This is a genomic window from Corynebacterium casei LMG S-19264 (assembly GCF_000550785.1).
Lineage (GTDB): Bacteria > Actinomycetota > Actinomycetes > Mycobacteriales > Mycobacteriaceae > Corynebacterium > Corynebacterium casei.
In genome coordinates this window covers 228,054-343,396 of record NZ_CP004350.1, presented here as the reverse complement: position 1 = coordinate 343,396, position 115,343 = coordinate 228,054, and the positions used below count along the sequence as shown (strand labels likewise).

Here is a 115,343-nt window from a genome sequence, read left to right as displayed (position 1 = left end):
TAACCCAACCGCTCTCAGCAGCACTTGATTCAGGGCGCATTAATCACGCGTACCTATTTTCCGGTCCGCGCGGCTGTGGCAAAACCTCATCCGCGCGCATTATGGCGCGTTCGCTCAACTGTGTTCAGGGGCCAACGTCAACCCCGTGTGGGGAGTGCGCCAGCTGTGTTTCCCTGGCCCCTGGTGGCCCGGGAAACCTTGACGTAACTGAGCTGGACGCGGCATCGCACAACTCGGTGGAAGACATGCGTGAGCTGCGTGAGCGTGCCTATTACGCGCCGGCGGATTCCCGCTATCGTATCTTCATCATCGATGAGGCCCACATGGTGACCAACCAGGGCTTTAATGCCCTGTTGAAGATTGTTGAGGAACCACCAGAGCATCTCATCTTTATTTTTGCGACCACGGAACCGGACAAGGTCATTGGCACCATCCGTTCCCGTACGCACCATTACCCATTCCGCCTGCTGACTCCTCCCGCGATGAAGGGCCTGCTGGAGCGCACCGTTGCTGCGGAAGGCCTGTTCGTTGAGGATTCCGTCTACCCGATGGTCATTGCCGCCGGCGGCGGGTCCCCGCGTGACACGTTGTCTATCCTGGACCAGCTGCTTGCCGGTTCGGGTCCCAACGGTCTGACCTATGACATTGCGCGTCCACTGTTGGGCGTCACGGATGTCACCTTGCTGGATGACACCATTGCCGCGCTGGCGCAGGGCGATAAGGCCGCGCTGTTTAAGCACGTCGATTCCGTGATTGAAGCCGGCCACGAACCGCGTCGCTTCGCCGTCGACTTGCTTGAACGTCTGCGCGATTTGATGATTTTGCAGGCCGTTCCCGACGCGATTGCCGCCGGGCTTGTCGATGCCCCCGTGGACCGCGGCCAGACCCTCACCGAACAAGCGCAGCTATTCAATGGTGCCCAACTTGCGCACTATGCCGCCACCGTCAACGAACAAATCGGTGCCCTGCGCGGCGCGACCTCCCCGCGCCTGCTGCTAGAAATCCTGTGCGCCCACCTGGTCATGGCTCCGACCTCCACCGACGTTGCTGCCTCCAGCGCGCCCGCCCAAGGCACGCCTCAGCGCAACAGCCAACAGGCCGGTCAACCTGGACAGCCTGGTCAATCCGGCCAGTCCTCCGCAGCCGCGTCTGGTTCTAGCTCCAACAACGGCGCCACCGGCCTTGCCGCCGCCCAAAAAGCCGTCGCCGAGATCGCCGCCCGCCGCGGCCAAAAGCGCGAGCAAGCACAACCCGGCCAACAAAACCAGGCCGGCCAGCAGCAACAGCAGCGCCAGCCGATGCCAAACCAGCCAGCGCAGCATCCCGCACAGCAGCCTGCTCAACAACAGCCGTCGCAACAACAACCTGCGCAGTGGCAGCAGCCTGAACCGCAGAACGCTGTGCAGCAGCACACAGAACAGCAAACTCAGGCACAGGCACAGCCAGCGCCGGAGCAGTCTGCGTCTCAGGTAAGCCAGCAGCCGGTTCATGAAGCTCTACGGCAAGCATCTGCGCAGCAAGAGTCACACGCTCAGGATGCAAGCGATGAATCTTCTGCTTGGCAGCCTGAGCAGTCCCAGAATGAACCGTCTGCTTCGGAGACCGCCGAGTCTGCTGAGCCTGTTGAGCAGTCGCAGGAGTCGCAGTCGCCTGCGGAGCCAGTTCCTACGACAGCCCCTGGTGCGGAACCGGTTGCAGAACAATCCGCCGAACCTGTTGCCGAACCGGCAGGTGAGGCAACACCGGCTGCGGCGGCGTCTGATCCGGATGAGTTGGTGGAACAGCTGCGCAATGATTGGCAGCGTCTGCGCGCGAGCGTGTCCAAGCGCAACAAGATTGCGGGCATCATGCTCACCGAAGCACGGGTCTTGGGACTCAAAGACGATACGTTGATTTTGGGACACACCACTGGTGCATTGGCGGAACGCTTGAATGCGCCGGCTAACAACAAGGATGTTGTTGCGGTTGTCTCTGAAGAAGCCGGACGCCAATTGGCGGTCAACTGCATCGTGGGCACGAACCCAGAAGCAGCAGGTTTTAGTGCGCAAAAGAAGAAACCAGAGACCTGGAATCCGAATGCAACAAGCAATGCTTCACGGGAGACCCGTGATGATGATCAGGAGGCAGAGAGTCCTAGGGACTACAACAATCCAGCTTCCTCAACGCCAGCGGATGAGTCTGTAGAAAACCCAACGCCACAATCTTCGGCCGACACCGAGCACGACAATCAACAGAGCACCGATGCGCAGCCAGCTCCGGAACAGGCCTCAGGTTGGGGCGCACCACGCGCACTTGGTGGCGCGACGCCTGGTCAGTCGACCCCGGACCAGACAGTGCAGCGACCTTCCGCGCCGCAGCAGTCAGCACCACAGAATGCTCCGAGCCAACCTGCACCGAGTAAACCTGCGGTAGAACAGACGACTTCGCCACAATCAGCAGCTGGCAATGCTGCTGCGCCAGCGTCGGCGGCAAAGGCGGAGCCTGCGCAGGACTGGCGTGCACGAATCGCCCAGGCCAAGGCCCTGACGCAGCAGCGCGAGGAAGAACTGCGTAACTCGGATACGTTCAGTGACGGAAGCCCGTTGCCGCCAGATCCGGGGCCGGAAGAATGCCCAGAATATGACTCCGTGCCGCCAGAAGATGCGCATCAATCAGCGAGTGCGCCGGCGCAGAATCTACCACCAGCGCAGCAATCGCAGCAGGCTGCCCCGACAGCATCTGCACCAACTGCATCTGCACCGCCGACACCTGCTGGTGGGCCGCAATCGGCGCCTGCTTCGCCGCACGCTAATCCATCAGCGGGCGGAGCATCAGCGGGCGGTGGATATTCTCGTGAGGCAGAAGAAAACGAGATGATGGATGACGCCCGCGAGCAGGGCCAGTTGGATAGGCGAAGTGCCACTGAAGTGGCCATGGAATTGCTGGCGAAGGAGCTCGGTGCCCGCAAGCTGTAAGAATGCGGCAGTGGGAGCGTTGGCTGTTAGTGATCATGGCCAACTTTCCCGGGACTCGTCTGGGAAATCGGTACACTGATTCAATAGAAAAGCACTAACAAACGCACTTTATGGAAGGCAGACAATGACTACTCCAGAAAACCCAACCCCAGACATGAATGACATTCTGGCTCAGGCTGCACGCGTGCAGGCAGAGTTGCAGAAGGCGCAGGAAGAAATCCTCGCAACCAATGTTGAAGGTACCGCCGGCAACGGCATGGTTACCGTCACCATGACCGGCGGCGCAGAACTCGTTGATTTGAAGATTGACAAGTCTGTTGTTGACCCAGAAGACGTAGAAACCTTGCAGGACCTGGTCTTCGGCGCATTCAAGGATGCACACGAGAAGGCTGGCCAGCTGGCACAGGAAAAGATTGGTCCCCTGTCCCAGGGCATGAACGATGGCGGAATGCAGGGCCTGTTCGGCTAAGCTGAACTAGTTTCCACTTTTAGACCGTGTGCGTTTTACAACAGTGAAACGGATACGGTCTTTTAGATGTTTTCGCCATAGGCAGTGATTTATTTATGAAGGGACGTTATTAAGCGTGTTTGAAGGACCGTTGCAAGACCTCATTGATGAGCTGTCGCGACTTCCCGGTGTGGGTCCTAAGAGCGCGCAAAGAATTGCGTTCCACGTGCTGCACATGGACCCAGAAGATATTGACCGCCTGTCCAACGCGTTGACCGCGGTGCGCGACGGCGTGACCTTCTGCCGTATCTGCTGCAATATCTCCCGGGAGACCGTCTGCCGTATTTGCGTGAATTCGCAGCGCGACCGCGGAACCATCTGCGTGGTGGAAGAACCGAAGGATATCCAGGTCATTGAGCGCACCGGTGAGTACCAGGGCCGCTACCACGTGCTGGGTGGGGCGCTAGATCCGCTGGCAAATGTGGGGCCGAAGGACTTGAACATCTCCCAGTTGCTGCAGCGCATCGGTGGTGTGCTGCCAGACCGTGAGCTTGCGGATTCCACTAAAGAAAACCCGCAATATGATGAAACCCCGGATGTCACAGAAGTCATCTTGGCCACCGACCCGAATACGGAAGGTGAAGCCACCGCCGCATACTTGGTTCGCTTGTTGCGCGACTTCCCAGATTTGAAGATCACCCGCTTGGCATCAGGCATGCCTTTGGGCGGGGACCTGGAGTTCGTGGACGAACTGACGCTATCGCGTGCGCTGCAGGGAAGGTTGACGGTCTAGTTCAGCCAACCGTCGCGTGGGCGAGCTGCTTAGGTCGCCTGCTGCGAGTAGAGCTGCGCATAGGCGCCAGCTTTGTCCAGCAGTTCCTCGTGGGTGCCGGATTCAATGATTTGCCCGCGGTCAACAACATAGATGCGGTCAGCACCCTCAATTGTGGAGAGGCGGTGCGCAATCGCAATGGTGGTGCGACCCTCCGCCGCGGTATCGAGCGCGTGCTGAACGGCGCGCTCATTAACGGTATCTAGCGCACTGGTGGCCTCATCCAAAACCAGCACACGTGGGTTCTTCAACAGCACGCGCGCGATGGCGATGCGCTGTTTCTCACCCCCGGAAAGACGATAGCCGCGCTCACCCACGACGGTGTCATAGCCGGTTTCAAAGCTGGTGATGGTGTCGTGGATATTGGCCAGACGTGCGGCCTTTTCAATCTCTTCTTGCGTCGCACCCGGTTTGCCGTATCGCAGGTTTTCCGCGATAGAGGCGTGGAAAAGATACGGTTCCTGGGTCACCACGCCAATGTGTTTCATCAGCTCTTCTTGCTTCAGATCGCGCACGTCATCACCGGCATAAGAAACGGTGCCGGAGGAGGCATCATAAAGCCTGGGCACCAGATTGCCAATGGTCGTCTTGCCCGAGCCGGAAGCGCCAACAAATGCCACGAATTGGCCCGGCTCAATATCAAAGCTCACCCGGTCCAACGTCGGACGTGACTCGGCGGAGGCATCCTCGTAGCGGAAGCTGACGTTATCGAATTGGATGTGTCCGGCCTTGCCTGGTTCATCGGAAGGCGACTTGGCATCCGGGGCATCCACAATCGCTGGTTTCATGTCCAAATATTCAAAGATGCGCGCAAACAACGCCGAGGACGTCTGCAAATCCAGGGCCACGCGCATAAGCCCCATCATGGGAAACAGCAGGCGTGATTGCACAGTGGTGAACGCGACGATGGTGCCGGCCGTAATACCAGCCTCCCCGAAAGCGAAGGAACCGCTGCTTCCGGCGCTCAACAGCCAGCCGGAAACCAGGTACACAACGGCTGGCACGGCAGACATGAAGATGTTGACCACACCGAAGAAGAGCTGGCCGCTCATCGCCTGGTGCACCTGCAACGTAATCTGGTGCGCGTTCTCATCCGAGTAGCGCTCAATCTCAGAACTCTGACGCGAGTAAGTCTTAGCCAGCAGCACGCCGGAGACAGACAACGTCTCCTGCGTAATCGCGGACATCTCCGACAGTGATTCCTGGGCTTGCCCGGCGATCTTCGCGCGAATCTGGCCCACGCGGCGCTGGCCCCACACCAAGAAAGGCAGCACAATAAACGCGATAATGGTCAGTTGCCAGCTCAGCAGCACCATGGCGATGAAGGCAGAGATCACCGTGACGGTATTACCAATGACGCTGGAGACCGTATTAGACAGCACACCAGCCACGCCGCCGACATCATTTTGCAGGCGGGACTGAATAACGCCGGTTTTGGTGCGGGTGAAAAACGCCAGCTCCATGGACTGCAGGTGCGCGAAAAGCTGAATGCGTAAATCACCCATGACGCGGTTTCCTACGCGCGCGGTGTAGTAAGCCTGCGCCACGGAAATGATTTGCGTGATGATGAAAATGCCCAGCATCAGGCCCACCAACTGCAGCACCACTGGCATATTCGGCCCTCCCGTTTCCGGGAACAGGCCGTCGTCGAAGACGCGTTGGGTAATCAACGGCGGGATAATACCCAGCGCCGCAGAGAGCAGCACCATGACAATGAGGATGGAAATCTGCGCACGGTAGGGCTTAAACAGCGTAAAGATGCGCGAGCCGAGGTTTTTGATTTTCGGCGCTTGACGGTTAATTTCCCGTTGGGCTTCATGGTCCGCTTTGGACACGCGCGCGCCTCGCGGTCCACCACCTCCACGCATACTCATTCTTTGCAGGTTACTAGCAAAAAGCGGTGGTGTCCCTAATTACTCAGGACACCACCGCGGAAGCAGGGCTTTAGGCTTTGAGCCTTTCCGCACGCAGCTCGCCGATGGCCGGAAGATCCAACGGCTCCAGCTCATCCATGCTCTGCCCGGTGGCTTTTGCCAACAGCAGGTCCGCGAGCTGCGGGTTACGCGCCAAGCAAGGTCCGTGCATGTAGGTGGCGATAACGCTGCCTTGCACTGCACCTTCGCCGCGGCGCTGGTCTTTGCCGTCATGCAAGTCAGCGGTGGCGGACTCATCTGAGTTGCCGATACCGCGGGTGACCGTGCCCAATGGCTGCGCTGATGGGCCGAGGATGGTTGCGCCCAAGTGGTTTTCAAAACCGGTGAGTGGTTCGGTCAGCCCCTCAGTGAAACCGGCACCGGTTGGGGTGGACGTGACTTCGCCGATGGCGCGGTTGGCTAGGGGAGTCGTGGTGGCATCAATAAGCCCTAAGCCATCAACCACCCGCCCCGAGGCGCGGAAGGACTCACCAAGGACCTGCAGACCAGCACAGACCGCAAAGATTGGACGCCCGGCTTGTGCTGCGCGGGACAGGCCGGTGTGCTTGAGCAGGTGCTCAGCCGCCAAAATCTGCGCAGTGTCCTCGCCGCCACCAACGGTGTAAAGGTCCATGTTTTCTGGGATTGCCTCACCCAGATTGATGGGGTGAAATTCTGCCCTCCAGCCGCGCATGCGGGCGCGTTGGCGCAGGACCAGCGCGTTGCCGTCATCGCCATAAGTGCCCAGAACGTCGGGCAAGACAAGACCAATGTTGAGCTCAATAGTCATTAGGACTCCTTTTCCTGGCGCTCGAGGGCCTTTTTCAAATCGCGGAACGCGGTGTAATTGGCAAGGACTTCCACGCGCCCCGGCGGGCAGGAATCAATTGCTTGAACCGGGTCGGGGATAAGTTCATGTGTGATGTCGGCATAAACCAAGCGCACGGCGAGGTCAGTGCCGCGCTCACCGGCAGCTTTGACCGCGAGGTCTTCAAAGTCTTCAAATTTCACGTCCCATAGCCAGGACATGTCCACGCCGTCGGCGACCTGGCCGTTGGTGGCAATGACTAGGCCATCGGCGCTGCGGTCAATCATGGACAATGCTTCTTGCCAACCCGCTGGGTTCTTGGCCAAAAGCAGGCGAATCTCATGATTGCCACGGTGGATGGTGGAGTAGCGCCCGGCCACATCAGCAACTTGTTCAGCTGCCGCAATGGCGTCATCGAGGTTGACCTCGAATGCTTCCACTGCCGCGGATACTGCTTGGGTGGCATTGCCACGGTTCGCGCGGCCCGGCAAGGAAAGATTCAGTTCCTTTTCACCGGTTGGGGTGACCATGCCGTTGTCATCGACTGCCCAGATTGGCGTGGGGCGGCGGAACTCGCGGCCATCGGCAAGCTTTTTCACCGCGTACCAGTCATCACTGGTGCGCACGATATGCCCGCCGGTGCGTGGGCAACTGACCGAATCTCCGAACCAGCCAGCACCCGCGGATACCCAAATGACATTCTCCGCGTCATAAGCCACCGAGGTCATCAGCACATCATCGCAGTTAGCGATGACCAACATGTCCGGATTGTCTTCCACCGCACCGCGCAGCGCACGCTCAATCTTGTTGATTTCACCCACGCGGTCGAGCTGGTCACGCGAAAGGTTCAGCAGCACCAGCGCCTGAGTATTTATGGACTTAGCCACGTGCGGAACGTGCAGCTCATCTACTTCCAGCACGATGTGGGAGGCATCTGCCCCGGCCATCAGCGCTGAGACAATGCCAGCATCCATGTTGTCACCACCATCGTTGGTAGCAACTTGGTATTTGGTGCGCATGGCTGCCGCCAGCATGCGCGTGGTGGTGGATTTACCGTTGGTGCCGGTCACCAGGACTGCGGGACGCTCGCCCGCTAACTGCGCCATGATGTTGGGATCGATTGCGCGTGCAACCAGTCCACCAATCATGCCGCCGGCGCCGCGGCCGGTCGCACGGGATGCGAATGTGGCTAAACGTGCTGCAGTCACTGCGGCATTAGCGCGTAACTTATTTACTTGTCGCGGCAGTTGAAAACTCATGGTTCTAGGCTAGTCGGAATCACAGCCGCAACGTTATATTGCAGCGCTCGCGCCGAGAGGGAATCTGCCCCGATGCAAAAATTTCACACAATCAGCGGCCACGAGCAGACCAAGTACTCCAAGAACTAGTTGTCGGAAGAGCCTTTGCTTGCCGATGCATTTCCATCCTGGCCACGGTTGTCCTGATTGCGCGGCCTGTTCCGGTTACGTCCACCGCGCCCACCACGACGACGCCTACGGTTGCTGGACTTGCCACCGCCCTGGTTACCGCCGCCAGCATTTGCGCCGCCTTGGTTCTGACCAGGCTTGGGCTGCTGGGATGAGTTGTTAGAACCTTGGTTAGAGCCCTGCTTAGACCCCTGGTTGGAACCTTGGTCGGACCCTTGCGGTTTGTTGCTCTGCTGCTGGCCTAGGCCTTGGCCCTGGCTCTGGCTCTGGCTCTGGCTTTGATTCTGGTTCTGCCCCTGGTTATTGGGGTTGGAACCGCGACGGCGACGGCGCCTGTGCGTGGATTTACGCTGTGGACGGTTGTTGCCTTCGACGTCAGTGTTATCGCTATTGCCGCCGGCGTTGCCGGAGTTGGCAGGCTTTCCAGAATTGTTGCTGCGGCGCGGTGCGGAACTGGAATTCGGGTTGCGGCGCTGCGGACGCGGGGCAGTGGTGGGCTTTTCTTCCACGACTGGCTCAGGACCGGCTTCTTGGATGCGTTCTAGGGCGGCCAAGAATGCTTCATCGCTCATGAGCGGGATGTCCTTGCGGTCCGCGTGCATGGCCTTGCCCACGAGGTCAGTGGTGATATTGCAGACCACCACAGACGTCTCACGGGACAGCTTTTCCGTGTAGTTCATTTCCTCGCGCATGGCGGCTTCAATGATGATGTCCGGGTCCATCGCGATTTCAGGTGCCACAACAAACTCCATACCGCGCACCAGCTCACGGCCCGGGGTGTACTGCCCCGGGTTGTGGTGCATGCGTGGTGCTTCCATAGCATCGACACGAATATGTGAGCGTTGCAGCCCGAACTTATCGGCGCGCAGCTCACTTGGCTCCAAGCACACTACCTCGCCGCGCTGCGACTGCTGCTTGTACAGCTGCCATAGTAGGGAAGTCTCTTCACGTGCGGTGTCCTCCGCCGGGCGCTGCGCACGCTCCGCATTCGCGGTTGGCGGTGTGGTTGGAATACCGCTGGAGATAGCAACGGCAGCTAAACGAACATCTTGCAGCATCACCTCATGCCGGCGCGCGGTTGCCAAGGTGTCAATAATGTCCTTGGGTCGCGGGATGTGCCCGACCTTGATGCGACGTGAGCGGTTGCGATTATTACGGTTGCGGGAACGGTTCTGACGCGCCGCAGCGGTCATCGCACGGCGTGCTTCAGAGACCAAGAAACCCCATGTCACCGTGGCATCATGCACGATGAGCGTGCGGCCATCAACCACGCGGTCCACGCGCTTGAGAGCCTTGGAAAAAGGAATGCCCGCAGCAACTTCCTCATGGGTTAGACCATGCTGGTGCTTTGGCCCCGGATCAGAATCCGGGCTAAAGACAATATGGGTGGCCTCACCGATTTCACCTTCGGCGTTGTAGGTGACGGCATCAAAAGAAATTAATCGCGACGTCGACGGGTGAATGCCCGAAGCACCCAAGGTCACTGAGACAAACGGGAACTTGGCTACTGCCTCACGGCGAGCAAGTTCAGCCTCGCTGGGCTGGCGCTGACGGCGCTGCTCTTGGCCCTCATTGTGATCAGAAGGCTGTGCCGACTGCTGTTCCTCATCGGGTTTGTTCTCGTTGGGTTTCACTTCACCGGGCTTTACTTCACCAGGCTTATCGCCCGAAGGCTTGGCCGCTGGCCACGAGCCCGGAATCGGACGGGATTCTGGAGTCTTCTCAGGATTCTCGGCGGCCTTGCGGGCGGAAGCAGCACGGCGCGACCTGGTGACCGTGTGGCGGCCAGGTCGCTGTTCATCGTGCGTGCTAGTCATCGGCATAATTGTAGTTCACACCTCAAACTTCATAGTGTTCGGCCACGCTTTGGGTCGAAACTTCGAAGCTCTAGGGTCAAAGGCTAAAACCGCGGCTGGTTTATGCCACGGTTTTAGCCTTGAAAGGTGTTAATTGACTCGGTGCTTATTAGCTCAGAGCGCGGTTGACTGCGGAGGTCATGGCGCGCAGGGATGCACGGGTGGTGGAGCCGGCGATACCGACGCCCCACATCTTCATGCCGTTGACATCAGCGCCGATGTAACAAGCGGCTTCTGCATCATCACCGGCAGAACGTGCGTGCTGGCTGTACTCCAGAACCTCGAAGTCGATCTCCAGCTTCTCCAATGCATTCGCATAAGCCGCAATAGGGCCGTTGCCGGTGCCGGAAATCTGAGTTTCCTTGCCGTTGTAAATAACGGTGGCAGCTACAGTTGCGTCCTTGTCATCGCTGTCCGCGTTATCGATCTCAAACGCAGTTACTTCCAGCGGGGTGGTGCGCTCCAGATATTCCTGGTTGAACACATCCCACATCTGCTTGGAGTTGACCTCGCCGCCCTCAGCATCCGTGATGGCCTGAACAACGGAAGAGAACTCTGGCTGCATCGCGCGTGGCATCTTGATACCATGATCGGTCTTCATGATGTAGGTGACGCCGCCCTTGCCGGACTGGGAGTTCACGCGGATAACAGCCTCGTAGTCGCGGCCGATATCCTTTGGATCGATGGGCAGGTAAGGAACCTCCCAGGTGGTTTCACGCAGCTCTTCGTAGGTGACATCGGTGTTGGTGGCACCTGGGCGAACGGAATCCGCCAGCGCGTCCATGCCCTTGTTGATGGCGTCCTGGTGGGAACCAGAGAACGCGGTGAAGACCAAGTCGCCGCCGTATGGGTGGCGCTCAGGAACACGCAGCTGGTTGCAGTACTCCACGGTGGAACGGATGCCGGCGATGTCCGTGAAATCAATCTGTGGATCCACGCCCTGGGTCATCATGTTCAGACCCAAAGTCACCAGGTCAACGTTGCCGGTACGCTCACCGTTGCCGAACAGGCAGCCTTCAATGCGGTCAGCACCGGCCAGGTAACCCAGCTCTGCTGCAGCAACGCCTTCACCACGGTCATTGTGTGGGTGCAGCGACATGATGATGGAATCACGCTTTGCAAAGTTGCGGTGCATCCACTCGATGGAGTCTGCGTAGACATTCGGGGTGATCATTTCTACCGTCGATGGCAGGTTGATTATCATTGGGTTTTCTGGCGTAGCTTCCATGATGTCCACCACGGCGTTGCACACGTCGACGGCGAAATCCAGCTCGGTGCCGGTGAAGGACTCTGGGGAGTACTCCCAGCGCCAATTGGTGTTTGGGTAATCCGCAGCGATGGTCTTTATCAGCTCAGCGGCATCTGTTGCCAACTGCTTGATAGCTGACTTGTCCTTTCGGAAGACCACGCGTCGCTGCAGCTTAGAGGTGGAATTGTAGAAGTGAACAATAACGTTTTTTGCGCCTTCACAAGCCTCAAAAGTACGGCGAATCAGATGCTCACGCGCCTGCACCAAAACCTGGATGGTGACATCTTCTGGAATCAGGTCCCGCTCAATGATTTCACGCACGAAGTCAAAGTCAGTCTGGGAGGCAGATGGGAAACCGACCTCAATCTCCTTGAAGCCCATCTTGACCAGCAGTTCAAACATGCGGTGCTTACGCGCCGGTGACATTGGGTCAATCAGTGCCTGGTTGCCGTCGCGCAGGTCAACTGCACACCACTGTGGTGCAACTTCAATCTTCTTATCTGGCCAGGTGCGATCCGGCAGAGTGATGTCTTCAACTTCTTGGGCGAAAGTCAGGTAGCGGTCTACCGGCATGGAAGAAGCGCGCTGCTTGTTCCATGCTGGTTGTCCTTCGCGGCGAGGGCCAGATGGAGTGGTGATTTCGCGCGGAGCAGAAATGAATGAGTCTTTAGGAGACATGGGGGATAAATTCCTTCTTTGTAAGAGCCAGATGTTGGTGACGTGTGTGTTCGTTTTATTTATCCGGGTCTAGTGCCCGAGTCCCATCTTAATGGGGCAACATCTGAAATATTCCGGGTCGTACGACCGGCAGAACAAACTCCGCGACGGGGCGCCGGTCGTACTTAAGACGACTACTGGAACCCGCCGCGGCAAAGAAGGAGTTGCCGTGCCCGGTAAGTCATGCGCACAATCCTAGCGCATGCTGTGACTTCCGGCATAGGGGTCAGGTGTTGTTACCCCCTGTGCGTGCACGTGCGACATCTCATATTGTGAGAAAACTGTTTCGTGTACTGGTTAAAGTTTGTGCTGATTACTGCCACGGCCCCGGGGTGAGATTGGAAGCTAAGGGGGCAAGCTACGATTTAGCACTATGAGTCAACGGCCGACCCCGACTGAGACGAACACAGGCGAAGCGCCAAGTATCAACGATGCGCCGGAAATTACTCCCGAGCCCGCAACCGGTGCTGTGCCCGCGCAATCACCGCGCAGCCTGGTGCAGAAGCTAGGCCTGGATAAATGGCCGGGCTTTCGCATCACGGGGGCATCGGCAAGCAAAAATGCTCTGGGGCCAGGACTAACTGGCTGGCTGTTGGCCATTGCCATTGTGTTTGTTGGAACCCTGCTGCGCATTGGCATGCTGGCACTATTGGCAACAGTCAATGAAGACAACGTGTGGGGCCTGCTGAACAAGTGGGACGCCGCGCACTATGTTGGCATTGCCGGCGAAGGCTATTTCGCTGGCACCATCGGTGAAGATCCGGCTGAGGAAATCCGCTTGGCATTCTTCCCGGCTTTTCCCATGATTATGCGCTTGATTCACCTGGTGACTGGCCTGGATTATGCTCTCGCCGGAATCTTGTTCAACTTTATAGCCACCGTATTCTTAGCCGCCGGGGTCATGGCGCTGGTGGCGCGCTGGGGTTATAGTCGCGCCGGGCAATGTGCTGCGGCGATTGTGGCAACCACAGCGCCCATGTCGATTGTGTTCAATATGCCTTATACCGAAGCACTCTTCGGTGCGTTGGCGGTGTGGGTACTGGTTGCTTTGGTGGATAAACGCTGGTGGATGGCCTGCGGTGTAATTTTTGCCTTGGCGTTTGTGCGCATTACCGCAATCGCATTGGTTGCTGTATTCGCCGTCATGGTTTTTCTTTATGCGCGCAAGTCCATCAAAGCATGGGTGGCCGTGATCATCTCGCCACTGCCGCTGATCGGATATATCTGGTGGGCTTCGACGCAGCTTGAGCACGTCGGCGGTTATTTTGGCACCCAAGAAAAGCACTGGAATACCGGCTTCGATTTTGGTTTGGCGACTGGTAAATGGATCCTGCAAACCCTAACCTCGACCGAAAATGCTGGCTATTTGCTCACCACCATGGTGATTATTGGTGTGCCTTTCGCACTGATTCTGGCCTGGCGTCGCGTGGATGTGGGAACCTGGCTGTTCTCACTCGCCCTGGCCGCCAATGTCTTGTTGTCAGATGGCGTCATGCATTCTCGCCCGCGGCTGATGCTGCCCGCTGCCTTGCTGTTTATCCCTTGGGCATGGGGCGCGCTCAAACACCTGCCGCACTGGGTCGCCTGGATTCTAGTTACCTGCTGGGGCCTTTTCGGCACCTGGTTTTCGGCGCACATGCTCGCCGTATTCCCCTGGGCAATCTAGTGAGAATGCCCTAGCCGTCCTGCTTCGGTTGTGCGTGCATCATGCGGTTCGGAAGAAACTTTGACCCGCGGCCGGGTACTCATCGGCTTTTGGGAAAGCACGATGGTGGCAAAAACCATGGTGGCAACCGCGAAGGCCATAACCGTCCAACCGAAGAACGTGTGAACCTGGAATTGTTCGCTCAAAACGGTGTAGCCCAAGGTGAATGCGATGAGCGGCTCAATGATTTTCATGGCCGGCAATGAATGTTTAAGCGGTCCGGCGTGGAATGAATATTGTTGCAAAACCGTGCCGCTGCCGGCGGCGATGACCAGGGTGTAGAAAGGCCAGGAGGTCAAAAGTCCGTTGATACCAGATTCCATGAGGGTGTCCACCACGGCTTTGGAAAGTACAGCAACGAAGCCGTACAAAATGCCGCAGACCACGCCGAGCAGCAAAGCGCGTTGCGTGCGGATGCGTTGAGCAAGGACGCTGAAAAACACCATGGCGGCAAGCCCGAGCGCGAAGGACGGAAGCCAGCGTTCCAGCGGCGGGGAAGTAACGCCGCCGGTGGGGCGACCAAAGACCAAAATAACGCCCACAGAAATGGTGAGCAGGCTGCACCAAATGAGCTCTTCTGAAGACATACGTCGGCCCTGATACCAGGCGGCCAGCGGCAACGTAAACATTAAAGACAGCACCAATATGGGCTGGACAATTAATAAGGTGCCAAAACCAAGCGCGATAAATTGCAGCCCATAGGCGATAACGGCGCTGGCCGTGCCAATCCACCACAGTGGGCTGGCCATGGCAGTGCGCATGACCGAGCGGTCGGCGTTTTCGGCAATTCTTTGCCGAACCACGGTGCCCCATGCAATAACAAGTGCCGATGCCAGGGCAAATGCGATTGCGATGAGGTTTGAAAGCACGCCCTATACCGTAGTGAAAAACCCGTCATGGAGGAAATGGAGAGACAAGATTACAGAACTTCAGGTTTCGACAGTGCTTGGCCCAGTGCTTGACGATGCCTCCTTGAAGCAAAAACCATTTCAGTCAATGGAATATTGATCCCAAAAATGCGGGTGTGGACTATGGAGAAAGACGCTAAACCTGTACGATAGGAATTTGACTACTAAGTGATAGAAATTGAGCAGTTGTTCGACGTCACCGCCTATATTCCATAATTCACCTCACCAAACTGGTGCGGTGAATGAAAAGAAGTCGGTGGCGGCGGCCGAAACAACGTAAAATTTCCACTGGCAAATAAAAGGACAAGGCGAAAGGCGGCAACACGACGTGGCCCTCATCGTTCAAAAGTACGGAGGCTCCTCCCTGGAGTCAGCCGAACGCATTCGCGCAGTGGCAGAGCGAATTGTAGCGACGAAAAAAGCAGGCAATGACGTGGTTGTTGTCTGCTCCGCCATGGGTGACACTACCGATGAACTGCTGGACCTTGCAGCCCAGGTCAACCCAGTTCCGCCGCAGCGCGAAATGGACATGCTGTTAACCGCCGGTGAGCGTATTTCTAACGCGCTCGTGGCCATGGCAGTGGAATCCTTGGGCGCTACGGCACAGTCTTTCACTGGTTCCCAGGCAGGCGTGCTCACCACTGAGCGCCACGGCAATGCCCGCATTGTTGATGTCACCCCGGGGCGTTTGCAAGAAGCACTGGAAAAGGGCCGCATTTGTATTGTGGCTGGTTTCCAGGGCGTTAATAAGGACACCCGCGATGTCACCACCTTGGGTCGCGGTGGCTCCGACACCACAGCGGTTGCACTTGCCGCAGCGTTGAACGCTGATGTGTGTGAGATTTACTCAGACGTTGATGGTGTCTACACCGCTGACCCACGCATTGTTCCTAACGCGCAGAAGCTGGAGAAGCTCTCCTTTGAGGAGATGCTGGAGCTGGCAGCGGTTGGTTCCAAGATTCTGGTCCTGCGCAGCGTGGAATACGCGCGTGCCTTTAATGTTCCACTTCGAGTTCGTTCGTCATACAGCAATGATGCCGGCACGCTGATTGCCGGTTCAATGGAGGATATTCCCATGGAAGAAGCAGTACTTACTGGTGTAGCAACTGACAAGTCCGAAGCCAAGGTCACCGTCTTGGGCATTCCTGACCAGCCTGGTGAGGCCGCAAAGGTCTTCCGTGCGGTCGCAGACGCTGAGATCAACATTGACATGGTGTTGCAGAACGTTTCTTCTTTGGAAGACGGCAAGACTGACATCACGTTCACCTGCCCACGCACCGATGGCCCACGTGCCATGGAGATTTTGTCCAAGATGAAGGAAGAATTCTCCTGGGGCAATGTTTTATACGATGACCAGGTGGGCAAGGTTTCCTTGGTTGGTGCTGGTATGAAGTCGCACCCAGGCGTGACCGCTGATTTCACTGAGGCACTGCGTGATGTGAATGTGAACATTGAGCTGATTTCGACTTCTGAAATCCGCATTTCTGTCCTCGTACGCGAGGCAGACCTTGACCGTTCCGCACGCGCACTGCACGAGAAGTTCCAGCTCGGCGGCGAAGAAGAAGCAGCCGTCTACGCAGGCACCGGCCGATAGGCTCTAGATTTCCGCGCAAGCCTTGTGGAAGGCTTGGCGCACACACAAAAGATTTTAAAAGACAGGGTAGATAAATCATGACCACTTTGGCAGTAGTTGGTGCCACCGGGCAGGTTGGCCAAGTTATGCGCGATATTTTGGAAGAGCGTAACTTCCCAGCTGACAAGGTTCGCTTTTTCGCATCACCTCGTTCCGCTGGTACTGAGCTGGAATTCCGTGGTGACAAGATTGTTGTTGAAGACCTCTCGCAGGTAACCGAGGAATCCGTCGCTGACGTTGATATTGCGCTGTTCTCCGCGGGGGGTTCCACTTCCAAGCAGTGGGCGCCCGTCTTCGCTGCCGCGGGTGCAACCGTGGTGGATAACTCTTCCGCTTACCGCAAGGATCCAGAGGTTCCTTTGGTGGTGGCTGAGGTCAACCCGCATGCGGCGCAGAACCCTTCCAAGGGCATTATCGCGAACCCAAACTGCACCACCATGGCTGCTATGCCAGTGCTGAAGGTGCTGTCGAACCTCGCTGGGCTTAACCGCCTGCACGTTTCTTCCTACCAGGCAGTTTCTGGTTCCGGCATCGCTGGTGTTGAGGCACTGGTTAAGCAGGTTGACCAGATCGGTGAGCACAACGTTGAGCTGGCGCGCACTGGCAGCGCACTGCAGGTTGAGGACACCGCTCCTTATGTTGCGCCAATCGCGTACAACGCGTTGCCAATGGCCGGCAACCTGGTGGATGACGGCTCCGGTGAAACCGATGAAGAGCAGAAGCTGCGCAACGAGTCCCGGAAAATCTTGGAGCTTCCTGAGCTGCGCGTTGCTGGTACCTGCGTGCGCGTGCCTGTCTTTTCCGGTCACACCATGACCATCCACGCTGAGTTTGATTCCGCAATTACCCCTGAGCAGGCCCTTGAAGCTCTCGGCACTGCTGCCGGCGTCAAGGTAGTTGACGTCCCAACCCCACTCGACGCCACCGGAATTGATGAGGTTTTGGTTGGCCGTATCCGCCAGGACCAGTCCGCCGATGACAACAAGGGCCTTGTCCTAGTTGTTGCCGGTGACAACCTACGCAAGGGTGCAGCACTAAACACCATCCAGATTGCTGAGCTGCTGGTCTAAAACCACAGCCTTGCCGGGAACGGAATTCCGAGAAAGCTCGGCAGGCTTCTAATACAAAAATCCACCTGGAACGCTTCTCATAACGAGAGCGAATACAGGTGGATTTTTGCGTTGTGTCTTCGTAGAAGCTTGCGCTTGTGCCGAACTAGCCAACTAGTCGGCACACAGTCATGCAGGCGAGCAAGCTAGCTCTTTTGCGTAGCGTTTGAGTCTTCTGGGCCGCCGAAATCAAGATCGGCATCCGGAGTAGTGGTTGGTGCGGCCGCTGTATCGATTGTAGTGTCTGGATTGCCAACCGGCGCGTTAGCAGGAGTTGCGTTGCTGCCTGCTGTTGTTTCAGTGTTAGCGCCATCTGCTGCTGAGGTCGTTGGCGCAGCTGAAGTTGTGTCTGGCTCGTCGATTGCGGGAATAACTGGCTTGGTGTGCTGAACATAGGTGACTGAAGGCGCTGGGTCTTCACGGTCGAAGTCTTCCAGCTCAGCATCGGATTCGAGCTCGTCGAGGACCTCATCAGAGACAACTTCGACGAATTCTGGAGTGGCCATGTTGGATTCATTGGCTAGCTTTGCCAGCTCACGCTCGTTCTTCTTGTTAAAGCGCTTGCGTGGGTCCAACTTGCGCGCAACCAGCTTGCGGGCGCGCATGCGGCGGTCCGTTTCGGTCTTGACCTTGTCGCGGTTCTTAAACCATGCAAAGGACATCACAGCAATCATCAAAATACCGATGTAGCCCAAGATTGGGTAGACGTTGGCAACCAAGGGCTGGAAGCCGACGAAAGAGAGAGCAAAGCCGATGAGACAAGCAATTACGTAAACGGGGTAGAACAGGTGTGGCTTATCGCGGGTCAAACGCTTCGCCATGGCGTAGAACATGCCCACCGCGGTGTTGAAGATCATGCCGAAGATAGCGAAGGTCATGATGTAACCCAGTGCAGGGTTAATACCGTTGATGAGGGCAAGGGCTGGAAGGTCTGTCCCGTTAACCTCTGGTGCAACAAAGAACAGGGAAGAAACCAGCAGGGCCAGCAGCAGCAAGGTGGTCAGACCACCCAAGACGCCGCCCAGACCAACAGCACGGTTATCCAGTATATTGCCGCCGATAACAATCGCCATGGACACTGCACACATGATGTTCAAACCGGTGTAGTTCATGGCAGACAGCCACCAGTTAGGCAGCGGACCGTCAACGTTGTTGACCGCGTATTCGTGAGCCGCAGCAACGTCCAGGTCCGTGGTAAGCAAGGTGTAGCCTGTGACGCCAACGATCAGAATGATAATGACTGGCGTGATAGCGCCGATAACTGCGGTGACCTTGTCCACGTTCAACAGACCAGTCAGGAGCACCAGAATCAGCATAATGAGTGCACCCATGAAAATTGGGAGGCCATCGAATTGCTGCGCCAGGTTAGAACCAGCGCCGGCGAACATGACAAAGCCAATGCTGAACAAAGTAATAAGGGTGCCGATATCCAAAATCTTGGAAGTAATCGGTCCGGAGACGCGGTTATAAACCGCGGTGTGCTCATTCGCCTGGAAGTAAGAGCCAAGCTGCAAGACGGCAATACCCGTGATAGTGGTCAAGACGGCGGCGACGAGAACGCCCCACAAACCCATCTCGCCAAAGGAAACAAAGTACTGCATTGCTTCCTGGCCGGAAGCAAAACCGGCGCCCACAAGGACGCCAACAAACGCCATGGAAATCCCCACTGCGCGTTTAATCATGGGAAGACAACTCCAAATCGATTAATTTTTCTCGCGCAAAACGCAGGTACTCATTGCCAACAATGGCTATTTCCCACGTCGCGCGGTCGGCTGAATACCAACAAATCTCTGATGCAAAAATAACGGGCATCTCGCTAAAGAAGCCGTACAACACTTCAAACCTACTCGGGGTGGTGATCTATGTCTTCCGGAAAAGAAGTAAAGGGTTGCCACTTCTGAGAAGTCTTAGTGGTGATGTGCCAGCTAGTGGAGTAGAAACCAGGTAGTGTCAATGTTTCGTAACAATTGGCTGGTGCTGGGAAATAGCAGCCGTTAACTAGGAGCCTTCGATGAGGTCTTTGCGTGCGCGGGAGACACGGGAGCGGATCGTGCCCACGCGAACGCCGGCAATCTTTGCGGCTTCCTCATAGGTGTAGCCAAGAACTTGGGTAAGAATTAGCGCTTCGCGGCGGTCTTCCGGCAGGGCATCGATCAGCGCGCGAGCATCGATCCACTCGGCCCACGCGGAGGAGTTTTCAGGGGAGGCTGACTGGGCGGTGGCATCTTCATATTCGGTGGCGGATTTCCGTGGGCGGGCCATGTCGTGGCGGATGTTGTCCACCCACACGCGACGCGCGAGGGATAGCAGCCAGGTGCGTGCCGATGACCGCGCGGCAAAGCGGGGGAGCGCACCAATCACACGCAGGTAAGTCTCTTGCGTGAGGTCATCGGCTATTTCGGGTCCGCCCAAGTGCGCAAGCAGGCGCCACACATCATCTTGGGTGGCGCGGATGAATTCCGTGAGTGCGCTCCGATCGCCGCGACCGGCTTGCAAGGCAAGCTCAGTAACGCGCGCATCATCACGCCCATGGTTGGAATTCACCTCTATGAATCTACCAGCCACATAGGGGGTCATCCGTATGGTGGTAATCCTGTCAAAAGTTGGAGATGAATCCGCGTTGAAAACGCGCTCAACTGGGGCGATATGGAGATCTTTTCAATTGCCCCGGAGAATATTGGGTAAAACGTATAAATCTTCGATTATTGTTTGCCGAAGTTTATAAACGGGGTTAGAATAGGAAGCACCCCATGACAATCAACCCGACGACTTAGGAGCACAAATGTCTGCTGCTGATGAAGTACTGAACAAGGGCGAGCGTGTCGCTGGCCAGGGCAATTCAACTAGCCCATCTGGTCAGCCTGTCCCATCCGAGAACACCTCGATCACCGCTGGTCCACAGGGCCCAAACGTCCTCAATGACATCCACCTGATTGAAAAGCTGGCTCACTTCAACCGTGAGCGCGTCCCAGAGCGTACCCCTCACGCAAAGGGCCACGGCGCATTCGGCGAACTGCACATCACCGAAGATGTTTCTGAGTTCACCAAGGCAAAGCTGTTCCAGAAGGACACCGTCACCCCAATGATGGTCCGTTTCTCCACCGTTGCTGGTGAGCAGGGCTCCCCTGATACCTGGCGTGACGTTCACGGTTTCGCACTCCGCTTCTACACCGAAGACGGCAACTACGACATCGTGGGTAACAACACCCCAACCTTCTTCTTGCGCGACGGCATGAAGTTCCCAGATTTCATCCACTCCCAGAAGCGTCTTGGCAATAACGGTCTGCGTAGCGCTGATATGCAGTGGGATTTCTGGACCCGTACTCCTGAGTCCGCTCACCAGGTCACCTACTTGATGGGTGACCGCGGTACCCCTAAGACCTCCCGTCACCAGGACGGCTTCGGCTCCCACACCTTCCAGTGGATCAACGAAGAGGGCAAGCCAGTCTGGATCAAGTACCACTTCAAGACCCGTCAGGGCTGGGAGACCTTCACCGATGCTGAGGCAGCGGAGATGGCTGGTAAGAATGCTGACTACCACCGTGAGGATCTGCACAACGCGATTGAGCAGGGTGACTACCCAATCTGGGACGTTAAGGTCCAGATCATGCCTTTCGAGGATGCAGAGAACTACCGCTGGAACCCATTCGATCTGACCAAGACTTGGTCCCAGAAGGATTACCCACTGGTTGATGTGGGCTACTTCGTTCTGAACCGCAACCCACGCAACTTCTTCGCTCAGATTGAGCAGGTTGCTCTGGATCCTTCTAACCTGGTTCCTGGCGTTGGCCTTTCCCCAGACCGCATGCTTCAGGCTCGCACCTTCGCATACGCTGACCAGCAGCGTTACCGCATTGGTGCGAACTACAAGCAGCTGCCTGTAAACCAGCCACTGAACGCTGACAAGGTCAACACCTACGAGCACGAGGGTTCCATGGCCTTCCTGTTCAACAACGAGAATGACCCTGTGTACAGCCCTAACCGCTATGGCAAGGGCGCTGGCTACCTGGATGACGGTGAGACCTCGGCTCAGCCTAACGGCCAGGCTTCTGACCTGTACGTCAACCCAGATCCACACGGCACCGACTTGGTTCGTGCTCCTTACGTGAAGCACCAGGATGATGATGACTTCATGCAGGCTGGCATCCTGTACCGCGAGGTATATGATGACGGTGAGAAGGAGCGTCTGGTAGACAACATCACCAACGCAATGGCTGGCATCTCCGAGCAGGTTGAGCAGCAGGTCTATGAGTACTGGACCAATGTTGACGAAGAGCTCGGCGCTCGCGTTCGCGAAGTTTACGCAACCAAGAAGTAATCGCACCCTCGGTGCGCCTTGCCCATTAAGGCGCTGGTGGTAGATAAGTTTTCTTCTATGACTTCTCGTACCACCCGCGCTCTATGGTCGTTGCTTTTGACCGTGCCCATTATTGTGGGCGCGGTTTTCGCGTTTTCTACTTCTTGGGAGCCGTCCCAGGCGTGGTCGAGCGGGGAGGATGCTACGGGGGCTCCGGCTGATCAGGTCACGGCGGAAGACATTGTGAATGCTCGTCGCGCGGCGGGTGAGGCGCAGTCGCAGGCTGGTTTCTTGGTCACGGGAGCAGAACAGCTTGCAGATGGCACCTCTGAGCTCCGCGAAGGCGCCGACCAATTGGGACCTGGTGTGGATCAGCTTGTTGATGGCGCGCAGGAACTGACCAACGGAATGACGCAGTTGCAGGCTGGTACGGGGCAACTGGGCGATGGCGCGACAGAGTTGGCCAATGCCGTAGATACTGCGGTCAACCAGGTGGTTGGCCTAGGCGCGGTTCAGGGCCAGCTGCTAGAGGCAGTGGATGCGGCGGAAAAGGATCTGGAGGGCGTCGATACAGATGACGCGAAAGAGATTCGTTCTGCAATCGGGGATTTGAAGAAGCAACTAGAAAACTTTGATGTCGGTGAAGAAATCACCGGACCACTCACGGAGCTGCAAGATGGTTCCCGTGAGCTGGCTAATCAGCTGGAAGTGCCGGGATATGCGTATCACGATGGTGTTTACTCAGCGACTGAGGGAAGCAAGCAGTTGCTGGCTGGGCTGCAGGAGCTGCAATCGGGTACCGGGGATCTGACTGGCGGTTCGCAAGAGCTTGCCGATGGCGCTGATCGCGTCAAGACCATGGCCGACCTGAACAAGACCAAGGCGGATGCAGTGCAGCGTGCCTTACCAGCGGTGCAGGCGCCAGCAGCGGGCGAAGGTGCTGAGGAAGTTGACCCAGAACTTGCCGCGGCAGAAGGGGAGACCTCCGGCGCGTTGAGCCCTGTGGTTGCCATGCTGCTTGCAGCATTGGTGATGCTCGGCGGTGCGGCATTGGGCTGGGCCTGGATTAATCGTCTGGGCCGCCCGGTTATTACGTTGACCGTGGGCACGATTGGTCTGGTCGCGGCTGGCACGATGTTGCTGTGGTTGCTTGGTGGATCTATCTCGCCGCTGGGCCTAGTCGTTGGCGCCGTCATGATGACTTTGGCATCACTGGCTTCAACCGTGATGACCCGCGCGGTGTTCGCGCGCATGGGGGCCACACCGGGACTGATTGCAACGGCTGTGGCCGGCATTGTGCAGGTGGGCCTGGTGGGCTACGTCTGGAAGACGGCCACCACCGGTGAGGTGGGCACCATCTGGCAAGTGCTCGCGGACCTGACGCCGTTGAACTGGGCGACCACTGGTCTGATTTCTGCCGGCAATGAAGGCAGCGCCACCATGTTGTGGACGTCCGCGATTGTGTTGGCTGCCATCGTTATCATTGGCTTTGTAGTTGCGGTGATCACCCGCAAGCCACAGCAGGTATTTGAAGAACCAGCTGATCCAAGCGACGGGCAGGCCCGCGAAGTAGAACCAGTGCCTGCACCCTAATTCTTAGGGAGCCTTGATCTGCTCCGGGGCCTCATAAAACTCGTCAGGGATTGGCACCTGAGTTGGCCCCTGCGCCCGGAACTGTTGCAGTACCGGGCGCCAATTCTTTGGGTTGGTGTCATACTGCTCAATCTCACCGGTCTCGCGGTTGACCAAAGTCGGCCCGATGGAGTTGTCCGGGCGGCTCGCGCTAAAGAGCCAGTGAGTCTCGGTTTCCGCCGCACCTGCGAGAGGTCCGCGGTGCTGAAAGACTTTTTCTGCTGCTTCATTAAAGGTAATCATCCCTGTCCACCTTAGTATGCGCGCCGTTGGTGGCTTGGCTAAATCTGTGGAAAAGCTTTGGAATGTTTGCAATTGAATAATAGGTGCCTGTGAAGGGTGCAATAGGTTGGACTTGGCAATTTCGACGGTGCTACTGTGGGCAGTGCTCACGTAGTCCGCTTAGGGGGCGGACTAACGGTTTCTCCAATCCGTTGTGAGTGATAGGGAATAGGGCGGCGCCGCAGCTGTAGGGATGCGGCGCCGTTTCCCAGTTTTCATCCAAAGCTAGCTTCAGGCTAGAGACATATCTCAAGCGCATGCTTCAATAATTGCATATGCGCTATTATTGGAGCACAAAAATGAATGAAGCTTTAGAAATAGCTGCAGATCTTGCGTCTCAGCAATGGGGTCTTGTTACGTCTGCTCAGGCCAGGTCGCTGGGCGTCGCGGCATTTCAAATGAGCCGGCTCGTGGACAGAGGAGCCTTTGTGCGTATTAGGTCAAGTCCACCCGAGTGGTGTTTCTGCCTTTCGTTGAAACAAGCAGTGTGATGGTGTCAGGGACCGGCACGTGCTTGGTGCTGTGACTGGTTCATGCGACCTCCTTGGTGGTGTCGGCGTCGATGATGTTGGCGGTGATCATCGCCTTGGTTTGCTCCAGACTGGTCAGTGACATGTAGCGGTTTTGCTGAATCCAATCATCATGTTGTTCTGCCAACACAGCACCCACGAGTCTGACTACTGCATCACGATTCGGGAAGATTCCAACAACATCTGTGCGCCGTCGGATCTCCCGGGTCAACCGCTCGGTGGGGTTATTCGACCAGACTTTCTTCCACACTGATTTCGGCGCGTGGGTAAACGCCAAGAGCTCATCTAAAGCTTCTTCTAGGTAACTGGCGACGTGTGGGAACTTATCCTCACAAAACGCCACGACCTCGCGGGCTTGCGTCCAGACTGATTGTGCATCTGGCTGTTGGAATATCGTATGAAACATCGCCGATAGCGTCGGCCACTGTGTCTTTGGCACCATCGCAGATAGGTTCTTAGCGAAATGGGTTCGGCACCGCTGCCATGACGCGTTCGGTAAGACATCACTAATCGCATGCTGGATACCTAGATGCGCGTCACTGGTAACGAGATAGACCTCATCCAAGCCGCGGGCTTTAAGATCCCTAAAGAACCCAGTCCACGACGCCACAGACTCAGATGTAGCAACCTGCATACCCAATAGTTCCAGGTCACCCTCGGCATTAACTCCGGTGGCCAACAGAACAGAGGTTTTAACAACGCGTCCGCCTTCACGGACTTTTATCGTCAACGCATCACATGAGACATACAAGTATGGACCGGTATCTAGTGGCCTGGTGCGAAAATCTTCGACCATTAAATCAAGATCTTTCGCCATCTCAGAGACCTGGGACTTCGACAGGTTATTGATTCCCAAACTGGCGACAAGATCGTTCATCCTGCGAGTGGATACGCCCTTCAAGTAGCAGGGGCCTGACCCCCGGAAAGTAGACACAGGGATTTAATCAAGAAGCACGTTTGAGTGTAGCTTCATTGTGCCGCTCAAACACGTTTGGTGCGAGGTGATTACACCACGAGTGCCTTCGCATCGTGTTGTACCTGGTGCACCACCGGAACACCTCCCTCCGACACACCAGCTGGTTAGTGAATGTTTTAGAATCTTGCAGCACTTCACGCTTCATTGAGGCGTTAAACGATTCAGCTAAGGCGTTATCTGCGCTGGTTCCAATTGCTCCCATCGACTGTTTCACCCCAAGTAGCGTGCATGTCTGCTGGAATGCTTGCGAGGTATAAACACTGCCGTGATCCGAGTGAAATATTGCCCCTTTAAGGCTGCCTCGCTGGCCTTTGGCAGCTGTGAGGGCATCTTGAACCAAGCTAGTGCGCATGTGATCCGCAATCGCGAAACCGATTAGCCTGCGTGAATAGCAGTCAATCACGGTAGCCAGGTACATATTTGCCCCACCGTCAATCGGCAAATACGTAATGTCACCGACATAGAGCTGATTTGGCTTGTCGGCAGTGAACTTCCGTCCGACTAGGTCCGGAAACACTGGTTTTTTCTTATCCGAAACAGTCGTGGTGACTTTGCGTTTTTTCGTGAACCCAAACAATTTCATTGACCTCATCACCCGTGCGACCCGTTTATGGTTGACAGGTCTATCTTTTGGATTGTCGTTGAGTTCTGCCGTGACGCGTTTGGCGCCGTAGCAGCCCTTTTCTGCGGCGAACACGGCCTTGACTTTCGCGCCGAGGATAGCATCGCTAAACAAGCGTTTCTTGCGCTTGGCTGCACTAGATTTCCATTTGTAATACGAGGAACGATTCAACGTCAGAACTTCACATAACCGCTTAACCGGGTAGGTTTTTCGCGCGTCGTCAACGAACCGGAAGCGGATCACCAATTCGTCTCTTCCGCGAAATATTTAGCAGCCTTTTGCAAAATATCGCGCTCTTCTTGCAAGCGTTTAACTTGGCGTTCAAGCTGCCGGATCCGCTCGGTGTCGGTGACCGAGGCCGACGAGGAAGAATCCGGGGTAATGATCGTGGTGCGCGCGGCCGTCCCGTACCTTTTGACCCAGTTATGCAAGGTAGCGCGGTTGATCCCGAGATCAGTGGCAATAGTGGTCAATGAAGCACCCGAGGAATTCTCATAGAGTGCGACAGCATCACGCTTGAACTCTTCGGTATAGGTCTTGCTTGGCATAGTGAGGAGATTACCTTTCAGTCCCACGTTGATGGGATATTAGGTGTCTACCAAACAGGGGTCAGTGCCGAGAGTTTTTGGCGGATTCGTGGGCGGCTTTAAAACGATATCTACCTCGTGGTTGCAGTTTCACGGAACACGCAATGCATGTCGAAGATCTCGAACCCGATCCAGAATCAAACGGCCGATGGACAGTACATGGTGAGCACTTCGATGAGGTGCTGTTAGCTACAGGTCATGCTGCGCACGGGCCTGGTGCGTTAACTCACCACGATGTCCCTGAAAACGTACGCCTTATTTCTTCTCCATACCCGGCCAGCAACCTGGACGATATCGGGCCACACGACCGTGTTCTTGTACGGGGAGCCGCGCTAACCTTTATCGACATCACGCGCGTATGCCAACCGGCAGTCTTTATTCCCATCACCCGCACAGGCCAACTAATGTCTTCTAAGCCTGATACTAGCGGGATTGATCTCAGTGACATCTTGGACGCTGGAGCCCAGAAGATATCATGCGTCAAAGATCTATCTGAGCTTCAAGCGGTCCTTCATGATGTCTCGTACCAGGTGCAACAGCGCGCCGGCATAGAAAATGATGCTTGGGGCTTAGGAGTTGCTTGGCGCGATATGTATCCCAGCATTGTGGAACGCGCTTCTTACGGAGGCCGCGATAGTTTGAACGGGTTCGCGGAGTTAGCCCGCGAAATGGAACGCGTCGCTTTTGGCCCGCCACCCGAAAGTGCAATGCACCTTCAGACCCTCATCGAACAGGGAACGGTGGATATCTCCCACCTTGACCGCGGTAACGAACCGCTGACAGACCTCGTCAAAGAGCTGGACATCACGGTAGTTATTGACGCTGTAATATCACCACCTGGTGTTATTCCCGGAACCATAATTGGCCGCTTGGTTGAGCAAGGCCACGCTCATATCCGTCCTGGCACAAGAGGTTTAGATGTATCTCGTGACGGCTCGGTCATCGGTCAAAAACATTTAGCTGCGGTAGGTCGGATGACTGAAGATGTCGTGCTAGGAAATGATACTTTGTCACGAACCCTGCATGACGTTATCCCTCGTTGGGCACAGCGGGTTATAAACAGTGCATGTTCCGCCACCCACCATGCTCACGGCATCCCACCTCTGACTGCTCGCATCGAGTCATGGGCAGAAGAACTCGTGTCAGATCCTTCCACGTGCCGGGGCTTACTTGAGAAGTTCGGCAGTCCCGTCAACGTATTACATGCGGGCTCGCTTCCAAACAATATTGATGAGCTAGTTAATGCAGGCAAGAAGATGGGTGTGGATACCCGAATCTTTTTTGCCCGCAAGGCCAATAAGGCATTAACTTTCGTTGACACCGTACGCGATGCAGGACATGGTGTTGACGTGGCTAGTGAGCGTGAGCTGGCGCAAGTGCTCGACCGAGGAGTACTAGGCGAGCGAATCATTTTATCAGCAGCTATTAAACCGGATCGCCTACTTGAACTAGCAATTTCCCAAGGCGTTGTTATCTCTGCAGACTCACGCGATGAACTTGATCGGATCGCGGACCTAGCCGCCGGCCGAGTTGCGCGGGTAGCTCCCCGTGTAGCTCCCGATCCCTTGTCCATGCCGCTAACGCGTTTTGGTCAACGAGCAGCTCAGTGGGCAGAACATCTCAATACGCCAATCCCTGGCATCGACATTGTCGGGTTGCATGTTCACCTTCATGGCTACGCAGCAAAAGACCGTTCCATTGCCCTTCGTGAGTGTTGCAATCTCATCGATTCTCTCCGTAGCTCGGGTCATTTACCCCAATTCATAGATCTCGGAGGTGGCGTGCCTATGAGCTATATCGACTCCTCTGAACAATGGGCTCGCTACCACGATGCGCGCAATGCCGTATTAGATGGCTATGCCGATCCTTTCACATGGAAAGCTGACCCACTGTCCAACACCTACCCTTTCCACCAGTCACCAGTTCGCGGAGCATGGCTTGAGGACGTACTTGCTGACGGTGTTGCGCAGATGCTCATCGATCGCGGGCTGCGCCTGCACTTGGAGCCCGGCCGGAGTTTGCTTGATGGGTGTGGCCTCATTCTGACGGAAGTGGCCTTTGTTAAGACTCGCAGTGACGGACTGCCATTGGTTGGTGTGGCAATGAACCGTACACAATGCCGCACGACATCCGATGATTTTCTAATTGACCCACTGCATGTCACTGATAGCGTGAATCAGACTGAAGGCGAAGAACTTGAAGCCTATTTAGTGGGCGCCTACTGCATCGAAGACGAGCTCATTTTACGCCGTCGTATTCGCTTCCCGCACGGCGTTAAGCCAGGTGATGTCATTGCTATCCCTAATACTGCCGGATACTTCATGCACATTCTAGAAAGTGCATCCCACCAGATCCCGTTAGCCGCCAATGTTGTGTGGCCACTAGGTGAAAAAGACGACATCGAAAATTCCCACTAATGTCCCTATGCTGGGTGCTGTCCAATGATTCGTTCGAGGAAAGAGGCACCGAAAATGCCAGAAGATCCACGTACGCTATACCCCACTGTTGACCCAGAAAAACAAACACAACCCGAACCAGGCCTTGACGTTGAACTGTCACCACAAGCAGACATTGGCCTTGATAATTACCAAGGTAGCGGCAGATTACGGGGCCGAAAGGCTTTGGTCACCGGCGGCGATTCCGGTATCGGCGCAGCCGTTGCCATTGCTTATGCACGCGAAGGCGCCGACGTAGCCATTGCTTATCTTCCAGAAGAACAACCTGATGCCGACCGTGTCATCAAAGCCATTGAAGATACCGGCCAAACAGCATTTGCATACCCAGGCGATTTCAAGGACGCGGAATACTGCCGCACGCTGGTGGAAAAAAGCGTCGAGGCTCTCGGCGGCCTAGACATCTTGGTCAATAATGCTTCACGCCAAGTATGGGCTGATGGCCTGACCAACATTGATGATGAAGATTTTGATCACACCATGCAGGTCAATCTGTACGGGACATTTCGCGTCACCAAGGCCGCTATCCCCCACCTGCAGCCTGGTTCTTCCATCATTTTCACATCCTCGATCCAGGCTTATGAACCTTCAGCCACCTTGTTGGACTACGCCATGACGAAGGCCGCTATGAACAACCTATCTAAAGGGCTGGCAGCGAGTCTCATCGAGCAAGGCATCCGCGTAAACTCCGTAGCACCGGGGCCATTTTGGACTCCGCTGCAGCCAAGTCATGGCCAGCCCCAGGAAAAGATTGAAGGTTTTGGCCAGCACGCACCAATCGGCAGAGCTGGCCATCCAGTCGAGTTAGCCGGCGCTTACGTCTTCCTAGCATCTGATGAAGCTAGCTACGTTGCCGGTGAAACCCTGGGTGTTACCGGAGGAACACCCACCCCTTAAGCGAAACAACTCTCATGAAGCTGCAACTACGCTGATTGAAAACCTATCCAGTACCGCTCTCGGCTTGATTCTCATCCGAGGGCGGTACTTGTTGGTTGTCTAGCTCTTCCACCACTGCTACGACTGTATCCTGCAGTTTCCAGTCCAATTCTTCAATCTGGTTTCGCAAATGGCCAGTTTCTTCCAGAGTAGGCACGTAATCAGATACTGGAACTACAAACATTTCCGTATGGAAGATGTGCCCCTGGTCGCGAATGCGCGCCCGGGCTTGCAAGACCCAACCCGTCTCGCGAGCGAGTTTCTCGGCGTCGTAGGTGAGCGGATGGAATGCCGAGTTATCATACCGGGTGGCACGAGCATCACTGAGTCCTGACACAGCTGCCTTGATATTGGTAATTCCGTCTTTCACGATAGACACTGAAATTACTAATGCGGCGATAGAGTCAGTCCACCAGAATCCGAGACCAATACCGAGCACGCCGACAATAGTGGCAGCCGCAGTACCCCAATCTGCCTTCGCCATATCAGCATCTGCGTAAAGCAACTTATCGTGCAGTTCTTTGGCCAGGCGAAGCTTCATTCGTCCGAGAATCACCATCGGGATAGCGGTGATAGCCATGATGGTAATCATCAGCCACCCCATCCAAATATCATGGCCAAAGAGGACTATCACTCCAATCGGAGGTTTTTCCTGCTTTATAAGGGCCGAAATTGACTCATAGACCAATAGACCGCCCATGATGAGCAGCGCCATCGCGGCGGCTTGATGGCCGATCGCAATAGCGCGGTGATAGCCATAAGGCTGTTTTCTATTGGCCGCTATCCGGATAATCCGCGAGGCAATAAGAAAGGCAACGGGAGGGACCAAAGAAAGCATATCTTCTACCCACGCGCTACGCATCGCCTGTGATTGCCCGGCAACAATTCCGACCAAAATGATAGTGACGCTGACAAAACCGATGGTGACCCACTCTAAACGCACAGCCTTGTGCATCGTGTCCTGCAGCTTCTCAGGAAGCCTGTCGTGCTTTGGTTTCCCTAGCTTATCCATCCTGAGCTTCATGAAATCTCACCAAACTCCTTCGCCAAATAACGCTCCAGTGCCACCAGCAGCTCATTTTCTCCAAGCCGGGTGCCCATCACCATGCTTTCCCCATCAACCTTCGTATACGGACGAGTAAACGCCATATGTGTTGACCACGGGGAAGTAGAGGTTAAACCGCCGATAGCAACATCTAGCTGGTCTTCTTTGATTTTGCCCGCCAGCACAGATTCGGGGGCGGCGTACCATTGAACGTCTGCACCAATACTTTCAGCGAACCCTTCAATGAGCTCTATTTCAGACCCTGAGTAGTCCCCGTTTTCTGAAACATCCGTCCACGGATGGTGCTCTGAAACTCCAACTACTAATTCCCCATCACGTGCACGATCCAGCGTGCCAATGGAATCAGCGGGGATAGTTTCGCAAGCAGAAAGCAGCAGTAAGCATGCTGCTAATGAAGCAGCCTTTCGCAGTGTGTTCCTGCCCATGACTTAGTCCTTCTGGTTTCGCGGTTGAATTCAGGATACGTCTATTCCTCGAACAGGTGGCAGCGTCTGAACCGCAATGGGTTTCACGCATCAAGTAACCTAAGGCTGTTAATTAGACTTAACCGCCCTACCGCCTCTCAGCCTTGTTTTATAGCCCCCACGAAGAAAGCCCAATGAACTCAACTCAAAGGACCCCGATAAACCCCTCATCCATGTCGGCACGGCGCTGGTGGGCTTTGCTTGGGTTCTCCATTGTTTTACTCGCTGCGGTTTATGCAGTGGCTGTGCTGACTCCTATGGGGGCAGGCATTGGAAAATGCTGCGCTCAGGGGCGCTGACCAGGCATCGGCAGCTGATAGTGATGAAGCGTGGGAAGGCCTGGGAGATATCACGATCTGGACTCTGGGTATCGCCACCGCAGTGATTGGACTTATCGCGCTGCTGCGCCGGAAAGTTCTTTTGGCATTCGTAGCGGTCGGCGTCATTGTTGGTGGACAAGTGATCACCCAAGCGTTAAAACGCTTTATCTTGCCGCGGCCAGAATTAGTAGAAGTAACCGGCGATTATGCGCACAATTCTTTCCCCAGCGGACACACGACTATCGCGATGACGGTGCTGGTAGCAGCCATATTAGTGGTTCCTTATCGCTGCCGTGGTTTAGCCATGTTGATTGTAATGACCTGGTCAGTAGGCATCGGTGCTTATTCTGTTACCGCCAAATGGCACCGGCTCTCTGACACCATCGGTGCAGATTTCGTAGCACTCATTGTGGGTTCCATCGCGGCGCTTGTCCTGCTTCGCTACGGCGCTATTCAAAGAACGGAATACCGTCCGAAACTGCGGGTTATCTATGTCGTGTTGATGTCTATTGGTGGGTTTATGACACTGGCTGTTGCGCTCTTATGGGATATCTCGCTGGAATGCAAGATTTGCGCGATCCGGTCATCGAATGGGATTTATACCTGGCGGCAAATAGCCTAGCCACCGCCGGGTCTATCATTGCTGGCTTGGTGTACTGGGCAACTTGGCGCAGGCTCGAATTTGCACAACAGCTCTCGAGGAAGGAACTGAAATGACAATCGCACCAGCCATCGTTATTGGCCTAAGTATTCTCGGCGCGCTGCTTCTTATTGTTGGTATCACTGGGCTCATTCGCGATGGTCGGCGTATTGCCACTCCTGTCTATTTAGCCATGGGCTCCGGCTTGCTCGCTCTAGGTATCGGCCTGTGGTTTAGCAACCTCGGTAACCCCGCGCCGCTGACCATCGTGGTGCTTATCGCCGGTGTTGTCTTGTTGCTCGGCAACATCATCGGCTATCCCGCGCTCGTGATCTTCCTTCTTTATTCGGGTCTGACAATCCTGCGCAAAGAAAGCCGCTCCCTGGGCAATGCATTGGCACTGTTAGCCGGTATTGGCCTATTTTTTCTGCCAGCAACCATGCGCATGCTGGCCCCGTCAGATACCGTCAGCACGGATACGGCGTATATGCTCCGTTACGGCGCGCACCTGACAGTGATGCTGATTGTGTTCTACTTCGGCTTCACTTTCACCGCGTTCATCGCAGCTTGGCTGCTGTACCAGCGTCGTCGCATTCGCACAGAGCCTGAGGCCATCATTGTCTTGGGCTCAGGGCTTATCAATGGCAAAGTGCCACCGCTTCTAGCTGCCCGGCTCAAGCGTGGTTTCGCTGTCCAGTCACAATTCGGGTCTCGCCCGACAATTATTACCAGCGGTGGTCAAGGCGCTGATGAACCCCGCCCCGAGGGCGAAGCCATGCGTGATTATCTTATTGAGCATGGCGCTGAGCCTTCCCGTGTGGTTGCAGAGACCGAGTCCCGCACCACCGAAGAAAACCTGCGGTTTTCTCGGAAGCTCCTCTCAGAACCGAACGCGCCCGTGGTCGTAGCGACCAATAATTACCACGTCTTTCGCGCAGCGCTGCTTAGTCGTTCATTAGAAATGCACGCGCACGTTGTTGGCGCACCGACTGCATGGTATTACTTTCCCAGCGCATTCATCCGAGAATTCGTGGGCGTTATCCGTGACCGCCTTCGCTTCACGGTCTTAAGTATCTTCGTGCTGATCATCGTAGCTATCAGCTTTACCATCGTTATTGTGCCCACCATGGTGCCGGTGCCAGCGGTCTAGATACAAGAATCCCGAGGTCACCGCTAAGAAAAATATCTTAAAACGATGCCCCGGGAGGCTTGAAATTTTGGCGGTGGCGGAGGGATTTGAACCCTCGGTTGGGGGTTACCCAACACTCGCTTTCGAGGCGAGCACCTTCGGCCGCTCGGACACGCCACCGCGAACAAGGTTACTGCAGCAAGATCAAAGAAACCAAATCGCCGCTGCGCTACCCAAGTGACATTGTCAATGACACCACGGGGAGCTACAGCGGCGAAAGGCGGAAGCATTGGACGAAATTAGTTACTTACTTTTCGTCCTCATCCTTCTTGAAAGAACCAAGGACTTCATTGGCCTTGTCCTTGATGGAATCAGCTGCGTCAGAGAACTTCTCCTTGGCATCAGCAATTACCTGCTCTGCCTTGCCTTCGTTAGCGGTCTTCTCATCGCCAGTTGCTTCGCCGTAGGTTTCCTTTGCCTTGCCTACGAACTCGTCTTTCTTGTTTCCAAAATCGCCCATTGTGAGCCTCCTTCATTCTTAAGCGTTTGTATTACCCTCGTCATAATACTTATTATTCCCGCGCGCCGCCGCGAAGATCTTCAAAGAATTCACGCAATATTTCTTGGCATTGCTGTTCCAAGACTCCGGCGCGCACCTGCGGGACAAACAGGGCACCAGGAGCACGGAGGACATCAACAAGCGAACCGCACGCGCCCGTCTTTGGCTCCCATGCCCCGAATACAACGGAGCCCACTCGGGCTGCCTGCGCCGCGCCCGCGCACATGGCGCAGGGCTCTAAAGTGACCACCAACTCGCAGTCCTGCAGACGCCAAGCATCACCGAAGACGGCCACGGCAGCGCGAATAGCCTCGACCTCGGCGTGCGCCGTTGGATCGGCCAGCTGCTCACGACGATTCACCCCGGTGGCCAGCTCCCGGCCATCGGGGCCATAAATAACCGCACCTACGGGCACATCACCCGCCGGCGTAGTCGCGGCAACCTCCAGCGCGCGGTGCATGCGCTGGGTTGCCTGCACCAGCCCCTGCTCCATTGGAAGCCCGGGCCCTTGTGAAACTTCTGGCACGCTAGGAATTAATTTCTTCTTCGAGCTCATCTCCAAAACCCAACTCGCCGGCAATGCGCAGCAGCATGTCAGAGGGGTAATCCTCATCATTGTCCACGTATGCCGCCAGCTGGTCTTCGCTCACGCCCAGGTCGGCGAAAATATCGAAGTCACCATCCGCGTAGCCGTCCACATCGTCTAAGTCCTGCGGGTCGATGTCTGGAATCTCGCAGCCGGCTTCCTCCAGCACACCTGCAGCGAAGTCATCATCGACAGCCATCGTGGCATCAGAGATAAACCAACGCGCACCGCCCGGAACAGGGCGAACAACCACAAAGTAGTCATCGTCAACGCACAGCATGGCAAAGGCCGCGCCCTCCGCGCGCAACTGCCTCACCGCCTTGGCCGAGGTCTGCGGATTCTCAAAAGGATCATCAAAGCTGCGCACATCCCAGACGCCCTCACCAACTGCGGCGGTGATGGCGAATGAGTAGCCGTCAAAATCGTCATCGCTCATATGCGTGAGATTAGTCGTTTTGTGCCAGAATTGTCACTGTGAGTTCAAAAGATGTATTTCGCCCAACCTGCATTATCGGTTTAGGTTTGATCGGTGGTTCCCTTCTTCGTGATGTTGCCGCGCACGGCCAGCCAGTTTATGGCTTCAATCGCTCTACCTCCGGCGCACGTGCGGCCATCAAGGAGGGCTTCGATGCCTCCGATGATTTGGTTGCCACGTTGCAGCGCGCGGCTACCGACGACGCCTTGATCGTCATAGCCGTCCCCATGCATGCGGTCGGCGAAATTTTGGACGCTATTAAAGAACACGCCCCGCAGTGTGGTTTCACTGATGTTGTCTCCGTCAAGGCAGAAGTACTTCGCTTGGTACGCGATCGTGGCCTGGAAGCACAATACGTGGGTTCCCACCCGATGGCGGGCACCGCGGATTCCGGCTGGAAGCATTCCCACACCGGCTTGTTTAAGCAGGCCGCGTGGGCAATCGCTTTTGATTATGCCGTGGAAAATGATAACCCCGGTAAGTTCTGGGTGGACTTGTTCACCGATGTCACCAAACTGATTCAGCTCGCTGGCGCGGAAGCTATTCCGGTGCATGTGGCTAATCACGACGCAGCCGTCGCGCGCGTCTCCCACCTGCCGCACGTGCTGGCTGAGGCCCTCGCCGTAGTAGGCGACAACGGCGGAATTTTGGCTCAGTCCCTGGCCGCCAGCTCCTTCAAGGACGGCACCCGAGTAGCGGGTACCTCGCCAGCACTGGTCCGCCAGATGTGTGAGACCAACTCCGCCGCGCTCGTAGAAGCACTCGACGAAGCACTCATTTTGCTTGCCGATGCCCGCGACGCCCTCGCCGCCGACCCCGCCGACTTAAGCTACCTTGCTGATGCCGGCTACCGCTCCCGCACCCGCCTCGACGCACGCTCCGGCGCACACAAGAACTCCGTCTCCCCCGTCAAGATTTCCTCCCGCCCCGTGCTTCGCCTCAAGCCCGGCGCCTACGGCTGGGTCTCCACCCTCAAACAAGCCGAGTCCCTCGGCGGGCGCATCGAGGTTTACTAAAACCACTTTGAAAACTGGAAAACCACACCATCACGATTTTTCGTCGTGAGAGGGTGTGGTGTTGCGGTTAAGCGTAGTGATTACCAGCCACGTTCTGCAAGGCGGTGAGGGGCGGGAAGGTCGGCGACGTTGATGCCGACCATGGCTTCGCCGAGACCGCGGGAGACGTCAGCGATGACGGATGGGTCATCGAAATGCTGCGCGGCCTTCACGATTGCGGTGGCGCGGGCTTCTGGGTTGCCGGACTTGAAGATACCGGAGCCGACGAATACGCCTTCGGCTCCCATTTGGCGAACGAGGGCGGCATCGGCAGGAGTGGAAACGCCACCAGCCACGAAGGTGGTCACTGGGAGCTTGCCAGTGGCGGCAACCTCACGCACCAAGTCGAATGGCGCCTGGAACTCTTTGGCGGCGAGGAAGAGCTCATCCTCGTCCAGGGTGCGCAGGCGGTTGATGTCGCCGCGAATGGTGCGCAGGTGACGCACTGCTTCAGAGACATCGCCGGTGCCGGCTTCACCCTTGGAGCGAATCATCGCAGCGCCCTCAGTGACGCGACGAAGCGCCTCGCCCAGGTTCGTTGCGCCGCACACGAATGGAACATTGAACTTCCACTTGTTGATGTGGTGCGCGAAGTCCGCCGGGCTGAGCACCTCTGACTCATCGATGAAGTCCACGCCAAGAGCTTCCAGAACCTGTGCTTCAACGAAGTGGCCGATGCGCGCTTTGGCCATTACTGGGATGGACACCGCGTTGACGATTCCTTCGATAAGGTCCGGGTCGCTCATACGCGCCACACCACCTTGCGCACGGATATCCGCTGGCACGCGTTCTAGCGCCATGACAGCGGTCGCGCCGGATGCTTCCGCGATTCGTGCCTGCTCCGGGGTAACCACGTCCATGATCACGCCACCCTTGAAGGAGTCCGCGATGCCGCGCTTGACGGGCGTGCCAGCGGTCTCCGGGTAGTTTTTGCTCTGATTTTCTTCAACAAATGTTTGAGTCATGGGCATTATCAAACCCCGCAAAGTGGTTTATGGACAGAGCCACATTGAACCAATTGCATTAGACCACTTTTAGAGCCATGATTAATCCATGCGTTCCGATCTCGTCTCCTCATTGCCGCTGGTACTCGACCCAGAGCAAAATTTACCGATCCCAGCGCAGCTAACCACCCAGATTCGAGCTCTCGTGGCCCAGCGAATATTAAGCCCCGGCGACCACATTCCCAGCACCCGTTCTTTGGCGAAACAACTCGGGGTTTCCCGCGGCAGCGTGGTCACCGCTTATGACCAACTCGCGGCTGAGGGATACATCGTGACCACGCACGGTTCAGGCACCACCATTAACCCGCATCTGCATTTGTTAAAACCCAAGGAACTGGAAGTTTCAACGCCTCCGGCACCGCAGGCACCGAAACATCCCTCCGGTCCGCGCACGGTGAGTCTTGACCCGGGTGTGCCTGATACCTCCACGTTGATTGACTCCGCCTGGCGTGCATCGTGGCGCGCGGCGTCGTCCAATCCCCCTGCGCAGCGCCCTGCGCAGGGACTCATGGATCTGCGCGTGGAGATTGCTGAGCACCTGCGCCGCATGCGTGGGCTGATTACTGACCCATCCCGCATTATTGTCACCGCCGGTGCACGCGAAGGGCTCACGCTGTTGTTGCGCACTTTTAATGGCGCCGCACGCATTGGTGTGGAATCACCTGGTTACCCCAGTTTGCGCCGCGTTCCACAAGTGCTGGGCTATGACATTGTTGACCTTCCGACCGATGCCTCGGGTCTGGTCGTTGAAAATTTGCCGACTGATCTGGATGCGGTCCTTGTTACCCCCAGCCACCAGTATCCTTACGGCGGTTCATTGCCGGCTGACCGCCGGACTGAGCTGGTCACCTGGGCAGAGCGCGCCAACACCTTGCTCATCGAGGATGACTTCGATTCTGAGCTGCGCTACGTCGGCATGCCCCTGCCGCCGCTGACATCACTCGCGGCTGAGCACACCGTGCTGCTAGGCACCTTTTCTTCAGTTATCAGCCCGCATATTTCCTGCGGCTACCTCGTTGCCCCACCAACACTTGCGCCGCGTCTTAATGAACTGCGCAGCGTCCTTGGCCAGCCAGTTAGCGCTATCACCCAAGCCGCAATCGCTAATTTCCTAGATACCGGCGCGTTAAGACGCCGCACCCAACGCCTTCGCCGCGTTTACCGCCGCCGGCGCGCCACGGTGCAAGCGACATTCACCAACGTCGATGGTGCTGAGCTTCGCCCCATCAGCGGTGGTCTGCACGCCGTGCTCATCTGCGCACAGCCTGCCGATGCCGTCGTCTCCGAACTTAACACCCGCGGCATCGCGGTCACCGCACTATCCAAATATTGGGGCGGCAGCAGCCACGCCGAGAACGGCATCGTCTTTGGTTTCGGCTCCCACGATGACGACACCCTCGAATGGGCGCTCGCCGAAATCGCAGACGCAACGAGCCTCAAATAGCCAAGAAAAATCGTCTTTGCATCGCCGCGATCGTCGAAGGTAGTGCCAGCTCTACTACGAAGTTTATCGTCAGCGCTCTATCAATAACTCCAGGGATCGGTTGAAATAGGTGCTATGACTATTTCAACCGCAACGCCTGCGTCGCATAGTGTGCGTGCGCCGCGGGCCCGGATTGCTTATCTTGATGCTGCTCGCGCTTTGGCAATTATCGGCATGTTCCTGGCGCATATTGCTGCGTTTGTTCCGATTCCGGCGCCCATTGAATTTTTGGTGTCGGGTCGCGCGTCCATCATGTTTGCGGTCCTCGCGGGTGTGTCCACCGCATTGATTGCGCGTAGCCATGCGGTTACAGACCGCGAGCGTTTGGGGTTTGCCAATCGCAACAGCTCCCGGGACTTGTTGGTTCGCGCCATCATCCTTTTCCTCATCGGCATCACGCTTCCGCTGTTGAGTGCCGGCCCTATTGTCATTTTGAGCACCTACGCTGTGCTGTCTTTGCTGGCTATTCCTGTGCTGCGCTTGTCCACTCGTGTCCTGGTTATCTTGACTGCGCTCACGGCACTTGTAGCGCCGATATTGTCCTTCTGGTTGCGCACGGTGTGGCGGGATACCAGTGATGAATTGGTCATCGGCGGAGTCCCCACCATCTTCAGCTTCACCAGCGTCGAGGGCACGGTACAGGCTTTTCGCCAGTTGCTTTTCGATGGCATGTATCCCGTACTCACCTGGATTCCCTTCTTGCTCGCGGGCATTGTCATCGGGCGTTTGATTCTGGACTCCACCTTCACCACTCGTCTGGCTGCCATCTGGGGCGTCGTACTTGTCGTCGTGGGTTATGGCACCAGTTTTGTACTCGTCACCGTCACCGATTTCATGTCCGAGCGCATCTCGGTCTTCCGCGGCATGGATCCGGCTCTCGCCGATGCCACCGATGACCAGCTCATGGACCAGTTTGGCACGATGGCTTATACAGACCTCGGCGTGACGAACCTCAACGACGCCCGCAGCCTGCTCTTTGCCGCAAGCCACTCCGGATCAATCATGGAAATCATCGGCGGAATTGGTTTTGTCTTGCTGGTTTTGGCTGCGCTTTCACTCATCGAGCACTTTGCCGCACCCGTGCTCATCCCGTTTAGCACTCTTGGAAAGATGCCGCTGACCTACTATGTTGGCCACATCATCGGGTTCCTGGTGTTGCTGTTTGCCGGCGGAGCCATGATTTCCATCTGGCTCAGCCTCGTACTCTTTGTAGTACTACCCATGCTGCTCGCAGCGCTCTGGTTCCGGTTCTTCCGCCGCGGCCCACTAGAAGCCGTAATTCATGCTGCGGCACAGCGCGTGACCACTGGAATACACAAGCCCTAGCTATCTGCTGAGGGTGCCTGTTAGATGATTGGTGGTGAGTTGCTCCCCCTCCCCCGGCACACTCGCCCCGCTAGAACGCAGTCCTCGCTTGTCCCCTTGCGAGGACTGCGTCATTTCATAAACTGCTCAAAACTGCCGCGTTCCATTAGCGACCGCGGGCTATGTGACAAAAGTGGTGTCTAGATCCGGCAATCTCCGCAGCTCTCAATAGCTAAATCAATACTCTGCAAGGTCAAAAAGCTTGCACACACGAGTTTTTCGGTCAATCCCGAAGTTTCTACCGCACCTGTGCTAACAGGTGCGGTTTTGTATTTCTCATGCCCGAAATACGACCACGATGCCCACTATGCACTGGGGAAATGAAGAAAAATGGGAAAAGAAACGCACGCACCCGATGGCGCTGTAAAAACACCACCTGCGGAATATCCGAACAAACCCACCGACCAGACATCACTGCCAAGCGCCACTTCACCTACTTCCACAACCACGTCACCGGCATTTACCCAATCACCGAATGCGCCAGGCTGATGAAAGTATCCACCCGCACCGTATACCGCTACTTCGAACCACTATGGCTTATCGAAATACCCAACAACCCTGACAAACACCGCATCCACGACCAAATCTTCATCGACGGCACCTACACCGCAGCTGGATGCCTACTCATAGCCTCAACCCCCGACCATGTCTTGTGCTGGCACTGGTGCAAACACGAAACCACCCACTCCTACACGCAGCTACTGTCTAAACTCGCAGCACCCTTATGCGTCGTCCTCGACGGCGGCCAAGGTGCTCAAGCAGCCATCAAAAAGCTCTGGCCTAGCACCTTGATCCAACGCTGCCTCATCCACGCCCAACGAGTTGTTCGCCGCTACGTCACCTCCCGGCCACGGACTGAAGCCGGACGCGAAATCTATAATCTCGCCTTAGAACTAACAAGCAGAGAAACCGTGCAACAAGCCCGAAAATGGGCCGTCGACCTCCACAAATACGGACTCAAACACCACGATTTCCTCAACGAGAAAACCCCCTTGCCCCCAGAAATAAACCGCACCGGCAAACGCTATGAATTCACCCACCGCAGAGTCCGCAGCGCCTATAACTCGCTGACTAACCTGCACAAAAAGGGACACCTATTTACCTACCTCACCCCACCAAAGCAAGCCATAGACAAAGAATCTTGGGCATCAAATACCAACAGCCTAGAAGGCGGCATCAACTCGCAACTGAAATTCATCGCTCGCTGCCACCGCGGGCGCGGCGGGGAACGGCAAAGAAAAATGCTCGAATGGTGGCTCTACAACAAAACACCACTGCCTGACGACCCACGCAAGATCGCCAGACAGCAGAACTGGGGAAAAGACCAACTCGCCAAAGTCCACGTCTTAACCCACACCGAGAACCACACCAACCACGAAACCGGAAGGCCAGCCCTCTACGACAATGCTATCCCAACCGAATACAACCACTCAGTAGGAATCAGAAAAGGAACCATCCGCTAAACATCCCACCCCGACACGCCGCCAGACACCACTTTTGGCATATAGGCCGCGACCGCGTCGCCGTGGTCGAGTTCGAACAGAACAACGAACAAACCCCAGCCAGATTGGTTATTAACCATTCTAGCTGGGGTTTTGCACTGTGCGCCCGAAAGGATTCGAACCTCCAACCTTCTGATCCGTAGTCAGATGCTCTATCCGTTGAGCTACGGGCGCTTCCCATTGCCGTGAACCCTTAGTAGGTGTTCCCTGCAACGTTGCTTAACTATACTCACACTTTAACAAACTGACAAAACCGCTGGTTGTTTATTATTTTTCCGCGATTTTATGTGTAGTTCATCTACTCGTTAAGTCGGTCCGCACTTCGAGCTGCCGAGAGGGACATGACTGTCATAGATAGAGAAGAAACCCAGCGACTTCATGGTTAATAAGAGTCGCTGGGCTTCTGAGCCGCTGAGGTTGCACAAGCACCTCAACATAGGGAGTTGTTAAATCACGAGCCCGAAGACTGGGATAGCAACGAAGTACGCCGCCAGGGTGATGAGAACCAGGCCGATGAGGTTGAGCCAGACGCCGCCCTTGATCATCTCGCCAATAGTGACGTAGCCAGAGCCGAAGGCAATAGCGTTTGGCGGGGTTGCCACTGGCATCATGAACGCACAGGTTGCGGCCAGTGCCACTGGGATGGTCAGCAGCAGAACGTTGGCTTCGCCGTTGGCGGTCAGGCCGATACCGACGGCAACACCGCCCATGATTGGCAGGAAGGTCGCTGCGGTTGCGGTGTTGGAGGTGAACTCCGTCAGAATCAGAACCAGCGCAGCAACAGCACCCATGAGCAGGAAGATAGGCAGGGCGCCAAGACCCTTAGCAACCTCACCAATCCACAGGGACAGACCGGAGGCGGTGAACATTGCGGACAGGGACAGGCCACCACCGAAGAGCAACAGAACGTCCCATGGAAGCTCATTTGCGGTCTTCCAGTCCAACAGGCGGACACCGGTCTTGCGGTCAGCTGGCAAGGTGAACATCAAAAGGCCAGCGGCGATACCAACGATGGCGTCGTTATAAGGGATGTCCCACGCGAAGGCATCGATAAGCAATGGCAATCCAACCCAGGTTACTGCGGCCAAGACGAAGATGATGCCGACCTGAATCTGTGGACCCGTCCACTTGCCCAGCTTGTGAATCTCTTCATCAATGAGTTCCTTGCCACCTGGAATGTGGTCCATTTCTGGCTTGAACACGGTGATCAATACCAGCCATGCCACGACGGTGAACACGATTGCCAATGGCATACCGACCATCATCCACTGGCCGAAACCAATGGTGATACCGTGTGCTTCTTGCATGTAACCAGCCAGCAGCGCGTTTGGCGGGGTACCAATCAAAGTGCCCAGGGAGCCGATGGACGCGGAGTAGGCAATAGCCAGCATCATCGACGTTGCGAACTTCTTCTGGTTCTTCATGCCGCCAACGGTTTCAGCCGTCAGCTGCAGAACTGAAATACCGATTGGCAGCATGACCACTGCGGTTGCGGTGTTAGACACCCACATGGACATGAAGCCCGTTGCAATCATGAAACCAAGGATCAGGCGCTTTGGTGAAGTACCAACAACCTTGACCACGTACAGCGCCAAGCGGCGGTGCAGGTTCCAGCGCTGCAAGCCCAGGGCAAGCAGGAAGCCGCCCATGAACAAGAAGATGGTGGATGATGCGTAAGGACTGCCCACTGCGGAGAATTCCGCGACACCCGTGATTGGGAAGATCACGATTGGGAGCAAGGCGGTGGCGGCCAGTGGAATTGCTTCTGTCATCCACCAAGCGCCCATCAGGACAGTGGTAGCCGCGACAATACGCAGCGACTGGTGCGTGTATTCAGTCTCTGGGTTAGCGCCCGTTGATTCCAGCACGGTTTCAACGGAGTTGGATGGGAAAAAGGCGTATACAAGGGCTGCGAGGATCAGGCCAACAAAAATGCCTGTGATTTGGCGGCGCCATTCAGACTTCTTGACGCCTTCGGCTTCCTCACCCGCCGCTTGGGACGTCGATTCTTGCGTAACTGGGGTCGACATAAGATATGTGTGCTCCTAAATCATGCTCGGGGCTACTTCCAAACCAAGCCTCCATGCACCGAACGTGGCAGAGATTCATATACAAACTTGATGAAATTTCTACCAAAATCAAGGCATTTAGAGACTTCATTCACAGAAGTGGTTTAGAAACAACGTACAAAATATCTTTGCAAGATCGGAACTTTAAACAATATTGATGCCAAAAATACACCCACATCACCCCCGGGTAACTAGGTAAGTTACACAGCATAGGTTCAGGTGAGTGGGCGCATTTTTGTGAAGTTGAGGGTTTACAAACCTAACACCGTCTTGGCGATGAGGAAGTACACAATCAGGCCGGTTGCGTCACAGAAGGTGGAGATAAACGGGTTGGAAAATACGGCTGGGTCGGCGCCAATGGTCTTGGCCAAAATCGGCATCAAACCGCCGACGGTTGCAGACATGGAACAGACCAACAGCAAGGTCAGGCCGATAACTATGCCGATATCGAGCCCATAGACCAGGGAGGCCAAAATGAAGCCCAGGGCACCCAGCAAGGTACCCAAGACTAGGCCTACGCGAAGTTCCCGCCAGAGAACCTGCATGAAGTCTTTCGAGCGGACATCACCCAGCGCCAAAGCACGTGTCACCGTCGTTGCAGCCTGGTTGCCTGTGTTACCACCAGTACCCGTCAACAGGGGGATAAACAATGAAAGCACGACAGCCGCGGCGAGGGTGTCTTCAAAAGTATCAAGTACCTTCACCGTCAACAGCGCTGAGATCGCCAGCACCAACAGCCACACGATGCGTAAGCGCACCAGCTTCATCAATGGCGTAGACATGTACGGCTGCTGCAGCGCTTCCGTACCGCCGGCACGCGCGGAGTCCTCAGTGTCTTCTTCTTCCACAATGTCGGCAGCGTCGTCCCAGGTCAAAATACCAACCAGACGTTGGGATTCATCCACGATTGGCATCGCCAGGAAGTCCAGCGGCATGAACCAACGCGCAGTTTCCTCCGCGTCATCGTGCGCGTAGGCATACACCGGCTCATTCATGATGTCTTCAACCAAGCGATTGCCGCGCGCGGTAAACAGAGTTCTAAATGACACCACGCCCACAAGGCGACGGTCTTTACGCGTGACCGGCAGCGTGTAGATGGTCTCCAGGCCATCAGCGGTTTCACGAATCCGTGCGAGCGCCTCATCCACGGTCATCTCGCGGTAGATTTCCGGAACCTCGGGGCTCATTCGCCTGCCGATGCTTCCCTTCGGGTAGCCCAGCACCACTCCGGTGACATCACGTTCGTCCTTTGTCAGCGAACGCAGCAAGCGGTCAGCAATTTCAGCGGGCAACTCATCCAAGAGTGATACTCGGTCATCTGGATCCAGCTCATCGAAGAACTCAAAGACTTCCGCATTGCCTAGCTCATCAATAAGGTCCGCCTGGTGCGCGGAATCCAGCGCATCAAAGACTTCAATAGACCGCTGCCGTGACAGCAAGCGCAACGCCAATGCCGCACGCGCCGCATTGTGACGCTCAACTAGGGCGATAACATCCTTGATCGGTGTGTCCGCCAGAAGTTTCTGTAATCGAGGTGCATCTTTCGGGTCGATAGATTTTTCGGTCTTCAACCAATCATCCAAAACATCCATTGACTGGTCTGTCATATCGCTCATGTGCACCTCCATAAACCACATCGTTTACACATCAGCCTCAGTCGAGCTAAACAGCATGCCTTGGCCAATGTGTAGCGTGGAAATCTTCTTTAGCCCTCTCCCAGCTTAGACTGCCGAAAAATTTAATGCCGAAAAGCTATTGGCGCACCTTAGATACACTTTTGTTAAGGAAACCGAAACTCCCCATGTGATACTGTCCACTTCTAGTTTCATAGCTGATACGATCATGAATTAATGCCCGTACTCTAAAAGCACAACTCAAGCGCCGCCCACACATAGTTTTGGCCGCAGCCCTTCTCTCTTTCGGGTCGGTATCGTGCGCAGACATTGACGACGCAGCCTGGAAAGTTCCCCAAGCATGGTGCCGGTTACTACTTCACCTTCCGCTACTAACACGGAAGCCCTAGCCAGGACAGAATCTCCTGAACCTCCACCGCCCGCGCCACAACCAAACTGCGAGATCTCCCCATCAAGCGATGCAATCACGGCACCCATCCCGTCGAGCGCGCCCGATGCCCCCTTGGGTCCGTGAATGCAAGAGCAATTATGACCCCTGCACAGACTTGAGCCATGCCCTACCCATCCAACAACCGCAAGGAAAATCGCAGTTCGAAACGAAAATCTTGTTTTCCCACAAGAGTGAATACCTTGGTTTCGACTCAACTTACCCTCAGCAGGCCATGGAAATCCAGGACAAGGGCGAGCACCTGGTGGCTCAAACGTTGAAGCGCCCAACTACACGGCAACCGTGACCTTCTTTTGGGACGCTGCTGCTGGAGAGCTCGGCCACGAGGGCACTTTCCCCGATCAGGGTCTGTAAGCACAGGAAGAGATTGACAGAAAACAAAAAGGAGCGCTTCCCATACCAATCAAGGTATGGGAAGCGCCCGCTATATCGCTACAGCTTCCTCGCCCGACCTTACATCAGGCGGCGAGGGCCGACTTCCGTATTACTTAGAATACGTTGGAAGACAGGGTGCCGATTGCGTCAAAGGTCTCGGAGCTGAACTGGCCTACGAAGTCAGCAACGCCGGAGAAAACATTGGACAGAAGATCGATGATCTGGGTGAACATATTACGATCCTTTCAAATAGATGTTTGCTCGCCTTGTGACGAACTTGTACCTAGAGTATGCATCGCTTCCGGCGACCTGCGCAATCACCACATCAGAACGCATATAATATTCACGCCATGCATATTATACATTTTAGACGAAAGGCCGCGCTTAAAAAGATATTTTCCCAGATCCCAAAGGCGTAAACCACGCAACTTTTAGGCATAGCAAATGCCCCAAAACGGGGGTACCGCCTGAGGTTACCGTCAACATAACCGCTGGTGAAAGCAATTTAGCCTCACCAAGGAGCATATTTCGAACACGAATAATATGCACGGCCAACTCAAACGATAATCTCCAACTCACGTCCGAGGCGACTGCTTGCGTGCGTTACATTGATGGCTCTCATGCTAGAACACGCTCGATCGAATTGCAAGACTTTTGCGTTACTTCTAACGAAATTTTTGTGAATTAGTGAACAAAATCGCTTTTTCCAGTAACGGGAAGCTCAAATAATCGACAAATCACTATGTCTACGCACAATAACTATAGAAGTTTTCCATTCCGCCAGCGCATGCGCCCCAAATGCCATCGGCGCCAGCTTCATTTTTCAGGAACACATAGATTGTATAGCCCTCGTGGCTGAAAATTACCGACAATCCTTAGCTTTACCTGGGAAATCGATGAACGTAAAAACTTACAGTTTCATCTTAAAGCTTTAACTCAGCTGCCCCACCTTCAATCGCCCCACTTCAATGAGGCACCGATCCGATGCTGGGAAGGAATGAGAAAAGACCAGCCAGAAAATTACATCCGGCTGGCCTTTCAGGGTTTGATGAAACCCAGTGGCGGAGACGAGAGGATTTGAACCTCCGGCTCTTTGTTAAAAGAGCAACTCATTAGCAGTGAGCCCCATTCGGCCGCTCTGGCACGTCTCCAACATTGCCTATAAACAGGCGGTGTTCAGCATACCTGCCACTTCCCTCATGAACCAAATAGGGTGGCAGTAAGGCTTAGCTAAGGCTAATCCACCATGCAGAATGATGCCAGGGAACTACTTTATACTCTGGGGCATGAGCTCTTTATGGAACTTTGCATTAAACGTCATCGCTATCGCCGCGGGCCTTTGGGTGGTCGTAGAATTTGTCCCTGGAATCGATCTGACCACTGCGGCCGGTGAAGAACTCACCGCGTTCTTGGTTTTGGCTGTGGTCTTCGTCTTGGTCAATACAGTTGTTGCCCCGGTCATTCGCCTGCTGGGCATGCCTTTGACGTGTATTACGTTGGGGCTTTTCGCGCTCGTTATTAACGGTATCGTTTTGATGATTGCGGAGTGGCTGTTTAATGTCATTGACTTGCAAGATGCCCACTTCGCCGTTGAAGGTCTGTGGCCAGCCATCATCGGCGCCATTGTCCTGGGAATCATCTCAGGCATCGTGAATTTCTTCACCAGCCCCCTGCGCGCACGCAGCTAGCGCACGCAGTTACCGCGCTTGAACAGCTCCGTAGTTAGCCACCAGCGAAAGGCGGGAGCACGTCTACGCGGGTAACACCCTGCAAGGAAGTTTCCGCCGTGCCGGTCTTGCCGTCGAGCAGGAAAGAGCAGCGTTCAAGAACGTCTGCCATCGGGGTCCCGGCGCCGGTAGAGCCGGTAAAAGTAGTGGATAGAGAAATTAGAAGATCACCCAGCGTGGCCGGAACGTCTGAGCTTTCAAAGCTCGTGTGGGTACAACCAGCGGCGTCCCGGGCAGCGGCGAAGAAGTGCACGTCAACCATGACTCTTATCCTACAATGGTTCCATGACTTCGCCGGAATCTTATCTTGCACGGATTCGCCAGCTCATCGCTGAGCATCCCCAGCGTTCTGCGGGAGAAATTATAGAAGAAATTCCAGTGGAGCAATCCCTGGGCCGTATCGCTGCCGTAGATGTCACCGCGGGTTTTGATTCCCCGCGGTTTAATAATTCGCAGATGGATGGCTATGCCGTGCCGCATGCCGATGGTGGCCGGTTTGAGGTCACCGAAACCATTCCAGCGGGCACAGTGCCTAGGCTGTTAGAGGGCAAGGCCGCACCAATAATGACGGGTGCCGCAGTGCCTGCCGATGCCACCGCGATCATCCCCGTGGAACGCACCACCCCGGCGGAGTTTCTCAGCCCGGGTGAGTATATTGAAGTCCCTGCTGTGGAAGCGGGTCAGTTTGTTCGTGAACAAGGCTGCGATATCGGCGCAGGTAGCGTGATTATCCCAGCGGAGACAAAGATTTCGGGTGCAGCGGTTGCAACGTTGGCTTCTCAATCAATTACTCATATTGAGGTCATTCGCCCGGCGCGCATGCTTATCTGCACTGGTGGTGCGGAGATTTCATCGTCAAGCACGTCAGCTGTAGAAGAAGCTGCTGCCACTATTCCGGATGCGAATGCGCCGATGCTGCGCGCACTTGCCGCCGATGCTGGAATTGACGTGGTCGGGCACGTGTCCACCAATGATGATCCAGCGGCCCTTAAATCTGCATTGGCGGCGGCTATTAAAGATATGCAGCCGGATGTTGTGGTGACTTCCGGCGGGATTAGCGCCGGCAAATTTGAAGTCGTGCGCCAGGTTTTGAAAGTTTCCAATCCTGAATCCGTGGAAGTTTCCAGTATGGAAACTTCCACGTGGTTCGGCCACGTGGACCAGCAGCCGGGCGGGCCGCAGGGCTTTGCGGTTTTTGAAGGTGTTCCGGCTATTTGTTTGCCTGGCAATCCGGTGTCCACGCTGGTGAGTTTCCGGCTGTTTGTGGCGCCGGTGTTGGGCCAGACACCGCAGGTATCTTGGGCACAGCTAGCTGCAGCCACAACAGGTATTGCAGGCCGCGATCAGTTCCGCCGCGGCCGAGTTGAGTCTGTAGATGATGGAACTTTAACCGCGCACATTATTGGCGGGGCTGGTTCGCATTTGATTAGCCAGGCGGTGGAGGCAACGCACCTTATTCGTATCCCTGCTGGCGCGAATTTAGCTGCTGGAGAGGTGGTTCAAGTTTATGAACTCTAAAAATACGTCAGATAAACCACGGACGAGTTTGGTTGTTGTGGCATCGACACGCGCTGCTGCTGGTGAGTATGAAGATCGTTCGGGCAAGATTGCTGTGGAATTTTTGCGCAGCCAGGGCTTGGACACTCCTGATGCGGTGATCGTTGCTGACGCGAACATTCAGTCAGCAATAGACAATGTGTTGAATGGTCCGGATGCCCCAGATGTGTTGTTGACCTCAGGAGGGACGGGGATTACCCCGGATGATCGCACTTTTGAAGCAGTTGAGTCCCATATTGTGAAAGAGCTTCCCGGCATCGCCGTCGCGTTTTGGAACAAGGGATTGGAGACTGTCCCCACGGCGGCGTTGTCGCGGTGTATAGCTGGGATTACCAGGCAGACTTTTGTGATGACGCTGCCCGGTTCGCCGGGTGGTGTGAAAGATGGCTGCGCGGTGCTCGAGGGAATCTTGGGGCACATCATCGACGTGATGAAAGGAAACAATGAGCACTAACCATGATCCTGCTTTTGACCCGGCTTATGTTCATGAACAGACGGGCAAGGTTATTGGCGCGGTGATGATGACTGAGCCAATTGAGTCGGTGATGTCGCAGGCCCGCGCGGAGGTTGCCACGGATGCCATGGGGGCGGTGGTCACTTTTGATGGTGTTGTTCGTGATCATGATGGCGGCCAGGGTGTGGCCAAGTTGATTTACTCGGCTCACCCCTCGGCGCAGCTAGAAATTGAGGCGGTCACCGCGCGCATTAGCGCAGCGCATCCACATGTCCGCCTGTGGTGTGCGCACCGCACCGGCACATTGAGCATCGGCGACTTGGCCTTCGTGGTCATCGCAGCATCCGCGCACCGACGGGAGGCGTTTGAAGCAGCATCGCAGCTTGCCGATGCCGTCAAGGCCGAAGTCCCGATTTGGAAAGAACAAGAACTCTCCGCCGGTGGAACGCAGTGGGTGGGATTGGAATGACGAAGCTTAGTCCCCGGGAGATTTCCCGGTATCGCAGGCAGCTTTCGCTGGCAGGTTTCGGGCGTGAAGCGCAAGAAAAGCTTGCCGATGCCCACGTAGCCGTCATCGGCGCCGGCGGCCTTGGCTCGCCCGCATTGTTGTATTTGGCAGGCGCGGGTGTTGGTGAAATAACCATCTTTGATTCTGACATCGTGGATGTGTCGAACCTGCACCGGCAGGTCATTCATAACACTGCCAATATTGGCGTGAATAAGGCTGAGTCCGCGCGGCAGGCGCTGAGTGCCCTCAATCCAGAGGTCACCATCAACGTGGTCGAAGAACGCCTGGATGAGCACAATATTATTGAGCGCCTGCGCGGCGCCGATGTGGTGCTCGACGGCACGGATAACTTCGCCACTCGCTACAACGCATCTTGGGCATGCGCGGTGCACGGCATTCCGCATGTGTGGGCATCTATCTTGGGTTTCGATGCCCAACTGTCCGTATTCTATGCCGACCACGGCCCTATCTACGAGGACCTCTTCCCTATCCCACCGGCGCCCGGCTCAGTGCCATCCTGTTCCCAGGCGGGCGTGCTCGGCCCGACGGTTGGCGTGGTGGGTTCGGCCATGGCGCTAGAAGCAATTAAGCTGCTCACCGGCGTGGGCACGCCACTGATTGGCAAGATTGGGTATTTCACGGCACTAGAAGGCACGTGGGAGTACATCCCGTTGGTCGGCAACCCAGATGTCACCGATCGCGTGCGCACCACCGGCCCAACCTCGGGCGCAGAAGCCTTCGAAGAACCACCAACCAGCGCCCCGGTCTCTGCCGCTGATTCTGCCTCAACGCCCCGCATCCCCGAAGTCGATGACATCCCGGAGAATGCCCTTGTCATTGACGTGCGCAACCCCGACGAAGTAGCGATGTTCGCCATCCCCGGGACTCTAAAATTCCCACTACCGCGCATCATGGATGGCGAAACCCCAGAAGAAATAGCGCAAGCACAACAAGAGCCACGTCCAGTGGTTATCCACTGCGCCGGTGGTATTCGCTCCGCACGCGCAGTTGAAGCCCTCAACCAACGAGGGTTCAGCGAAGGCATCTACTCGCTGCGCGGCGGCATCGACGCCTGGCTGGATAAACAGTAAAGCCAAGCACAGAATAGAAAAGTCTCGAGGCACCGTAATGAGGAACGATGTCTCGAGACTTTGAAAAATTTGGCGGAGACGGAGGGATTTGAACCCTCGGTGAGTTTCCCCACGCTGGTTTTCAAGACCAGTGCATTCGGCCGCTCTGCCACGTCTCCGTGCGCTGTATAAAAGAATCTCGCATTAGAAAATGCCAGATCTCAAGCACACGAAAAGACTACCCGATCGGACGTTAAAGACTAAAACTGCGTGCCTGATTACTAAAACTTCATTAGCGTGGAGGGCATGACTGATGTGATGAAAGCAATCGTCCAAACCACCGAAGGTGACCCATCCGCGCTAGAACTCCAGGAAGTGCCCAAGCCTGAGCTGCAGCCCGGTGAGGTGCTGGTAAAAATCGCCGCAGCAGGTGTAAACCGCGCAGACCTCACCCAAGCACAAGGCAACTATCCACCACCAAAGGGCGGCTCAGAAATAATCGGCCTGGAATGCGCCGGTGAAATTGCTGATGCTGGCGATACCGACCGCAGCGTTGGTGAAAAAGTCGGCGCACTGTTAGTCGGCGGCGGCTACGCCGAGTACGTAGCAGTGCCAGAGGGTCAGCTTCTTCCTATCCCTGAAGGTTTCTCCTTCGCGGAAACCGCCGCGGTCATTGAAACTGCCTGCACCGTGTGGTCCAACATAGTGATGGAAGTGGGCCTCAAGGAAGGCGAAACCATCCTGATTCACGGCGGTGGCGGCGGAATTGGCCTGATGGCTATTCAGATTGCCAAGGCCATCGGCGCCAAGGTTGCGGTAACCGCAGGTTCTGCAGAAAAGCTCGAAGTCTGCAAGAAGTACGGCGCGGACATCCTCATTAATTACAAGGAGCAAGACTTCGCTGAAGAACTAAAGAATCAGTGCAACGTGATACTGGATATCATCGGCGGGCCTTACTTGAAGAAGAACATGTTCGCTCTTGCCGAAGGCGGCCGCATGGTCACCATCGGTCTGCAGGGTGGCAATAAGGCCGAGATCAACATGGGCATCATGATGATGAAGGGCATCTCCCTGCACGGCACCACCCTGCGCCGCCGCCCGGTTGATGTGAAGGCAGAGATTGTCCGCCAGACCGTTGAAAACGTGTGGCCAATGCTGGAAGAAGGCCGCGTCAAGCACCACATCCACGAAGTTCTGCCGCTAGCCGATGCCTCCAAGGCCCTCGGCTTCCTCGAAGCAAGCTCGCACACAGGAACCCTCGTCCTCGAGCCGTAGATTCTGCGCCTTTGGCGGCAAGAATCTACGCGAGGGACGCGACTACGCGGATGAGATGCTCAATATCTTGATGGGTATTAAACGGACTCAGTGACACGGTGACCGCGCCGCCGATGTCATCCACGCCCATCTCGGTGAGCAGCTCACTGCGTGGGGTCAGCGTGGTGACCAAACCGTTGCTGAACAAACGCTGATGCACGGTCTTGGCCGGCACGTTCTTCACGGCAAAAGACAGTCGCGGAATGCGGTTATCGGTACGCGCACCGGCTGCGGCCTCACCCGTGACACCTAGAATGTGCACGGCGGGAAGGGTGCCCATCAGGGTATAAAGCTCTTCGGAAAGCTGGCTCATGTGCTGTGCCACATCAGCCATGGAATTGCGCAGACGCGTACGGCGCGAGCCGCGCAGCACATCATCCGGATCGCCCAAGCGCGCGAAATGATCCGCCAACGGACCAACACCACCGGCAAGACCCGCCGAGATTGGTGATTCTAAGTCCTCGCGCTGCACGTTGAGACGCTTAAACATCGTGGAATCGCGAAAAACCAACGCAGAAATCTCCGGGCCGCCCAGCTGCGCCAAGTCAATGCCCACGATGTCCGCGCCGAGCTCTTCAATGTCGATGGCCCGGTAGGTGGCTAACGCGGATACATCGACAAGCGACCATGCGCGTGATGCGCCGCGCACGATCTCTGTAATCTCCTTGACCGGTGCTACCGCCCCCAACGCCGAATGCGCGGCGGTGAATGAAACGAACCTTGTTGTGCCATCGATAAGTTCATTGAACTGGAAACCTGGCAACTCACCCGTGCCAAGGTCGGGCTGTGCCCACCGAATCTCTGCATCAATCGTGCCCAACGACGCTGAATCAAGCCGCTGCAACACCACCGTCGAATTACGACGAAGCAACGGCCCCAAATGCGCCGCAAGACGTGAATACAAAACCGGCAAACTTGGTCCCAGCACCACAGCATCATGATGCGCATCCGTGAGATCGGCAACAGCCATCCGCGCGGTAGCGATAAAGTCGGTGCGTTCCAAACGTCCCGCCGTCACCGGCGCGGAATGAGAACCACTTGATGTTTCCACCGCTGCAACGGCTGGAGACATGCGGAAAGCACGCGCCACTCCTGCAGAAACTCGTTCCGCAATCTGTGGTGTATCGTGCGCGTTTAGGTATGTCCAACCGTCCGACAGCCCTGAATAAAGGCCGCGCACGCTAGCAACATCCACGTTGAGCTCTCCCTCCTGCTGGCCCTTGTCGCACCCTACTCTATACCGCTTTATGGGCGGGTGAAAACCTAATATTGGGCTCGCGGCGGCTAGGGTATTCGACATGGAGCAAGATATAAATTCACTTGCCGCAGATATCGCGCGCATGACGAGCACCCCAGAGGGAGAAACCGTACCGCCATCACATTCGATGACCTTCGGTGCGGCCTTCAAAGACTTAGTACAAGGTGCCAAGCAGCGCGAACTGTGGCTCATGCTGGGCTTACAGGACATCAAGCAGCGCTACCGCCGATCAGTTCTGGGCCCATTCTGGATCACCATCGCAACCGGTGTCATGGCCCTAGCCTTGGGTTTGCTGTACTCCATGCTGTTCCAGCTGCCCCTGGCGGACTTCCTTCCGCACGTGACAGTGGGCCTTATCATGTGGAACTTCATCTCCGGCGCTATTAAAGAAGGCTCCACCATCTTCATTGATAATGAAGGCCTGATTAAACAGCTGCCGGCACCACTGTCGGTGCACGTCTACCGCCTGGTGTGGCGGCAAACGTTATTTTTGGGTCATAACCTAATTATCTGGCTCCTGCTCATTCTTATCTTCCCGCGCACCTTGGGTTGGGAATTCTTCCTGGTCATCCCCGGCATGCTGCTGCTGATTGTCAACGGCGTGTGGGTGGCCATGTTCTTCGGCATTGTGGCAACCCGCTTCCGTGACGTTGCACCACTGCTGGAAGCGCTAACCCAGCTGCTGTTTTATGTCACGCCGATTGTGTGGACCACCAAGACACTGACTGACCAGGGCGGCGCGGTGGCTGACCGTGCGCGTATCGCGGAAATTAACCCGCTGTACCACTACCTGGAAATTGTTCGCGCGCCGATGATTGGTGAGCCCGTTGCCGCCTACCACTGGTGGATTGTGCTGGGCTGCACCGTTGTAGGCCTCTTCCTCGCCATGATGGCTATGCGCCACTGGCGTTTCCGCGTCAGCTACTGGGTTTAAGGAGAACCATGGTTTCTATCGATACTTATAACGCGTGTGTTGACTTTCCCATCTTTGATGCCAAGTCCCGCTCACTAAAGAAAGCCATGCTGTCCTCGGCCGGCGGCGCAATCGGCAAGACCGATGACAATGTGGTGGTGGTTGAAGCTCTCAAAGACATCAACCTTCACTTGCGTGAGGGCGACCGCGTCGGCCTCGTCGGCCACAACGGCGCCGGTAAGTCCACGCTGCTGCGCCTGCTTTCTGGCATTTATGAACCCACCCGCGGCTCAGCGGATGTCCGCGGCCGCGTCGCCCCTGTCTTCGACTTGGGCGTGGGCATGGACCCGGAAGTCTCCGGCTACGACAACATCATCATCCGCGGCCTGTTTCTTGGCCAAACCATCAAACAGATGAAAGCGAAGATGGATGAGATTGCTGAGTTCTCCGAACTCGGCGACTACTTGAGCATGCCGCTGCGCACCTATTCCACCGGTATGCGCGTGCGCCTTGCCCTTGGCGTGGTGACCTCCATTGAGCCAGAGATCTTGCTTCTCGATGAAGGCATCGGCGCCGTCGATGCCGCCTTCATGGCCAAAGCCCGCGTGCGCCTAGAAGAACTGGTGAAGCGCTCCGGCATCCTCGTCTTTGCCTCCCACTCCAACGACTTCCTGGCGCAGCTGTGCAACACCGCCTTGTGGATCGACAAAGGTGAAATCCGCTCTTCCGGCGAAGTTGCCGATGTCGTCGGCGAATACGAAGGCCCCGAAGTAGGCAACTACGTCCGCGACATGCGTGAGCGTTTTGAGCGCGAAGACTCACAATAATCTCAGGTTTCTTGGCCGTTCTACCCGTCGGGCTCAACATCTGGCGCTAAGCTAATGCCCGGTTTAAACCTAAACCGTTCAATTCTCAGTGCTCATGTGGGCCCTACATTAGAAGGCAATCCCCCATGAAGAACTTCTCCGCCGCTGCTGTTGCAGCAATCACCGCTCTTTCCCTATCCACCGGCGCTGCTGCAGCCGCTCCTGCGCTCGGCGCTGGCAGCTCCGAGGCTGACAGCGAAATCCGTCAGGACATCATCGGCTGGCAGGGTGAAAACCCAACCAGCGACAGCCTCACCAAGGAGCCAACCAGCTCCGTCGATGCTGCCAACGATTCTTCGGACACCGTTCGCGAAAACAGCTCCAAAGAAAACCACAACTCCGTAGTTGAATCCAGCTGGGGCGTTGCAAAGAGCTCCGTCAAGAACGACGTTGAAAACAGCGACGCAATCGGCACCACTCTGGACACCATCCCCGGCCTGGGCGCCATCGTTGCCATCGGCGCAGCACTCTACAACTTCGCTGTACAGTCCGGCTTCTCTCTGCCGAACTTCACCCGCTAATCACCGCAGGGAAGTAAACCACCCCGGTTTACACCGAATATAACCACCACAGTGGGCAAAAGGACTTCTTTTTGTCCACTTTTGGTGACTTTTACTCCCTGTACTGGTTACGTGAGCAAAGGGGGCCAACAAGTGACCCCTCATAATCACCGCTCACCTGAGCCCTACGCAGGAAGTACCACCAATGAAACGATTCGCCGCTGCCACCCTTGCAGTCGCCACCGCACTGTCCCTTTCCACCGGCGCCGCCGCCGCTAAGGGCCTCGACGCCAGTTCTAAAGCTGACCGCGAAATCGGCTTGGAAATTACAGAATGGCACATCAAGAACCCTGGCAGCTGGACCGCGCGGAAGGAACCTTCCAGCTCGGTAAACACGGCTCTAAAAGCGAACGAAAGCATCAAGGAAAACAGCTCTGAGGAAACAAGCGAAGCTGTTACCGAATCCAGCTGGGGTGTTGCAAAGAGCTCCCTGGAAACCGACGTTGAAAACAACGATCCGTTCGGAACTCAGTTGGATTCATACCTGGCAATCGCCGGCGTCATTGCTCTCGGCGCAATCATCTACAACGTAGCCGTACAAGCAGGCGTCCCGCTGCCTCACATCGCACCGGAGTGAACCAACCAGCGATAACAAACACTCCGCTTTCCGCTTTTGCCGGAAGGCGGATTTCGTCGTCTTTGGGGTCTTGCAGCGCGAGGCGCGCCCCAAGTTTTCGACATCTCAAAACAAGGAATGCCCCAGAAATTGGCTGAATTCGTAGTTTCATTCCAAATATGTGTAACACACAGCATATTTCCATTTTCCCTGGCCGGAATTAGTTTTTGCCAATACCATCAATGCCAACAAATCGGCTTTCTTGATTTTCAAGTAGAGAACACTTGGAAACGACTGTAGGGTTTTCGGTAACGCCAGTCATACTCTAAAACATTTTGTGAGTGTGGCCACCGTTAGATAGTTGAAATCGCGTTATTCAGAACTACAACAAGGAGAATTCCCATGAAGCGCTTTGCTACAGCCGCAGTTGCAGCCGTGACTGCAATTTCCCTGTCCACCACCGCCGCAGTTGCACAGAGCTCTGACGATGACGGAGCAGCCGCTGGCGATGTGTCACCAGGCCACGAAACTTCCGCAGATGCAGTTGACAGTTCCGTCGAGAACAGCTCAGACGATGTTAAGGAATCATCCGTTGAGACGTGGTTCGATGTATTTGAATCTTCCTACGAGAACGATGCCGACCAAGAGTGGGCTCTAGGTTCTTCCGCTGACCTGATCATCGCGGCACTGCTCGCCATTGGTGGCGCTGCAGCCGTAATGAACGGCGCGATCCCAGGCCTACAGTTGCCTAACTTCTAAGGTCTATAGGTTTTCCAGTAGGCCAGAAAAGTAGCGCCACTTAGCAGGCGCTACTTCGCAGTATGGTTGCCAGGATTTGCAGCAGAGCATCTCCGTACCCTCCGCAAAGATGGGGTGCGGAGATGCTCTCGTTTTCGGCTCTGAATTCAGAAATTGTATTCATTAACCACAGTGGACATTCAAATTTCCCGGTAGAGAATCCTTAATGGGGGTTAAGTAAAGAAAAGTGTGTCCGTCGGTGTGTTGCCGGCGGACATTGTCTTACCTGCCTAGCCATCCTTTCTGCACTCCCATAGAGTGCTGGTAGGAGGTATCGATTGCGGTGTCGTATCCGCTTGGTCCACCATGTTCTGGTGGTGTGGGTGCTTCCGCTTCGAGTAAGGCGCTGACTTTGGCGAGTGCGTCTTTACCCCAGCGTTGCTGCCTGGCGGTTTCTACGGGATCGGCAGGCAGCTGCGTTTTTGAAGCCAGCCACCAATCGATCGCGGTGCGTTGGTGTTCCTTGCTCATCCCGCGATGGTTTCTCGCCAGGAGTTTTAGTGGTGAGTTGATGCCACCTTCTAGCTGTTGGTGGTGGATTTGGGGGTTCCGACAAATCCTTCTGGTGGTTCTAGCCAGGTAAATAGCCATTTATTGCTGTTGAGATCGTTCAGCGAATTCATAGCGGTCCGGTCGCGCTTGCGGTTACCCTCGGTTAGTCGACACCCTATTAGTGCGGATCTTGTGTCCGTAGGAGAGGATGTTCATTGTGAGTTCGTCAAGAAAGAAGTACACTCCGGCTTTTCGGCAAGAAGCCGCTCGGCTGGTGCTCGAGTCGGAGCGGCCGATTGCTCATGTAGCTGAGGAAATCGGTGTCTCAGCCACGATTTTGGGTACGTGGGTCAAACTCGAACGTGAACGTCAAGGATCAGACGATGGGCGTAGCGACGCAGATTTGAAGGCTGAAAATGCGCGTCTGCGCAGGGAACTTGCTGAAGCCAAGATGGTGAATTGAGTTCTTGTCAAAAGCCACCGCCTTCTTCGTGGCGTCGCAACGCGATCGGAAAAATTTGAGCCAATACAGCTGGAGAAGGCAAACTACAGGAACAAACGTATGAGCAGGCTGCTACAGGTCTCTCGTTCGGGCTACTACAAATGGGCGCAGGTTCAAGCCAACCGACTGCGCGGCGATGATAGCCGTCAGAGATTCCTCGAGGCGTTGGACAAGCATATCCATGATATTTGGCGTAAATCAGACGAAGTCTATGGTGCCCCACGTATTACCGCAGAACTGGTTGAGAAAGGCATCATGGTCAATCGTAAAACCGTGGCCAAGTGTATGCGGATGATGGGTATTGAGGGCATTTCACCGAGGGCGTTTGTTCCGGTGACCACGATTCAATCCAAGCACAAGTCCACGCTTCCGGACCTGGTGAAAAGATTGTTTGATCAAGGTCAGCTCAACCGGGTGTGGATGTCGGATATTACTTATCTACGCACCAGAGAAGGATGGCTATATCTGTGTGTTATCCGCGACGGGCACTCCAGAAGAGTCTTAGGTTGGGCTATGGATAGCGTGCAGGATTCTCACCTCGTTGAACGCGCATTACGCATGGCTTACACCCTGCGTGGTGATGTGCCAGATGGCCTTGTATTCCATGCGGATCGTGGCACTCAATTCACGAGTGAACAATTGTGGAATGTCTGCCAGCAATTAAGTATTGCGCAATCTGTCGGCCGAACTGGTGTGTGCTTTGATAACGCGATGGCCGAGTCATTCTGGTCGACATTGAAGACCGAGTTTTATGACCAGAAGAAATGGCCAGCCCGTGATGCAGCCCGAAAGGCTGTGGCTCGCTGGATTGAGATGGTCTACAATCGGCGCCGTCGCCACTCAGCAATCGGGATGATCAGCCCTGTCGATTTCGAGGCTCGGTTCGCTGATCAAGATGACAAAAAGAAAGCCGCTGCTTAACCACTAAGCAGCTTAACTACGTGTCCACGATTTGCGGGCAACCCCATCGGGTTTCTCATCACCGATGAGGTTGGCCAGGCTTTCGTGAATTGGGTTCGAGGTCATGAGCGCGCGCCAGGTGGGTTGTTGGGTGGCAAGGTCGGGGAATTTGAGGCCGGGCTGAGTTCCCGGTTGAAGACTGTTTAATGAATCGGCGAGGTCGTACCAGCGCTTGACCACGGTGCAGAACTCGGTGGAAAGCGACGTAATGTCAACGGCCTCGTGGTACGGAATTGCGGCCCAGCGCGGGTAAATCAGAAAACTCTTAGCGTATTTCATGAGGGCAAGAAACTGCAGGCTAGGCAGGACATCGCGAAGTAGTTTGTGGGTAGGGGCGTGGGCGTGGAACTTGATTCCAATACGCCGCTGTTGATGGTGTTCCACCAGCACTACCGATAGCACGCCGTTTTCATCAACCAGTTTGGTTTCGGTACCGGTGATGCTCACTGTATTCGGGCCGTCATGAGAAACATGGCTGGTTTGTGCGACATAGCTGGTGTGAACGGCGAGGGTGTCAATAATGCTGAGGTCTTCATCAAGAAGCACGAGGCGAAACTCTTTGGAGGCAGCCTTGCCATCTTCGGGCGGCAGCAAAGACACCGCGGCACCGGAGAGCATTGTGCCTAATTGTCCGGGTGCTTCGATGCTGGCGGTGACGAAGGTTTGCGAAGTTTGAAGTGCATTTTCTAGCCTCGACATATACCCCAATCTACTCCCGATTTTAAACCAACGCGGGCGTCTAGATTCCCAGCAGCGCTTTCAGTTCGGGACTCACCCCCTTGACGGTGAAGGTGAGAGTCGTATCCGGTTGGTAGTTTTCGCGGAGCAGTTCCGCGCGCACGCCGGGCGCGGTGTGTTTGGCGGGGCCGAGGCTGTCCACGGTGATATCGGCAGTTTTTTGATATCCCAGCTTCGCGCTAACAGCCGCGGACGCCGTGTTGGAATTCGCCCAGGCGGTGGTCAAACGCTCCGCCCCGAAGTGGTTGAAGCTAATCTCCGCAATGGCGCGGCGGACCAAGGTGCCAAGCCCCTGGCCTTGCAACCGGTGGTAAATCCAGGAGCCAGTTTCCACGGTTTTGTTACCGGGGAAATCATTAGCGCGCATATCCACTGAGCCCACTACTTCACCCGCGTGGACAACAACCAGGTCCAAGGACCAGTGCGCGGGTGTCATCTGCGCGCGGTTGGACCAGCGAAATCGCGCGGGGTTGTTGTCAGCATCGAAAAGCCAGCCAAACGCATGCTCCGGGATGGCGGGGCCGAAGATGGCGGCAGGGGTGGCATCGGCAAGCATTGCGATGTCTTCATCCCGCATCGCGCGCAAGGTGATTTCTTGGCTGCCGTTAGCGGCTGTGATTTCTAATCCAAAAGGTGGCCAGATGCGCGCAAGTTCCATGGCGAAATGCTACCACCGGGGATTTCGTGAAAGAATAAGCCACATGCCCAATAAGCGCACTACTGCCCCAAAGATTGCCCCGCTATCCGCTGCCGGTTCCACCGCCGCGGTGATTGTCACCCACAACCGTGTGGAATTGCTGCGCGCATCCCTGGAGCAAGTAGTGTCACAGACCCACCCCGTCAAGTGGGTCATTGTTGTAGACAACGGCGCCGATGACGCAGTAAAGCAGCTTGTCGATGATCTCGCGGGCTCCCGTGCTGTCTACGTACCATCGGAGACCAACCTGGGCGGCGCCGGCGGCTTTGCCTTGGGATTTTTGACCGCCCTGTCCCTGGGCGCCGATGCCATTTGGTGCGCCGACGACGACGGCCGCCCAGCGGATGCCGAAGTACTCGTTGAGCTCTACCGCGTGGCTGAGGCAAATGCCCTGCACGAAGTCTCCCCGGCTGTGTGCAACATCAACGACCCCGGTGCGCTGGCCTTCCCGCTGCGTCAGGGACTGGTGTGGCGACGCCGCATGGAAGAGCTCGAAGGCGACTTCCTGCCCGGCATCGCCTCCCTGTTCAACGGCGCGCTGATTTCGGCCAAAGCTATGGAAATCATCGGTGTCCCCGACTACCGCCTGTTCATCCGCGGTGATGAAGTGGAATACCACCGCCGCCTGGTCAACTCCGGGCTGAGCTTCGGCACCGCGCTCACCTGCGCCTACCTGCACCCCGATGGCGCCGATGAGTTCAAACCAATCCTCGGCGGCAAAATGCACACCCAATACCCCGAAGGCGATTTCAAACGCTACTTCACCTACCGCAACCGCGGCTACCTGCTGTGGCAGCGCGGTATGCGTAAGTTACTGCCCCAAGAATTCGCGCGCTTCGGCTGGTTCTTCCTCATCCAACAGCACGACCCTAAGGGTTTTGCCAAATGGCTCATGCTGCACAACCGCGGCCGCCGCGAAGACTTCCGTCGCCCTGAAAACGGCTAGGAAGCCGTTTACGGTTTCCCGTCGAAACAGCTAACGATCCAGCGTTGCGCGAACCTGCGAAAGCAGGATGAGCGCAACGGTGCCGGGGCGCTAGACTTCACGAATTTTTGGGGCGTTGCGGAAAATCAGCCAGCGCTGCACAAAGAAGTTAATGATGGTGGCGGTACCCTGCGCGATAATAAATGCCACAATCAGCGCGTAAGTGGAGCGCCATTCCAGAGTGTGGTCGAAGAATGGAAACGCCCAGCGGTAAATCACAATGTTGATGACATAAGTGATGCCATATGTTAGCGCCACCATGGCGAAGCGGCGCTTGGATGGCTCGGCGCGGAAAGTCCAGCGGCGGTTGAGCAAATACGCGGTAAGTGTGCCGAAGAAGAAGCCGACGGAACGCGCGCCGATGTTGCCCAGAAGTTCCAGAACAATCTGAAACAGCCAGGTCAGCACCACGTCAATGACGGCGGAGATGCCGCCGGTGATGGCGAATTTGGTGGACTGGCCTTTGAGAGAATTTGATTTAGCCAGGCGCTCGGCACCGTTAGATGTCATCGCGTGATCCTACCTACTTAGACTTAAAAACGAACACACGCTGGATGACAAAGTTAGTCACCGTGGCAACACCCTGCGCAATAACGAATGCGATGGTGTTCTTGGTCAGACCTTCAAAACCAAGCGCGATGAGTGGAGATTCCAGCAGCCAGTACAGCACGTTTTGCACAGCAAAAGTGGAGGCATACAAAAGACCGACGGTAACAGCGGTCTTGCCTGATACCTTGGCACCAAAAGTCCAGCGCGCATTAACAAGGTATGCGGCGATGGTGCCAAAGACCCAGCCGATTGCTTTGGCCGCGGAGCGGTGCAAGCCAAAATAGGTCAGCAGCATGGTGACCGAATAGTCCAGGATTGCGGTGAAAATGCCCACGAACACAAACCGCGACAGCTGGGTCTTTAAAGAGTTACTCGATGAAGTCACGAAGGGTTAGCCTACCCCACGCAACACCGCACGGAGGATATCTAAACGGTCAACAGGCGCTGCCGCGTCGGGTCCCCAGGCACCAACAGACGCTAAGACTCCTGTCGATGCCTCACACATGCCCCAGATTTCATCGGCAGTAAGTTCCTCACCGTCATCATCAATCCAGCCCAAAGCTTCCATGGTGGTGACGGTGACAGCATCCATCAGATCCTGCGCGCCCATGCAGGCAAGGCCTAGAACCACAGACCAAAAAGCGTCATGGCCTTCAGTGGTTACTTCCCGCGGCAAAGTGGAAAGCTTCTGCAAGATTTCCGGAGATAATTCCACGTCGCGGCTTAAATCGAGCGCCTGCAGCAGGGGCACGAAGTCAAAGAGGCGGGAGCGTTCAATAATGCCGCGCGCCGGCGGAGTCAGGTACGTCAGAACCTCATCAATGACAGCCTGGCCGGTGAGCTCCGCGTTAATCGCGGTGAGATCAAACCGGGAGCCTGGGAAAGAACCAGAGCCGCCGACGCACAGCGCCTGCGGGGTACCACTATCACGCGGGTAGATATCTGCGACTGTGAGCGAGAAGTCCCACAATCCCCAGGTGAATTCCACCACTTCCTCCTCACGCCACAGAAATTCCGCGACATGATGGCTCGGATCAATCCTCCGGGATTCTGTTCTTTGCTCCTCGTTCGTGGAGTCGGCGTCTTTACCCGCGCCATTTTCAACGCTCTTATCAACGCGATAAAAGTGCCACGGGGATTCTTCCGGAGGCAGGTCGAAGCACGTCACCAAAACATCGTGAAGCTGTGCGAACGTCAACGCATCATTGATGCCGATGTGGCGGTGGACCTCTGCGTCATCCCGAACATTGGATACCTGCAGGATGACCGTGAGGGACTCGCGGCGCAATTGGACAGTCGTGTCGGCGTCATCGTGGATCTCGCCGCCTTTGTGAGCCTGGTTTTTCGGGCCTGTTTGTTTTAAACGTTCCCTGTTTTTACGGTCACGAAGGCTGTCGAGGTCAAATACTCCAGTGCCTGACATGGTGCCCAGCGTACTTAAATGTGTTTATCCGCGGCGCGCAGCGTACTCGCTGACCGCGAAAACCAGAACCGCACCAAGGCCACCAAAGATACTCCATGGCTTCTTCGCACCCTGCTTGCGCAATGCCTTTGCCAACTTGCGCAAACCCAGAACCTTCAGCACACCGGCAACGCTAAGACCAGCGATAAGCTGCCACAACGGGAAGGTTGATTCCTCCGGCGGCTGCGGGCTGTGCTCTTCATCCTCATCAATCGCGTTGAGGTAACCCACCAGACCCGTAAAGGATGCGAGCGTCAGAATATAGGTAGTAACAAGTGCCTTCGAGTTCTTTATGTAATCCGGAAATGACAGCGCCGCACCCACAAAACCAGCCTGCACGACACGTCCCGCCAAAGTGTCATCGAGTGCGTAATTATCTACTTCATTATCTACATCGTCATTAACCGTGCTGCTAATGGCATCGGGGTTCACAGAATTGTTTGTCATGACGCCCCAGAATACCTATTATTCAAGAGCTTCAGGGCTATCTCCACCCAATTCAAGCACTTTGCCGAACTGTCCTGCCCTCACCCGACGTTTCAGAGAGCGGCAACGTAGGTTCCTTAACTTTGAATGATTGAGAACATAACGCTATTGAAGTAGGTTTCATGAGTCGACCCTCGAACGACCTAAGTATTAAGAAAACCACGCAATCAGCTCGGCTCTGGATGAACAATTACTCTTTTCCAGCAACGACGACACAACCGCCTTAATATAAGACTCTGAGAAGTGCAATGTTTTCGCGATTTCTCTATTACTCTTTCCTCGGCGAACCAATTTTATTACGGACTTCTCGCTCGAAGTCATTGGGGTGCTTTCTTTCCCTTCCCGTGTCTGGTTCCAGGAAATGTGAGACACAAGCCTTTTAACGCACTGAGGTGAAAGGCTCGTTCCGCCCCTTAATGCGTTATGAATTGCTTGAATGATAGTCCTTGGTGGATGTCCTTTAATAACGTAACCAGCAGCGCCATTTGCCAAAGCCGTCATCATTGTCTCATCTGTGTCAAACGCAGTCATGGCGATAAAGACTGGCGGTGAATCGAGCTCTTTTATGTAGCTCAAGAGCTCTAACCCGTTCATTCCAGGCATGTGAATATCAGAAAGAACAATGTCGCAAGTGTTGTCTTCTAGCCACGCCCGCGCACTACGTCCATTGTTTGTAGTTGTAACTACTTCTAATTCTGGGTCAATTCGGAAGTACTTGGGAAGTAATTCACGAACCGATTCTTCATCGTCTACGAGCAGGATGGAAATACTCATCTTTTACACCCAATTTAGATCTAATCATTGCCACACCCAAGCCATACTTCTATGAACCAACATGCATAAAACCGATTGATGATCCCCCGCTCCCATGTCTATTAGTATGAAAAAGGGGAAATCTAACGCCTGTTCCGAAAAATAGAGTAGAAACGATTTCCCTACGGTCTGTTTGTATCTCGAAGAACGAGAATAAATGAAATGTCCGAGTCTTCAACCACCTCAGCCCCCCAAAAAACTGTATGAATGGAACATTTCCTCGATTGACCAGGTTTGCAGCACATTGTTGGATTTCGCATCCTTACGCTGGATATCCACAGTCAAGGCTTTTACCTTCGAAACTAGTCAAACCCACAGTTCACAAAGTACAGTGCCACGGGGAATAGCCGTAATTCACTGATACCTTCAATACACTTGGGGTCTGCACCAACTACAATCTCCTCCTGTAAATTGTAAGCCCACTGAAATCCGGTAAGAGAACACCCCTTGTCAATCGTATAAAAGGTGTCCTCTCAACAGCAGCCATACTTTCTACAGACTATTTTCTCTTACGGGCTCTAACTACTAGCCAAATAATAAGAGCGACAATGAGGACTACTAAAATCCCCGAGATAGCTGCAGCATTCATTTAATCACGTCCTTAATTATTTGTGGTGTAAGCATAGTTTCCTTGCCCGAGGTTTACTTGCATCCACGCCGTCCAGCCTACTGGGAAGCCCCTGAATGCAACGTCGAAATCTGCCGAATAGCGAACTGTCTGGTCATTAAATTTTTGCAGACGATGGTTGCCTAGGGCACCTCCGATAATATGATTGTGCTCACCGTACTGATTTGTTACTCGCCCAAGAGCACCCGGGCTGGTTATCTTGTCGAAGTAGAATCCCATACTAATGACCCCCAAATTCACCTGAGCATGACATCCAGTTTGACGTTGTGTTCCATTATTGTCACTGAAAACACGGCAATCCTTAACTGAGCGGGTAGATATCCCCTCATTTAAACCGGTTGGCTTGCTGATTGACTCTACAGAAATGGAACCATCTGCGAAACGGTTTACTGTTACGGATTCGGCAGCACTATCCTGCTCTTCTGATAAAACAGGCTCTGCATTCTTGCCAAATGAGTCCCATCGGACACCATTTTCCAATTTCTCCAACAAGTCCTTTTGCTGCTCAGATGGCACATTGTATGAGTCCCAAAATTGACCAAGTTCGGCTTCCACTCCTGCATCCAGTTCTGCGTTCGAAGCTTCTCCAGAACTTTGTGGATTCTCCACTGCATTTGCTGTCGCCATTAGAGGAGACAGCGCAACACAAGATAGAATACTCGCTACTGCCAAAGACAGGCGTCGGTGTAATTTAGGCATGGTTTTCCTTCCAAGAAAATGACGCGCCCCCGTTGAGCGCTAATCATGGATGTTAACTACGTAACAACCCTTCTGCCCTTTAGACTTTCACATTTCCGCAGGTGGGAGCTTAGACGTCAGTACTTAAGTACTGATATAGGCTGAAACCATTGACAAAAGTATATTGAAGAGGTAATTGGCGGATGCATTAGGAATCTCCCGCGTCGTAAACGTCTTCGATACGACCGTTACCAGCATTAGATGGTTGACTAGGGAGTAGAATCTGCGGCATGAACGCAGAAACTACCTCACCTGCACAAAAGATAATTTTGGACTGCGACCCAGGACATGATGATGCGATCGCAATGCTGCTAGCTCACGGTAATCCGAACCTTGAGCTGCTCGCGGTCACCACCGTTGCAGGAAACCAGACCCTTGAAAAAGTCACCACCAATGCCCGCGCGCTAGCCCGCGTTGGCAACATCACCGGTATCCCATTCGCTGCTGGTGCTTCCCGCCCGCTGGTTGGGCCACAGCTCATCCCGGATGAAATCCACGGCGAGTCAGGCCTTGACGGCCCAGAGCTTCCAGCACCTGGCGTGCCGCTGGAAGACACCCACGCGGTTAATCTCATTGCCCAAGTCATTCAGGACAATGAACCTGGCTCTGTTGTCATTGTTCCAACTGGTTCATTAACCAACATCGCCCTGTTCGCGCGCATGTACCCAGAGCTAGTCGAGCGCGTTGGCGGTGTCACCTTGATGGGCGGCGGCCACCACACCGGCAACATGACTCCAGCTGCGGAGTTCAACATTCTTGCGGATCCTGATGCAGCAGCAATTGTGTTTGAAGAGTCTTGGCCAGTGACCATGATTGGTCTGGATGTCACCCACCAAGTACTCGCTGTCCCGGATCGAATGGAACAGCTCAAGGCAATCGGCACCGACGTTGCGCAGTTCATCGCAGAACTCGTTGAATTCTTCGGCGCTTCTTACATGAAAGAGCGCAACTACCCGGGCCCACCAATGCATGATCCACTCGCTGTGGCAGCGGTTGCAGATCCATCGGTAGTGCGCACCATCCGCGCTCCTATCTATGTGGAAACCCAAGGTGCACACGCGCGTGGGCAAACCATTGTTGATTTCCGTCGTACCTGGTCTAATAACGACCCGAGTGGGTTGGGCCTTGTTGATGACCCAGAAGCTACTTCGCCGAATACCTCCGTTGCCGTGGATGTGGATACCGATAAGTTCTGGGATCTCCTCTTTGACGCGCTGCGCCGCATTGGCGACACCAATTTCAAGTCCTAATACTTCGGCCTTAATGCCTTAAGCGCTTTTACTGCGGCGCTTTCTACTACACAGGAGATCCTGATGTCCCGAACCTCTGCTGCCGGTGGCTCTGCCGGTATCGCTGATCCGATTGATTCTCGCAAGGGTGGATTGCCACTTCTGCTTACGGTGCTGCTCGCCGCGGCCGTGGCCTTCCAGCTCAATGCTTCAATGCTCTCGCCGGTGCTTACCACGATGGCGGAAGAGCTCAACACGGATGAGGCCGCCGTTGGCCTGACCCAAACCGCGTTCTTTACCGGTGGCGCACTGTGCGGTCTGTTCCTGCCTCGTCTGTCCGATATTGTTGGCCGCCGCAAGATTTTGCTGGTGATGCTCTCCGTCATGGCTATCGGTGGTGTGATTGCCGCGCTTGCTCCTAATATTGGCGTGCTCATGTTCGCCCGTGCCCTGCAGGGAATTGCTGGCCCAACCATCCCAATGACCTTGATCATCCTGCGCAGCCAGGTCAAGAACGAAGTCCGCCTGGGCACCCTGCTTGGCCTGATTGCTGCTATTAACGGTGGCGTTGCCGGCGTTGACGTATTGATCTCCGGCTGGATGGCTGAACACTGGGGCTTCCGCTCCGTATTCTGGTTGATTGCCATCGTCGGTTTCATTGCCGTGGCAATGGTCGCTGCTTGGGCGCCTGAATCCAAGCCTTCCAGCGGCATCAAGGTTGACTGGTGGGGCGCGCTCTTCCTGGTCATCAGCGTTTGTGCCATCACCTTGGCGGTTAATGAAGCAGGCAAGGCTGGCAACGCTAACTGGTTCGGTGTCATCATCGGACTGGTCATCGGTCTGGCTGTTTTTGCTGTGTTCTGGAAGTGGGAGAACAATCACGACCAGCCTCTGGTTGCACCAAAGTACCTCAAGCGCCGTTCGACCTGGGGTCTGCTGTTGACCACCGTGTTGACCATGACCGGTGTCTTCGCCGCCGTCAACGGCGTGGCTGTCTCCTTGGCTCAGAACCCAACCGCAGGCTTCAGCATGAGCGCCGACGCAGCTTCCTTGTTCCTGCTCGCTCCTTATGCACTGATTGGTCTAGCCGTGGGTCCTTTCGCGGGCCGCTTCGCGCCAATCATTGGCTACGGCAACCTGCTGCGTATCGGCAACGCTGCCTCCGCCATCTTGCTACTGGTTCTGGCATTCGTCGGCGTACATTCCAAGGCCGTGCTGATTATCTCCGTCATCCTGCTGGGTATCACCTACGCGGGTATCGGCAACATCGTGCTCAACAACCTGGGTGTTGTGAACTCGCCAAAGGATAATGAGGGCTTCTTGCCTGGCATGAACTCCGCCGCCTTCAACCTGGGTGCCGGTGTCTCCTTCGCCATCCTGCCGGTATTCATGGTTGCTGGTTCCCCAGCCGGTTCTGATTCCACCGCCGGCTACACCACCGCATTCCTGGTCGCCGCAATCATCCTGGGTATTTCCGTAGCTACCTCGCTGTTCATCCCGAAGGTCACCGCAGCTGAAGCTGAAGGCCAAGTGGTCTAAGTACAAGGACTAAGCTGGGTGGCATGTATGACGGCAAGATGGAAAATCTGACCCCTGCCCAGCAAGCTGCACAAGATGAGCGCACGGAAGAAGACAAGCGCAATGGGCGTTTTATCGCCGCGGAGCACACCAATCTTCCACTGAATGATTTCATGACCAGGCTGATGGCCGAAGAAATTCCGATGCTGGATTCCGCCTCCCGCGGCCTGGTCTACAAAATTTTGCGCGAATATGAAGGCCCCGAAATCACTACGCAGGAAGAACTGCCCACCGAAATCCGCGACATCATGGATTTGTACTAAACAGCTACGCGTTCTCAACCTCCATACATTAAATCCAACCGGAGTCTGTTGCGGTTACCCTCGAGTAGTGGACACCCAAGAAATCTTGTCCAACAACGATGCGATGGACGGCCCTGGTAATAACTACTACCTCTGGTACGACACCACCGAGAAGCAATTCACGGTCTTGTCGTCGGACCTGAATCTAGCGCTATCCGGAATGGGCGGTGGCATGGGCGGCGTGCAGCAGGACACCGAAATTGGCACCGCTACCGATAACGACGCCACCGCCACTACAGGTGAAATGCCGGCTCTTCCCGAAGGTATGGAAATGCCCGAGATGCCAACGAACGGCGAGATGCCACAGCGGCCAGAAGGTATGGAAATGCCCGATGGCATGGAAATGCCTGGTGGTGAAGAAGGTGAAGGTGCAGGCGCAGGCGGTGGCAGCGATAGCAGCATCCTTAAGGAACGCTTCTTGGATAATGAAGAGTTCTACGCCATGTACGAAGAAGCATATGCCGAGTTATATGAGCAGCTGATTGCTAGTGGCTACGCTGAAGAAACGCTTACTGAGCTGGCAACGCGTGCGGAAGAAGCAGGCGATGAAGGTGCGGCGACACTGGCGGAAAGCATTAGGTCGAGTTTGGCATCGTTAAGCGAAACTGCCCCTGAGCCCAGTGCTGGCATGGGCATGGGACGCGGCGGCGGAGGCCGACCCGGCGAAGAAACTGCTGCTGAAGGCAGCAGAGAAGAAGCAACGACAACTACTGAGGATGTGTAGGAAAGATCCTCATCACGGGGTCTTGTACTGAAAATCACCTGTGTAATCGGTACATGAGCCCCGTTGATTCGGTGGTAGGTCGATAAAGCTAGGTAAGCTCTAAAACTATGGAATTGCACACCACCGTAAAATCTTTACATGGCTGGGGCCGCACGGCTCCTACTACCGCACATGTGCTGGCAACCGCCGACGTTGATGAAATCCGTCAGGCCGTTGCCATGGTCGCCGATGACAATGCAGATAAGCCAGCGCACCTGCGCCGCGGCGTCATCGCTCGCGGCATGGGTCGTTCCTACGGCGACCCGGCGCAAAACGCAGGCGGCCTTGTCATTGACATGCAGTCGCTCAACCGAATCCACTCCATCGACCCCGAATCAGCATTGGTTGATGTTGATGCCGGCGTCACCTTGGACCAATTGATGAAGGCAGCATTGCCTTTCGGCCTGTGGGTTCCGGTTCTTCCCGGTACCCGCCAGGTCACCATCGGCGGCGCAATCGGGCCTGATATTCACGGCAAAAACCACCACTCCGAGGGCTCCTTCGGTGACCACGTCACCAGCATGGAACTGCTCGTTGCTGATGGCCGTGTCCTGCACCTGACACCAGAAGGCACCGAGGATGACCCAGATGCTGAACTGTTCTGGGCAACCATCGGCGGTATGGGTCTGACCGGTATTATCTTGCGAGCTACCATCCGCATGACCAAGACCGAAACGGCCTACTTCATTTCGGATACTGAGCGCACCAACAACCTGGAAGAAACGGTAGCGGCGCACTCTGACGGTTCAGAGCACAACTACACCTACTCTTCGGCGTGGTTCGATGTCATCTCACCTGAGCCAAAGCTGGGCCGTTCCACTATCTCCCGTGGTTCTTTGGCCACGCTGGAGCAGCTCGAAGAGTTCGCACCAAAGCTGGCAGCGGATCCGCTGAAGTTCAACGCGCCACAGTTGATGAAGGTGCCGGACATCTTCCCATCGTGGACCATGAACAAGCTGACCCTGATGGGTATCGGCGAAGCCTACTACGCCATGGGCGCACCGGCGAAGAACAAGATCAAGAACCTCACGCAGTTCTACCAACCACTCGACCTGATTGGTGAGTGGAACCGTGGCTACGGCTCCAAGGGTTTCTTGCAGTACCAGTTCGTGGTCCCTATGGACGCGGTTGAGCCTTTCAAGGACATCATCCGTGACATGCAAAAGTCCGGCCACTACTCCGCTCTGAACGTGTTCAAGCTGTTCGGCCCAGGCAACAAGGCGCCGTTGAGCTACCCAATGCCGGGCTGGAATGTCTGCGTGGACTTCCCAATCCGTCCAGGTCTGGGAGATTTCCTGAATGACTTGGACCGTCGCGTCATGGAATTCGGTGGCCGTTTGTACCTGGCCAAAGAATCACGCACCTCCGCGGAAAACTTCCACACCATGTACCCAGAGCTTGAGGGCTGGTTGAAGACCCGCAACAACATCGACCCAACCGGCGTCTTCGCCTCCGATATGTCACGCCGCCTCGAGCTGCGCTAAGAAAGGAATTTTCATGCTTAACGCAACTGGACAAGCACAACACATGCTGCTGCTCGGCGGCACCAGCGAAATCGGACTGGGCATTATTTCCGAGTTCCTCGAGCGCGGCCCAGCTAAGGTCACCCTCGCTGCACGCGCGGATTCTCCACGCATTGCTGATGCTGCAGAATCTTTGAAGGCACAGGGCGCTGACGTGGAAGTTATTGACTTCGACGCGACTAATTTTGAGTCCCACCCGCAGGTCATCGACAAGGCATTTGAGCGCGGCGACGTTGATGTTGCTGTTGTTTCCTTCGGTACCTTGGGCGACCAGGAAGAATTGTGGCAGGACCAGGCTAAGGCCGTGGCTTCCGCACAGATCAACTACACCGCACCAGTTTCGGTTGGTGTGTTGCTGGGTAACAAGTTCAAGGCGCAGGGTCACGGCACCATTGTTGCTTTGAGCTCCGTTGCCGGCATGCGCGTGCGTCGTTCTAACTTTGTGTACGGCGCATCCAAGGCTGGCACCGATGGTTTCTACGTCAACCTGAACGAAGCCCTGCGTGGCTCCGGCGCCAATGTTCTGGTTGTTCGCCCAGGCCAGGTACGCACCAAGATGTCCGCCGAAGCCGGCGAAGCACCACTGACCGTGGATGTTCATGACGTTGCTGAAGCAACCGTCAAGGCAGTACTGGAAGGCAAGGATTCTATCTTTGTACACCCACTGTTCCAGTACGTTTCTTTGGCTTTCAAGTTCATCCCGCAGACCATCTTCCGCCGTCTGCCGTTCTAACCTCGGCCAGAACGATTAGCCGCCGCTTACTAGGTTTATCCCTGGTAAGCGGTAATTTTTATACCTGCACACGGTTTCTTCTTCGGGTGTGTCAAAGAAGCCGGAATGTAGAAGCGGCTGAACGTGCTGGTGTGAGTCTTCAAATGGTCCATTGAGTGTCATGAATTTATTTCCCGATTCGGCAACAAAATCCCGTGTAGCGCATTAGGCTTCGATTAGGCACCGTTTCCTATCTGGGACTAGTACGACGCGCGGTGTACGAACATTCACTCATTCCTCGGGAGATCCTATGAAAATCCCTGTACGTCACCGAAGTAAATCCGCTGCCTTCAAAGCGTTGGTTCTAACAACATTGTTCAGCCTCTCCATACAGCCTGCTGCTGCCGCCTCAACTATTGGAGTAAACGATACAGCCAGCACAGTCAGTGTCTCTGAGCGTGAAACTTTGGCCGATTCACATCTTTTCCAAGAAGATCAAGCAATCGAGATTGATGGAGAGATTGGTTTAACACCTGCAGAAGTTGAGCAGCAACAACGCCAGCTTGAATCCGCCAAACAGCTAGAAGAACCCAACCCGGCGATAAACGGCGACATGTGGAGCGATGAAATCGAACTTCCTCAAGGAATTTCAAAACAAGAAGCCGACGCCGCAGAAGTAAGTATCGCAGCCTCCGAATTTCAAGAGGGTCCTAGAACAACAACCGCGCAGAGCACATCAACTTGCTCCACAATTTGGCCCAAGAACATCAAAGTTTGCGATGATATTCTTCGACAATATAATCGCCTGGGCGGAGTGACCAGCTGGCTGCTCTACCCAGTCGAGCCGCAGCACCGAAATCCTGACGGGAAAGGTTTTCGGCAAAAGTTTGCTAATGGCTGGATTTACTGGTCTCCCGAAACTGGTGCTCATGCAGTCGCACGCCACACTGCTTCAGTGTGGGCGACAAATGGCTGGGAAGCCGGCTGGATGGGTTACCCCACCTCCGGAGAAGTACCGGTCCAAGGAAATACCGGTATCGACGGCGAACTCACCGGTTGGGTACAAAAGTTCCAAGGTGGCAGGATTTACCGCAGCCAAGCACTCAATGGTTTCCACGTCGCAAGCATCAATGGGCTAATTCTTGAGAAATGGCTCGAATTAGGAGGTCCAGACAGCCCACTCGGATTCCCCACCGCAAATGAAGCAAAGACTTCGGATGGCAAGGGACGATTCTCAATTTTCCAAGCTGGTTCAATCTACTGGCATCCATCGCATGGGGCACACCCTGTTGAAGGAGAAATTCTCAATAAATGGTCCGATGCGGGTTATGAATCTGGCCGATTTGGATACCCGATCGCCGACGCAGTACCACGCGAAGGAAGTACATACGCTGACCAAGCTTTTCAAGGTGGGACAATTAATGGTGAATTATTTAAGGCTTCGCAGCCGATAGTAACGCCGTACATCTACTTCCCCACCGAAGCCGAGGCCAACCGTTATTTCGACGAGTTGGAAGACCAAATCCTCAATGGTAATGCTATTGCTTCTGAACCTGCCGTTTCAGCATTAACTGCAGGAAAGGAATATGGCCCTTGCACGCTTTACCCGGAGAACATTCACCTGCGCTCCAGCAGTGGACTTCAGACGGTAGGATTCAAAGCTCGTACAAGCTGCACAACAAAAGTTGACTCAATTGAGCATCAACTTCAGTTAAGAACTCACCACTGGTTCCCACCTCCACTTGGCAGATGGGTACACCGAACAGAGTTTTCCACCAACAATAACGGCCAGAAGTCCCTATACACCCAGAAGCTCGAATTCAAGTGTCAAGGTAATAGGCCGAATCTGTTCGGCGGCAGCGCGCGGGGAGTGATTGCTGTCGGCGGTAAGAATTATTATGCACGGGTCTATCCTCCCGCTGCTCGTATCGACTGTGGAGTGTGATGGAGATGCAACCTCTTCCTGGGCATCAATGGATCTGCGAAGCACGCGGATTCGGTTCCCAAATGAAATTAGTCGCCTACGTCCCTTGGGAATATAAACAAGAGCTTGAAGCCGCATTCCATGAAGGTGGCCCAGCACTTGCCGCATGGCAAATAGACTCCTCAACTATCGAGTACTCACAGCCTGAATGGCAGGGATTTACCTCCCCGGCAAGTATCGGTGACAAAGTGTGGCTCGTCGTGGCACGTCCCCAACAAGGACATATTCCAGAATGGGATGGACTTCGCCCTTATCATTTCGACAAGCGTGCTGAGGCAGAAAAAGAGATGGACTGGCTCAACGAGCACCACCCACACGACAACTACCTCATCGCATGTATAACAGTCGGCTGGGTAGCACCAATCGTGCTCGAAAAATCCGGATGGACACCACCCTGGTTTCCCATCGGCGGACGCGACCAAGACCAACCCTGGTTTCCCCGCAACTACGACGAAACCACCAAAGCACAATATTGACCAAAAGTAGCTTTCCTGCAAGAAAGACACATGAAGAAAACGCTTTAGGTCGGAAAATTATTATGCGCGGGCCTATCCCCGCAGCTCGAATCAAGTGTGGGGTGTAATGGAAATACAAGATCTTCCTGGGTATCAATGGATCTGCGAAGCACGCAAATTCGGTTCCGAAAGGAAATTAGTCGCGTACATTCCATGGGAATACAATGAAACACTTATAGCTGCATTCCATGAAGGTGGCCCAGCACTTTCGGTCTGGCAGATGGAGTCTTCAGCTATTGAATACGCCCAACCCGAATGGCAAGGTTTCACTTCTCCCGCTAGCATTGGCGACAAAGTGTGGATCATTTCATCACGCCCAAAGCCAGGACATATCCCGGAATGGGACAGCAAACGCCCCCATCATTTTGGCAAACGCGCTGAGGCAGAAAAAGAGATGGACTGGCTCAACGAGCACCATCCACTGGACAACTACCTCATTGCGTGCGTGACAGTCGGCTGGGTAGCACCAAAAGTACTCAAAGAATCAGGCTGGACACCACCATGGTTCCCTATCGGCGGCCGCGACGAAGACCAACCCTGGTTCCCACGCAACTATGACGAAGCCACCAAAGCAATGTATTAAGCACTTGAGCATTGGTGAGTAACGCGCCAGCAAAAGGATAGATTGAGAAATTGTAGACCTATGAGGCCGCTCCCATCTTTGACTGAGGGGGCGGCCTTTAATCAGGAATAGGGCAAAAGTATGGGAGACTAAACCCATGACTGTGACCGATTCTTCGGGTGCAACGCCCGCAAGTACTGCCCCTTCGTCATCCCCGGCGCGTGACTCGCAGTCGTTGACTCCTGCTACCCGCGACACCATGAGTTTTATGGGTGTGTTGTTGGGGATGGCGGCAGCAGCGATTGGCGGTGGCGTTGTCACACTGGCGGCCTGGTTTGTGTTCAAGCAGGTTTCACTTCCCGCGTTCAACACATCCATGGTTACCCGTGGTTTGTCGACGGTGGCGATTGTTGCCACCGTCGTTATCGTGGCCGGGCTGTTGTATGTCTGGACCAAACGTGGCGTACACGGGCACGGGCCGCTTAAATGGCTAACTGTTGTGGCGGCGTATCTTTCACCGGCTTTGATTGTCATCGCTAGTCTGGGCATGCCACTGTCTGCTACGCGTTTGTGGCTCGACGGCATTCAGGTTGACCAGGTCTTTCGTACCCAGTTCTTGACGCGAATGACGGAGCAGGCTGGCTATGCGGATATGAACTATGCCGATATGCCGACCTTCTACCCCATGGGCTGGTTCTGGTTGGGTGGGCGCATGGCCAACCTGTTGGGTATTGCGGGCTGGGAAGTATTCCAGCCATGGTCATTGGTGTCCATCGCCATGGCGTGCTGCATCCTGGTTCCGGTATGGCAGCGCCTGACCGGCTCCTTGCCGCTGGGTACGGTCATCGCGCTGACCACCACCGCGTTGACGTTGACGCTGGCAACGGAAGAGCCATACTCAGCAATTATTGCGCTGGGTGTTCCGGCCGCAGCCATCATGTGCTCCCGCGCGTTCCACGGCTCTTGGGGATCCACCGTCGGTTTGTTGGTATTCCTGGGCATTTCCGCGACTTTCTACACGCTCTTTACCGGCGCGATTGCCGTGACCGTGGTGTCCTTCGTGGCACTTGTCACCGCGATTGTGGAACGCTCAATCAAACCGATTCTGCGGTTGATGGTCATCGGCTTTGGCTCCTTGGCCATCGCCGCTGTTGTCTGGGGGCCATATGTTGTCGCGGTACTGCAAGCAGATTTCCCTATTAAGAACGCAGCGCAGCACTACCTGCCAGCAGAAGGAACAGAAGTTCCGGTGCCATTCTTAGCGCCATCGCTCGTCGGCCTGATGTGTCTGGTCGGCATCATCTACTTGGTTGCGCGCGTGAAAAACGTGCACATCCGCACGCTTGGCTGGGCGCTGATTGGCGTCTACCTGTGGATCGTGGCCTCCATGGTCATGCCATTGCTGGGCACCACCTTGTTGGGCTTCCGCCTAGAAATCCTGGTGGTGCTCATCCTGGCCACCGCCGGTGTCTTGGGTCTTGCGCACCTGTATGAGCAGTACCGCTCGCATGAGCACCTCACCGCTATTGTTACCGTCATCGCGGCGCTGGCCGGCATCTTCTACATGCAAGAAATCCCGGCGGCGCACCAGTCAGCCATTGATAATGCCTATACCGATACTGACGGCAACGGTGAGCGCGCCGACCAGTTCCCTGCGGACTCAGCAGGCTACTACCAAGAGATTTCGGACTTCTTCCAAGACCACAACGCTGAAATTGTGATGACGGATGAAAAGCTCTTCTTGGCCTACCACCCATACTTTGGCTACAACGCGTTTACCGCGCACTACGCTAATCCGCTCGGCCAGTTTGATGAACGCAATGAGCAGATGGCCACGTGGGCGAATGATTCCTGGGATCAGACCCCAGAAGAGTTCGTGCAGGCACTGGAAAACAACCCATGGGATGTGCCGGATGCCATGATTTTCCGCGGCGATATTGAATCCCCGGATGATGGCTACAAGGCGCACCTGGCCGTGGATATCTTCCCTAACCAGCCCAATGTCCGTTATGACGCCATCTTGTTTGACCCAGAAGTCTTCGATGATTCCAACTTGTGGGACGTTGAGCAGATTGGGCCTTTCGTTGTCGCCGCTCGAGTGAACTAAGGTATTTTCACGTGAATGATGTCTACACCGCCGAACTTCCTGAGCTAAGCGCGCGCCCGGCCCCCAAGGGCTTGCGGATGGCCGCTATCATCACGGGTCTTTTGGGCTTCGTGCTGTTTATGGCCACGCCGTTTTTGCCAGTGACTCAGACGCAGTCGTCTTTTGAATGGCCGCGCGAGGACTCCCTGAATTCGGTGACGGCACCGCTGATTTCGGTGACGCCGGAAGAAATTGATGCCACGATCCCGGTCACGGCGGTGGATATGCTGCGCGAGGGCCAGGATTTGCTCTACGGCACGGTTCCGCCGGAGTCGGAGGAAGCATCGAACCGCGGCATGTTTGTCCGTGCCGGCGAGGATGGCCTTTCGGTCATTTCCTTGGATGAGGTTGTGCTTTCCTTGTCGGAAGAGCAGGTGCAAGAGCTTGCCGATGACGATGTGATCGAAATTCACGCCGCCGAAGACGGCACCACCGTGTCCGTCGGTGAGTTTTCTGAAAAATCAGAAGATGACCTGCGCCCGCAGGTAGTTGGCGTGTTCACGGAGATTGAAGACACTCCGGAAAACCTCACGGAGCTTTCCGGCGCTGGTCTGAATGTGCATGTTGAAATCAACTCGCGCTTTACTTCCGCACCAACCACCATCAAGCTGATTGCGATGATCGGCGGCGTCATCATGATGCTCGCTGCCCTGGTGTGCATCGCACGCATGGACCGCCTGGATGGCAAGAAGATTAGCTTCATGCCGGCCACATGGAAGCAGGTACGCCCACTCGATGGCGTGGTCGCAGCTATCTTGGGCTTCTGGCACATCTTTGGTTCCAACACCTCAGATGATGGCTTCATTTTGACCATGGGTCGGGTCAAAGAGCACTCGACGTATATGGCCAACTACTACCGTTGGTACGGCGTTCCCGAGGCACCTTTTGGTACCCCGTACTACGACCTCGTGGCGTTTCTATCCAATATTTCAGCCACCTCCGTCTTCATGCGTATCCCCACGCTGATCGCAGCGATTTTGACGTGGTTTATCCTCTCGCGTGAGATCCTGCCACGCTTTGGTCCAGTTATTAATGACCGTCGCGTCGCGCACTGGACCGCCGCATTCATGTTCTTGGCATTCTGGTTGCCGTATAACAACGGCATCCGTCCGGAGCCAATCGTTGCTTTCGGTGTCATCTTCACCTGGGCTTCGTTTGAGCGTTCCATCGCAACCTCGCGCATGCTGCCGGCTGCGATTGGCACCATTGCCGCAACGCTGACGCTAACCGCTGGCCCGACCGGTCTGCTCGCAGTTGGCGTGTTCCTAGTCAGCTTGCCGGCGCTGTTTAATATCTTCAGCCGCCGCAAGGAATCCGCCGGCGGGTGGCTGCCTCTAATCGCATCCTTCTTGGCGGTAGGCACCAGTGTGTTGGCGTTAGTTTTTAGCGATCAAACCTTGGCGACAGTCCTGGAATCCACCCGCGTGCGCTCTGCCGTGGGCCCATCGCTGAACTGGTACGACGAATACGTTCGCTACACCACTTTGTTCGAAGGCTCGGTTGATGGCTCGCTGACGCGCCGCTTTGCGATGTTCACCATGCTCTTCGCACTGGCGCTCATCGTCTACGCCTTCATCCGCGATGAGAAGGTTTTGGGCACGCCGAAGGGCCCAACCCAGCGCCTGCTCATCATAATGGCGTTGAGCATGTTCTTCCTCATGTTCACCCCAACCAAGTGGACACACCACTTCGGTATCTACGCTGGCATCGCCGGTGTGATTGCCGCGCTCGGCGCTGTGGTTCTGTCACAGATTGCTATGCGTTCCCCGCGTGCAAGGACTTTCGCGGTGGCATCGGTGGTCATGCTCATGGCTATCTCTTTGGCCGGCTGGAATGCCTGGTGGTACGTGTCTTCCTTCGGCATTCCATGGTGGGACCGTTCCGTGCAGTTCATGGCCATTGAAGCCTCCACCGTGGTCATGGTCATTGGCCTTGTCATCATCGCCATCGGCATTGTGCAGGCGCTGCGCCATAACTACCGCACCAACCACGGCATTGAGCACCCTGAGGTCTCACCGAAGCGCTGGTCAAGCATTTTGTCTGCGCCGCTGGCCATGGCGTGTGTTGCCATCGTCGCGTTTTCTTGTCTGTCCTTTGCCAAGGGCTATATCTCCCAGTCCCCGAGCTACTCCGTGGGCCAGGGCAACCTGAATGCCATCGGCGGCAATGTGTGTCAGATGGCTGACGCCACCTCGATTGAATCCAACACCAATGATGCTTTCTTGACCCCTGTTGCTGGTGAGCTCGGTGACTCACTGATCAACCCAGATGAAGACAGCCGTGGCTTTGACCCGAACTTTATCCCGGAAGATATTGAGCCTGAGAACCAGAACTCTGCATCCGTGGGTGCAATTGGTTCGACTCAGACCGGTTCTTCGTCCGATTCTGACCAGGCTTCCTCCGGCGCCGACCCATCATTGGGCGGCAACGTGGATGAGTCCGGTTCCGGCTCCGGTGCTGAGGCGAATGCGGAGAATGTCACCGACTCCTCCTCCGGCGGCGTCCGCGGCACCGAGGGCGTTAATGGTTCCACCATGCACCTGCCGTTCAACTTGGACTACACCAAGGTTCCGGTTTTGGGCTCCTACAACTCCGGGCAGCGCGGCACCTCTGAGGTGACCACCCAGTGGTACAACCTGCCGGAGCAGCCAGGTGAGAACACCCCAGTGTTGTCGGTTGCTGCTGCAGGCGATATCTACCACCACGACGTCAACGACATTGAGCAAGAGGGCATGGAGCTGACCTTGGAGTACGGCACCCTCGCCGATGACAATGAGGTCACCAACACCGGTGAGCTTGAGCTTCGCGATGTCGGCGCGACCCCGAAGTGGCGCAACCTGCGCATCGGCCTGGACGAGATTCCAGAAGAAGCAAACGTTGTTCGCCTCGTGGCTGTCGATGACTCCACAGACGAAGACTCCTGGCTCGCCTTTACCCCACCGCGCGTGCCGGAACTGGTGTCGTTGAATTCTCAGTTCGACTCCTCCATCCCGGGTCTACTGGACTGGTCTACTGCATTCCAGTTCCCATGCCAGCGCACCTTCGACCACTTCTCTGGTGTCACTGAGATTCCTGAGTACCGCATCCTTCCGGATGCTGCCGCGCAGAATTCTTTGACGGACTTCCAGTCCTTCTCCGGCGGCGGCGCCATGGCAACCGCCGAGGCAGTCAACTACTCCTATGAAATCCCGTCCTACCTCGAGGGCGACTGGGCCCGTGACTGGGGCGCAATCCAGAAGTACGAACTGCGCACCAACTCCGCCGGCGTCACCCCTGACCCAGCCGAGATCGACTACGAGGAGCTCACCCGCACCGGCTGGTGGCAGAACTCCGAGATGAAAATCCGCAAGGAAGGCGAAGACTAAAAGCTTCGGACCATGTCCTCGGACCAGGCCCTCAGCTTTTAGCACCAAGTCTCAAAGCCCCGCTTCTCAAATCCACTACCAAGTGGATTTGAGAAGCGGGGCTTTGAGATGTTTTCAGCACCCTTTATGCCGAGTGTTTCGCGCTCGCGATCGCCATAAGACGCTCCACGTAGTCACGCACGAACTCGATCGTACTGCCCGCTTGTATGCGGTCATCTTCTCCAATCAACAAATGAGATTGTCCAAGAAACACCTCTGGTTGTGCGGGAAATTCCATATCGAAATATGACAACGCTAGCCGGAGATTCTTCTGCGCCGAATATCCTCCCATACGCCCCACAGAGTGACTGATGATTCCCGCCGCTTTGGCCTTCCATGCCACGTCATTGTTCGGTTTGGATCCGATATCGACGGCGTTCTTCAAACATGCCGGGATAGTGCGATTGTTCTCGCTGGTGACAAATAGGACCGCATCTGCTTCCTTGATGGCTGCGCGGAAAGCCAGGTACTCCGGCGGAGTAGGTTTATCCACAACGGACGGGTCATCATAGTCAAAGTCATAGAGCGGCAAATCACGCAGATTATAAAGCTCGCAGTCAACGCCGTCAGGAACAAGTTCCGTAACGTGCAGTGCAATTTTGCGTGCGATGCTCTGACGGCGCAAGCTTCCTACAAGGATGAGAAGTTTCATGAGTTCTCCTGGGGATAGTTCAAGTGGATATTAGAAATTCCAGTCATCATCTGAGGTCTCTTCTGCTTTGCCGATGATGTAGGAGGAACCCGAACCGGAGAAGAAGTCGTGGTTTTCTTCCGATCCAGGAGATAGCGCCGCCAAGATTTTGGGATTTACTTGGCACTGATCATGTGGGAAGAGGTTTGGATATCCAAGATTCATGAAAGCCTTGTTGGCGTTATAGCGAACAAAAGTTGCCACATCATCCATCAGCCCGAGCGGTTCATAGAGTTCACCCGAATATTCCAACTCAAGCTCGTAGAGTTCCTGGGTTAGCCCAACGGTGAATTCACGCATTTCTTTGGGCCGCTGCGGCGAAGCCTGTTCCAAACCGCGTTGAAACTTGTATCCGGAGTAGTACCCGTGCACGGCTTTATCCCGAAGGATCAGCCGAATCATGTCAGCGGTGTTGGTCAGATTCCCGTGAACACTAAAGTGCAGCGGCAAATAAAACCCGGCATAGAGCAGCAGCGATGAAAGCAAGGTTGATGCCACTTTTCGTTTCAGCGCGTCATCACCGTAATAGTGGACCATGATTTTTCTGACTCGCTGTTGCAGGATGTCATTGTTGACAGCCCAGGCATAGGCTTCATCGATCTCCGGGGTATTCGACAAAGTAGAGAACACCGAGGAATAGCTACGCGCGTGAACCGCCTGCATGAAAGCGATGTTGGTGTACACGGCTTCTTCATGTTCAGTTCGGGCATCTTGAATCTGGCTGATTTCGCCGACGGTTGCTTGCACGGTGTCAAGCAACGTCAGGCCAGTAAAGACTCGCATGGTGAGCTGGCGATCAACCTCGCTCAGCTTCTGCCAATCGCCCAGGTCATTGGACAAGGGGACTTTTTCTGGAAGCCAGAAGTTAGACGTCAATCTGTTCCACACTTCAAGGTCCTTGTCATCGTGGATCCGGTTCCAGTTGATAGGCCGAAGCGGCATCTCCTTCGCCCGACGAAACCCGGGCGGTGTTTGCGATTTTTCTAATAGTTCATGATGATTCATGAAGTTCCTTTCTGGTGTTTTCGGTACTTGTGGCATCGCTTGCGGGCTGATTGAAAAGTGGTTCTTCAAAAAAGCGGAGCAAGCCGTCACGCACGGTCTGTACGTCATGGTCAGTTCCAAGGAGCTCGAAACGGTAGAGCTCAGGCACGCCGCATTTGCGTGCGATTTTTGGCCCAGCGCAGCAATACGCCTCCCCAAAATTTGTGTTTCCGGCGGTGATAACACCGCGCAACTGCTCCCGGTTCGACGGAATATTGAGAAACTTGCGCACTTGAACCGGGATCGCTGCTTTCATGTTTCCGCCGCCGTATGTAGGAAGAATCAGCACATACGGGTCGGTTACACAGAGCATTCCTTCTTTGGGGCGAAGGGGAATTCTCACCGCAGGAAGACCAAGTTTCACCACGAAACGGTGCGTGTTTTCACTCACTGATGAGAAATAAACCAAGCGGGGTGTTCTTTCCCCCCATATGTGTTGAGCAGGTTGAAATTCGATGGCATGACTCCTTTCCGGATTTTTAACAGCCCGAATGCGGCACTTACTCGAGGGCTATGAAGCAGCAAGCAACCTTCAAAGTTTCGCGTTATTGAATATTAAACTACGTTTCGACGTAGTTGCCAAGGAGTGCAGGTAGACGTCAAAAATGATAGAAATCGAAAGCCGGAAAGAACTAAACGCGGACTAATACTGCGCGCAGTGCTGCTGCGCCAAGAGATACAGAATTCTTGCCCAAAATGATCTGCGTAGATTCAGCGAATGCTTGGGATTCTCCCACAGCAATATCGGCGCCAACGACAAGTCCGTGCTGTGCAAAATGCTTCAGCATGTCCGGATCTGCATCATGAATACGCTCTACAATGCCGACTTCTCCAGCTGTCATTTCTGCCAAGCTAACCAGCTTCTGGCCCTTTTCCGCATCCAAAGCGTTTAAATCCGGGTACTGCCCATCTGCGCTCGGAATGGGATCCCCGTGCGGATCTCTGGTGGGATAACCCAAGCTGGCATCAATTTGATCAATCATGAAATCGGAGACGCTGTGCTCAAGCTGTTCTGCTTCATCATGAACCTGATCCCACCGGTAGTTCAGTGATGTCACCAAGAATGTCTCGATAAGCCGATGCCTGCGCACCATCTGCAGCGCGTATTCTCGCCCCAGCTCACTTAAGGTGATGGCTCCGTATGGGGCATGTTTAACAAGCCCCTTCTTCTCCAGCCTCCGCACCGCGTCAGAAGCGCTGGACAGGCTCACACCAACTTGCTGTGACAACAGCTTGGTAGTGATTGGTGCGTCATTCCATTCCCCCAGCTTGAAAAGATCCTTTACATAATCCTGGTTCGATGATGACAACTGCGAAACATCGACGACCATTAAGAATTACTCCACATCCACATTGAGACCTAAACCAGGTACTGCGCGCTTAAACTCCCTTGCATCATACCGGCTATCCCAGAGTTTTAGACTGGCCGTCCATTTTCATCGAACGCACCCATTGACGTGTAGTCCTCCCATGTCCGGCAATGGCTGACTTCCCCATTGCCTTCCGGCGCGACGCGGGAGAGGAATATCTCCGCGCTATGCAGTGCTGTATCGAGGCTTTGATGATGGTTGCCAAAAACAAAGCCCATCAGCGGGCCGTCCTCATCGCCTTCATGAACCTGGCAGCGCACGGTAAAAGAACCAATGTTATCCCGAATCTCCGGCGCGTTCGCCGCCGCTTCAACACTGTCGTCCACTCCTGGCTCAATCGCGCTACGCTCCCGCGCGAGCTGTGCTTCTTCTTGCGCCTCTAGCTCTGCCTGCTCCCGCGAATCCAACACATAGCTAGTTCCCGCGATCGAACCCCCGAAGGCCACCGCCCCCACTGCCAACAACGCCACTGCGCCTTTGATAAATCTCATGTCTCCCCCTCGCCGCGGCAGTGAGCCATCCTGCCCGCACGTTGTGGACTATTAATTCTTATTCCCCAGGCTACAATAGTCCGCTTGAGAGGTCAACGGGGCTAGTGCTCGAGGAGGTGGAGCATTTCCTTGCGCAGTTCGGCGGTCTTGGCTTCGACGGAAGGGTCTTCGCTGACTTCGTGGCGTGGGCGCGGGAGGTCGACGTTGATGTCGGCGATGATGGTGGCTTCAGGGCTCTTGGACATGACGAGGACGCGGTCGGAGAGCAGGATTGCTTCGTCAACGTCGTGGGTGACCATGACGACGGTGCGGCGTGATGCTTCCCAGATGTTGAGTAGCTGGATTTGTAGTTCGCGGCGAGTCAGGGCGTCGAGGGCGCCGAAGGGTTCATCGAGAAGCATGATCGGCGGGTCGATGGCGAAGGCGCGTGCGATGCCGACGCGCTGCTGCATGCCGCCGGAAAGGCGGGCGGGGCGGCGCTCAGCGGCATCGGAAAGCCCTACTTGCTCCAAGTGGTTCTTGGTAATCTCAGCGCGCTCGGTTTTGCTCAAGCCTGGTCGTGCGGAGCGCAGCCCGAAGTCGATGTTGCCGCGCGCGGTCATCCATGGCAAAAGCGCATGGTCCTGGAACACCATGCCGCGGTCCGGGCCAGGCCCCTGCACCTTCTTGTGACCGGTGCTAACGGTGCCGGTGGATGGCTCCGCAAGACCTGCAATCATCTTCAAAATGGTGGACTTGCCGCAACCAGAAGGCCCCAGCAGGGCGACGAACTCGCCGTCGTTGATGTTGATGCTGGTATCACCAATAATTGTGGTCGGGCCATAGGACTTGGTGATGGAGTCCAGTTCAACTGAGGCATCAGTCGCGGTGGTTTTTAGGGATTTAGTCATAGCGAACTACTTTCTGCAATGCGCCGACGAGGTGGTCAAGAATCAGGCCCGCGATACCGATGATGAAAATCGCGACAACAATGGCGTCAATATCCAGGCGGTTCCAGGCGTTCCACACGAAGAAGCCCACGCCGCGTCCGCCGATGAGCATCTCCGCCGCGACAATAACTAGCCACGCGGTGGACAGTGACAAGCGCAGGCCGGTAATAATGCCCGGCAAGGAAGCCGGCAGCCAGATGTACACAATGCGCGACCACCAGTCGGTGCCGATGGTATCCGCGAGGTTGATATACGTCGGATTAACGCTGCGCACGGCATCGATGGTGTTAATTAGAATCGGCCACAGCGCCGAGAGCAAGATGACGAAGACGGCGGTGTTTTCAGCGTCTTTGAGAAGCGCGAGACCGAGTGGCAGCCACGCCAGTGGCGAGACTGGGCGCAGAACCTGCACTACCGGATCGACAGCCCAGCGCAGCGTGGTACTGCGCCCCAGAATAAAGCCCACTGGCAAAGCTATAATCGCAGCGAGCAAGAAGCCAAAGAGCACCCGACGCAAACTCGCCATCAGGTGCCAGAAAATGCCGACGCTGGCGGGGCCATCTTGATAGAACGGGTCGGAGAGAATCTCCACGCCGCGCGCAAAAGTATTCGCGGGCGTTGGCGCGATATCGCTAATCCACCCGGCGTTGGCGGCAAACTGCCAAATGCCGATGGTGAGGATAAACATCACTACGCCAATAATGACGGCGTGAAGTGGTTTGGGTTTAGTATTCACCGAAAAATCACCGAGTCCATGTGGTCATATCCACGAGTAGGGGCCAGTGGATCAAAATCCACGCCGTTAATACTTAAGTGTTCGCCAGTCACTTCCAGTCCCGGCACAAGCACGCTTTCTGCGGCGGCGATGATGGTGGAATCATCCATCGTCAACGTGTCACCGCCCAAGCCCCAGCGGGCAATCTGCGTGGCCATCCACACGATTGCCGCCGGGTCCGTTGGGTCGCCAAAGGACATGCGTTCTAAGTCAGTATGCGTGTTGCCGTGCCAGTCTTGGTAGACGCCTGAAAATGGGCCATCGAGAAGCTCTGCGGGCTGATTGAGGTATTTTTCCTGCGACAGCGTCTGCGCGGAGGAATCGAACTGCGCCGGGGTGCTCAATATGGCAGCGGCTTCTTCCAGCGCGCTGTTTACACCTTGCGCGGCGCTGGAGTGCTCCGCCTTCCATTCCTTGGCCATCGCCACCGAGCAGCATGGATGCTTGTCCCACAGTTGCTTTGTCATCAGCCAAATCTTGCCGGAGCCGCTCTTGATGGCGCGCTCGTTGAACGGCTCCGGGCCGATAAAGCCATCGATGCCTTCCACGGACAGCTGCGCCACCATGTCCGCTGGTCGCAGCAGGCGCAGTTCCACATCAGCGATGGGGTCCACGCCGTTCGCGGCCAAATAGTCGCGCAGCAGCAACGCGTGCACGGAGTACTCAAACGGGATGCCCAGCACCATGCCCTTGAAATCCTGCGCGGAGTTCACTGAGCCATAGTGCTTGGAGGCCAAAGTAATGGCCTGGCCATTAGTGTTTTGGGTAAAAGACAGCTCCGTGGGGCGCGCGGCATTGGTCACGCCGGCATCAATCGCCACGGTCATGGGTGAAAGCATGTGCGCCACGTCCAGCTGTTCTGTGGCATAGGCCGTCCATAGGTCAGCCCAGCCGGAGAACTTCTTCAACACGACGTTCGCGCCGTGCTTTTTAAACAGGCCCAGGGCGTCAGCGATAGCAATCGGTGCAGAGCACGCAATGGGCACGTAGCCGATGGTCAACGGGGTGTTGATGCTCCTATAGTGTGTCAAACGGTTTTCAGGAATTTTTCGTAGGCCGACGCTAATTCCGTTAACGGACGTTTTCCAGTCTCGATGTCACTGATCCTCGCCGGGGCGCACCCTAAATGTTGCGCTACGTACACCTGGGTGAGCTGCTTCGCGATGCGCAGTTCTTTCAGCTCATCTCGCCGAAGATCCCTCGGTTGGGGCGTACTGCGCTTGGTACAGATCACGCGGTAGACCTCTCTGATGATGGCTCGCTTGAGGCAGCGAATAATTTCCTTTTTCGACAACCCTTCTGCGGTGCGCCTAGCGACGTAGGCTTTGGTGCGTTGGTCATAGCGCATCCTCACAAGAGCAATCCGATACAACGCCGAGTTCGCACGCCGGTCACCACCACGATTAAGCCGGTGCCGGTTGGTTCGCCCAGAGCTTGCCGGCAATGGAGCCACCCCACACAAGTTCGCCAGCGCTGCTTCCGAGTGAATGCGCTCAGGATTATCTCCGATGCTGATCAACAGATCAGCGGAAACAAGAGCCCCACATCCTACGATACTGCTGACATGAGGATTGATCATTGACACCAGAGCAGAGATCCGGGCTTCCAACTCATCACACTGCACCCGCAACGCGCGGTAGGTCGTGGCCAGAATCTTCAGGCTGGTCAGCACACCATTTCGCGGATCGCTAAGATCCGGCGATGGACGGCAGTACACCAATGCGTTGACAAGGGTGTGGTTAGTCATAGTTCCGTAGCGGGTGCGGATATCATCAGGAGCTGTGACCAGCAACGACTTTATCGTCGTGATGAGTGTCGTGGTGGTGGACACCAGCTGTTTCCGGGTGATCTGTAACGCTCGTAACGACTCCACCGGGCCTGTGGAATCTTTAGGCGTGCTCAGTCCTTCCCCTGACAGGACCTGTCGCGCGGCGGCAAGGGCATCCACCGGATCTGACTTCCCGTCCCGGCGTCGGATGCTGCGCTTCGGGCGCAGGACTTCAACTACCGTGTAGCCACGGTCTATCAGGTGCCGGGTTAATCCGGCACCGAAAGAGTTGGTTCCTTCTACTCCGACGGTGCCGACACCGTGCTTGTTAAGAAACTCGGTGAGGTGTGTGTAGCCGGCCCTGGTGGTGGGAAAGGTTTCGGTGGCCAGATGCCGGCCGGTTGCAGTCACCGTGGCAACGGTGTGGGTGTCGGTGTGGGTGTCGACCCCAGCAACGGGTTTTGCAGAGAAATCGATGTCTGTGGTCATGGCTGTCAGCGCTTTCGTATAGGGAAATGGTGAAGGTAGCCGCTGATCCGAGGGTTCGGGCAGACAAGACACTGATGGGACTAGTACCATGACACCTGCCAGGGTGGTCACGGTGAGAGGTCACGCTCCTATAAAGTCATGACCGAATCACCGGATCGCGGTGCGGGGCGAGAACCAGCCCGGAAGACAGATCGCAACGAAGGCACACAATCAGATTGTGACCAGTCCGCTAGTGGGTCATTCCGAGTGGTTCTTGTCCCGCACTCTCTATTATCAGTGTCCGCTAGCGTGGTGTATCTGTAACTATCGGTGATAGCCCTTATGAATGAATGAGGCGACCACCGTAGTACCTTTCGATTCCATAACCACACTTCCTCGAAAGGGATAACCACGATGGCCGCTGCCCCTTATTCTATAGACCCGACTACCTACTTAGACGAATTGCTCGCTCAAGCATCCCCAGATCTCATGCGCGAGATGCTTCAAGGTTTCATTAACCAAATCCTCTCGACCCAAGCTGACCAAGTCTGCGGCGCCGATTACGCCACCACGTCTGAGTCTCGCACCAATGTCCGCAACGGCTACCGCCACCGCGACCTAGATACTCGCGTGGGTACCATCGATGTTGCAGTACCTAAGCTACGCACTGGATCGTTCTTCCCGGACTGGCTCCTGGAACGACGAACCCGGGCCGAACGAGCACTCACCACCGTGATAGCCACCTGCTACTTGAAGGGCGTATCCACTCGCAGGATGAACGATCTTGTCGCTAGTCTAGGTATCAATAATCTCTCAAAATCCCAGGTCTCTGAGATGGCGAAAGATCTTGATTGCATGGTCGAAGATTTTCGCACCAGGCCACTAGATACCGGCCCATACTTGTATGTCTCATGTGACGCGTTAACCGGCTCTTCCGTTTTTAGAGTGCGTTGATTTTGTGGGTGAGCTGTCCGGAGTGGATGAGGCATCGAAGGATGTAGTGGGTGAGGTTGCGGAATCCAAGCGCGATTCCGCGGAGGTGTTCTAGGCGTCCATTGATGGCTTCGACTGGTCCGTTGGAGACTCCTACGTCGAAAAATGCCAAGACATCACTTAGGCGTTTATCTAGACTGCGGCCAAGTTGTGCAAGTTCTTTATTCGTGGACGGAAGTTTGCATAGCGCGTTGATGATATCGCGCATTTGCGCTTTGGCCTTGCGTTTATCACTCATCTGATAGCAGTCAATAATGCCCTGATACGCAAGCCACGCCATCTTCAATGTCCCATAGTCTTTGTCATAAGCCCAGAGCTCATCCAGGCGGGCTTGCTGCTTGTCTGTTAGCCATTTCTGCGTGGTCAACAAGGTTTTCCGGTTCTTGTACAACGGGTCGTGTGTGAGTCCGCGGCGCTGGTATTTCTCCCGCTGGAGTCGTTGCCGGCAGGCGGTGAGCTTATCGCCAGCTAAACGCACAACATGGAACGGATCCATAACCCGCCTGGCGTTGGGCACAAGTTCTTTGCTGGCCGTGGCATAGCCCTGGAATCCGTCCATGGCGACGATGCGTACCTGACGGCGAAACTCGGGTGTTCGTGCAGCAAGCCAGGTACGCAACGCATCAGCACTGCGGCCTTCGACCACACCCAATAAACGTGCTGGGCGCTTGGTGTTGTGGTGATGGTCAGTCATGTCCACAATCACGGTGACAAAGCCTGCACCATAAGCGTTGCGATTGTGAGACCATTTATGTTCGTCCACGCCGATGACCTGTACATTATCCAGGTGGGTCGGGTCGTTGTAGATCAGTTCATGACACATGTCCAGCGCTAGCTGGCAGGTGAGATCCCATCCGATTCCGAGGGCTTTCGCAGTAGCGGAAATGCTCATCCGGTCAATGGCTAGGCGTTGTAGTATCCAGCGGGTGACCCGGTGGGTGACTTTCTTACCTGGATCTGCACATGCCAGTTGTGCTTGGAAGTACTTGACTGCGCAGTTGTCATTGGTGCAGCGATAGCGTGGCAGGCGGATGCGTAGCTTGGTGGGGAAACCAACAATCGGCAGATCAATGAGAGTGCGATAGGCATGATCCCGAAACTGCCCCGACATAGCGCAGCTACTGCACGAATCGGCAAAAGCGGTAGCGGTGGCTTCGATGAACGTGAAATCTCCTGCGTCCATGGCACCTGTAATGGCTAGGCCAAGTTCGGCGGTGCGGCAGATGGTGTCAGCGACGACATTGCTAGTAGAATCCACGAGTAAGAGCCCCTTGTTGGTAAGTGGATAGATTCGACACCTAAACCATTACCGACAAGAGGCTCGTTTACTTATCTGCCACACCCACAATGCACTCTAAAAACGGAAGAGCCCGTTAACCATGAAAGTCCGTGAAGGCGGACGAGTGGTTAAAACCTCCGTACTCCTTGCTACCGGGGTTAATGCTGAAGGCTACCGCGAGCTACTAGGCATGCAGGTCGCTACATCGGAATCAGCATCGTCATGGACCGGGTTCTTCCGTGACTTAAAAGCCCGCGGGCTTAATGAGGTCTATTTGGTAACCAGTGATGCTCACTTAGGTATCCAGCACGCGATCAGTGACGTGTTACCGAATGCGTCCTGGCAACGATGCCGTACCCATTTCGCGAAGAACCTCTCAGCGATGGTGCCCAAGACTCAATGGCCGACGTTATCGGCGATGTTTCACACGATATTCCAACAACCAGACTCGGAATCGGTGTGGTCCCAAGCCAAAGAGGTCGTGGCATTTTGCGAGCAGAAGTTCCCACACGTGGCCGACTACCTAGAAGAAGCCCTCGACGAACTATTGGCGTTTACCAATACGCCGAAATCAGTGTGGAAGAAGGTCTGGTCGAATAACCCCACTGAACGGCTCAATCGAGAAATCCGGCGCCGCACAGATGTTGTTGGAATCTTCCCTAATCGTGACGCTATTGTGCGCCTTGTTGGTGCTGTGTTGGCAGAACAACATGATGACTGGATTCAGCAAAACCGCTACATGTCACTGACAAGCCTTGAGCAAACCAAAGCAATGATCACCGCCAACGTCATCGACGCCGACACCACCACCAAGGAAGTCGCATGAACCAGTCACAGTACCAAGCCCGTGCTGGTCCCTGAGGCCATCACACTGCTTGTTTCAACGAAAGGCAGAAACACCACTCGGGCGGACTTGACCGCTATCGGGCCCAGTCCATTGGGGACTGGGCTGGAGTAATTGTTACGATTCGATTGAGGATCCCGCGTGTCCTACTCAGTTAGCTAAGGACATCACCAGCCAGAATTGCCGGTACCTTGGTTGGGGAGTCGAGGTGGGATTGTAGGTTCAGATTGTGCAAGGTGGGACTGTGGCGCAATGTGTCCCTGTGGTTGACCCATAGAATTCTGGAACCCCTCAGAATTACTTGCGTATGCCTGTTGCCAGGAGATTCCGCCTGCAGAAGCTGAGTAGATGTACTCAGTAGCTTTGTTCTTGAAATCGTCCAGGGCTGCTTTATCCAAGATGGAGACTGTTACCTCGTTTACCCCGCCACCATTATTGGTAACACTTAGGGATGCCATGATGGAATTGGCCGCAATGGCTGCAAAGAAAGTTCCAGCAAGAAGAAGGAAGAGCCCTCCGACCGCACCACCCGCAAGCGCCGACAGTCCCATGAAGAGCATCACCGCTGCTATAAAGCCGGCAAAGAGTAGCCGAACCGGCTTAACTTTGAATGATGAGTTGACGCCGGCGATGGAGCCCATTGGAATGGATTTCTCTTCAAATCCGAGTGGAATGAATCCGAAGATGGTGTTGGCGCATTTCAAGGCGAGTCGCTTGTTGGTCACCAAATAGGTGTCGCGTAGCCAGAAGAGGAGAAGGTTGGGGCGGAAGCTTCGAGAGTAGTGGCCGCTTTCGCCAGGTGCTAGCATGATGTCAGTGTTCGATGTACTCATGCTTATTACTGTAAAACACCTGGATAGAGCGTTTCTACAATGTGGGGAGTGCTCCCCAGAAGCCCTTTTTAACGCGACATTCTGAAGCTAATAGGCTAAGTACGCGGAAGGAATCCGCTAGTCGATAACCCAGGCTGAAGGGAAGTTCTTCTCGGCTATCAGAGTACCGCCTTGGAATACTTCCACGCCACCACCAACCACTTGAATGATAGACGGTGAAGCATCGACGTAGAACTCACCGCGAGCTGGGTTGGAGCGACTTTGGTCTACAGTAGCCGTCAAGGTTCCACCGAAAATATCTGACCTATAAGTCATCTGCCCATTGGATTCGCACACCGTAATCCAAGCATCGCTGTCACGGCCGGCGTATACGAGGTTCTGAGAACTGTCACAGCGGGTCGCAGCATTATCCGACCATCCGGACAGTGTTAACCCGGCGCCGCGGGCTGCTTCTGGCAGCTCCGGCGCAGCAGGTTCTGTGGCAGGTCGTCCTACAGACCTAGCTGTTTCGCCCGATTCCTCATCATTATGCTCTTCACTCGATACGTCCTCAGGCTGTTCTTCCGATGCTTCCTCTGATGGATCTGAGGAAGCTGAGGCTGGGGCGCTCTCCGAACTGCCGGGAGCCGCACTAGCGGATTCTTCGTTTGAAAGTTCTGCGGTCTGAACTACCGCTTCTTCGTTTCCTTCAGAACTATCTTGTTCGCCCGCCCCGATACGACCGCTGAGATATAACCAGGCAACGGCCGCAATAATAGCCAAGGCGAGCACCATGATGAGCCCGATCAAGAATCCGCCCAATCGGTTCTTTTTCTTCACGGGTGATGGAGCTTGGACCGAACCTGCATCCCCAAGACTATCCGTATCTTCATGGAACTGCTGTTGGGAGCCGTAGCCAGCATGTCCCCACCCTGCTGTCGGTGGCGCTGAATCATCGGGTTGTTCCCACGGATTATTTTCCTTGGGTGCCCATGGGTTATTCTCTTCAGGTTTCTCTGGACCATTCCACGGATTACTCATTTGTCCTCTTTGTCTCTAGTTAAGTTTTGAAAGCGTCAGCACAACGGAAGTGTTTGAAAACGATCCTTGGCCTGAGAGCCTTCTAGGTAGATTCCGAACTCTTCTTTGTCATTCATAGGGGCTACTGCAATCCGGTCTTCACTATTTTCTGCGTCCGTTCCCAAGTTCAGTGTGGCAACCTCTCAAGTACCGACTTCCCAATGTTTTCTTTCGGCACCATCGAGGGAATTGTCGCGATCTTCTTGAGAACCAAAGTCCGCGAAAGTGATACTCAGATCGCTATCAGAACAAACGATGCGAGCTTGTTCATTCTCTCCGGCTACGCCGGCTGAGCACTCTAACCCCGCCCATCCAGGGGAATCGGGCTTGTCGGAAATGATCTTGGGAAACGCATCTGCGATGGCAGATTCTGGTTCTTGCCACGCAGGATTCAGAAAGGCAAAGGTGCCAATTGCGCCCAGAATTACCAATAATCCGACAGCCAAGGCGCTCAACGTAATCATCGTTGGCTTGTTGAATTCAAACCCTGAAGAAGACTCCTGCGATGGAGTAGGCACATCAGGTATCCGCGTATTCTGGTTCGCTATCGCGTTTTGCGGCGGACGTGGTGGACGCTGCCACGATGCGCGGTTACCTGTTTGTGCCAGGGCTTGAATAAACGCCGTCGCAGTCATAAAGCGATATGCCGGTGCTGGATGCAGCGACTTGCGAAGAACCTGTTCGATCCGATCGACGTCGCCCATGTCTTTCTGATTCAGCCCGAGCGCTGCAATTTTAGGAAATGGCCGATCGGATTCAGCCCACTGGTTTGGACTCATTGTGTCTTTAAGAGACTGCAGCGTAAGCATCTCAAAAGCAATGAGTGACAGAGCATAATTGTCACTGCCCACAGTTGGTTGACTATGCGCGAGATCTTTCGGGCCGTTCTCTCCGCCAGGAACGAGTTCAGGTGCAAAGTACCGCTCGGTGCCGATCATCATCGACAAACTAGTTAGCCGTGTATCTTCGGCAGCCAAGCTAATCCCGAAATCGGTCAGCAGGGACCTAGACTCACTTGCGGTTGAATCTGGAACGAGAATATTTGCCGGTTTAATGTCGCGGTGGATGATAGGCGGATCCATCCGCATGTGAAGAAAATCTAATGCGGCTGCAATTGGACGCAATAGTTCAACAGTTTCAGCGACCGTGAATCTGTTTCCCCATTCCCGATGTCGTCTTATCAAGGTGGATAGGTTTTCGCCTTGGACATAATCCATGACGAAGTAGGCATCCCCATTCTCCGTAACCTCAGCAAAATGAATTTTTACTACGGCTGAATGACTAATCCGGCCTAACGTCACCATTTCCGCACGGAAACGGGCGAGACCAGTTTCTTCATCGAGAAGTTCTGTCGAAAGCTGCTTAACCGCTACATAGCGCTGCAGCTTCTCGTCGAATGCACGATAAACCACACCCATACCCCCACGCCCGATTTCAGAAATCTCCGTGAAACCGTGGCGCTCGCTAAGGGTTGAGATAAAACTATGGGTATTGCTAACCATCAGAAAGGCAGCTATCCAAGACTGAAGGCTTCAAGCACCCAGTCGTTCCCATTCTTCACGACGGACAAGGTGCCTTCATGGTAGTCAGAGTCACCGATGATTGGCACGATAAAATACTCATTCTCAGGGTCGAGTTCCGTACTCTCGTCGCCAAACAAATAACCCAGCGACACCTCAGACAGGATTTCAGGGCTGTTGTCGCCACTGGAATCTGAATCGCCATACTCCTCGGCATAGGAATCTACGCTGTCATGTGCAGAACGGATGAACTCAGTCAAAGCAATAGGCTTGCCTGCAGTCATTTCATTATGTCCGAAGTAACCATCCATTCCGGCATATGAAGAACCTTCGCCTATTCCGAGTCGTGACAACATCGAGCTCCTGTCGGCCGCATCGGCGTTTTCGATGATCCACTCGCGTGTTTCCTCTGGTTGACGCAGTTCGAGGAAGGAGTTTGCGAACTTTTCAGCGCCTTTGTAATCACCACCACCGGAAGCAACTGAACTTCCGCCGAACATCGAGCTGACGAGACCTACGATGAGTCCACCTACGACAAATGCAGCGACGGCAGTGATAATGATTGCGGTACGAGAAGACTTTTTATACTCAGCCTGGACATCGCGTGCTCGCTCACTTGCACCTGCTGCCGCTGAGTTAAAGGTATCTTTTACTGCGGCAACCCTTTCTGGGGAAATTTGCGAATTGAATCCACGGGCACGTTGAGCATCCTGGTGCTGCGCATTAGCGTTTGCAGCATTGCTTGCTCCTGCGCCCAGAGCAGCTAGGTCACGAATCGTGTCAACCGTGATTTCGGGAGCCGTCGGATCAGCCAAGCGAGCGTCATACTTTGCTCGTTTCTCAAAGTCCCCCAGAATCTGCTTTGCGAGCTTGACTTCTTCAATGCCACCGAGATTGTCTAAATTTCCTTCCTGAATCCTGGTGTCCAATACGGAGACGATTTCATTGGATGACGCGCTGCTATCAAGGTTGAGCGATTCATAAAGGTTGTAGTTTGACAAGGGAATTCCTTTCGGGGGACCAGGGTTGTTCAAATTATTCTGACACTTGCAAAATGAAACTGCATAGCCAGCGGAGAGCAAATGGGGAACGATCCCCACACTTACCCCCTCTGTAGGGTGAAAACACAGTTAAGACGCTATAAAATTCAGCGTCGAGCTTGACTAGCTGCGTAGTGCGCTAAGAAATTTTTATAGGGTTTATATACATTTTCACCGTCTTGCGCCAAGCGCTGGCAGAGGCGTTCAATCTTCTGATTGGTTTTCTTTTCCGTCCACCCCAACTGCTCAGCCAGCTCCTTGACAGTAGGTAGATCTCCATCATTCGCCCCCGGGTTCTTAATCAACGGAGCAGCTAAGGCGTCTAACATAATCCGCTGATCTTCATTTGGAATGTGGCGAGCATGAGTAATGTCGCCATCAAAAGTGTTCAGCTGTGAGGGTCGGGAAATCCCTGTAGATGGGATGTCAATGTGAATCTCATAATGACGTTCCGGGGTTGTAAACGTAATTGCGCTTGGCCCAGCCGGCATCACCGTCACAGCCCCCGGCCCCAAATGGATGCGTGTTAGTGAACGAGAACCGCGAGGCTCAATGTCCAGCGGAATGTGCCTTCCTCGGTTTGCGATCATCCACCCTAAGCCGCCATACCAAAGCTGAAAGAGACTTCGGTGCAGAAAAGCATCATCCGTTCCGACCGGGAAGGTACCCGAACGGCCAACAATCGCTTCCTGGCCGGCTTCAAGAATGATGCGGTTGCCAAGCAGGTCATCAATCCGCAATGGAGGTGGTTGAGATGCAGGAGTCATAGAAAACCTCATTGAGAGTAGGGGGCTCATAATTCGAGTAGCACCGCAATCGATTCTGACTCCTGCGGTTTTACCCGGTAGGGGAATTCAGATTTTAGCAAGAGGTAGGAGGCGACTGTGGTATCACACTCTGCACTTCTGAGATTAGCGCGTTTGCCATCATTTGGGCATCATTGAAATTCCCAGACCCTGATCTGACGATGATCGCCAAGGCCCGGGACTGCCCTGTTGCCGGATCAGTGGTCAACCCAAATTGTCTGGCGCTGTATGAGCCGTTGGGTTCAGGTCCCCATCCACCTTTAAATTGTGCTTGTGGAAGGCCACCAATTCCCCAGGATTGGCTGGGTTCAATCTGCGCCATATTCTGTAAAATTGGCTCACTTCCAGGAATGCACGCCAAGTTTGCTGCGAAACGTGCCTGATCACTCGCTGCCCACATCGTCTGACCGAAAGAGCTGAATCCTTCCCGTGTCACCACTGTGCTTACAGGTACCTGCACTCCGCCTTCCGCTAGCACTTCCTCAGTAACTAGCCCTGCTTCTTCAGGTGCCCCTAGAGATCCCCATAGTGTTTCAGCAGCAGCATTATCCGACCACTGAATAGCCGCCGTAACATTTGCAAGTTGGGAAGGGTCGTTTCTTAAAGCCGCAATAGCAATAGGCACCTTGATTGTTGACCAGGAAGCGTACGGAGTCATATCACCCGCGGTGACTGAGGTATAACCATCAGAAAATGCAATTTCCGCTGAACCACCGTATGCCGAAATCGCATTATCAACAGCTAATTGCAGTTGACCGGATATGTCATCGACATTCGGTTGTGTTGTAGCGCTTTCAGACGTTTGAATCGGCTCAGGTTCAACGGTTGATTCAATCGCTTCGGTCGAATGCGGTATATCAGCTGCGGCACTGCTGGAAATTGTTACTGTCAAGGTACTTGGTGTGGTTTCTTCGTCATCAAAGCTCGATGAAACACCGATTGTGCATCCCGTGAGAAATAGGGAAACTCCTAGGCAACTTGCCACTAATGCAGCCGAACTTTTCGACCGAAACGTGCTCATCATGAGATATAAACGACCGCGTTATTTCCGCCGCTACAGGTGACATAGCTACCGTTATCCCTACAGTCCATCGTGTAGTTCAATTGGGTTACTGGACTATACGCAGTAATAGCTCCTGAGGTTTCGCCCGTGGATTCATAAAAGTCCAAGAAAGCCGAGTGCACCGCTCGAGCAAATGCATCACTAGTAACGCTCGTTCCGGTATAAACATCGCTAAATTCACGATCATCGGAGGTTACCGACCGCGCGGAACCACGCGAGTCGGAGGTATCTATCTCTGATGCGCTGCGAGGAAGAGATATCGCGGATGGGCGTGAGTTGTCTTCTTCCTCTGCCTCATCGTCTCGATTACCATCGCCATCCGATTCCTCATCAGTGCTGTCGTTATCTTCACTTTCCTCATCTGCAGCGCCGTCGTCACCGGACTCTTCGGAGTCTCCCTCTGCAGGGACAACAACAACTTCAGTTTCGATGTGAGGTTCTGCGTCTCCCTGAGTACTGAGGTTCAGCCATCCAGTCTGGATAGCAACAACGACAGCGCCAGCTACCAGTGCGATCAATGCGAAAATGATGACAACAGGAAGTACCCACCTGCCTTTTCTTTTTGCAGGCGCTTGAGGAGTGGCCGCTGCCTGCTCATACCCGGGCTGTTCCTGGGATCCGTAGTATCCCCCTTGCCCATATGAAGCTGAAGCAAAATCCGCACTTTCGTCCCATGGAGCATTTTGTGCTGAATGAGAATATTCATTGGCTGGAGGAAATGCTGAAGTCTCGGGATGCACTGCCCAGGGATTTTCATCCTGCGATGGAGTGCCCCAAGGATTGTGCCCGTCTGGAGAAGCCCCTGAGTTTCCCGCAGAATTATTTGAACCGTTACCCCAAGGATTCTTCTCGTTCATCACACTGTCCTTTAGTTTGTATGCCAGCTTTTACAAAGAATCATCACACAAGATCCACAGGTTGGCACTATTATTTTGACGATATGGGGAGTTCTCCCCGCGCAATACTTCACCCGAAGGGATGCTAGTTATTCAGATAAATCATATTTGGAGATACAAAATTGCACAATTCTGCACTGATTATGCGCTGTTCCTTTGCTTAGTGCTCCAGCAGATTCAGCATTTCCTTGCGCAGTTCGGCGGTCTTGGCTTCGACTGAAGGGTCTTCGCTGACTTCGTGGCGTGGGCGCGGGAGGTCGACGTTGATGTCGGCGATGATGGTGGCCTCGGGGCTCTTGGACATAACGAGGACGCGGTCGGAGAGCAGGATTGCTTCGTCAACGTCGTGGGTGACCATGACGACGGTGCGGCGTGATGCTTCCCAGATGTTGAGTAGCTGGATTTGTAGTTCGCGGCGAGTCAGGGCGTCGAGGGCGCCGAAGGGTTCATCGAGAAGCATGATCGGCGGGTCGATGGCGAAGGCGCGTGCGATGCCGACGCGCTGCTGCATGCCGCCGGAAAGGCGGGCGGGGCGGCGCTCAGCGGCATCGGAAAGCCCTACTTGCTCCAAGTGGTTCTTGGTAATCTCAGCGCGCTCGGTTTTGCTCAAGCCTGGTCGTGCGGAGCGCAGCCCGAAGTCGATGTTGCCGCGCGCGGTCATCCATGGCAAAAGCGCATGGTCCTGGAACACCATGCCGCGGTCCGGGCCAGGCCCCTGCACCTTCTTGTGACCGGTGCTAACGGTGCCGGTGGATGGCTCCGCGAGACCTGCAATCATCTTCAAAATGGTGGACTTGCCGCAGCCTGATGGGCCAAGCAGGGCGACGAACTCGCCGTCGTTGATGTTGATGCTGGTATCACCAATAATTGTGGTCGGGCCATAGGACTTGGTGATGGAGTCCAGTTCAACTGAGGCATCAGTCGCGGTGGTTTTTAGGGATTTAGTCATAGCGAACTACTTTCTGCAATGCGCCGACGAGGTGGTCAAGAATCAGGCCCGCGATACCGATGATGAAAATCGCGACAACAATGGCGTCAATATCCAGGCGGTTCCAGGCGTTCCACACGAAAAAGCCCACGCCGCGGCCGCCGATGAGCATCTCCGCCGCGACAATAACTAGCCACGCGGTGGACAATGACAGGCGCAGACCGGTGATAATGCCCGGCAAGGAAGCCGGCAGCCAGATATAAACAATGCGTGACCACCAGTCGGTGCCGATGGTATCCGCGAGGTTGATATACGTCGGATTAACGCTGCGCACGGCATCGATGGTGTTAATTAGAATCGGCCACAGCGCCGAGAGCAAGATGACGAAGACGGCGGTGTTTTCAGCGTCTTTGAGAAGCGCGAGACCGAGTGGCAGCCACGCCAGTGGCGAGACTGGGCGCAGAACCTGCACTACCGGATCGACAGCCCAGCGCAGCGTGGTACTGCGCCCCAGAATAAAGCCCACTGGCAAAGCTATAATCGCAGCAAGCAAGAAGCCCAATAGCACGCGCTTCAAACTGGCCATCAGGTGCCAGAAAATTCCCACGCTGGCGGGGCCATCTTGATAGAACGGGTCGGAGAGAATTTCCACCGCGCGCTGGAAGGTATTCGCTGGTGTTGGCGCGATATCACTAATCCACCCGGCGTTGGCGGCATATTGCCACACGCCGATGGTGAGGAAGAACATCACCACGCCGATAATGACGGCGTGTAGTGGTTTTGGTTTAGTATTCACCGAAAAATCACCGAGTCCATGTGGTCATAGCCACGGGTAGGGGCAAGTGGATCAAAGTCCACACCGTTGATGCTCAAACGCTCGCCGGAAACTGAAAGACCAGGCGCCAAAACACTCTGTGCAGCCTTAATGATGGTGGCATCATCCATGGTCAGGGTGTCGCCGCCCAAGCCCCAGCGCGCAATCTGGGTGGCCATCCACACGATTGCCGCCGGGTCCGTTGGATCACCAAAGGACATGCGTTCTAAGTCAGTATGCGTGTTGCCGTGCCAGTCTTGGTAGACGCCGGAAAATGGGCCATCGAGAAGCTCTGCGGGCTGGTTGAGGTATTTTTCCTGCGACAGCGTCTGCGCGGAGGAATCGAACTGCGCCGGGGTGCTCAATATGGCAGCGGCTTCTTCCAGCGCGCTGATTACACCTTGCGCGGCGCTGGAGTGCTCCGCCTTCCATTCCTTGGCCATCGCCACCGAGCAGCATGGATGCTTGTCCCACAGTTGCTTTGTCATCAGCCAAATCTTGCCGGAGCCGCTCTTGATGGCGCGCTCGTTGAACGGCTCCGGGCCGATAAAGCCATCGATGCCTTCCACGGACAGCTGCGCCACCATGTCCGCTGGTCGCAGCAGGCGCAGTTCCACATCAGCGATGGGGTCCACGCCGTTCGCGGCCAAATAGTCGCGCAGCAGCAACGCGTGCACGGAGTACTCAAACGGGATGCCCAGCACCATGCCCTTGAAATCCTGCGCGGAGTTCACTGAGCCATAGTGCTTGGAGGCCAAAGTAATGGCCTGGCCATTAGTGTTTTGGGTAAAAGACAGCTCCGTGGGGCGCGCGGCATTGGTCACGCCGGCATCAATCGCCACGGTCATGGGTGAAAGCATGTGCGCCACGTCCAGCTGTTCTGTGGCATAGGCCGTCCATAGGTCAGCCCAGCCGGAGAACTTCTTCAACACGACGTTCGCGCCGTGCTTTTTAAACAGGCCCAGGGCGTCAGCGATAGCAATCGGTGCAGAGCACGCAATGGGCACGTAGCCGATGGTCAACGGGGTGTTGATGCTCCTATAGTGTGTCAAACGGTTTTCAGGAATTTTTCGTAGGCCGACGCTAATTCCGTTAACGGACGTTTTCCAGTCTCGATGTCACTGATCCTCGCCGGGGCGCACCCTAAATGTTGCGCTACGTACACCTGGGTGAGCTGCTTCGCGATGCGCAGTTCTTTCAGCTCATCTCGCCGAAGATCCCTCGGTTGGGGCGTACTGCGCTTGGTACAGATCACGCGGTAGACCTCTCTGATGATGGCTCGCTTGAGGCAGCGAATAATTTCCTTTTTCGACAACCCTTCTGCGGTGCGCCTAGCGACGTAGGCTTTGGTGCGTTGGTCATAGCGCATCCTCACAAGAGCAATCCGATACAACGCCGAGTTCGCACGCCGGTCACCACCACGATTAAGCCGGTGCCGGTTGGTTCGCCCAGAGCTTGCCGGCAATGGAGCCACCCCACACAAGTTCGCCAGCGCTGCTTCCGAGTGAATGCGCTCAGGATTATCTCCGATGCTGATCAACAGATCAGCGGAAACAAGAGCCCCACATCCTACGATACTGCTGACATGAGGATTGATCATTGACACCAGAGCAGAGATCCGGGCTTCCAACTCATCACACTGCACCCGCAACGCGCGGTAGGTCGTGGCCAGAATCTTCAGGCTGGTCAGCACACCATTTCGCGGATCGCTAAGATCCGGCGATGGACGGCAGTACACCAATGCGTTGACAAGGGTGTGGTTAGTCATAGTTCCGTAGCGGGTGCGGATATCATCAGGAGCTGTGACCAGCAACGACTTTATCGTCGTGATGAGTGTCGTGGTGGTGGACACCAGCTGTTTCCGGGTGATCTGTAACGCTCGTAACGACTCCACCGGGCCTGTGGAATCTTTAGGCGTGCTCAGTCCTTCCCCTGACAGGACCTGTCGCGCGGCGGCAAGGGCATCCACCGGATCTGACTTCCCGTCCCGGCGTCGGATGCTGCGCTTCGGGCGCAGGACTTCAACTACCGTGTAGCCACGGTCTATCAGGTGCCGGGTTAATCCGGCACCGAAAGAGTTGGTTCCTTCTACTCCGACGGTGCCGACACCGTGCTTGTTAAGAAACTCGGTGAGGTGTGTGTAGCCGGCCCTGGTGGTGGGAAAGGTTTCGGTGGCCAGATGCCGGCCGGTTGCAGTCACCGTGGCAACGGTGTGGGTGTCGGTGTGGGTGTCGACCCCAGCAACGGGTTTTGCAGAGAAATCGATGTCTGTGGTCATGGCTGTCAGCGCTTTCGTATAGGGAAATGGTGAAGGTAGCCGCTGATCCGAGGGTTCGGGCAGACAAGACACTGATGGGACTAGTACCATGACACCTGCCAGGGTGGTCACGGTGAGAGGTCACGCGAGCGTGTCAAGTATTTTGTGTGTGGGGCTTTCGGGGTTAGTGATTTATAGGTAGTTGGTGAATCGTTCGGGGTAGGCCACGGCCATTTGGTTGATGGCTTGTTTCCAGTTGGTGACCTTTCTGCCTTCGATGAGTCTTCCGCTGGTAGCAGCAGCTTTCTTGCCCTGTTTTGCGCGTTTAGCCGCGCGTTTATCCTCAATATTGCAGATCATCAACCACAGCGTCTTAATCGCGGAATCATCATTGGTAAATTGCACGCGGTTACGGGTAGCTTTACGCAGCTCGTTATTCATCGACTCAATCGAGTTTGTCGTATAGATGACCTTTCTGGCCATCGGCGGGAACTGCAGAAACGGCACGAAACGCTCCCACGCATCCGTCCAGACCTTGACTGATTGGGGATATTTCTGGCCCAGTTCTGAGTCGGCGAATTCATCCAACGCTGCACGTGCGGTTGCCTCTTCAGGCGCGGTATACACCTTCTTCAACGCCGCAGATACGGTCTTACGATCGCCATAGGCCACCCACCGGTTTGCTGCACGAATCAAATGCACCACACAGGTCTGCACCATCGAATCCGGCCACGTTGCTTCCACCGCTTCCGGCAGGCCTTTCAAACCATCGCAGCAGACAATAAACACGTCCTGGACTCCACGGCTTGCCAGGTTCGCGCACACATGAGCCCAGAAGGAGGCGCCTTCTTCTTTCGCCAACCAGATACCCAGGATGTGTTTGATCCCGTCCATATCCACGCCGATAGCCAAAAAGGCGGACTTGTTAACTACTCGTCCACCGTCGCGAACTTTGATACGCAGGGCATCTAAGAAAATTACGGGGTAGAACTCGTCTAGCTGACGGTTTTGCCAGATCATGACTTCATCTAGCACCGCATCAGTCACTGCGGAAATCGTTTCATGCGAGATATCAACCCTCATGACCGTGGCCATATGATGCTGGATATCGCGCACTGTCATGCCACCGGCATACAAACTGATGATCATGTCATCGACATCGGTTAACCTGCGTGAGCCTTTCGGCACCATCGTGGGCAAGAACGTGCCCTGCCGATCACGTGGGACGGTGACATCGACCGGGCCGTAGTTCGAATCAACCTTTTTGACATAGGAGCCGTTGCGATAATTATCGCCACCACCGGCCGCTTTGGCCTCACGATCGCCTTTGGAATAACCCAGGTGGGCATCCATTTCGGCTTCCAAGCCACGGGTGACCGAAGCTTGCAGTAATCCCCGGACTAGGTCGTTGGCGTCCGTTGCTGTGGTTCCCAGCTCGTCAATGAGCTTGGATATCTCCGGGTTCGCGAGCAGTTTCTGCTCGATCGCTTTAATCTTCGCGGAATCTTCCGGATCTCGTTTCGCCACAGAATCCATTATGGTTTATCTCCTTCATGTAAGGGAAACCCCTCACACACAAACCATTAGACACTCTCGGTCACGCTCCTATAAAGTCATGACCGAATCACCGGATCGCGGTGCGGGGCGAGAACCAGCCCGGAAGACAGATCGCAACGAAGGCACACAATCAGATTGTGACCAGTCCGCTAGTGGGTCATTCCGAGTGGTTCTTGTCCCGCACTCTCTATTATCAGTGTCCGCTAGCGTGGTGTATCTGTAACTATCGGTGATAGCCCTTATGAATGAATGAGGCGACCACCGTAGTACCTTTCGATTCCATAACCACACTTCCTCGAAAGGGATAACCACGATGGCCGCTGCCCCTTATTCTATAGACCCGACTACCTACTTAGACGAATTGCTCGCTCAAGCATCCCCAGATCTCATGCGCGAGATGCTTCAAGGTTTCATTAACCAAATCCTCTCGACCCAAGCTGACCAAGTCTGCGGCGCCGATTACGCCACCACGTCTGAGTCTCGCACCAATGTCCGCAACGGCTACCGCCACCGCGACCTAGATACTCGCGTGGGTACCATCGATGTTGCAGTACCTAAGCTACGCACTGGATCGTTCTTCCCGGACTGGCTCCTGGAACGACGAACCCGGGCCGAACGAGCACTCACCACCGTGATAGCCACCTGCTACTTGAAGGGCGTATCCACTCGCAGGATGAACGATCTTGTCGCTAGTCTAGGTATCAATAATCTCTCAAAATCCCAGGTCTCTGAGATGGCGAAAGATCTTGATTGCATGGTCGAAGATTTTCGCACCAGGCCACTAGATACCGGCCCATACTTGTATGTCTCATGTGACGCGTTAACCGGCTCTTCCGTTTTTAGAGTGCGTTGATTTTGTGGGTGAGCTGTCCGGAGTGGATGAGGCATCGAAGGATGTAGTGGGTGAGGTTGCGGAATCCAAGCGCGATTCCGCGGAGGTGTTCTAGGCGTCCATTGATGGCTTCGACTGGTCCGTTGGAGACTCCTACGTCGAAAAATGCCAAGACATCACTTAGGCGTTTATCTAGACTGCGGCCAAGTTGTGCAAGTTCTTTATTCGTGGACGGAAGTTTGCATAGCGCGTTGATGATATCGCGCATTTGCGCTTTGGCCTTGCGTTTATCACTCATCTGATAGCAGTCAATAATGCCCTGATACGCAAGCCACGCCATCTTCAATGTCCCATAGTCTTTGTCATAAGCCCAGAGCTCATCCAGGCGGGCTTGCTGCTTGTCTGTTAGCCATTTCTGCGTGGTCAACAAGGTTTTCCGGTTCTTGTACAACGGGTCGTGTGTGAGTCCGCGGCGCTGGTATTTCTCCCGCTGGAGTCGTTGCCGGCAGGCGGTGAGCTTATCGCCAGCTAAACGCACAACATGGAACGGATCCATAACCCGCCTGGCGTTGGGCACAAGTTCTTTGCTGGCCGTGGCATAGCCCTGGAATCCGTCCATGGCGACGATGCGTACCTGACGGCGAAACTCGGGTGTTCGTGCAGCAAGCCAGGTACGCAACGCATCAGCACTGCGGCCTTCGACCACACCCAATAAACGTGCTGGGCGCTTGGTGTTGTGGTGATGGTCAGTCATGTCCACAATCACGGTGACAAAGCCTGCACCATAAGCGTTGCGATTGTGAGACCATTTATGTTCGTCCACGCCGATGACCTGTACATTATCCAGGTGGGTCGGGTCGTTGTAGATCAGTTCATGACACATGTCCAGCGCTAGCTGGCAGGTGAGATCCCATCCGATTCCGAGGGCTTTCGCAGTAGCGGAAATGCTCATCCGGTCAATGGCTAGGCGTTGTAGTATCCAGCGGGTGACCCGGTGGGTGACTTTCTTACCTGGATCTGCACATGCCAGTTGTGCTTGGAAGTACTTGACTGCGCAGTTGTCATTGGTGCAGCGATAGCGTGGCAGGCGGATGCGTAGCTTGGTGGGGAAACCAACAATCGGCAGATCAATGAGAGTGCGATAGGCATGATCCCGAAACTGCCCCGACATAGCGCAGCTACTGCACGAATCGGCAAAAGCGGTAGCGGTGGCTTCGATGAACGTGAAATCTCCTGCGTCCATGGCACCTGTAATGGCTAGGCCAAGTTCGGCGGTGCGGCAGATGGTGTCAGCGACGACATTGCTAGTAGAATCCACGAGTAAGAGCCCCTTGTTGGTAAGTGGATAGATTCGACACCTAAACCATTACCGACAAGAGGCTCGTTTACTTATCTGCCACACCCACAATGCACTCTAAAAACGGAAGAGCCCGTTAACCATGAAAGTCCGTGAAGGCGGACGAGTGGTTAAAACCTCCGTACTCCTTGCTACCGGGGTTAATGCTGAAGGCTACCGCGAGCTACTAGGCATGCAGGTCGCTACATCGGAATCAGCATCGTCATGGACCGGGTTCTTCCGTGACTTAAAAGCCCGCGGGCTTAATGAGGTCTATTTGGTAACCAGTGATGCTCACTTAGGTATCCAGCACGCGATCAGTGACGTGTTACCGAATGCGTCCTGGCAACGATGCCGTACCCATTTCGCGAAGAACCTCTCAGCGATGGTGCCCAAGACTCAATGGCCGACGTTATCGGCGATGTTTCACACGATATTCCAACAACCAGACTCGGAATCGGTGTGGTCCCAAGCCAAAGAGGTCGTGGCATTTTGCGAGCAGAAGTTCCCACACGTGGCCGACTACCTAGAAGAAGCCCTCGACGAACTATTGGCGTTTACCAATACGCCGAAATCAGTGTGGAAGAAGGTCTGGTCGAATAACCCCACTGAACGGCTCAATCGAGAAATCCGGCGCCGCACAGATGTTGTTGGAATCTTCCCTAATCGTGACGCTATTGTGCGCCTTGTTGGTGCTGTGTTGGCAGAACAACATGATGACTGGATTCAGCAAAACCGCTACATGTCACTGACAAGCCTTGAGCAAACCAAAGCAATGATCACCGCCAACGTCATCGACGCCGACACCACCACCAAGGAAGTCGCATGAACCAGTCACAGTACCAAGCCCGTGCTGGTCCCTGAGGCCATCACACTGCTTGTTTCAACGAAAGGCAGAAACACCACTCGGGCGGACTTGACCGCTATCGGGCCCAGTCCATTGGGGACTGGGCTGGAGTAATTGTTACGATTCGATTGAGGATCCCGCGTGTCCTACTCAGTTAGCTAAGGACATCACCAGCCAGAATTGCCGGTACCTTGGTTGGGGAGTCGAGGTGGGATTGTAGGTTCAGATTGTGCAAGGTGGGACTGTGGCGCAATGTGTCCCTGTGGTTGACCCATAGAATTCTGGAACCCCTCAGAATTACTTGCGTATGCCTGTTGCCAGGAGATTCCGCCTGCAGAAGCTGAGTAGATGTACTCAGTAGCTTTGTTCTTGAAATCGTCCAGGGCTGCTTTATCCAAGATGGAGACTGTTACCTCGTTTACCCCGCCACCATTATTGGTAACACTTAGGGATGCCATGATGGAATTGGCCGCAATGGCTGCAAAGAAAGTTCCAGCAAGAAGAAGGAAGAGCCCTCCGACCGCACCACCCGCAAGCGCCGACAGTCCCATGAAGAGCATCACCGCTGCTATAAAGCCGGCAAAGAGTAGCCGAACCGGCTTAACTTTGAATGATGAGTTGACGCCGGCGATGGAGCCCATTGGAATGGATTTCTCTTCAAATCCGAGTGGAATGAATCCGAAGATGGTGTTGGCGCATTTCAAGGCGAGTCGCTTGTTGGTCACCAAATAGGTGTCGCGTAGCCAGAAGAGGAGAAGGTTGGGGCGGAAGCTTCGAGAGTAGTGGCCGCTTTCGCCAGGTGCTAGCATGATGTCAGTGTTCGATGTACTCATGCTTATTACTGTAAAACACCTGGATAGAGCGTTTCTACAATGTGGGGAGTGCTCCCCAGAAGCCCTTTTTAACGCGACATTCTGAAGCTAATAGGCTAAGTACGCGGAAGGAATCCGCTAGTCGATAACCCAGGCTGAAGGGAAGTTCTTCTCGGCTATCAGAGTACCGCCTTGGAATACTTCCACGCCACCACCAACCACTTGAATGATAGACGGTGAAGCATCGACGTAGAACTCACCGCGAGCTGGGTTGGAGCGACTTTGGTCTACAGTAGCCGTCAAGGTTCCACCGAAAATATCTGACCTATAAGTCATCTGCCCATTGGATTCGCACACCGTAATCCAAGCATCGCTGTCACGGCCGGCGTATACGAGGTTCTGAGAACTGTCACAGCGGGTCGCAGCATTATCCGACCATCCGGACAGTGTTAACCCGGCGCCGCGGGCTGCTTCTGGCAGCTCCGGCGCAGCAGGTTCTGTGGCAGGTCGTCCTACAGACCTAGCTGTTTCGCCCGATTCCTCATCATTATGCTCTTCACTCGATACGTCCTCAGGCTGTTCTTCCGATGCTTCCTCTGATGGATCTGAGGAAGCTGAGGCTGGGGCGCTCTCCGAACTGCCGGGAGCCGCACTAGCGGATTCTTCGTTTGAAAGTTCTGCGGTCTGAACTACCGCTTCTTCGTTTCCTTCAGAACTATCTTGTTCGCCCGCCCCGATACGACCGCTGAGATATAACCAGGCAACGGCCGCAATAATAGCCAAGGCGAGCACCATGATGAGCCCGATCAAGAATCCGCCCAATCGGTTCTTTTTCTTCACGGGTGATGGAGCTTGGACCGAACCTGCATCCCCAAGACTATCCGTATCTTCATGGAACTGCTGTTGGGAGCCGTAGCCAGCATGTCCCCACCCTGCTGTCGGTGGCGCTGAATCATCGGGTTGTTCCCACGGATTATTTTCCTTGGGTGCCCATGGGTTATTCTCTTCAGGTTTCTCTGGACCATTCCACGGATTACTCATTTGTCCTCTTTGTCTCTAGTTAAGTTTTGAAAGCGTCAGCACAACGGAAGTGTTTGAAAACGATCCTTGGCCTGAGAGCCTTCTAGGTAGATTCCGAACTCTTCTTTGTCATTCATAGGGGCTACTGCAATCCGGTCTTCACTATTTTCTGCGTCCGTTCCCAAGTTCAGTGTGGCAACCTCTCAAGTACCGACTTCCCAATGTTTTCTTTCGGCACCATCGAGGGAATTGTCGCGATCTTCTTGAGAACCAAAGTCCGCGAAAGTGATACTCAGATCGCTATCAGAACAAACGATGCGAGCTTGTTCATTCTCTCCGGCTACGCCGGCTGAGCACTCTAACCCCGCCCATCCAGGGGAATCGGGCTTGTCGGAAATGATCTTGGGAAACGCATCTGCGATGGCAGATTCTGGTTCTTGCCACGCAGGATTCAGAAAGGCAAAGGTGCCAATTGCGCCCAGAATTACCAATAATCCGACAGCCAAGGCGCTCAACGTAATCATCGTTGGCTTGTTGAATTCAAACCCTGAAGAAGACTCCTGCGATGGAGTAGGCACATCAGGTATCCGCGTATTCTGGTTCGCTATCGCGTTTTGCGGCGGACGTGGTGGACGCTGCCACGATGCGCGGTTACCTGTTTGTGCCAGGGCTTGAATAAACGCCGTCGCAGTCATAAAGCGATATGCCGGTGCTGGATGCAGCGACTTGCGAAGAACCTGTTCGATCCGATCGACGTCGCCCATGTCTTTCTGATTCAGCCCGAGCGCTGCAATTTTAGGAAATGGCCGATCGGATTCAGCCCACTGGTTTGGACTCATTGTGTCTTTAAGAGACTGCAGCGTAAGCATCTCAAAAGCAATGAGTGACAGAGCATAATTGTCACTGCCCACAGTTGGTTGACTATGCGCGAGATCTTTCGGGCCGTTCTCTCCGCCAGGAACGAGTTCAGGTGCAAAGTACCGCTCGGTGCCGATCATCATCGACAAACTAGTTAGCCGTGTATCTTCGGCAGCCAAGCTAATCCCGAAATCGGTCAGCAGGGACCTAGACTCACTTGCGGTTGAATCTGGAACGAGAATATTTGCCGGTTTAATGTCGCGGTGGATGATAGGCGGATCCATCCGCATGTGAAGAAAATCTAATGCGGCTGCAATTGGACGCAATAGTTCAACAGTTTCAGCGACCGTGAATCTGTTTCCCCATTCCCGATGTCGTCTTATCAAGGTGGATAGGTTTTCGCCTTGGACATAATCCATGACGAAGTAGGCATCCCCATTCTCCGTAACCTCAGCAAAATGAATTTTTACTACGGCTGAATGACTAATCCGGCCTAACGTCACCATTTCCGCACGGAAACGGGCGAGACCAGTTTCTTCATCGAGAAGTTCTGTCGAAAGCTGCTTAACCGCTACATAGCGCTGCAGCTTCTCGTCGAATGCACGATAAACCACACCCATACCCCCACGCCCGATTTCAGAAATCTCCGTGAAACCGTGGCGCTCGCTAAGGGTTGAGATAAAACTATGGGTATTGCTAACCATCAGAAAGGCAGCTATCCAAGACTGAAGGCTTCAAGCACCCAGTCGTTCCCATTCTTCACGACGGACAAGGTGCCTTCATGGTAGTCAGAGTCACCGATGATTGGCACGATAAAATACTCATTCTCAGGGTCGAGTTCCGTACTCTCGTCGCCAAACAAATAACCCAGCGACACCTCAGACAGGATTTCAGGGCTGTTGTCGCCACTGGAATCTGAATCGCCATACTCCTCGGCATAGGAATCTACGCTGTCATGTGCAGAACGGATGAACTCAGTCAAAGCAATAGGCTTGCCTGCAGTCATTTCATTATGTCCGAAGTAACCATCCATTCCGGCATATGAAGAACCTTCGCCTATTCCGAGTCGTGACAACATCGAGCTCCTGTCGGCCGCATCGGCGTTTTCGATGATCCACTCGCGTGTTTCCTCTGGTTGACGCAGTTCGAGGAAGGAGTTTGCGAACTTTTCAGCGCCTTTGTAATCACCACCACCGGAAGCAACTGAACTTCCGCCGAACATCGAGCTGACGAGACCTACGATGAGTCCACCTACGACAAATGCAGCGACGGCAGTGATAATGATTGCGGTACGAGAAGACTTTTTATACTCAGCCTGGACATCGCGTGCTCGCTCACTTGCACCTGCTGCCGCTGAGTTAAAGGTATCTTTTACTGCGGCAACCCTTTCTGGGGAAATTTGCGAATTGAATCCACGGGCACGTTGAGCATCCTGGTGCTGCGCATTAGCGTTTGCAGCATTGCTTGCTCCTGCGCCCAGAGCAGCTAGGTCACGAATCGTGTCAACCGTGATTTCGGGAGCCGTCGGATCAGCCAAGCGAGCGTCATACTTTGCTCGTTTCTCAAAGTCCCCCAGAATCTGCTTTGCGAGCTTGACTTCTTCAATGCCACCGAGATTGTCTAAATTTCCTTCCTGAATCCTGGTGTCCAATACGGAGACGATTTCATTGGATGACGCGCTGCTATCAAGGTTGAGCGATTCATAAAGGTTGTAGTTTGACAAGGGAATTCCTTTCGGGGGACCAGGGTTGTTCAAATTATTCTGACACTTGCAAAATGAAACTGCATAGCCAGCGGAGAGCAAATGGGGAACGATCCCCACACTTACCCCCTCTGTAGGGTGAAAACACAGTTAAGACGCTATAAAATTCAGCGTCGAGCTTGACTAGCTGCGTAGTGCGCTAAGAAATTTTTATAGGGTTTATATACATTTTCACCGTCTTGCGCCAAGCGCTGGCAGAGGCGTTCAATCTTCTGATTGGTTTTCTTTTCCGTCCACCCCAACTGCTCAGCCAGCTCCTTGACAGTAGGTAGATCTCCATCATTCGCCCCCGGGTTCTTAATCAACGGAGCAGCTAAGGCGTCTAACATAATCCGCTGATCTTCATTTGGAATGTGGCGAGCATGAGTAATGTCGCCATCAAAAGTGTTCAGCTGTGAGGGTCGGGAAATCCCTGTAGATGGGATGTCAATGTGAATCTCATAATGACGTTCCGGGGTTGTAAACGTAATTGCGCTTGGCCCAGCCGGCATCACCGTCACAGCCCCCGGCCCCAAATGGATGCGTGTTAGTGAACGAGAACCGCGAGGCTCAATGTCCAGCGGAATGTGCCTTCCTCGGTTTGCGATCATCCACCCTAAGCCGCCATACCAAAGCTGAAAGAGACTTCGGTGCAGAAAAGCATCATCCGTTCCGACCGGGAAGGTACCCGAACGGCCAACAATCGCTTCCTGGCCGGCTTCAAGAATGATGCGGTTGCCAAGCAGGTCATCAATCCGCAATGGAGGTGGTTGAGATGCAGGAGTCATAGAAAACCTCATTGAGAGTAGGGGGCTCATAATTCGAGTAGCACCGCAATCGATTCTGACTCCTGCGGTTTTACCCGGTAGGGGAATTCAGATTTTAGCAAGAGGTAGGAGGCGACTGTGGTATCACACTCTGCACTTCTGAGATTAGCGCGTTTGCCATCATTTGGGCATCATTGAAATTCCCAGACCCTGATCTGACGATGATCGCCAAGGCCCGGGACTGCCCTGTTGCCGGATCAGTGGTCAACCCAAATTGTCTGGCGCTGTATGAGCCGTTGGGTTCAGGTCCCCATCCACCTTTAAATTGTGCTTGTGGAAGGCCACCAATTCCCCAGGATTGGCTGGGTTCAATCTGCGCCATATTCTGTAAAATTGGCTCACTTCCAGGAATGCACGCCAAGTTTGCTGCGAAACGTGCCTGATCACTCGCTGCCCACATCGTCTGACCGAAAGAGCTGAATCCTTCCCGTGTCACCACTGTGCTTACAGGTACCTGCACTCCGCCTTCCGCTAGCACTTCCTCAGTAACTAGCCCTGCTTCTTCAGGTGCCCCTAGAGATCCCCATAGTGTTTCAGCAGCAGCATTATCCGACCACTGAATAGCCGCCGTAACATTTGCAAGTTGGGAAGGGTCGTTTCTTAAAGCCGCAATAGCAATAGGCACCTTGATTGTTGACCAGGAAGCGTACGGAGTCATATCACCCGCGGTGACTGAGGTATAACCATCAGAAAATGCAATTTCCGCTGAACCACCGTATGCCGAAATCGCATTATCAACAGCTAATTGCAGTTGACCGGATATGTCATCGACATTCGGTTGTGTTGTAGCGCTTTCAGACGTTTGAATCGGCTCAGGTTCAACGGTTGATTCAATCGCTTCGGTCGAATGCGGTATATCAGCTGCGGCACTGCTGGAAATTGTTACTGTCAAGGTACTTGGTGTGGTTTCTTCGTCATCAAAGCTCGATGAAACACCGATTGTGCATCCCGTGAGAAATAGGGAAACTCCTAGGCAACTTGCCACTAATGCAGCCGAACTTTTCGACCGAAACGTGCTCATCATGAGATATAAACGACCGCGTTATTTCCGCCGCTACAGGTGACATAGCTACCGTTATCCCTACAGTCCATCGTGTAGTTCAATTGGGTTACTGGACTATACGCAGTAATAGCTCCTGAGGTTTCGCCCGTGGATTCATAAAAGTCCAAGAAAGCCGAGTGCACCGCTCGAGCAAATGCATCACTAGTAACGCTCGTTCCGGTATAAACATCGCTAAATTCACGATCATCGGAGGTTACCGACCGCGCGGAACCACGCGAGTCGGAGGTATCTATCTCTGATGCGCTGCGAGGAAGAGATATCGCGGATGGGCGTGAGTTGTCTTCTTCCTCTGCCTCATCGTCTCGATTACCATCGCCATCCGATTCCTCATCAGTGCTGTCGTTATCTTCACTTTCCTCATCTGCAGCGCCGTCGTCACCGGACTCTTCGGAGTCTCCCTCTGCAGGGACAACAACAACTTCAGTTTCGATGTGAGGTTCTGCGTCTCCCTGAGTACTGAGGTTCAGCCATCCAGTCTGGATAGCAACAACGACAGCGCCAGCTACCAGTGCGATCAATGCGAAAATGATGACAACAGGAAGTACCCACCTGCCTTTTCTTTTTGCAGGCGCTTGAGGAGTGGCCGCTGCCTGCTCATACCCGGGCTGTTCCTGGGATCCGTAGTATCCCCCTTGCCCATATGAAGCTGAAGCAAAATCCGCACTTTCGTCCCATGGAGCATTTTGTGCTGAATGAGAATATTCATTGGCTGGAGGAAATGCTGAAGTCTCGGGATGCACTGCCCAGGGATTTTCATCCTGCGATGGAGTGCCCCAAGGATTGTGCCCGTCTGGAGAAGCCCCTGAGTTTCCCGCAGAATTATTTGAACCGTTACCCCAAGGATTCTTCTCGTTCATCACACTGTCCTTTAGTTTGTATGCCAGCTTTTACAAAGAATCATCACACAAGATCCACAGGTTGGCACTATTATTTTGACGATATGGGGAGTTCTCCCCGCGCAATACTTCACCCGAAGGGATGCTAGTTATTCAGATAAATCATATTTGGAGATACAAAATTGCACAATTCTGCACTGATTATGCGCTGTTCCTTTGCTTAGTGCTCCAGCAGATTCAGCATTTCCTTGCGCAGTTCGGCGGTCTTGGCTTCGACTGAAGGGTCTTCGCTGACTTCGTGGCGTGGGCGCGGGAGGTCGACGTTGATGTCGGCGATGATGGTGGCCTC

Annotated in this window: 100 protein-coding genes, 4 tRNA genes and 6 pseudogenes (2 of these 110 cut by a window edge); 45 read left to right on the top strand and 65 right to left on the bottom strand. The window is 54.9% G+C overall.

From position 1 onward, the window contains the following. The 3 genes from CCASEI_RS01735 to recR form a co-directional block, all read left to right on the top strand. Positions 1-2,954, top strand: partial view of a DNA polymerase III subunit gamma and tau gene (locus CCASEI_RS01735; protein WP_025386969.1) — the 3' portion only. 61 nt of this gene lie to the left of the window's left edge; 2,954 of the gene's 3,015 nt are visible here — the last part of the coding sequence; its start codon lies beyond the left edge, outside the window; it ends in the stop codon at positions 2,952-2,954. A 124-nt stretch (positions 2,955-3,078) separates the two neighbouring features. Then, complete coding sequence (locus CCASEI_RS01730) at positions 3,079-3,423, top strand: YbaB/EbfC family nucleoid-associated protein (protein ID WP_006821574.1); 345 nt, start codon at positions 3,079-3,081, stop codon at positions 3,421-3,423. 115 nt (positions 3,424-3,538) lie between these two features. Further along, positions 3,539-4,195 (top strand): recombination mediator RecR, encoded by a 657-nt coding sequence (gene recR / locus CCASEI_RS01725; RefSeq protein WP_006821573.1) that lies wholly within the window; start codon positions 3,539-3,541, stop codon positions 4,193-4,195. Between the two features lie 29 nt (positions 4,196-4,224). On the opposite strand, the gene CCASEI_RS01720 is transcribed toward recR, so the two are convergent. From CCASEI_RS01720 to leuA, 5 genes are all read right to left on the bottom strand, one after another. Continuing rightward, a complete protein-coding gene (locus CCASEI_RS01720) occupies positions 4,225-6,108 on the bottom strand; it encodes an ABC transporter ATP-binding protein (RefSeq protein ID WP_025386968.1) in 1,884 nt (627 codons plus the stop codon). 70 nt (positions 6,109-6,178) lie between these two features. Next, complete coding sequence (locus tag CCASEI_RS01715) at positions 6,179-6,937, bottom strand: type 1 glutamine amidotransferase (protein WP_006821571.1); 759 nt, start codon at positions 6,935-6,937, stop codon at positions 6,179-6,181. Next, entirely contained in the window at positions 6,937-8,214 is a 1,278-nt protein-coding gene (locus CCASEI_RS01710) for a Mur ligase family protein (protein WP_006821570.1), read from the bottom strand. Before CCASEI_RS01710 ends, CCASEI_RS01715 begins: the two co-directional genes overlap by 1 nt. A gap of 125 nt (positions 8,215-8,339) precedes the next feature. Further along, positions 8,340-10,199 (bottom strand): hypothetical protein, encoded by a 1,860-nt coding sequence (locus CCASEI_RS01705; RefSeq protein WP_006821569.1) that lies wholly within the window; start codon positions 10,197-10,199, stop codon positions 8,340-8,342. Between the two features lie 148 nt (positions 10,200-10,347). Next, on the bottom strand, positions 10,348-12,165 hold the full coding sequence (gene leuA, locus CCASEI_RS01700) for a 2-isopropylmalate synthase (RefSeq protein ID WP_006821568.1): 1,818 nt from the start codon (positions 12,163-12,165) through the stop codon (positions 10,348-10,350). A gap of 412 nt (positions 12,166-12,577) precedes the next feature. On the opposite strand from leuA, the gene CCASEI_RS01695 reads away from it, so the two are divergent. Next, complete coding sequence (locus CCASEI_RS01695; RefSeq protein ID WP_025386964.1) at positions 12,578-13,870, top strand: glycosyltransferase family protein; 1,293 nt, start codon at positions 12,578-12,580, stop codon at positions 13,868-13,870. On the opposite strand, the gene CCASEI_RS01690 is transcribed toward CCASEI_RS01695, so the two are convergent. Then, positions 13,867-14,778, bottom strand: a complete 912-nt coding sequence (locus CCASEI_RS01690) for a DMT family transporter (protein WP_025386963.1) — start codon at positions 14,776-14,778, stop codon at positions 13,867-13,869. The genes CCASEI_RS01695 and CCASEI_RS01690 overlap by 4 nt on opposite strands. Positions 14,779-15,145: 367 nt before the next feature. Here CCASEI_RS01690 and CCASEI_RS01685 point away from each other — a divergent pair, with 367 nt between their 5' ends. Beyond that, on the top strand, positions 15,146-16,411 hold the full coding sequence (locus CCASEI_RS01685) for an aspartate kinase (RefSeq protein WP_006821565.1): 1,266 nt from the start codon (positions 15,146-15,148) through the stop codon (positions 16,409-16,411). Positions 16,412-16,488: 77 nt separating this feature from the next. Then, positions 16,489-17,520 (top strand): aspartate-semialdehyde dehydrogenase, encoded by a 1,032-nt coding sequence (locus CCASEI_RS01680; RefSeq protein WP_006821564.1) that lies wholly within the window; start codon positions 16,489-16,491, stop codon positions 17,518-17,520. A gap of 185 nt (positions 17,521-17,705) precedes the next feature. Here CCASEI_RS01680 and CCASEI_RS01675 read toward each other — a convergent pair whose 3' ends face one another. Both CCASEI_RS01675 and CCASEI_RS01670 read right to left on the bottom strand, forming a co-directional pair. Continuing rightward, entirely contained in the window at positions 17,706-19,241 is a 1,536-nt protein-coding gene (locus tag CCASEI_RS01675; protein ID WP_025386962.1) for a membrane protein, read from the bottom strand. A 316-nt stretch (positions 19,242-19,557) separates the two neighbouring features. Further along, positions 19,558-20,136 (bottom strand): RNA polymerase sigma factor, encoded by a 579-nt coding sequence (locus CCASEI_RS01670; protein ID WP_050808056.1) that lies wholly within the window; start codon positions 20,134-20,136, stop codon positions 19,558-19,560. A gap of 205 nt (positions 20,137-20,341) precedes the next feature. On the opposite strand from CCASEI_RS01670, the gene CCASEI_RS01665 reads away from it, so the two are divergent. Both CCASEI_RS01665 and CCASEI_RS01660 read left to right on the top strand, forming a co-directional pair. Continuing rightward, positions 20,342-21,877, top strand: a complete 1,536-nt coding sequence (locus CCASEI_RS01665; RefSeq protein WP_006821561.1) for a catalase — start codon at positions 20,342-20,344, stop codon at positions 21,875-21,877. Between the two features lie 57 nt (positions 21,878-21,934). Continuing rightward, positions 21,935-23,449, top strand: a complete 1,515-nt coding sequence (locus tag CCASEI_RS01660) for a YhgE/Pip domain-containing protein (RefSeq protein WP_006821560.1) — start codon at positions 21,935-21,937, stop codon at positions 23,447-23,449. A 3-nt stretch (positions 23,450-23,452) separates the two neighbouring features. Here the strand turns inward: CCASEI_RS01660 and CCASEI_RS01655 are convergent, their stop codons facing one another. Further along, entirely contained in the window at positions 23,453-23,731 is a 279-nt protein-coding gene (locus CCASEI_RS01655; protein ID WP_006821559.1) for a hypothetical protein, read from the bottom strand. Between the two features lie 314 nt (positions 23,732-24,045). Between CCASEI_RS01655 and CCASEI_RS15675 the strand changes: the two genes are divergently transcribed. After that, the gene (locus CCASEI_RS15675) at positions 24,046-24,261 is read left to right on the top strand and encodes a type IV toxin-antitoxin system AbiEi family antitoxin domain-containing protein (protein ID WP_324766835.1); all 216 of its coding nucleotides are present in this window, start codon (positions 24,046-24,048) and stop codon (positions 24,259-24,261) included. Between the two features lie 40 nt (positions 24,262-24,301). Here the strand turns inward: CCASEI_RS15675 and CCASEI_RS01650 are convergent. Next, a pseudogene (locus CCASEI_RS01650) lies at positions 24,302-25,207 on the bottom strand (IS256 family transposase); the annotation flags it as partial. 37 nt (positions 25,208-25,244) lie between these two features. Further along, positions 25,245-26,446, bottom strand: a protein-coding gene (locus CCASEI_RS01645) for an IS3 family transposase (protein WP_404825269.1) whose coding sequence is annotated in 2 segments (ribosomal slippage) — positions 25,245-26,152 and positions 26,152-26,446 — 1,203 coding nt in all. Because the reading frame shifts where the segments join, the coding sequence is not laid out codon by codon here. Positions 26,447-26,589: 143 nt separating this feature from the next. Between CCASEI_RS01645 and CCASEI_RS15155 the strand changes: the two genes are divergently transcribed. Continuing rightward, complete coding sequence (locus CCASEI_RS15155; protein WP_081748448.1) at positions 26,590-28,902, top strand: diaminopimelate decarboxylase; 2,313 nt, start codon at positions 26,590-26,592, stop codon at positions 28,900-28,902. A 54-nt stretch (positions 28,903-28,956) separates the two neighbouring features. Further along, positions 28,957-29,835, top strand: coding sequence for an SDR family oxidoreductase (locus CCASEI_RS01630; RefSeq protein ID WP_025386959.1), 879 nt, complete (start codon positions 28,957-28,959; stop codon positions 29,833-29,835). Between the two features lie 43 nt (positions 29,836-29,878). On the opposite strand, the gene CCASEI_RS01625 is transcribed toward CCASEI_RS01630, so the two are convergent. Both CCASEI_RS01625 and CCASEI_RS01620 read right to left on the bottom strand, forming a co-directional pair. After that, entirely contained in the window at positions 29,879-30,898 is a 1,020-nt protein-coding gene (locus CCASEI_RS01625) for a cation diffusion facilitator family transporter (protein WP_025386958.1), read from the bottom strand. Further along, the gene (locus CCASEI_RS01620) at positions 30,895-31,365 is read right to left on the bottom strand and encodes a transporter substrate-binding domain-containing protein (protein ID WP_025386957.1); all 471 of its coding nucleotides are present in this window, start codon (positions 31,363-31,365) and stop codon (positions 30,895-30,897) included. Before CCASEI_RS01620 ends, CCASEI_RS01625 begins: the two co-directional genes overlap by 4 nt. 309 nt (positions 31,366-31,674) lie before the next feature. On the opposite strand from CCASEI_RS01620, the gene CCASEI_RS01615 reads away from it, so the two are divergent. Both CCASEI_RS01615 and CCASEI_RS01610 read left to right on the top strand, forming a co-directional pair. Then, positions 31,675-32,346: a phosphatase PAP2 family protein gene (locus CCASEI_RS01615; RefSeq protein ID WP_225868427.1), complete on the top strand. Its 672-nt coding sequence runs from the start codon at positions 31,675-31,677 to the stop codon at positions 32,344-32,346. A 91-nt stretch (positions 32,347-32,437) separates the two neighbouring features. Further along, complete coding sequence (locus tag CCASEI_RS01610) at positions 32,438-33,514, top strand: YdcF family protein (protein WP_006821846.1); 1,077 nt, start codon at positions 32,438-32,440, stop codon at positions 33,512-33,514. 68 nt (positions 33,515-33,582) lie between these two features. Here the strand turns inward: CCASEI_RS01610 and CCASEI_RS01605 are convergent. From CCASEI_RS01605 to CCASEI_RS01590, 4 genes are all read right to left on the bottom strand, one after another. After that, positions 33,583-33,673, bottom strand: a tRNA-Ser gene (locus CCASEI_RS01605). Between the two features lie 127 nt (positions 33,674-33,800). Then, entirely contained in the window at positions 33,801-34,013 is a 213-nt protein-coding gene (locus CCASEI_RS01600; RefSeq protein WP_006821847.1) for a CsbD family protein, read from the bottom strand. A gap of 52 nt (positions 34,014-34,065) precedes the next feature. Beyond that, positions 34,066-34,512, bottom strand: a complete 447-nt coding sequence (locus CCASEI_RS01595; RefSeq protein ID WP_025386956.1) for a nucleoside deaminase — start codon at positions 34,510-34,512, stop codon at positions 34,066-34,068. 67 nt (positions 34,513-34,579) lie between these two features. Next, entirely contained in the window at positions 34,580-35,074 is a 495-nt protein-coding gene (locus CCASEI_RS01590; protein ID WP_006821849.1) for a tRNA adenosine deaminase-associated protein, read from the bottom strand. Between the two features lie 38 nt (positions 35,075-35,112). Between CCASEI_RS01590 and CCASEI_RS01585 the strand changes: the two genes are divergently transcribed. After that, positions 35,113-36,129, top strand: coding sequence for a prephenate dehydrogenase (locus CCASEI_RS01585; protein ID WP_025386955.1), 1,017 nt, complete (start codon positions 35,113-35,115; stop codon positions 36,127-36,129). Positions 36,130-36,209: 80 nt separating this feature from the next. On the opposite strand, the gene pdxS is transcribed toward CCASEI_RS01585, so the two are convergent. Then, complete coding sequence (gene pdxS, locus CCASEI_RS01580; protein ID WP_006821851.1) at positions 36,210-37,133, bottom strand: pyridoxal 5'-phosphate synthase lyase subunit PdxS; 924 nt, start codon at positions 37,131-37,133, stop codon at positions 36,210-36,212. 88 nt (positions 37,134-37,221) lie between these two features. Between pdxS and pdxR the strand changes: the two genes are divergently transcribed. The 3 genes from pdxR to CCASEI_RS01565 all read left to right on the top strand — a co-directional run bounded on the left by pdxR (position 37,222) and on the right by CCASEI_RS01565 (position 41,483). Continuing rightward, complete coding sequence (pdxR, locus tag CCASEI_RS01575; protein WP_006821852.1) at positions 37,222-38,616, top strand: MocR-like pyridoxine biosynthesis transcription factor PdxR; 1,395 nt, start codon at positions 37,222-37,224, stop codon at positions 38,614-38,616. Positions 38,617-38,730: 114 nt separating this feature from the next. After that, positions 38,731-39,981 (top strand): DUF418 domain-containing protein, encoded by a 1,251-nt coding sequence (locus CCASEI_RS01570; protein ID WP_006821853.1) that lies wholly within the window; start codon positions 38,731-38,733, stop codon positions 39,979-39,981. 317 nt (positions 39,982-40,298) lie between these two features. Then, a complete protein-coding gene (locus tag CCASEI_RS01565) occupies positions 40,299-41,483 on the top strand; it encodes an IS1249 family transposase (protein ID WP_038574337.1) in 1,185 nt (394 codons plus the stop codon). 140 nt (positions 41,484-41,623) lie between these two features. On the opposite strand, the gene CCASEI_RS01560 is transcribed toward CCASEI_RS01565, so the two are convergent. The 4 genes from CCASEI_RS01560 to CCASEI_RS01545 all read right to left on the bottom strand — a co-directional run bounded on the left by CCASEI_RS01560 (position 41,624) and on the right by CCASEI_RS01545 (position 47,199). Beyond that, a tRNA-Arg gene (locus tag CCASEI_RS01560) sits at positions 41,624-41,696 on the bottom strand. A 272-nt stretch (positions 41,697-41,968) separates the two neighbouring features. Next, positions 41,969-43,552 (bottom strand): SLC13 family permease, encoded by a 1,584-nt coding sequence (locus CCASEI_RS01555; RefSeq protein WP_025386953.1) that lies wholly within the window; start codon positions 43,550-43,552, stop codon positions 41,969-41,971. A 290-nt stretch (positions 43,553-43,842) separates the two neighbouring features. Further along, positions 43,843-45,207, bottom strand: a complete 1,365-nt coding sequence (mgtE, locus tag CCASEI_RS01550; RefSeq protein WP_006821618.1) for a magnesium transporter — start codon at positions 45,205-45,207, stop codon at positions 43,843-43,845. A 1,900-nt stretch (positions 45,208-47,107) separates the two neighbouring features. Beyond that, positions 47,108-47,199, bottom strand: a tRNA-Ser gene (locus tag CCASEI_RS01545). A 135-nt stretch (positions 47,200-47,334) separates the two neighbouring features. On the opposite strand from CCASEI_RS01545, the gene CCASEI_RS01540 reads away from it, so the two are divergent. Beyond that, positions 47,335-47,736 (top strand): phage holin family protein, encoded by a 402-nt coding sequence (locus tag CCASEI_RS01540; protein ID WP_025386952.1) that lies wholly within the window; start codon positions 47,335-47,337, stop codon positions 47,734-47,736. A gap of 34 nt (positions 47,737-47,770) precedes the next feature. Here CCASEI_RS01540 and CCASEI_RS01535 read toward each other — a convergent pair whose 3' ends face one another. Beyond that, positions 47,771-48,037, bottom strand: coding sequence for a MoaD/ThiS family protein (locus tag CCASEI_RS01535; RefSeq protein ID WP_006823765.1), 267 nt, complete (start codon positions 48,035-48,037; stop codon positions 47,771-47,773). 23 nt (positions 48,038-48,060) lie between these two features. Here CCASEI_RS01535 and CCASEI_RS01530 point away from each other — a divergent pair, with 23 nt between their 5' ends. The 4 genes from CCASEI_RS01530 to CCASEI_RS01515 are packed head-to-tail and all read left to right on the top strand — an operon-like array spanning position 48,061 to position 51,385. Beyond that, positions 48,061-49,293: a molybdopterin molybdotransferase MoeA gene (locus CCASEI_RS01530; RefSeq protein ID WP_006823766.1), complete on the top strand. Its 1,233-nt coding sequence runs from the start codon at positions 48,061-48,063 to the stop codon at positions 49,291-49,293. Further along, positions 49,283-49,786 (top strand): MogA/MoaB family molybdenum cofactor biosynthesis protein, encoded by a 504-nt coding sequence (locus tag CCASEI_RS01525; RefSeq protein WP_025386951.1) that lies wholly within the window; start codon positions 49,283-49,285, stop codon positions 49,784-49,786. The genes CCASEI_RS01530 and CCASEI_RS01525 overlap by 11 nt, the downstream gene beginning before the upstream one ends. Continuing rightward, entirely contained in the window at positions 49,776-50,255 is a 480-nt protein-coding gene (locus CCASEI_RS01520; RefSeq protein ID WP_025386950.1) for a molybdenum cofactor biosynthesis protein MoaE, read from the top strand. Before CCASEI_RS01525 ends, CCASEI_RS01520 begins: the two co-directional genes overlap by 11 nt. After that, on the top strand, positions 50,252-51,385 hold the full coding sequence (locus tag CCASEI_RS01515) for a ThiF family adenylyltransferase (RefSeq protein WP_025386949.1): 1,134 nt from the start codon (positions 50,252-50,254) through the stop codon (positions 51,383-51,385). Before CCASEI_RS01520 ends, CCASEI_RS01515 begins: the two co-directional genes overlap by 4 nt. A gap of 70 nt (positions 51,386-51,455) precedes the next feature. Here CCASEI_RS01515 and CCASEI_RS01510 read toward each other — a convergent pair. After that, positions 51,456-51,543: transfer RNA gene (locus CCASEI_RS01510), tRNA-Ser, on the bottom strand. 127 nt (positions 51,544-51,670) lie between these two features. Between CCASEI_RS01510 and CCASEI_RS01505 the strand changes: the two genes are divergently transcribed. Then, positions 51,671-52,639 carry an NAD(P)H-quinone oxidoreductase gene (locus CCASEI_RS01505; protein ID WP_225868426.1) on the top strand — a complete coding sequence of 323 codons (969 nt, stop codon included), beginning with the start codon at positions 51,671-51,673 and terminating at the stop codon, positions 52,637-52,639. Between the two features lie 25 nt (positions 52,640-52,664). Here CCASEI_RS01505 and CCASEI_RS01500 read toward each other — a convergent pair whose 3' ends face one another. Next, positions 52,665-53,873, bottom strand: a complete 1,209-nt coding sequence (locus tag CCASEI_RS01500; RefSeq protein ID WP_006823771.1) for an aminotransferase class V-fold PLP-dependent enzyme — start codon at positions 53,871-53,873, stop codon at positions 52,665-52,667. 103 nt (positions 53,874-53,976) lie between these two features. Between CCASEI_RS01500 and wzm the strand changes: the two genes are divergently transcribed. The 5 genes from wzm (at position 53,977) to CCASEI_RS01475 (ending at position 57,590) form a co-directional block, all read left to right on the top strand. After that, positions 53,977-54,870 carry a galactan export ABC transporter permease subunit Wzm/RfbD gene (wzm, locus tag CCASEI_RS01495; RefSeq protein ID WP_025386947.1) on the top strand — a complete coding sequence of 298 codons (894 nt, stop codon included), beginning with the start codon at positions 53,977-53,979 and terminating at the stop codon, positions 54,868-54,870. Between the two features lie 8 nt (positions 54,871-54,878). Beyond that, positions 54,879-55,676, top strand: coding sequence for a galactan export ABC transporter ATP-binding subunit Wzt/RfbE (gene wzt, locus CCASEI_RS01490; RefSeq protein WP_006823773.1), 798 nt, complete (start codon positions 54,879-54,881; stop codon positions 55,674-55,676). A gap of 125 nt (positions 55,677-55,801) precedes the next feature. Further along, positions 55,802-56,236 carry a hypothetical protein gene (locus CCASEI_RS01485; protein WP_006823774.1) on the top strand — a complete coding sequence of 145 codons (435 nt, stop codon included), beginning with the start codon at positions 55,802-55,804 and terminating at the stop codon, positions 56,234-56,236. 184 nt (positions 56,237-56,420) lie between these two features. Next, positions 56,421-56,852, top strand: coding sequence for a hypothetical protein (locus CCASEI_RS01480; protein WP_006823775.1), 432 nt, complete (start codon positions 56,421-56,423; stop codon positions 56,850-56,852). A gap of 381 nt (positions 56,853-57,233) precedes the next feature. Then, positions 57,234-57,590 carry a hypothetical protein gene (locus CCASEI_RS01475; RefSeq protein ID WP_025386946.1) on the top strand — a complete coding sequence of 119 codons (357 nt, stop codon included), beginning with the start codon at positions 57,234-57,236 and terminating at the stop codon, positions 57,588-57,590. Positions 57,591-57,851: 261 nt separating this feature from the next. On the opposite strand, the gene CCASEI_RS01470 is transcribed toward CCASEI_RS01475, so the two are convergent. Then, entirely contained in the window at positions 57,852-58,100 is a 249-nt protein-coding gene (locus CCASEI_RS01470) for a hypothetical protein (RefSeq protein WP_051461231.1), read from the bottom strand. A gap of 229 nt (positions 58,101-58,329) precedes the next feature. Here CCASEI_RS01470 and CCASEI_RS01460 point away from each other — a divergent pair. After that, a pseudogene (locus tag CCASEI_RS01460) lies at positions 58,330-59,544 on the top strand (IS3 family transposase). A gap of 12 nt (positions 59,545-59,556) precedes the next feature. Here the strand turns inward: CCASEI_RS01460 and CCASEI_RS01455 are convergent. Both CCASEI_RS01455 and CCASEI_RS01450 read right to left on the bottom strand, forming a co-directional pair. Continuing rightward, positions 59,557-60,282: a hypothetical protein gene (locus CCASEI_RS01455; RefSeq protein WP_038574334.1), complete on the bottom strand. Its 726-nt coding sequence runs from the start codon at positions 60,280-60,282 to the stop codon at positions 59,557-59,559. 40 nt (positions 60,283-60,322) lie between these two features. After that, positions 60,323-60,979 carry a GNAT family N-acetyltransferase gene (locus CCASEI_RS01450; RefSeq protein WP_025386943.1) on the bottom strand — a complete coding sequence of 219 codons (657 nt, stop codon included), beginning with the start codon at positions 60,977-60,979 and terminating at the stop codon, positions 60,323-60,325. A 43-nt stretch (positions 60,980-61,022) separates the two neighbouring features. On the opposite strand from CCASEI_RS01450, the gene glfT1 reads away from it, so the two are divergent. Continuing rightward, on the top strand, positions 61,023-61,964 hold the full coding sequence (glfT1, locus tag CCASEI_RS01445; protein ID WP_025386942.1) for a galactofuranosyltransferase GlfT1: 942 nt from the start codon (positions 61,023-61,025) through the stop codon (positions 61,962-61,964). Between the two features lie 90 nt (positions 61,965-62,054). On the opposite strand, the gene CCASEI_RS01440 is transcribed toward glfT1, so the two are convergent. The 6 genes from CCASEI_RS01440 to CCASEI_RS01415 all read right to left on the bottom strand — a co-directional run bounded on the left by CCASEI_RS01440 (position 62,055) and on the right by CCASEI_RS01415 (position 66,640). Next, positions 62,055-62,513: a GtrA family protein gene (locus tag CCASEI_RS01440; protein WP_006823779.1), complete on the bottom strand. Its 459-nt coding sequence runs from the start codon at positions 62,511-62,513 to the stop codon at positions 62,055-62,057. A 13-nt stretch (positions 62,514-62,526) separates the two neighbouring features. Beyond that, the gene (locus tag CCASEI_RS01435; RefSeq protein ID WP_035095986.1) at positions 62,527-62,937 is read right to left on the bottom strand and encodes a GtrA family protein; all 411 of its coding nucleotides are present in this window, start codon (positions 62,935-62,937) and stop codon (positions 62,527-62,529) included. A 6-nt stretch (positions 62,938-62,943) separates the two neighbouring features. Continuing rightward, the gene (locus tag CCASEI_RS01430) at positions 62,944-63,975 is read right to left on the bottom strand and encodes an IS1096 element passenger TnpR family protein (RefSeq protein ID WP_025386941.1); all 1,032 of its coding nucleotides are present in this window, start codon (positions 63,973-63,975) and stop codon (positions 62,944-62,946) included. Between the two features lie 24 nt (positions 63,976-63,999). Next, on the bottom strand, positions 64,000-64,461 hold the full coding sequence (locus CCASEI_RS01425; protein WP_006823782.1) for a hypothetical protein: 462 nt from the start codon (positions 64,459-64,461) through the stop codon (positions 64,000-64,002). 189 nt (positions 64,462-64,650) lie between these two features. Beyond that, positions 64,651-65,274 (bottom strand): response regulator, encoded by a 624-nt coding sequence (locus CCASEI_RS01420; protein WP_006823783.1) that lies wholly within the window; start codon positions 65,272-65,274, stop codon positions 64,651-64,653. Positions 65,275-65,914: 640 nt separating this feature from the next. Then, positions 65,915-66,640, bottom strand: coding sequence for a hypothetical protein (locus CCASEI_RS01415; RefSeq protein ID WP_006823784.1), 726 nt, complete (start codon positions 66,638-66,640; stop codon positions 65,915-65,917). Between the two features lie 269 nt (positions 66,641-66,909). Between CCASEI_RS01415 and CCASEI_RS01410 the strand changes: the two genes are divergently transcribed. The 11 genes from CCASEI_RS01410 (at position 66,910) to CCASEI_RS01360 (ending at position 81,358) form a co-directional block, all read left to right on the top strand. Continuing rightward, positions 66,910-67,929, top strand: coding sequence for a nucleoside hydrolase (locus CCASEI_RS01410; protein ID WP_006823785.1), 1,020 nt, complete (start codon positions 66,910-66,912; stop codon positions 67,927-67,929). A 63-nt stretch (positions 67,930-67,992) separates the two neighbouring features. Further along, a complete protein-coding gene (locus CCASEI_RS01405; RefSeq protein ID WP_006823786.1) occupies positions 67,993-69,447 on the top strand; it encodes an MFS transporter in 1,455 nt (484 codons plus the stop codon). Positions 69,448-69,470: 23 nt separating this feature from the next. Beyond that, positions 69,471-69,749 carry a hypothetical protein gene (locus CCASEI_RS01400; RefSeq protein WP_006823787.1) on the top strand — a complete coding sequence of 93 codons (279 nt, stop codon included), beginning with the start codon at positions 69,471-69,473 and terminating at the stop codon, positions 69,747-69,749. 67 nt (positions 69,750-69,816) lie between these two features. Next, entirely contained in the window at positions 69,817-70,512 is a 696-nt protein-coding gene (locus CCASEI_RS01395; protein WP_025386939.1) for a CotH kinase family protein, read from the top strand. Between the two features lie 107 nt (positions 70,513-70,619). Continuing rightward, a complete protein-coding gene (locus CCASEI_RS01390) occupies positions 70,620-72,035 on the top strand; it encodes an FAD-binding oxidoreductase (RefSeq protein ID WP_006823788.1) in 1,416 nt (471 codons plus the stop codon). A 13-nt stretch (positions 72,036-72,048) separates the two neighbouring features. After that, positions 72,049-72,807, top strand: coding sequence for a decaprenylphospho-beta-D-erythro-pentofuranosid-2-ulose 2-reductase (locus tag CCASEI_RS01385; protein ID WP_006823789.1), 759 nt, complete (start codon positions 72,049-72,051; stop codon positions 72,805-72,807). 289 nt (positions 72,808-73,096) lie between these two features. After that, positions 73,097-74,731: an LGFP repeat-containing protein gene (locus CCASEI_RS14305; protein ID WP_025386938.1), complete on the top strand. Its 1,635-nt coding sequence runs from the start codon at positions 73,097-73,099 to the stop codon at positions 74,729-74,731. 62 nt (positions 74,732-74,793) lie between these two features. Continuing rightward, positions 74,794-75,246 (top strand): hypothetical protein, encoded by a 453-nt coding sequence (locus CCASEI_RS01375; RefSeq protein WP_225868425.1) that lies wholly within the window; start codon positions 74,794-74,796, stop codon positions 75,244-75,246. Positions 75,247-75,352: 106 nt separating this feature from the next. Then, positions 75,353-75,868, top strand: a complete 516-nt coding sequence (locus CCASEI_RS01370; protein ID WP_081748446.1) for a hypothetical protein — start codon at positions 75,353-75,355, stop codon at positions 75,866-75,868. A gap of 136 nt (positions 75,869-76,004) precedes the next feature. After that, positions 76,005-77,954 carry a galactan 5-O-arabinofuranosyltransferase gene (locus CCASEI_RS01365; RefSeq protein WP_038574330.1) on the top strand — a complete coding sequence of 650 codons (1,950 nt, stop codon included), beginning with the start codon at positions 76,005-76,007 and terminating at the stop codon, positions 77,952-77,954. Positions 77,955-77,965: 11 nt separating this feature from the next. Continuing rightward, positions 77,966-81,358, top strand: a complete 3,393-nt coding sequence (locus CCASEI_RS01360) for an arabinosyltransferase domain-containing protein (protein ID WP_025386935.1) — start codon at positions 77,966-77,968, stop codon at positions 81,356-81,358. A gap of 124 nt (positions 81,359-81,482) precedes the next feature. Here the strand turns inward: CCASEI_RS01360 and CCASEI_RS01355 are convergent, their stop codons facing one another. The 9 genes from CCASEI_RS01355 to CCASEI_RS01315 form a co-directional block, all read right to left on the bottom strand. Further along, on the bottom strand, positions 81,483-82,049 hold the full coding sequence (locus tag CCASEI_RS01355; RefSeq protein WP_006823795.1) for an NADPH-dependent FMN reductase: 567 nt from the start codon (positions 82,047-82,049) through the stop codon (positions 81,483-81,485). 30 nt (positions 82,050-82,079) lie between these two features. Continuing rightward, complete coding sequence (nrdF, locus tag CCASEI_RS01350; RefSeq protein WP_081466683.1) at positions 82,080-83,093, bottom strand: class 1b ribonucleoside-diphosphate reductase subunit beta; 1,014 nt, start codon at positions 83,091-83,093, stop codon at positions 82,080-82,082. Continuing rightward, on the bottom strand, positions 83,080-83,565 hold the full coding sequence (nrdI, locus tag CCASEI_RS01345) for a class Ib ribonucleoside-diphosphate reductase assembly flavoprotein NrdI (RefSeq protein ID WP_170316224.1): 486 nt from the start codon (positions 83,563-83,565) through the stop codon (positions 83,080-83,082). Before nrdI ends, nrdF begins: the two co-directional genes overlap by 14 nt. A 199-nt stretch (positions 83,566-83,764) precedes the next feature. Beyond that, complete coding sequence (locus CCASEI_RS01340; RefSeq protein WP_025386933.1) at positions 83,765-84,463, bottom strand: metal-dependent transcriptional regulator; 699 nt, start codon at positions 84,461-84,463, stop codon at positions 83,765-83,767. A gap of 86 nt (positions 84,464-84,549) precedes the next feature. Further along, positions 84,550-84,993 carry a hypothetical protein gene (locus tag CCASEI_RS01335; protein WP_025386932.1) on the bottom strand — a complete coding sequence of 148 codons (444 nt, stop codon included), beginning with the start codon at positions 84,991-84,993 and terminating at the stop codon, positions 84,550-84,552. Positions 84,994-85,094: 101 nt separating this feature from the next. Beyond that, entirely contained in the window at positions 85,095-85,883 is a 789-nt protein-coding gene (locus CCASEI_RS01330; RefSeq protein WP_006823799.1) for an ABC transporter ATP-binding protein, read from the bottom strand. Next, positions 85,876-86,658: an ABC transporter permease gene (locus CCASEI_RS01325; RefSeq protein WP_025386931.1), complete on the bottom strand. Its 783-nt coding sequence runs from the start codon at positions 86,656-86,658 to the stop codon at positions 85,876-85,878. Before CCASEI_RS01325 ends, CCASEI_RS01330 begins: the two co-directional genes overlap by 8 nt. Next, on the bottom strand, positions 86,655-87,728 hold the full coding sequence (locus tag CCASEI_RS01320) for an ABC transporter substrate-binding protein (RefSeq protein ID WP_225868424.1): 1,074 nt from the start codon (positions 87,726-87,728) through the stop codon (positions 86,655-86,657). Before CCASEI_RS01320 ends, CCASEI_RS01325 begins: the two co-directional genes overlap by 4 nt. Continuing rightward, positions 87,725-88,954, bottom strand: coding sequence for an IS110 family RNA-guided transposase (locus CCASEI_RS01315; protein WP_025386928.1), 1,230 nt, complete (start codon positions 88,952-88,954; stop codon positions 87,725-87,727). The genes CCASEI_RS01320 and CCASEI_RS01315 overlap by 4 nt, the downstream gene beginning before the upstream one ends. Before the next feature lie 393 nt (positions 88,955-89,347). On the opposite strand from CCASEI_RS01315, the pseudogene CCASEI_RS01310 reads away from it, so the two are divergent. After that, a pseudogene (locus tag CCASEI_RS01310) lies at positions 89,348-89,860 on the top strand (IS256 family transposase); the annotation flags it as partial. Positions 89,861-89,873: 13 nt separating this feature from the next. Here CCASEI_RS01310 and CCASEI_RS01305 read toward each other — a convergent pair. After that, positions 89,874-91,184, bottom strand: a complete 1,311-nt coding sequence (locus CCASEI_RS01305; protein ID WP_025386925.1) for an ISL3 family transposase — start codon at positions 91,182-91,184, stop codon at positions 89,874-89,876. A 115-nt stretch (positions 91,185-91,299) separates the two neighbouring features. Here CCASEI_RS01305 and CCASEI_RS01300 point away from each other — a divergent pair. Next, positions 91,300-92,031, top strand: a pseudogene (locus CCASEI_RS01300) (IS256 family transposase); the annotation flags it as partial. A gap of 185 nt (positions 92,032-92,216) precedes the next feature. On the opposite strand, the gene CCASEI_RS01295 reads toward CCASEI_RS01300, so the two are convergent. The 12 genes from CCASEI_RS01295 to CCASEI_RS01235 form a co-directional block, all read right to left on the bottom strand. Beyond that, complete coding sequence (locus CCASEI_RS01295) at positions 92,217-92,882, bottom strand: hypothetical protein (RefSeq protein ID WP_025386923.1); 666 nt, start codon at positions 92,880-92,882, stop codon at positions 92,217-92,219. A 117-nt stretch (positions 92,883-92,999) separates the two neighbouring features. After that, complete coding sequence (locus CCASEI_RS01290) at positions 93,000-93,902, bottom strand: hypothetical protein (protein WP_025386922.1); 903 nt, start codon at positions 93,900-93,902, stop codon at positions 93,000-93,002. Positions 93,903-94,084: 182 nt separating this feature from the next. Further along, a complete protein-coding gene (locus CCASEI_RS01285; protein ID WP_025386921.1) occupies positions 94,085-95,443 on the bottom strand; it encodes a serine/threonine-protein kinase in 1,359 nt (452 codons plus the stop codon). An 11-nt stretch (positions 95,444-95,454) separates the two neighbouring features. Further along, positions 95,455-96,462: a hypothetical protein gene (locus tag CCASEI_RS01280; RefSeq protein WP_025386920.1), complete on the bottom strand. Its 1,008-nt coding sequence runs from the start codon at positions 96,460-96,462 to the stop codon at positions 95,455-95,457. 146 nt (positions 96,463-96,608) lie between these two features. Beyond that, a complete protein-coding gene (locus CCASEI_RS01275; protein ID WP_025386919.1) occupies positions 96,609-97,268 on the bottom strand; it encodes a hypothetical protein in 660 nt (219 codons plus the stop codon). A 94-nt stretch (positions 97,269-97,362) separates the two neighbouring features. Continuing rightward, positions 97,363-98,331, bottom strand: coding sequence for a hypothetical protein (locus CCASEI_RS01270; protein ID WP_225868422.1), 969 nt, complete (start codon positions 98,329-98,331; stop codon positions 97,363-97,365). After that, complete coding sequence (locus tag CCASEI_RS14945; RefSeq protein WP_155894808.1) at positions 98,328-99,227, bottom strand: hypothetical protein; 900 nt, start codon at positions 99,225-99,227, stop codon at positions 98,328-98,330. Before CCASEI_RS14945 ends, CCASEI_RS01270 begins: the two co-directional genes overlap by 4 nt. A gap of 199 nt (positions 99,228-99,426) precedes the next feature. After that, positions 99,427-100,215, bottom strand: a complete 789-nt coding sequence (locus CCASEI_RS01255) for an ABC transporter ATP-binding protein (RefSeq protein WP_025386915.1) — start codon at positions 100,213-100,215, stop codon at positions 99,427-99,429. Then, a complete protein-coding gene (locus tag CCASEI_RS01250; protein WP_006823800.1) occupies positions 100,208-100,990 on the bottom strand; it encodes an ABC transporter permease in 783 nt (260 codons plus the stop codon). The genes CCASEI_RS01255 and CCASEI_RS01250 overlap by 8 nt, the downstream gene beginning before the upstream one ends. Continuing rightward, complete coding sequence (locus tag CCASEI_RS01245; RefSeq protein WP_225868423.1) at positions 100,987-102,060, bottom strand: ABC transporter substrate-binding protein; 1,074 nt, start codon at positions 102,058-102,060, stop codon at positions 100,987-100,989. The genes CCASEI_RS01250 and CCASEI_RS01245 overlap by 4 nt, the downstream gene beginning before the upstream one ends. Next, on the bottom strand, positions 102,057-103,286 hold the full coding sequence (locus CCASEI_RS01240; RefSeq protein WP_025386928.1) for an IS110 family RNA-guided transposase: 1,230 nt from the start codon (positions 103,284-103,286) through the stop codon (positions 102,057-102,059). The genes CCASEI_RS01245 and CCASEI_RS01240 overlap by 4 nt, the downstream gene beginning before the upstream one ends. 171 nt (positions 103,287-103,457) lie before the next feature. Next, a complete protein-coding gene (locus CCASEI_RS01235) occupies positions 103,458-104,801 on the bottom strand; it encodes an IS256 family transposase (protein ID WP_025386927.1) in 1,344 nt (447 codons plus the stop codon). Positions 104,802-105,135: 334 nt separating this feature from the next. On the opposite strand from CCASEI_RS01235, the pseudogene CCASEI_RS01230 reads away from it, so the two are divergent. After that, positions 105,136-105,648: pseudogene (locus tag CCASEI_RS01230) on the top strand (IS256 family transposase); the annotation flags it as partial. Positions 105,649-105,661: 13 nt separating this feature from the next. Here CCASEI_RS01230 and CCASEI_RS01225 read toward each other — a convergent pair. Next, positions 105,662-106,972: an ISL3 family transposase gene (locus CCASEI_RS01225; protein ID WP_025386925.1), complete on the bottom strand. Its 1,311-nt coding sequence runs from the start codon at positions 106,970-106,972 to the stop codon at positions 105,662-105,664. Positions 106,973-107,087: 115 nt separating this feature from the next. Here CCASEI_RS01225 and CCASEI_RS01220 point away from each other — a divergent pair. Continuing rightward, positions 107,088-107,819, top strand: a pseudogene (locus CCASEI_RS01220) (IS256 family transposase); the annotation flags it as partial. 185 nt (positions 107,820-108,004) lie between these two features. Here CCASEI_RS01220 and CCASEI_RS01215 read toward each other — a convergent pair. The 8 genes from CCASEI_RS01215 to CCASEI_RS01175 form a co-directional block, all read right to left on the bottom strand. Next, positions 108,005-108,670: a hypothetical protein gene (locus CCASEI_RS01215; protein ID WP_025386923.1), complete on the bottom strand. Its 666-nt coding sequence runs from the start codon at positions 108,668-108,670 to the stop codon at positions 108,005-108,007. 117 nt (positions 108,671-108,787) lie between these two features. After that, positions 108,788-109,690, bottom strand: coding sequence for a hypothetical protein (locus tag CCASEI_RS01210; protein ID WP_025386922.1), 903 nt, complete (start codon positions 109,688-109,690; stop codon positions 108,788-108,790). A gap of 182 nt (positions 109,691-109,872) precedes the next feature. Then, positions 109,873-111,231, bottom strand: coding sequence for a serine/threonine-protein kinase (locus tag CCASEI_RS01205; RefSeq protein WP_025386921.1), 1,359 nt, complete (start codon positions 111,229-111,231; stop codon positions 109,873-109,875). An 11-nt stretch (positions 111,232-111,242) separates the two neighbouring features. Next, the gene (locus CCASEI_RS01200; protein WP_025386920.1) at positions 111,243-112,250 is read right to left on the bottom strand and encodes a hypothetical protein; all 1,008 of its coding nucleotides are present in this window, start codon (positions 112,248-112,250) and stop codon (positions 111,243-111,245) included. 146 nt (positions 112,251-112,396) lie between these two features. Continuing rightward, positions 112,397-113,056 carry a hypothetical protein gene (locus CCASEI_RS01195; protein WP_025386919.1) on the bottom strand — a complete coding sequence of 220 codons (660 nt, stop codon included), beginning with the start codon at positions 113,054-113,056 and terminating at the stop codon, positions 112,397-112,399. A 94-nt stretch (positions 113,057-113,150) separates the two neighbouring features. After that, positions 113,151-114,119 carry a hypothetical protein gene (locus tag CCASEI_RS01190; protein ID WP_225868422.1) on the bottom strand — a complete coding sequence of 323 codons (969 nt, stop codon included), beginning with the start codon at positions 114,117-114,119 and terminating at the stop codon, positions 113,151-113,153. Continuing rightward, positions 114,116-115,015 (bottom strand): hypothetical protein, encoded by a 900-nt coding sequence (locus CCASEI_RS14940; RefSeq protein ID WP_155894808.1) that lies wholly within the window; start codon positions 115,013-115,015, stop codon positions 114,116-114,118. The genes CCASEI_RS01190 and CCASEI_RS14940 overlap by 4 nt, the downstream gene beginning before the upstream one ends. 199 nt (positions 115,016-115,214) lie before the next feature. Continuing rightward, positions 115,215-115,343, bottom strand: partial view of an ABC transporter ATP-binding protein gene (locus CCASEI_RS01175; protein ID WP_025386915.1) — the 3' portion only. Its footprint extends 660 nt past the window's final position; only the last 129 of its 789 coding nucleotides appear in the window; its start codon lies beyond the right edge, outside the window — the gene reads right to left on this strand; it ends in the stop codon at positions 115,215-115,217.

Bases quoted from the DNA above. Each gene is read 5' to 3' on its own strand.
- CCASEI_RS01730 (WP_006821574.1), top strand. From the start codon at position 3,079: ATGACTACTCCAGAAAACCCAACCCCAGACATGAATGACATTCTGGCT.
- CCASEI_RS01720 (WP_025386968.1), bottom strand. From the start codon at position 6,108: ATGAGTATGCGTGGAGGTGGTGGACCGCGAGGCGCGCGCGTGTCCAAA.
- CCASEI_RS01715 (WP_006821571.1), bottom strand. From the start codon at position 6,937: ATGACTATTGAGCTCAACATTGGTCTTGTCTTGCCCGACGTTCTGGGC.
- CCASEI_RS01710 (WP_006821570.1), bottom strand. From the start codon at position 8,214: ATGAGTTTTCAACTGCCGCGACAAGTAAATAAGTTACGCGCTAATGCC.
- CCASEI_RS01705 (WP_006821569.1), bottom strand. From the start codon at position 10,199: ATGACTAGCACGCACGATGAACAGCGACCTGGCCGCCACACGGTCACC.
- leuA (WP_006821568.1), bottom strand. From the start codon at position 12,165: ATGTCTCCTAAAGACTCATTCATTTCTGCTCCGCGCGAAATCACCACT.
- CCASEI_RS01695 (WP_025386964.1), top strand. From the start codon at position 12,578: ATGAGTCAACGGCCGACCCCGACTGAGACGAACACAGGCGAAGCGCCA.
- CCASEI_RS01680 (WP_006821564.1), top strand. From the start codon at position 16,489: ATGACCACTTTGGCAGTAGTTGGTGCCACCGGGCAGGTTGGCCAAGTT.
- CCASEI_RS01675 (WP_025386962.1), bottom strand. From the start codon at position 19,241: ATGATTAAACGCGCAGTGGGGATTTCCATGGCGTTTGTTGGCGTCCTT.
- CCASEI_RS01670 (WP_050808056.1), bottom strand. From the start codon at position 20,136: ATGACCCCCTATGTGGCTGGTAGATTCATAGAGGTGAATTCCAACCAT.
- CCASEI_RS01665 (WP_006821561.1), top strand. From the start codon at position 20,342: ATGTCTGCTGCTGATGAAGTACTGAACAAGGGCGAGCGTGTCGCTGGC.
- CCASEI_RS01660 (WP_006821560.1), top strand. From the start codon at position 21,935: ATGACTTCTCGTACCACCCGCGCTCTATGGTCGTTGCTTTTGACCGTG.
- CCASEI_RS01655 (WP_006821559.1), bottom strand. From the start codon at position 23,731: ATGATTACCTTTAATGAAGCAGCAGAAAAAGTCTTTCAGCACCGCGGA.
- CCASEI_RS15675 (WP_324766835.1), top strand. From the start codon at position 24,046: ATGCGCTATTATTGGAGCACAAAAATGAATGAAGCTTTAGAAATAGCT.
- CCASEI_RS15155 (WP_081748448.1), top strand. From the start codon at position 26,590: ATGCATGTCGAAGATCTCGAACCCGATCCAGAATCAAACGGCCGATGG.
- CCASEI_RS01630 (WP_025386959.1), top strand. From the start codon at position 28,957: ATGCCAGAAGATCCACGTACGCTATACCCCACTGTTGACCCAGAAAAA.
- CCASEI_RS01625 (WP_025386958.1), bottom strand. From the start codon at position 30,898: ATGAAGCTCAGGATGGATAAGCTAGGGAAACCAAAGCACGACAGGCTT.
- CCASEI_RS01620 (WP_025386957.1), bottom strand. From the start codon at position 31,365: ATGGGCAGGAACACACTGCGAAAGGCTGCTTCATTAGCAGCATGCTTA.
- CCASEI_RS01610 (WP_006821846.1), top strand. From the start codon at position 32,438: ATGACAATCGCACCAGCCATCGTTATTGGCCTAAGTATTCTCGGCGCG.
- CCASEI_RS01600 (WP_006821847.1), bottom strand. From the start codon at position 34,013: ATGGGCGATTTTGGAAACAAGAAAGACGAGTTCGTAGGCAAGGCAAAG.
- CCASEI_RS01595 (WP_025386956.1), bottom strand. From the start codon at position 34,512: ATGCACCGCGCGCTGGAGGTTGCCGCGACTACGCCGGCGGGTGATGTG.
- CCASEI_RS01590 (WP_006821849.1), bottom strand. From the start codon at position 35,074: ATGAGCGATGACGATTTTGACGGCTACTCATTCGCCATCACCGCCGCA.
- pdxS (WP_006821851.1), bottom strand. From the start codon at position 37,133: ATGACTCAAACATTTGTTGAAGAAAATCAGAGCAAAAACTACCCGGAG.
- pdxR (WP_006821852.1), top strand. From the start codon at position 37,222: ATGCGTTCCGATCTCGTCTCCTCATTGCCGCTGGTACTCGACCCAGAG.
- CCASEI_RS01570 (WP_006821853.1), top strand. From the start codon at position 38,731: ATGACTATTTCAACCGCAACGCCTGCGTCGCATAGTGTGCGTGCGCCG.
- CCASEI_RS01565 (WP_038574337.1), top strand. From the start codon at position 40,299: ATGCCCGAAATACGACCACGATGCCCACTATGCACTGGGGAAATGAAG.
- CCASEI_RS01555 (WP_025386953.1), bottom strand. From the start codon at position 43,552: ATGTCGACCCCAGTTACGCAAGAATCGACGTCCCAAGCGGCGGGTGAG.
- mgtE (WP_006821618.1), bottom strand. From the start codon at position 45,207: ATGAGCGATATGACAGACCAGTCAATGGATGTTTTGGATGATTGGTTG.
- CCASEI_RS01540 (WP_025386952.1), top strand. From the start codon at position 47,335: ATGAGCTCTTTATGGAACTTTGCATTAAACGTCATCGCTATCGCCGCG.
- CCASEI_RS01535 (WP_006823765.1), bottom strand. From the start codon at position 48,037: ATGGTTGACGTGCACTTCTTCGCCGCTGCCCGGGACGCCGCTGGTTGT.
- CCASEI_RS01530 (WP_006823766.1), top strand. From the start codon at position 48,061: ATGACTTCGCCGGAATCTTATCTTGCACGGATTCGCCAGCTCATCGCT.
- CCASEI_RS01525 (WP_025386951.1), top strand. From the start codon at position 49,283: ATGAACTCTAAAAATACGTCAGATAAACCACGGACGAGTTTGGTTGTT.
- CCASEI_RS01520 (WP_025386950.1), top strand. From the start codon at position 49,776: ATGAGCACTAACCATGATCCTGCTTTTGACCCGGCTTATGTTCATGAA.
- CCASEI_RS01515 (WP_025386949.1), top strand. From the start codon at position 50,252: ATGACGAAGCTTAGTCCCCGGGAGATTTCCCGGTATCGCAGGCAGCTT.
- CCASEI_RS01505 (WP_225868426.1), top strand. From the start codon at position 51,671: ATGACTGATGTGATGAAAGCAATCGTCCAAACCACCGAAGGTGACCCA.
- wzm (WP_025386947.1), top strand. From the start codon at position 53,977: ATGGAGCAAGATATAAATTCACTTGCCGCAGATATCGCGCGCATGACG.
- wzt (WP_006823773.1), top strand. From the start codon at position 54,879: ATGGTTTCTATCGATACTTATAACGCGTGTGTTGACTTTCCCATCTTT.
- CCASEI_RS01485 (WP_006823774.1), top strand. From the start codon at position 55,802: ATGAAGAACTTCTCCGCCGCTGCTGTTGCAGCAATCACCGCTCTTTCC.
- CCASEI_RS01480 (WP_006823775.1), top strand. From the start codon at position 56,421: ATGAAACGATTCGCCGCTGCCACCCTTGCAGTCGCCACCGCACTGTCC.
- CCASEI_RS01475 (WP_025386946.1), top strand. From the start codon at position 57,234: ATGAAGCGCTTTGCTACAGCCGCAGTTGCAGCCGTGACTGCAATTTCC.
- CCASEI_RS01470 (WP_051461231.1), bottom strand. From the start codon at position 58,100: ATGAGCAAGGAACACCAACGCACCGCGATCGATTGGTGGCTGGCTTCA.
- CCASEI_RS01455 (WP_038574334.1), bottom strand. From the start codon at position 60,282: ATGTCGAGGCTAGAAAATGCACTTCAAACTTCGCAAACCTTCGTCACC.
- CCASEI_RS01450 (WP_025386943.1), bottom strand. From the start codon at position 60,979: ATGGAACTTGCGCGCATCTGGCCACCTTTTGGATTAGAAATCACAGCC.
- glfT1 (WP_025386942.1), top strand. From the start codon at position 61,023: ATGCCCAATAAGCGCACTACTGCCCCAAAGATTGCCCCGCTATCCGCT.
- CCASEI_RS01440 (WP_006823779.1), bottom strand. From the start codon at position 62,513: ATGACATCTAACGGTGCCGAGCGCCTGGCTAAATCAAATTCTCTCAAA.
- CCASEI_RS01430 (WP_025386941.1), bottom strand. From the start codon at position 63,975: ATGTCAGGCACTGGAGTATTTGACCTCGACAGCCTTCGTGACCGTAAA.
- CCASEI_RS01425 (WP_006823782.1), bottom strand. From the start codon at position 64,461: ATGACAAACAATTCTGTGAACCCCGATGCCATTAGCAGCACGGTTAAT.
- CCASEI_RS01420 (WP_006823783.1), bottom strand. From the start codon at position 65,274: ATGAGTATTTCCATCCTGCTCGTAGACGATGAAGAATCGGTTCGTGAA.
- CCASEI_RS01415 (WP_006823784.1), bottom strand. From the start codon at position 66,640: ATGCCTAAATTACACCGACGCCTGTCTTTGGCAGTAGCGAGTATTCTA.
- CCASEI_RS01410 (WP_006823785.1), top strand. From the start codon at position 66,910: ATGAACGCAGAAACTACCTCACCTGCACAAAAGATAATTTTGGACTGC.
- CCASEI_RS01405 (WP_006823786.1), top strand. From the start codon at position 67,993: ATGTCCCGAACCTCTGCTGCCGGTGGCTCTGCCGGTATCGCTGATCCG.
- CCASEI_RS01400 (WP_006823787.1), top strand. From the start codon at position 69,471: ATGTATGACGGCAAGATGGAAAATCTGACCCCTGCCCAGCAAGCTGCA.
- CCASEI_RS01390 (WP_006823788.1), top strand. From the start codon at position 70,620: ATGGAATTGCACACCACCGTAAAATCTTTACATGGCTGGGGCCGCACG.
- CCASEI_RS01385 (WP_006823789.1), top strand. From the start codon at position 72,049: ATGCTTAACGCAACTGGACAAGCACAACACATGCTGCTGCTCGGCGGC.
- CCASEI_RS14305 (WP_025386938.1), top strand. From the start codon at position 73,097: ATGAAAATCCCTGTACGTCACCGAAGTAAATCCGCTGCCTTCAAAGCG.
- CCASEI_RS01375 (WP_225868425.1), top strand. From the start codon at position 74,794: ATGAAATTAGTCGCCTACGTCCCTTGGGAATATAAACAAGAGCTTGAA.
- CCASEI_RS01370 (WP_081748446.1), top strand. From the start codon at position 75,353: ATGGAAATACAAGATCTTCCTGGGTATCAATGGATCTGCGAAGCACGC.
- CCASEI_RS01365 (WP_038574330.1), top strand. From the start codon at position 76,005: ATGACTGTGACCGATTCTTCGGGTGCAACGCCCGCAAGTACTGCCCCT.
- CCASEI_RS01355 (WP_006823795.1), bottom strand. From the start codon at position 82,049: ATGAAACTTCTCATCCTTGTAGGAAGCTTGCGCCGTCAGAGCATCGCA.
- nrdF (WP_081466683.1), bottom strand. From the start codon at position 83,093: ATGAATCATCATGAACTATTAGAAAAATCGCAAACACCGCCCGGGTTT.
- CCASEI_RS01340 (WP_025386933.1), bottom strand. From the start codon at position 84,463: ATGGTCGTCGATGTTTCGCAGTTGTCATCATCGAACCAGGATTATGTA.
- CCASEI_RS01335 (WP_025386932.1), bottom strand. From the start codon at position 84,993: ATGAGATTTATCAAAGGCGCAGTGGCGTTGTTGGCAGTGGGGGCGGTG.
- CCASEI_RS01330 (WP_006823799.1), bottom strand. From the start codon at position 85,883: ATGACTAAATCCCTAAAAACCACCGCGACTGATGCCTCAGTTGAACTG.
- CCASEI_RS01315 (WP_025386928.1), bottom strand. From the start codon at position 88,954: ATGACCACAGACATCGATTTCTCTGCAAAACCCGTTGCTGGGGTCGAC.
- CCASEI_RS01295 (WP_025386923.1), bottom strand. From the start codon at position 92,882: ATGAGTACATCGAACACTGACATCATGCTAGCACCTGGCGAAAGCGGC.
- CCASEI_RS01290 (WP_025386922.1), bottom strand. From the start codon at position 93,902: ATGAGTAATCCGTGGAATGGTCCAGAGAAACCTGAAGAGAATAACCCA.
- CCASEI_RS01285 (WP_025386921.1), bottom strand. From the start codon at position 95,443: ATGGTTAGCAATACCCATAGTTTTATCTCAACCCTTAGCGAGCGCCAC.
- CCASEI_RS01275 (WP_025386919.1), bottom strand. From the start codon at position 97,268: ATGACTCCTGCATCTCAACCACCTCCATTGCGGATTGATGACCTGCTT.
- CCASEI_RS01270 (WP_225868422.1), bottom strand. From the start codon at position 98,331: ATGATGAGCACGTTTCGGTCGAAAAGTTCGGCTGCATTAGTGGCAAGT.
- CCASEI_RS14945 (WP_155894808.1), bottom strand. From the start codon at position 99,227: ATGAACGAGAAGAATCCTTGGGGTAACGGTTCAAATAATTCTGCGGGA.
- CCASEI_RS01255 (WP_025386915.1), bottom strand. From the start codon at position 100,215: ATGACTAAATCCCTAAAAACCACCGCGACTGATGCCTCAGTTGAACTG.
- CCASEI_RS01240 (WP_025386928.1), bottom strand. From the start codon at position 103,286: ATGACCACAGACATCGATTTCTCTGCAAAACCCGTTGCTGGGGTCGAC.
- CCASEI_RS01235 (WP_025386927.1), bottom strand. From the start codon at position 104,801: ATGGATTCTGTGGCGAAACGAGATCCGGAAGATTCCGCGAAGATTAAA.
- CCASEI_RS01215 (WP_025386923.1), bottom strand. From the start codon at position 108,670: ATGAGTACATCGAACACTGACATCATGCTAGCACCTGGCGAAAGCGGC.
- CCASEI_RS01210 (WP_025386922.1), bottom strand. From the start codon at position 109,690: ATGAGTAATCCGTGGAATGGTCCAGAGAAACCTGAAGAGAATAACCCA.
- CCASEI_RS01205 (WP_025386921.1), bottom strand. From the start codon at position 111,231: ATGGTTAGCAATACCCATAGTTTTATCTCAACCCTTAGCGAGCGCCAC.
- CCASEI_RS01195 (WP_025386919.1), bottom strand. From the start codon at position 113,056: ATGACTCCTGCATCTCAACCACCTCCATTGCGGATTGATGACCTGCTT.
- CCASEI_RS01190 (WP_225868422.1), bottom strand. From the start codon at position 114,119: ATGATGAGCACGTTTCGGTCGAAAAGTTCGGCTGCATTAGTGGCAAGT.
- CCASEI_RS14940 (WP_155894808.1), bottom strand. From the start codon at position 115,015: ATGAACGAGAAGAATCCTTGGGGTAACGGTTCAAATAATTCTGCGGGA.